Annotated in this window: 100 protein-coding genes, 2 tRNA genes and 1 riboswitch (1 of these 103 only partly in view); of the genes, 64 read left to right on the plus strand and 38 right to left on the minus strand. The window is 72.3% G+C overall.

The genetic code is table 11. From position 1 onward, the window contains the following. Window positions 1–78: 78 nt before the first annotated feature. Entirely contained in the window at window positions 79–1050 is a 972-nt protein-coding gene (locus tag ACF1AG_RS21095; RefSeq protein ID WP_391810201.1) for a helix-turn-helix transcriptional regulator, read from the minus strand. Window positions 1051–1112: 62 nt separating this feature from the next. On the opposite strand from ACF1AG_RS21095, the gene ACF1AG_RS21100 reads away from it, so the two are divergent. From ACF1AG_RS21100 to ACF1AG_RS21120, 5 genes are all read left to right on the plus strand, one after another. Then, a complete protein-coding gene (locus ACF1AG_RS21100) occupies window positions 1113–2633 on the plus strand; it encodes an MFS transporter (RefSeq protein ID WP_391810202.1) in 1521 nt (506 codons plus the stop codon). Window positions 2634–2813: 180 nt separating this feature from the next. Then, window positions 2814–3575 carry a DeoR/GlpR family DNA-binding transcription regulator gene (locus ACF1AG_RS21105; protein ID WP_359752572.1) on the plus strand — a complete coding sequence of 254 codons (762 nt, stop codon included), beginning with the start codon at window positions 2814–2816 and terminating at the stop codon, window positions 3573–3575. Continuing rightward, window positions 3572–4519 (plus strand): 1-phosphofructokinase, encoded by a 948-nt coding sequence (pfkB, locus tag ACF1AG_RS21110; protein ID WP_359601094.1) that lies wholly within the window; start codon window positions 3572–3574, stop codon window positions 4517–4519. The genes ACF1AG_RS21105 and pfkB overlap by 4 nt, the downstream gene beginning before the upstream one ends. 121 nt (window positions 4520–4640) lie before the next feature. Then, the gene (locus ACF1AG_RS21115; RefSeq protein ID WP_391810203.1) at window positions 4641–6878 is read left to right on the plus strand and encodes a fructose-specific PTS transporter subunit EIIC; all 2238 of its coding nucleotides are present in this window, start codon (window positions 4641–4643) and stop codon (window positions 6876–6878) included. A gap of 109 nt (window positions 6879–6987) precedes the next feature. Next, complete coding sequence (locus ACF1AG_RS21120) at window positions 6988–7281, plus strand: hypothetical protein (protein WP_359606518.1); 294 nt, start codon at window positions 6988–6990, stop codon at window positions 7279–7281. A 30-nt stretch (window positions 7282–7311) separates the two neighbouring features. Here ACF1AG_RS21120 and ACF1AG_RS21125 read toward each other — a convergent pair whose 3' ends face one another. Beyond that, window positions 7312–8058 (minus strand): DUF6227 family protein, encoded by a 747-nt coding sequence (locus ACF1AG_RS21125; RefSeq protein WP_359606516.1) that lies wholly within the window; start codon window positions 8056–8058, stop codon window positions 7312–7314. Between the two features lie 396 nt (window positions 8059–8454). On the opposite strand from ACF1AG_RS21125, the gene ACF1AG_RS21130 reads away from it, so the two are divergent. Continuing rightward, a complete protein-coding gene (locus tag ACF1AG_RS21130; protein ID WP_387797687.1) occupies window positions 8455–8913 on the plus strand; it encodes an MscL family protein in 459 nt (152 codons plus the stop codon). 17 nt (window positions 8914–8930) lie between these two features. On the opposite strand, the gene ACF1AG_RS21135 is transcribed toward ACF1AG_RS21130, so the two are convergent. Continuing rightward, window positions 8931–9104 (minus strand): hypothetical protein, encoded by a 174-nt coding sequence (locus ACF1AG_RS21135; protein ID WP_189896040.1) that lies wholly within the window; start codon window positions 9102–9104, stop codon window positions 8931–8933. Between the two features lie 43 nt (window positions 9105–9147). Between ACF1AG_RS21135 and ACF1AG_RS21140 the strand changes: the two genes are divergently transcribed. Continuing rightward, a complete protein-coding gene (locus ACF1AG_RS21140; protein WP_359606511.1) occupies window positions 9148–10185 on the plus strand; it encodes a P1 family peptidase in 1038 nt (345 codons plus the stop codon). A gap of 53 nt (window positions 10186–10238) precedes the next feature. Here the strand turns inward: ACF1AG_RS21140 and ACF1AG_RS21145 are convergent, their stop codons facing one another. The 5 genes from ACF1AG_RS21145 to ACF1AG_RS21165 all read right to left on the minus strand — a co-directional run bounded on the left by ACF1AG_RS21145 (window position 10239) and on the right by ACF1AG_RS21165 (window position 15600). Continuing rightward, window positions 10239–10745 (minus strand): hypothetical protein, encoded by a 507-nt coding sequence (locus tag ACF1AG_RS21145; RefSeq protein WP_391810240.1) that lies wholly within the window; start codon window positions 10743–10745, stop codon window positions 10239–10241. Between the two features lie 412 nt (window positions 10746–11157). After that, window positions 11158–12000, minus strand: coding sequence for an S-methyl-5'-thioadenosine phosphorylase (locus ACF1AG_RS21150; protein ID WP_359606509.1), 843 nt, complete (start codon window positions 11998–12000; stop codon window positions 11158–11160). Between the two features lie 171 nt (window positions 12001–12171). Beyond that, on the minus strand, window positions 12172–12501 hold the full coding sequence (locus ACF1AG_RS21155; RefSeq protein WP_391810204.1) for an FmdB family zinc ribbon protein: 330 nt from the start codon (window positions 12499–12501) through the stop codon (window positions 12172–12174). Between the two features lie 67 nt (window positions 12502–12568). Further along, the gene (locus tag ACF1AG_RS21160) at window positions 12569–13861 is read right to left on the minus strand and encodes an MFS transporter (RefSeq protein WP_359606505.1); all 1293 of its coding nucleotides are present in this window, start codon (window positions 13859–13861) and stop codon (window positions 12569–12571) included. A gap of 224 nt (window positions 13862–14085) precedes the next feature. Next, a complete protein-coding gene (locus tag ACF1AG_RS21165; protein ID WP_359606522.1) occupies window positions 14086–15600 on the minus strand; it encodes a potassium/proton antiporter in 1515 nt (504 codons plus the stop codon). A 290-nt stretch (window positions 15601–15890) separates the two neighbouring features. On the opposite strand from ACF1AG_RS21165, the gene ACF1AG_RS21170 reads away from it, so the two are divergent. Then, window positions 15891–18731, plus strand: coding sequence for a penicillin acylase family protein (locus tag ACF1AG_RS21170; protein WP_359606503.1), 2841 nt, complete (start codon window positions 15891–15893; stop codon window positions 18729–18731). A gap of 61 nt (window positions 18732–18792) precedes the next feature. Here the strand turns inward: ACF1AG_RS21170 and ACF1AG_RS21175 are convergent, their stop codons facing one another. Next, window positions 18793–19428, minus strand: coding sequence for a 5-formyltetrahydrofolate cyclo-ligase (locus tag ACF1AG_RS21175; RefSeq protein ID WP_359601931.1), 636 nt, complete (start codon window positions 19426–19428; stop codon window positions 18793–18795). Window positions 19429–19520: 92 nt separating this feature from the next. Between ACF1AG_RS21175 and galU the strand changes: the two genes are divergently transcribed. The 7 genes from galU to ACF1AG_RS21210 all read left to right on the plus strand — a co-directional run bounded on the left by galU (window position 19521) and on the right by ACF1AG_RS21210 (window position 25147). After that, window positions 19521–20432: a UTP--glucose-1-phosphate uridylyltransferase GalU gene (galU, locus tag ACF1AG_RS21180; protein ID WP_033277377.1), complete on the plus strand. Its 912-nt coding sequence runs from the start codon at window positions 19521–19523 to the stop codon at window positions 20430–20432. Next, window positions 20429–21751, plus strand: a complete 1323-nt coding sequence (glp, locus tag ACF1AG_RS21185; RefSeq protein ID WP_359601932.1) for a gephyrin-like molybdotransferase Glp — start codon at window positions 20429–20431, stop codon at window positions 21749–21751. Before galU ends, glp begins: the two co-directional genes overlap by 4 nt. A gap of 86 nt (window positions 21752–21837) precedes the next feature. Then, entirely contained in the window at window positions 21838–22353 is a 516-nt protein-coding gene (gene moaC, locus ACF1AG_RS21190; protein WP_359601933.1) for a cyclic pyranopterin monophosphate synthase MoaC, read from the plus strand. Next, window positions 22350–22871 carry a MogA/MoaB family molybdenum cofactor biosynthesis protein gene (locus tag ACF1AG_RS21195; RefSeq protein WP_359601934.1) on the plus strand — a complete coding sequence of 174 codons (522 nt, stop codon included), beginning with the start codon at window positions 22350–22352 and terminating at the stop codon, window positions 22869–22871. Before moaC ends, ACF1AG_RS21195 begins: the two co-directional genes overlap by 4 nt. After that, a complete protein-coding gene (locus tag ACF1AG_RS21200; RefSeq protein ID WP_391810241.1) occupies window positions 22868–23551 on the plus strand; it encodes a GNAT family N-acetyltransferase in 684 nt (227 codons plus the stop codon). Before ACF1AG_RS21195 ends, ACF1AG_RS21200 begins: the two co-directional genes overlap by 4 nt. A gap of 172 nt (window positions 23552–23723) precedes the next feature. Next, window positions 23724–25013 (plus strand): gephyrin-like molybdotransferase receptor GlpR, encoded by a 1290-nt coding sequence (gene glpR / locus ACF1AG_RS21205; protein WP_387797568.1) that lies wholly within the window; start codon window positions 23724–23726, stop codon window positions 25011–25013. A gap of 60 nt (window positions 25014–25073) precedes the next feature. Beyond that, a tRNA-Ala gene (locus ACF1AG_RS21210) sits at window positions 25074–25147 on the plus strand. Between the two features lie 135 nt (window positions 25148–25282). On the opposite strand, the gene ACF1AG_RS21215 is transcribed toward ACF1AG_RS21210, so the two are convergent. Next, window positions 25283–25759 (minus strand): GNAT family N-acetyltransferase, encoded by a 477-nt coding sequence (locus tag ACF1AG_RS21215; RefSeq protein ID WP_391810205.1) that lies wholly within the window; start codon window positions 25757–25759, stop codon window positions 25283–25285. Between the two features lie 51 nt (window positions 25760–25810). Here ACF1AG_RS21215 and ACF1AG_RS21220 point away from each other — a divergent pair, with 51 nt between their 5' ends. Beyond that, window positions 25811–26611, plus strand: coding sequence for an exodeoxyribonuclease III (locus ACF1AG_RS21220; protein ID WP_359601937.1), 801 nt, complete (start codon window positions 25811–25813; stop codon window positions 26609–26611). 41 nt (window positions 26612–26652) lie between these two features. Here the strand turns inward: ACF1AG_RS21220 and ACF1AG_RS21225 are convergent, their stop codons facing one another. Next, entirely contained in the window at window positions 26653–27273 is a 621-nt protein-coding gene (locus ACF1AG_RS21225) for a MerR family transcriptional regulator (RefSeq protein ID WP_359601967.1), read from the minus strand. A 177-nt stretch (window positions 27274–27450) separates the two neighbouring features. Here ACF1AG_RS21225 and ACF1AG_RS21230 point away from each other — a divergent pair, with 177 nt between their 5' ends. The 4 genes from ACF1AG_RS21230 (at window position 27451) to ACF1AG_RS21245 (ending at window position 31067) form a co-directional block, all read left to right on the plus strand. Beyond that, window positions 27451–28998 carry an NAD(P)/FAD-dependent oxidoreductase gene (locus ACF1AG_RS21230; protein WP_359601938.1) on the plus strand — a complete coding sequence of 516 codons (1548 nt, stop codon included), beginning with the start codon at window positions 27451–27453 and terminating at the stop codon, window positions 28996–28998. Beyond that, window positions 28995–29933, plus strand: coding sequence for an alpha/beta fold hydrolase (locus tag ACF1AG_RS21235; protein ID WP_387797571.1), 939 nt, complete (start codon window positions 28995–28997; stop codon window positions 29931–29933). Before ACF1AG_RS21230 ends, ACF1AG_RS21235 begins: the two co-directional genes overlap by 4 nt. Further along, window positions 29930–30814 carry an SDR family oxidoreductase gene (locus tag ACF1AG_RS21240; RefSeq protein WP_359601940.1) on the plus strand — a complete coding sequence of 295 codons (885 nt, stop codon included), beginning with the start codon at window positions 29930–29932 and terminating at the stop codon, window positions 30812–30814. Before ACF1AG_RS21235 ends, ACF1AG_RS21240 begins: the two co-directional genes overlap by 4 nt. Window positions 30815–30890: 76 nt before the next feature. After that, window positions 30891–31067 carry a hypothetical protein gene (locus ACF1AG_RS21245; protein ID WP_359601941.1) on the plus strand — a complete coding sequence of 59 codons (177 nt, stop codon included), beginning with the start codon at window positions 30891–30893 and terminating at the stop codon, window positions 31065–31067. A 75-nt stretch (window positions 31068–31142) separates the two neighbouring features. On the opposite strand, the gene ACF1AG_RS21250 is transcribed toward ACF1AG_RS21245, so the two are convergent. Beyond that, complete coding sequence (locus ACF1AG_RS21250; protein WP_391810206.1) at window positions 31143–34391, minus strand: S41 family peptidase; 3249 nt, start codon at window positions 34389–34391, stop codon at window positions 31143–31145. A 175-nt stretch (window positions 34392–34566) separates the two neighbouring features. Here ACF1AG_RS21250 and ACF1AG_RS21255 point away from each other — a divergent pair, with 175 nt between their 5' ends. The 4 genes from ACF1AG_RS21255 to ACF1AG_RS21270 all read left to right on the plus strand — a co-directional run bounded on the left by ACF1AG_RS21255 (window position 34567) and on the right by ACF1AG_RS21270 (window position 38732). After that, on the plus strand, window positions 34567–35169 hold the full coding sequence (locus ACF1AG_RS21255) for a TetR/AcrR family transcriptional regulator (protein WP_359601943.1): 603 nt from the start codon (window positions 34567–34569) through the stop codon (window positions 35167–35169). A gap of 136 nt (window positions 35170–35305) precedes the next feature. After that, window positions 35306–37522: an MMPL family transporter gene (locus ACF1AG_RS21260; protein WP_391810207.1), complete on the plus strand. Its 2217-nt coding sequence runs from the start codon at window positions 35306–35308 to the stop codon at window positions 37520–37522. A gap of 195 nt (window positions 37523–37717) precedes the next feature. Then, complete coding sequence (locus tag ACF1AG_RS21265) at window positions 37718–38230, plus strand: YbaK/EbsC family protein (protein ID WP_359601945.1); 513 nt, start codon at window positions 37718–37720, stop codon at window positions 38228–38230. Between the two features lie 226 nt (window positions 38231–38456). Further along, window positions 38457–38732, plus strand: coding sequence for a DUF1876 domain-containing protein (locus tag ACF1AG_RS21270; protein ID WP_359601946.1), 276 nt, complete (start codon window positions 38457–38459; stop codon window positions 38730–38732). A 75-nt stretch (window positions 38733–38807) separates the two neighbouring features. On the opposite strand, the gene ACF1AG_RS21275 is transcribed toward ACF1AG_RS21270, so the two are convergent. The 4 genes from ACF1AG_RS21275 to ACF1AG_RS21290 all read right to left on the minus strand — a co-directional run bounded on the left by ACF1AG_RS21275 (window position 38808) and on the right by ACF1AG_RS21290 (window position 42681). Further along, a complete protein-coding gene (locus tag ACF1AG_RS21275) occupies window positions 38808–39983 on the minus strand; it encodes a serine hydrolase domain-containing protein (protein WP_359601947.1) in 1176 nt (391 codons plus the stop codon). An 82-nt stretch (window positions 39984–40065) separates the two neighbouring features. Then, complete coding sequence (locus ACF1AG_RS21280) at window positions 40066–40836, minus strand: ABC transporter ATP-binding protein (protein WP_359601948.1); 771 nt, start codon at window positions 40834–40836, stop codon at window positions 40066–40068. After that, the gene (cbiQ, locus tag ACF1AG_RS21285; protein ID WP_359601949.1) at window positions 40824–41585 is read right to left on the minus strand and encodes a cobalt ECF transporter T component CbiQ; all 762 of its coding nucleotides are present in this window, start codon (window positions 41583–41585) and stop codon (window positions 40824–40826) included. The genes ACF1AG_RS21280 and cbiQ overlap by 13 nt, the downstream gene beginning before the upstream one ends. A gap of 1 nt (window position 41586) precedes the next feature. Next, window positions 41587–42681, minus strand: coding sequence for an energy-coupling factor ABC transporter permease (locus tag ACF1AG_RS21290; RefSeq protein WP_359601950.1), 1095 nt, complete (start codon window positions 42679–42681; stop codon window positions 41587–41589). Between the two features lie 207 nt (window positions 42682–42888). Here ACF1AG_RS21290 and ACF1AG_RS21295 point away from each other — a divergent pair, with 207 nt between their 5' ends. Continuing rightward, a complete protein-coding gene (locus tag ACF1AG_RS21295) occupies window positions 42889–43251 on the plus strand; it encodes an SsgA family sporulation/cell division regulator (RefSeq protein ID WP_359601951.1) in 363 nt (120 codons plus the stop codon). A 52-nt stretch (window positions 43252–43303) separates the two neighbouring features. Here the strand turns inward: ACF1AG_RS21295 and ACF1AG_RS21300 are convergent, their stop codons facing one another. Together ACF1AG_RS21300 and ACF1AG_RS21305 are read right to left on the minus strand one after the other, a co-directional pair. After that, complete coding sequence (locus ACF1AG_RS21300; protein WP_359601952.1) at window positions 43304–44929, minus strand: penicillin-binding transpeptidase domain-containing protein; 1626 nt, start codon at window positions 44927–44929, stop codon at window positions 43304–43306. Between the two features lie 170 nt (window positions 44930–45099). Next, on the minus strand, window positions 45100–46722 hold the full coding sequence (locus ACF1AG_RS21305; RefSeq protein WP_359601953.1) for a penicillin-binding transpeptidase domain-containing protein: 1623 nt from the start codon (window positions 46720–46722) through the stop codon (window positions 45100–45102). 222 nt (window positions 46723–46944) lie between these two features. On the opposite strand from ACF1AG_RS21305, the gene ACF1AG_RS21310 reads away from it, so the two are divergent. Both ACF1AG_RS21310 and ACF1AG_RS21315 read left to right on the plus strand, forming a co-directional pair. Next, window positions 46945–47103, plus strand: coding sequence for a hypothetical protein (locus ACF1AG_RS21310; RefSeq protein WP_359601954.1), 159 nt, complete (start codon window positions 46945–46947; stop codon window positions 47101–47103). Window positions 47104–47167: 64 nt separating this feature from the next. Beyond that, the gene (locus ACF1AG_RS21315) at window positions 47168–48178 is read left to right on the plus strand and encodes an aldo/keto reductase (protein ID WP_359601955.1); all 1011 of its coding nucleotides are present in this window, start codon (window positions 47168–47170) and stop codon (window positions 48176–48178) included. Between the two features lie 149 nt (window positions 48179–48327). Here the strand turns inward: ACF1AG_RS21315 and ACF1AG_RS21320 are convergent, their stop codons facing one another. Further along, on the minus strand, window positions 48328–50073 hold the full coding sequence (locus ACF1AG_RS21320; protein WP_359601956.1) for a phospholipid carrier-dependent glycosyltransferase: 1746 nt from the start codon (window positions 50071–50073) through the stop codon (window positions 48328–48330). Window positions 50074–50158: 85 nt separating this feature from the next. On the opposite strand from ACF1AG_RS21320, the gene rsmI reads away from it, so the two are divergent. The 10 genes from rsmI to ACF1AG_RS21370 all read left to right on the plus strand — a co-directional run bounded on the left by rsmI (window position 50159) and on the right by ACF1AG_RS21370 (window position 62586). After that, window positions 50159–51025 carry a 16S rRNA (cytidine(1402)-2'-O)-methyltransferase gene (rsmI, locus tag ACF1AG_RS21325; protein WP_359601957.1) on the plus strand — a complete coding sequence of 289 codons (867 nt, stop codon included), beginning with the start codon at window positions 50159–50161 and terminating at the stop codon, window positions 51023–51025. A 251-nt stretch (window positions 51026–51276) separates the two neighbouring features. Then, window positions 51277–51663, plus strand: a complete 387-nt coding sequence (locus ACF1AG_RS21330; protein ID WP_359601958.1) for a hypothetical protein — start codon at window positions 51277–51279, stop codon at window positions 51661–51663. A gap of 10 nt (window positions 51664–51673) precedes the next feature. Continuing rightward, the gene (locus ACF1AG_RS21335) at window positions 51674–52558 is read left to right on the plus strand and encodes a TatD family hydrolase (protein ID WP_359601959.1); all 885 of its coding nucleotides are present in this window, start codon (window positions 51674–51676) and stop codon (window positions 52556–52558) included. A gap of 117 nt (window positions 52559–52675) precedes the next feature. Then, a complete protein-coding gene (locus ACF1AG_RS21340; protein WP_359601960.1) occupies window positions 52676–53932 on the plus strand; it encodes a ubiquitin-like domain-containing protein in 1257 nt (418 codons plus the stop codon). 50 nt (window positions 53933–53982) lie between these two features. Beyond that, window positions 53983–54870 (plus strand): 16S rRNA (adenine(1518)-N(6)/adenine(1519)-N(6))-dimethyltransferase RsmA, encoded by an 888-nt coding sequence (gene rsmA / locus ACF1AG_RS21345; protein WP_359601961.1) that lies wholly within the window; start codon window positions 53983–53985, stop codon window positions 54868–54870. Beyond that, complete coding sequence (locus ACF1AG_RS21350; RefSeq protein WP_359601962.1) at window positions 54867–55763, plus strand: 4-(cytidine 5'-diphospho)-2-C-methyl-D-erythritol kinase; 897 nt, start codon at window positions 54867–54869, stop codon at window positions 55761–55763. Before rsmA ends, ACF1AG_RS21350 begins: the two co-directional genes overlap by 4 nt. A 120-nt stretch (window positions 55764–55883) precedes the next feature. Beyond that, on the plus strand, window positions 55884–57695 hold the full coding sequence (locus ACF1AG_RS21355) for an ABC-F family ATP-binding cassette domain-containing protein (RefSeq protein WP_359601963.1): 1812 nt from the start codon (window positions 55884–55886) through the stop codon (window positions 57693–57695). Window positions 57696–57939: 244 nt separating this feature from the next. Next, window positions 57940–59733, plus strand: a complete 1794-nt coding sequence (locus ACF1AG_RS21360; RefSeq protein ID WP_359601964.1) for a PQQ-binding-like beta-propeller repeat protein — start codon at window positions 57940–57942, stop codon at window positions 59731–59733. Between the two features lie 67 nt (window positions 59734–59800). After that, entirely contained in the window at window positions 59801–61699 is a 1899-nt protein-coding gene (locus ACF1AG_RS21365) for a PQQ-binding-like beta-propeller repeat protein (RefSeq protein ID WP_359601965.1), read from the plus strand. A gap of 215 nt (window positions 61700–61914) precedes the next feature. Then, entirely contained in the window at window positions 61915–62586 is a 672-nt protein-coding gene (locus tag ACF1AG_RS21370) for a LuxR C-terminal-related transcriptional regulator (RefSeq protein ID WP_006135813.1), read from the plus strand. Window positions 62587–63071: 485 nt separating this feature from the next. On the opposite strand, the gene ACF1AG_RS21375 is transcribed toward ACF1AG_RS21370, so the two are convergent. Together ACF1AG_RS21375 and ACF1AG_RS21380 are read right to left on the minus strand one after the other, a co-directional pair. After that, on the minus strand, window positions 63072–63386 hold the full coding sequence (locus ACF1AG_RS21375) for a hypothetical protein (RefSeq protein WP_359604080.1): 315 nt from the start codon (window positions 63384–63386) through the stop codon (window positions 63072–63074). A gap of 21 nt (window positions 63387–63407) precedes the next feature. Next, a complete protein-coding gene (locus ACF1AG_RS21380; RefSeq protein ID WP_359604082.1) occupies window positions 63408–65087 on the minus strand; it encodes a sodium:solute symporter family protein in 1680 nt (559 codons plus the stop codon). A gap of 176 nt (window positions 65088–65263) precedes the next feature. Here ACF1AG_RS21380 and galT point away from each other — a divergent pair, with 176 nt between their 5' ends. The 4 genes from galT to ACF1AG_RS21400 all read left to right on the plus strand — a co-directional run bounded on the left by galT (window position 65264) and on the right by ACF1AG_RS21400 (window position 69698). Beyond that, on the plus strand, window positions 65264–66325 hold the full coding sequence (gene galT / locus ACF1AG_RS21385) for a galactose-1-phosphate uridylyltransferase (RefSeq protein ID WP_359604083.1): 1062 nt from the start codon (window positions 65264–65266) through the stop codon (window positions 66323–66325). After that, window positions 66322–67284, plus strand: coding sequence for a UDP-glucose 4-epimerase GalE (galE, locus tag ACF1AG_RS21390; protein ID WP_359604085.1), 963 nt, complete (start codon window positions 66322–66324; stop codon window positions 67282–67284). Before galT ends, galE begins: the two co-directional genes overlap by 4 nt. A gap of 28 nt (window positions 67285–67312) precedes the next feature. Then, window positions 67313–68485: a galactokinase gene (gene galK / locus ACF1AG_RS21395; protein ID WP_359604087.1), complete on the plus strand. Its 1173-nt coding sequence runs from the start codon at window positions 67313–67315 to the stop codon at window positions 68483–68485. 163 nt (window positions 68486–68648) lie between these two features. Further along, entirely contained in the window at window positions 68649–69698 is a 1050-nt protein-coding gene (locus tag ACF1AG_RS21400) for an SGNH/GDSL hydrolase family protein (RefSeq protein ID WP_391810208.1), read from the plus strand. A 17-nt stretch (window positions 69699–69715) separates the two neighbouring features. Here ACF1AG_RS21400 and ACF1AG_RS21405 read toward each other — a convergent pair whose 3' ends face one another. Next, on the minus strand, window positions 69716–70171 hold the full coding sequence (locus ACF1AG_RS21405; protein ID WP_359604117.1) for a GNAT family N-acetyltransferase: 456 nt from the start codon (window positions 70169–70171) through the stop codon (window positions 69716–69718). Window positions 70172–70464: 293 nt separating this feature from the next. Here ACF1AG_RS21405 and ACF1AG_RS21410 point away from each other — a divergent pair, with 293 nt between their 5' ends. After that, the gene (locus ACF1AG_RS21410) at window positions 70465–71232 is read left to right on the plus strand and encodes a response regulator transcription factor (RefSeq protein WP_359604090.1); all 768 of its coding nucleotides are present in this window, start codon (window positions 70465–70467) and stop codon (window positions 71230–71232) included. On the opposite strand, the gene ACF1AG_RS21415 is transcribed toward ACF1AG_RS21410, so the two are convergent. Next, a complete protein-coding gene (locus ACF1AG_RS21415) occupies window positions 71191–71688 on the minus strand; it encodes a MarR family winged helix-turn-helix transcriptional regulator (protein WP_048457365.1) in 498 nt (165 codons plus the stop codon). The genes ACF1AG_RS21410 and ACF1AG_RS21415 overlap by 42 nt on opposite strands. Before the next feature lie 115 nt (window positions 71689–71803). Between ACF1AG_RS21415 and ACF1AG_RS21420 the strand changes: the two genes are divergently transcribed. Then, window positions 71804–72628 (plus strand): trans-aconitate 2-methyltransferase, encoded by an 825-nt coding sequence (locus ACF1AG_RS21420; protein WP_359604092.1) that lies wholly within the window; start codon window positions 71804–71806, stop codon window positions 72626–72628. Between the two features lie 2 nt (window positions 72629–72630). After that, entirely contained in the window at window positions 72631–73032 is a 402-nt protein-coding gene (locus tag ACF1AG_RS21425) for a VOC family protein (protein WP_359604094.1), read from the plus strand. On the opposite strand, the gene ACF1AG_RS21430 is transcribed toward ACF1AG_RS21425, so the two are convergent. Together ACF1AG_RS21430 and ACF1AG_RS21435 are read right to left on the minus strand one after the other, a co-directional pair. Next, window positions 73029–73703, minus strand: coding sequence for a TetR/AcrR family transcriptional regulator (locus tag ACF1AG_RS21430; protein ID WP_349791645.1), 675 nt, complete (start codon window positions 73701–73703; stop codon window positions 73029–73031). The genes ACF1AG_RS21425 and ACF1AG_RS21430 overlap by 4 nt on opposite strands. Further along, entirely contained in the window at window positions 73700–74713 is a 1014-nt protein-coding gene (locus ACF1AG_RS21435) for a fatty acid desaturase (protein ID WP_359604096.1), read from the minus strand. The genes ACF1AG_RS21430 and ACF1AG_RS21435 overlap by 4 nt, the downstream gene beginning before the upstream one ends. Before the next feature lie 343 nt (window positions 74714–75056). Between ACF1AG_RS21435 and ppc the strand changes: the two genes are divergently transcribed. Continuing rightward, window positions 75057–77807: a phosphoenolpyruvate carboxylase gene (gene ppc / locus ACF1AG_RS21440; RefSeq protein WP_359604098.1), complete on the plus strand. Its 2751-nt coding sequence runs from the start codon at window positions 75057–75059 to the stop codon at window positions 77805–77807. Window positions 77808–77886: 79 nt separating this feature from the next. Here ppc and ACF1AG_RS21445 read toward each other — a convergent pair whose 3' ends face one another. The 7 genes from ACF1AG_RS21445 to ACF1AG_RS21475 form a co-directional block, all read right to left on the minus strand. Then, the gene (locus tag ACF1AG_RS21445) at window positions 77887–78372 is read right to left on the minus strand and encodes a hypothetical protein (RefSeq protein ID WP_387797628.1); all 486 of its coding nucleotides are present in this window, start codon (window positions 78370–78372) and stop codon (window positions 77887–77889) included. Window positions 78373–78464: 92 nt separating this feature from the next. After that, window positions 78465–79067 (minus strand): aminoacyl-tRNA hydrolase, encoded by a 603-nt coding sequence (gene pth, locus ACF1AG_RS21450; RefSeq protein ID WP_359604101.1) that lies wholly within the window; start codon window positions 79065–79067, stop codon window positions 78465–78467. Window positions 79068–79141: 74 nt separating this feature from the next. Beyond that, a complete protein-coding gene (locus ACF1AG_RS21455; protein ID WP_359604103.1) occupies window positions 79142–79735 on the minus strand; it encodes a 50S ribosomal protein L25/general stress protein Ctc in 594 nt (197 codons plus the stop codon). Between the two features lie 207 nt (window positions 79736–79942). Further along, window positions 79943–80923: a ribose-phosphate diphosphokinase gene (locus ACF1AG_RS21460; RefSeq protein WP_359604105.1), complete on the minus strand. Its 981-nt coding sequence runs from the start codon at window positions 80921–80923 to the stop codon at window positions 79943–79945. A 91-nt stretch (window positions 80924–81014) separates the two neighbouring features. Continuing rightward, window positions 81015–82460: a bifunctional UDP-N-acetylglucosamine diphosphorylase/glucosamine-1-phosphate N-acetyltransferase GlmU gene (gene glmU, locus ACF1AG_RS21465; protein ID WP_391810209.1), complete on the minus strand. Its 1446-nt coding sequence runs from the start codon at window positions 82458–82460 to the stop codon at window positions 81015–81017. A 120-nt stretch (window positions 82461–82580) separates the two neighbouring features. Further along, window positions 82581–82653 (minus strand) — tRNA-Gln (locus tag ACF1AG_RS21470). 8 nt (window positions 82654–82661) lie between these two features. Beyond that, window positions 82662–83531 carry a hypothetical protein gene (locus ACF1AG_RS21475; RefSeq protein ID WP_391810210.1) on the minus strand — a complete coding sequence of 290 codons (870 nt, stop codon included), beginning with the start codon at window positions 83529–83531 and terminating at the stop codon, window positions 82662–82664. Between the two features lie 167 nt (window positions 83532–83698). On the opposite strand from ACF1AG_RS21475, the gene ACF1AG_RS21480 reads away from it, so the two are divergent. Further along, the gene (locus ACF1AG_RS21480; RefSeq protein WP_391810211.1) at window positions 83699–85012 is read left to right on the plus strand and encodes a sensor histidine kinase; all 1314 of its coding nucleotides are present in this window, start codon (window positions 83699–83701) and stop codon (window positions 85010–85012) included. A 13-nt stretch (window positions 85013–85025) separates the two neighbouring features. On the opposite strand, the gene ACF1AG_RS21485 is transcribed toward ACF1AG_RS21480, so the two are convergent. Together ACF1AG_RS21485 and ACF1AG_RS21490 are read right to left on the minus strand one after the other, a co-directional pair. Continuing rightward, on the minus strand, window positions 85026–85520 hold the full coding sequence (locus ACF1AG_RS21485) for an SUKH-3 domain-containing protein (protein ID WP_359604110.1): 495 nt from the start codon (window positions 85518–85520) through the stop codon (window positions 85026–85028). Between the two features lie 44 nt (window positions 85521–85564). Further along, window positions 85565–86095, minus strand: coding sequence for a YwqJ-related putative deaminase (locus ACF1AG_RS21490; RefSeq protein ID WP_387797634.1), 531 nt, complete (start codon window positions 86093–86095; stop codon window positions 85565–85567). Window positions 86096–86438: 343 nt separating this feature from the next. Between ACF1AG_RS21490 and ACF1AG_RS21495 the strand changes: the two genes are divergently transcribed. From ACF1AG_RS21495 to ACF1AG_RS21505, 3 genes are all read left to right on the plus strand, one after another. Then, the gene (locus ACF1AG_RS21495; protein WP_359604114.1) at window positions 86439–87458 is read left to right on the plus strand and encodes an SMI1/KNR4 family protein; all 1020 of its coding nucleotides are present in this window, start codon (window positions 86439–86441) and stop codon (window positions 87456–87458) included. A gap of 9 nt (window positions 87459–87467) precedes the next feature. Then, window positions 87468–90254 carry an SUKH-4 family immunity protein gene (locus ACF1AG_RS21500; RefSeq protein WP_391810212.1) on the plus strand — a complete coding sequence of 929 codons (2787 nt, stop codon included), beginning with the start codon at window positions 87468–87470 and terminating at the stop codon, window positions 90252–90254. A 185-nt stretch (window positions 90255–90439) separates the two neighbouring features. Then, complete coding sequence (locus ACF1AG_RS21505; protein WP_359752098.1) at window positions 90440–91357, plus strand: cellulose-binding protein; 918 nt, start codon at window positions 90440–90442, stop codon at window positions 91355–91357. Window positions 91358–91695: 338 nt separating this feature from the next. Here ACF1AG_RS21505 and ACF1AG_RS21510 read toward each other — a convergent pair whose 3' ends face one another. Further along, on the minus strand, window positions 91696–93279 hold the full coding sequence (locus ACF1AG_RS21510; protein ID WP_359606987.1) for a cation acetate symporter: 1584 nt from the start codon (window positions 93277–93279) through the stop codon (window positions 91696–91698). Window positions 93280–93308: 29 nt separating this feature from the next. Further along, entirely contained in the window at window positions 93309–93797 is a 489-nt protein-coding gene (locus ACF1AG_RS21515; RefSeq protein ID WP_359606985.1) for a DUF485 domain-containing protein, read from the minus strand. Between the two features lie 655 nt (window positions 93798–94452). Between ACF1AG_RS21515 and ACF1AG_RS21520 the strand changes: the two genes are divergently transcribed. From ACF1AG_RS21520 to mfd, 3 genes are all read left to right on the plus strand, one after another. Then, the gene (locus ACF1AG_RS21520; RefSeq protein WP_359606983.1) at window positions 94453–95241 is read left to right on the plus strand and encodes an ABC transporter ATP-binding protein; all 789 of its coding nucleotides are present in this window, start codon (window positions 94453–94455) and stop codon (window positions 95239–95241) included. Next, window positions 95238–97817 (plus strand): ABC transporter permease, encoded by a 2580-nt coding sequence (locus tag ACF1AG_RS21525; protein WP_391810213.1) that lies wholly within the window; start codon window positions 95238–95240, stop codon window positions 97815–97817. The genes ACF1AG_RS21520 and ACF1AG_RS21525 overlap by 4 nt, the downstream gene beginning before the upstream one ends. A gap of 234 nt (window positions 97818–98051) precedes the next feature. Continuing rightward, window positions 98052–101585, plus strand: coding sequence for a transcription-repair coupling factor (mfd, locus tag ACF1AG_RS21530; protein ID WP_391810214.1), 3534 nt, complete (start codon window positions 98052–98054; stop codon window positions 101583–101585). A gap of 78 nt (window positions 101586–101663) precedes the next feature. On the opposite strand, the gene ACF1AG_RS21535 is transcribed toward mfd, so the two are convergent. Then, window positions 101664–101849 (minus strand): antitoxin, encoded by a 186-nt coding sequence (locus tag ACF1AG_RS21535; RefSeq protein ID WP_359601097.1) that lies wholly within the window; start codon window positions 101847–101849, stop codon window positions 101664–101666. A gap of 200 nt (window positions 101850–102049) precedes the next feature. Between ACF1AG_RS21535 and ACF1AG_RS21540 the strand changes: the two genes are divergently transcribed. Further along, window positions 102050–102802: an HNH endonuclease family protein gene (locus ACF1AG_RS21540; RefSeq protein WP_033278134.1), complete on the plus strand. Its 753-nt coding sequence runs from the start codon at window positions 102050–102052 to the stop codon at window positions 102800–102802. A gap of 217 nt (window positions 102803–103019) precedes the next feature. Here ACF1AG_RS21540 and ACF1AG_RS21545 read toward each other — a convergent pair whose 3' ends face one another. Next, entirely contained in the window at window positions 103020–103172 is a 153-nt protein-coding gene (locus ACF1AG_RS21545) for a hypothetical protein (protein WP_359601098.1), read from the minus strand. A gap of 84 nt (window positions 103173–103256) precedes the next feature. Here ACF1AG_RS21545 and ACF1AG_RS21550 point away from each other — a divergent pair, with 84 nt between their 5' ends. The 11 genes from ACF1AG_RS21550 to ACF1AG_RS21600 all read left to right on the plus strand — a co-directional run. Then, on the plus strand, window positions 103257–103904 hold the full coding sequence (locus ACF1AG_RS21550; RefSeq protein ID WP_359601099.1) for a hypothetical protein: 648 nt from the start codon (window positions 103257–103259) through the stop codon (window positions 103902–103904). 38 nt (window positions 103905–103942) lie between these two features. After that, a complete protein-coding gene (locus ACF1AG_RS21555) occupies window positions 103943–105439 on the plus strand; it encodes a protein kinase (RefSeq protein ID WP_359601131.1) in 1497 nt (498 codons plus the stop codon). Window positions 105440–105598: 159 nt separating this feature from the next. Beyond that, entirely contained in the window at window positions 105599–106246 is a 648-nt protein-coding gene (locus tag ACF1AG_RS21560) for a SurA N-terminal domain-containing protein (RefSeq protein WP_359601100.1), read from the plus strand. A gap of 19 nt (window positions 106247–106265) precedes the next feature. After that, entirely contained in the window at window positions 106266–107240 is a 975-nt protein-coding gene (locus tag ACF1AG_RS21565; RefSeq protein ID WP_359601101.1) for a nucleoside triphosphate pyrophosphohydrolase, read from the plus strand. 389 nt (window positions 107241–107629) lie between these two features. After that, window positions 107630–108910 carry a cytochrome P450 gene (locus ACF1AG_RS21570; RefSeq protein WP_359601102.1) on the plus strand — a complete coding sequence of 427 codons (1281 nt, stop codon included), beginning with the start codon at window positions 107630–107632 and terminating at the stop codon, window positions 108908–108910. 192 nt (window positions 108911–109102) lie between these two features. Continuing rightward, complete coding sequence (locus ACF1AG_RS21575; RefSeq protein ID WP_391810215.1) at window positions 109103–110047, plus strand: transglycosylase family protein; 945 nt, start codon at window positions 109103–109105, stop codon at window positions 110045–110047. A gap of 219 nt (window positions 110048–110266) precedes the next feature. Continuing rightward, window positions 110267–110435: riboswitch (cyclic di-AMP (ydaO/yuaA leader) on the plus strand. Window positions 110436–110439: 4 nt separating this feature from the next. Beyond that, window positions 110440–111141 carry a transglycosylase family protein gene (locus ACF1AG_RS21580; RefSeq protein WP_387797642.1) on the plus strand — a complete coding sequence of 234 codons (702 nt, stop codon included), beginning with the start codon at window positions 110440–110442 and terminating at the stop codon, window positions 111139–111141. A 268-nt stretch (window positions 111142–111409) separates the two neighbouring features. Next, entirely contained in the window at window positions 111410–112699 is a 1290-nt protein-coding gene (eno, locus tag ACF1AG_RS21585; protein ID WP_359601105.1) for a phosphopyruvate hydratase, read from the plus strand. Between the two features lie 116 nt (window positions 112700–112815). After that, complete coding sequence (locus ACF1AG_RS21590; RefSeq protein ID WP_019522653.1) at window positions 112816–113292, plus strand: septum formation initiator family protein; 477 nt, start codon at window positions 112816–112818, stop codon at window positions 113290–113292. Window positions 113293–113320: 28 nt separating this feature from the next. Next, the gene (locus tag ACF1AG_RS21595; protein WP_359601106.1) at window positions 113321–113854 is read left to right on the plus strand and encodes a DUF501 domain-containing protein; all 534 of its coding nucleotides are present in this window, start codon (window positions 113321–113323) and stop codon (window positions 113852–113854) included. After that, window positions 113851–113979, plus strand: the start of a protein-coding gene (locus ACF1AG_RS21600; RefSeq protein ID WP_359601107.1) for a Ppx/GppA phosphatase family protein. 816 nt of this gene lie beyond the right edge of the window; 129 of the gene's 945 nt are visible here — the first part of the coding sequence; its start codon is at window positions 113851–113853; the stop codon falls past the right edge of the window. The genes ACF1AG_RS21595 and ACF1AG_RS21600 overlap by 4 nt, the downstream gene beginning before the upstream one ends.

Here is a 113979-nt window from a genome sequence, read left to right on the forward strand (position 1 = left end):
CACGCGGTGGCGTCGGCGCCGGGGCGTGACAGGCACGCCGTGCGCGGTGGGGACCGGCGTGCCCGGGGCGCCGGGGAGTCACTCCACGGCGCCCGCTGCTTCCGTCAGCCGGGTGCCCAACGTCCGCGCCGCCTCCGCCAGTTCCGGTGGGTCCTGGACGGTGAAGGCGTGGCCGGTCATGGCCAGGCGTACCGCCATCCAGTCCTTCGGGCCGCTCACCGTCGCCCGCAGCCGGCAGCTGTCCTCGTCCAGCGGCTCGGGCGCGCCCATCCAGGGCGGGAGCTGCGCCGCGACCGTCGCCGCGGGGGCGGCGAACGTGACCGCGATCTCGTAGGAGTCGAGCGCGCGGTTCACGGACCGCCGCAGGAACTCCGCGGCGCTGCCCGTCGGCAGTTCGCGCGGGCTGAAGCGGGCGCCGGTGGCGAAGGGGTCGCTGACCCGGTCGACACGGAAGGTGCGCCAGTCCGCGCGGTCGAGGTCGTAGGCGACCAGGTACCAGCGGAGGCCGGTGGACACCAGCCGGTGCGGTTCGGTCAGGCGCCGCGACTCGGTGCCGTCGGCGGCGCGGTAGGAGAACCGCAGCCGTTCGTGCCCGGCCACCGTGGACGCCATCACCGTGAGCGTCTCCGGGGCGATGGTCGGGCCGTCCCCGCTGGTCAGCGGGGTCGTCGCGGCCTGGAGCACGCTCACGCGGTGCCGCAGCCTGCCGGGCAGCACCTGCTCCAGCTTCGCCAGGGCCCGTACCGACGCCTCGTCCAACCCCTCCAGGGCGTGTCCGGCGCCGGCCCGCAGACCGACCGCGATGGCGACCGCCTCCTCGTCGTCCAGCACCAGCGGTGGCATCGCCTTCCCCGCGACCAGCCGGTAGCCCCCGTCCGAACCCATCGTCGCCTGCACGGGGTAGCCGATGTCCCGCAGCCGCTCGATGTCCCGCCGGACCGTGCGGCGGGAGACGCCGAGCCGGTCGGCCAGCTCGCCGCCGGGCCATTCGCGGGGCGTCTGGAGGAGGGAGAGCAACTGGAGCAGCCGTGCCGGGGTGTCCGTCGTCATGCGTCGAGCATGCCCCACCACTAGGACCGGATCTGGCCTACTGGGGTCCTAGCGTCACGGACATGCACTCCACCGACATCGCTCACGCACCGACACAGGAGCCCGCCCCGGGCGACCGCCGGCGCTGGTTCGCGCTGGCCATCGTGATGACCGCGGCCTTCATGGACCTCGTCGACGTCACCATCGTCAACATCGCCGTCCCGTCGATCCAGCGGGACGAGGGCGCCACCTTCAGCCAGATCCAGTGGATCACCGCCGGCTACGCGCTCGCCTTCGCCGCCGGGCTGGTCACCGGCGGACGGCTCGGCGACATCCACGGCCGCAAGCGGGTCTTCCTCGTCGGCATCGGCGGGTTCACCGTCGCCTCCGCCCTGTGCGGTCTCGCCGTGAACCCCGAGATGCTGGTGGCCTCCCGCATCCTCCAGGGCGCCATGGCCGCGCTGATGGTGCCGCAGGTGCTGTCGATCGTCCACGCCACCTTCCCCGCGCACGAACGCGGCAAGGTGTTCGGCCTGTTCGGCGCGATCGTGGGCCTCGGCGCGGTCTCGGGGCCGCTGCTGGGCGCGCTGCTGACGGAGGGCAACCTCTTCGGCCTGGAGTGGCGGCCCATCTTCCTGATCAACCTGCCCGTGGGCGTCGCAGCCCTCGTCCTCGGCAGCCGTTTCATCACCGAGTCCAAGGCGCCCCGCGCCCTGAAGCTCGACCTGCCCGGGGTCGCCCTCGTCACCCTCGCCCTGCTCTATCCGCTCACCCAAGGCCGCGAGCTGGGCTGGCCGGTGTGGGGCTACGTGTCGATGGCCGGCGCGCTCGTCGTGTTCGCGGCCCTGGTGGCGTACGAGCGGGCCAAGGGCGCGCGGGACGGCTCCCCGCTGATCGAGCTTTCGCTGTTCCGGGTGAAGAGCTTCGCGGCAGGCATCGCCGTCCAGACGGTGTTCGGCGTCGGCCTCGGCGTGTTCTTCCTGGTCTGGACGCTGTACATGCAGATCGGGCTGGGCTGGAGCGCACTGCGCGCCGGACTGACGGGCGTGCCGTTCTCCGTCGCGGTGTCGGTGGCCGCCGGGATCTCCGTGCAGCAGCTCGTCCCGCGGTTCGGCCGCAAGGTGTTGCAGGCGGGCGCCCTGGTCATGGCGGCCGGCGTGGTCATCTACCTGGTGGAGGCCGACCACTACGGACTCGGCATCACCTCCTGGCAGATGGCGCTCCCGCTGGCCGTCATGGGCGTCGGCATGGGCCTCGTCGTGGCCCCGCTGACCGACGCGGTGCTGTCCGAGGTGCCGCGCGAGCATGCCGGTTCGGCGTCGGGACTCATCAACACCGTGCAGCAGATGGGCAACGCGCTCGGCCTCGGTCTGGTGTCCGTGGTGTTCTTCGGCGTCATCGACGAGCAGCTCGCGCCCGCCGAGGTGGGCCCCGCGTTCGTGGACGGCTTCACCCACGCCCTGGGCTGGGTGGCGGCGGTGCTCGGCGCGATCTTCCTGCTGATGTTCGCCCTGCCGAAGCGGCCGGCCCAGCACGTCGAGGGCGCCGCGGACGTCGAGGAGACGCCGGCGGCGGGGCAGAAGAAGCCGGAGCTGGTGCCCTGACGGACCCGGCCGACGCGTCGCCGCCCGGAAGCGGGCATGATCGGACGCCCGATCATGCCCGTTTCCGGCGGCGACTGTTTACTTTCCGGACATCCCGACGTAGCCTCCCAGCGAAATCACACGTTCGGACACGGACGCGCCCGAGACGTGAGCGCGGACGGAACCGGGAGGCAGGCGTCCATGTACGCACCGGAACGGCAGCAGGAGATCCTTCGCCTCGCCCGCGACGGCGGACGCGTCGACGTGGTCTCGCTCGCCGAGGAGTTCCAGGTGACCGCCGAGACCATCCGCCGGGACCTCAAGGCCCTCGACCGCGCCGGACTCGTCCGACGCGTCCACGGCGGCGCCATCCCCGCCGGGCGTCTCGACTTCGAACCCGACCTCGCCGAGCGCGAGACGACCGCCGCCGACGAGAAGGACCGCATCGCCCGCGCCGCCCTCGCCGAGATCCCCGCCGACGGCACGATGATCGTCGACGCCGGCTCCACCGCCGCCCGCCTCGCCGGCTTCCTGACCCCGGACCTGTCCCTCACGGTCGTCACCCACAGCCTGCCCATCGCCGCCCGCCTCGCCGACCACCCCGGCATCCAGCTCCACCTCGTCGGCGGACGCGTACGGCACCGCACCCGTGCCGCCGTCGACGCCTGGGCGCTCAGGGCGTACGCCGAGATCCGCGCCGACGTGCTGTTCCTCGCCGCCAACGGGTTCTCCGCCGAGCACGGCCTCACCACCCCCGACCTCGCCGAGGCCGCGGTGAAGCGCGCGGCTACGGCCGCCGCCCGGCGCGTGGTGCTGCTCGCCGACTCCTCCAAGCACGGCCAGGAGCACTTCGCCCGGTTCGGCGGCCTCGACGACCTGGACCTCCTCATCACCGACACCGGACTCGACCCGCAGGACGCCGCCGCCATCGAGGCCGGCGGCACGGAAGTGGTACGCGCATGATCCTCACCGTCACCCCCAACCCGTCCCTGGACCGCACCTACGAGGTGCCGTCCCTGGACCGCGGCGAGGTCGTCCGCGCCACCGGCGAACGCGTCGACCCCGGCGGCAAGGGCGTCAACGTCTCCCGCGCCGTCGCCGCCGCCGGCCGCCGCACCGTCGCCGTCCTTCCGCTCGGCGGCGCCCCCGGCGCCCTGGTCGCCGGCCTCCTCGACGCCCAGGGCATCGAGGTCGCCCCCGTCCCCGTCACCGGCGCCACCCGCTCCAACATCGCCCTCGCCGAGGCCGACGGCGTCCTCACGAAGATCAACGCACCCGGCCCGGACCTCACCCCCGCCGAGCAGGAGAACCTCCTCGACACCGTCCGCCGCCACGCCGCCGGCGCCGACTGGATCGTCTGCTGCGGCAGCCTCCCCCGAGGCCTCGGCCCCTCCTGGTACGCCGAACTCGTCGCCCGTGTCCACGCCGCCGGCCTGCGCATCGCCCTCGACACCTCGGGGCCCGCCCTGCTGGCCGCCCTCCGCGAGCACCCCGACGTCGTCAAACCCAACGCCGAGGAACTCGCCGAGGCCGCCGGCCGCCCCCTCACCACCGTCGGCGACGCCCTCAAGGCCGCCGAAGACCTGCGCGAGACGGGCGCCCGCGCCGTCCTCGCCAGCCTTGGCTCCGCCGGCCAGCTCCTCGTCGACGCCGACGGCGCCTGGTACGGCGCCGCCCCCGTCGACGCCGTCCGCAGCAACGTCGGCGCCGGCGACGCCTCCCTCGCCGGGTTCCTCGTCGCCGGAGGGCGCGGACCGGAGGCGCTCGCCTCCGCCGTCGCCCACGGTGCCGCCGCCGTACGCCTCCCCGGCAGCGTCATGCCGACCCCCGGCGACCTCGACCCCGCCGCCGTGACCGTCACCGCCGACATCCCCGTCGACCGGCCGCTGGACGGAGCGGCCGGATGACACCCACCGACCCCACGTCCTACGACGTCCCCCACGAGCTCCCCCGTCCCCCTCTCGTCCCCACCCCCGCCCACCCCGCCGTAGGGGTCACCCGGGCGATACGCGTGCGAAGGAGCCCGCGATGAGCGACACCATCACCGCGGACCTGGTCGACCTCGACCTGTCCGCCGAGACCAAGGAAGCGGCGGCCCGCGCCCTCGCCGAGCGCATGGCGGCCCAGGGCCGGGTCACCGACCTGGAGGGATTCCTGGCCGACGTCGCCGCCCGCGAGGCGCAGATGCCGACCGGCCTCGACGGCGGCATCGGCATCCCGCACTGCCGCAGCGCCCACGTCACCGAGCCGACCCTCGCCTTCGGCCGCAGTCGCGCCGGCATCGACTTCGGCGCCCCCGACGGGCCCGCAGACCTGATCTTCCTCATCGCCGCCCCGGCCGGCGCCGACGACGCCCACCTCACCCTGCTGTCCGCCCTCGCCCGGCGCCTGATGAACACCGAGTTCACCGACGCCCTCCGCGCCGCCACCGACGCGGGGCACGCGGCGGCGCTGATCCGGGGGGACGGGACGGCTCCCGAGGACGCGACTCCCGAGGACGCGGCTTCCGAGGGCGGGGCCTCCGAGGACACGACTTCCGACGGCGCCGCTCGTGTGGGCGCGGCTTCCGAGAACGCGGCTTCCCTGAACGCGGCTTCCGAGAACGCGACTTCCCAGGACGCGACCTCCGAGGGCGCGGACACCGCGTCCGACGACTCCGTGGCGGCGCCGGCGGCGGCCTCCGCCGGCGCCGCCACGGGCCCCGCAGCCCCCCACGGCGACCGCCCCTTCCGGATCGTCGCCGTCACCTCCTGCCCCACCGGCATCGCCCACACCTACATGGCCGCCGAGTCGCTGGAGAACGCCGGCCGCGAGGCGGGCGTCGGGATCGTCGTCGAGACCCAGGGCTCCGCCGGCTTCACCCGGCTCGACCCGGCCGTGATCGCCGCCGCCGACGGCGTGATCCTCGCCCACGACGTCCCTGTACGGGACAAGCAGCGCTTCGCCGGGAAGCCCACCGTCGACACCGGTGTGAAGGCCGCGATCAACCGCCCCGCCGACCTGATCGGCGAGGTCCGCGACAAGGCCGCACGCGGTGGGACCACCGACGCCGCCCCCGCCGCCGCGTCCACCCCCGTCGAGCGCGCCGGCACGGACGAGGAGGGCTACGGCACCCGTCTGCGCCGCTGGCTGATGTCCGGCGTCAGCTACATGGTCCCGTTCGTCGCCGCCGGCGGACTGCTCATCGCCCTCGGCTTCGCGATCGGCGGCTACGAGATCAACGAGGCCCCGTCGGTGATGGACCACTTCGTGTGGACCCAGGCCGCCAGCTGGGGCGCGCTGCTCTTCCAGATCGGCGGCGTCGCCTTCGGCTTCCTCGTCCCCGTCCTCGCCGGATACATCGCCTACGGCATGGCCGACCGGCCCGGACTCGTCCCCGGCTTCGTCGGCGGCGCCATCTCCCTCACCATCAACGCCGGCTTCCTCGGCGGCCTCGCCGCCGGACTGATCGCCGGCGGCGTGGTGCTCGCCATCCAGAAGGTGAACATCCCGGCGGCGCTGCGCGGCATCATGCCGGTGGTGGTGATCCCGCTGATCTCCTCGGCGGTCGTCGGCTTCCTGATGTTCGTCGTCATCGGCAAACCCATCGCCGAGGCGCAGAAGGCGATGACCGACTGGCTGGGCGGCCTCACCGGCGCCAACGCCGTCCTGCTGGGCGCCCTGCTCGGTCTGATGATGTGCTTCGACCTCGGCGGGCCCGTCAACAAGGTCGCCTACACCTTCGCCACCGCCGGCATCGCCGTCGCGAACCCCAGCGACTCCGCGATGAAGGTCATGGCCGCCGTCATGGCGGCCGGCATGGTCCCGCCCCTCGCGATGGCCCTGGCGACCACGGTGCGCGGCCGGCTCTTCAACCGCGCCGAACGCGAGAACGGCAAGGCCGCCTGGGTCCTCGGCGCCTCCTTCATCTCCGAGGGCGCCATCCCCTTCGCCGCCGCCGACCCGCTCCGCGTCATCCCCGCCTCGATGGCCGGCGGCGCGGTCACCGGCGCCCTGTCCATGGCGTTCGGCGCCACCCTGCGCGCACCCCACGGCGGCATCTTCGTGGTGCCCCTCATCGGCAACCCGCTGCTCTACCTGGTCGCCATCGCCGCCGGTGTCGGCGTCACCACGGCCCTCGTGATCGTCTTCAAGGGCCTGCGCGGGACCGCCGGTCCGGCCGGTCCGGCGACGGGCGAGGACACCGCCCTCGCACCGGCGGCCGGGGACGCGGGAACGCGCGACGCGGGAAGGCGCAAGGAAACGGTCGCCGCGCGGACGGTGTGACGATGCGTCCGTTTGGGGGTGTGTGAGCAGTTCATGCCTAGTGCGATATAGATCACGATCGTCACGGTCCGGGGTACAACTCCCCGGACCGTGGTGTGTACTGGGCGGCATGGCTGAGCACGAGACCCTCTCGCGGACGACGGGTGCCACCGTCCTCACCCTGGTGGTTGTGGCCTGCGCGGCCGGTCTGGCCGACGCCCTCCGGCGTCGTGGACGTCTCCGCAGGCGCGCGCGCCACCACGCCGGTGCGGAGCCCGTCCCGGCGCACTCCCACACCCACCACGGCACCCCGACCATCCCGCGTCAGCGGGCCACAGGCCCGAGCGCGGAGACCGTACGCCTCACCGAGGCCGAGCGTGACGCGTTCGCCGTCCTCGTACGGCGTCTCTCCGAAGGGGACTAGGCCCGCCCCGCGCCCCTGCTCAGGGGTGCGTCAGCGGCCCTGAGCGGCCCGGCGCTCCATCGCCCGCCGTGCGGCGTCCTCACTCGCGTACACCTCGCACATGTGCCGCCCGTCCGGCGTCACCGTGTGCTCGACCTCCCACAGTGACACCTCACCTCCGTCACCCAGCAGGAACGCGTGCTCGTACAGCGAGAAGCACAGCGCCCCGCGGCCCGCCCGTGACGGACGGCCGAACGCCTGCGTGATGCGGTGCGCGCACGCCGTCGACAGCAGCGCCGCCGTCTCGGCGTCCGGCCGGTCCGCGTTCTCCGCCCGGCGCAGTAAACGCCGGGCGTGATCGGGGGAGTCGTCCGGGATGTACGCGTGGCGCACCGCGGGCAGCGTGAACGCGGGCGCCGTCACCGGCAGTTCGAAGTCCGGGGCCTCCGGCGGCAACGGCAGCCGCGCGGTCGCCGTCCGCAGCTCCTCCTCGTCCACGTACACCTCGTGCTGCGGCTCGCTGCCCGGGGCGGTGTTGTGGACCAGCTCCCACAACGTCAGCGCCGAACCGTCCGCCAGCAGCCATGTGTGCCGGTAGGTCTCCCGGTGCAGACCCGCGCTGTGGTGCGCCGAGTGCAGGGAACCGTCGTGCGCCAGCGCGCAGTCCAGCCGGCGGATCGCCTCGTCCGGCAGCTCGAAGGAGTTCAGGGCGCGGCCCAGGAGGCGCGCGAGATGCTCCTCCGGTGAGTCGGACGAGTCAGGTGGTTCGCACGCTGCCGTCTCGTACGGAACGCTCAAGGTTTCTCCCGGCGTTGCTGCATGTCACCTTGTGGGTGCATACCGTAGCCCCTCGGTCGGCCGTCGTGTCCGGGAACCGGGAAAACGTATGCCCGAACGACGAGCGGAACACACGAGAAGTTCCCGACGAACCTTGGCCCGGCATGAATTGCTCCTGGTCAAACGGTACTTCAGGGGTGCGTGGGGGAGGGGATGCGACCCGTTGCGCGCCGCCCCGCGCACGTTGGTGGCTCCGCCCCCCTCCCTGTCCCGCTGCCCGACACGATTGGACACGTCGCCTCGGTGGTGACGTAAGTTGCGGAGCGCTTTCTTCCGCACCCTACGCACGAGAAATGAGGCCCCGGAGTGAGCGACCAGGAGAAGACGAGCCTGTTGCAGGGCTTCAAAGCCTTCCTGATGCGCGGGAACGTCGTCGATCTGGCGGTGGCGGTCGTCATCGGCGCCGCCTTCACCAACATCGTCAACTCGGTCGTCGAAGGGGTCATCAACCCGCTGGTGGGTGCGTTCGGCACCCAGAATCTCGACAGCTACACCTCCTGCCTGAAGGGCCCCTGCGAGGGCACCGGGGACGCGGCGACCGGGGTGCGGATCCTGTGGGGCTCGGTGCTCGGCGCGACACTGCAGTTCGTGATCACGGCGGCCGTCGTCTATTTCCTGATGGTGCTGCCCATGGCGAAGTACCTGGCCCGCGTGGAGGCGCGCCGGAAGGCGAAGGAAGGCGCCCACGAGATCGTCGAGGTGACCGAACTGGAGGTCCTCAAGGAGATCCGGGACGCGCTGCTCGCCGAGCGCGCGCAGGGCGGGGGCAAGAGCCTGCGGGCGGACGACGGCGGGCAGACCGGCGACGGACGGTAGGAGACCCCGCCGCCCGGTCAGATGTGGTGGGGTGGCTTCTCGTCGAGGAAACGCCTCAGGTCGGCGGCGCTGTCGCCGGACGGGCGCTCGCCCCAGCCGCGGTCCGTGTCGTCGGAGGTCGGCTGGTCCAGAGGGTCGTCGAAGACCAGCGCGGGCTTCGGCTCGCGCGGCGGCTCGGGGGCGGTACTCATGCCTCCAGGGTACGGCCGTGCACGCGGGGGCATGACTGCCTCCATGAAGGCTGACGCTCTGACGGATGTGGCCGGCGTGCGCGTGGGGCACGCGACGCGGACCGGCGACGGATGGCTCACCGGGACCACGGTGGTGCTCGCCCCCGAGGGCGGCGCGGTCGCCGCGGTGGACGTACGCGGCGGCGGACCCGGCACCAAGGAGACCGACGCGCTGGACCCGCGCAACGTGGTGCAGCGCGTGGACGCGGTCACCCTGACCGGCGGCAGCGCCTTCGGCCTGGACGCGGCGTCCGGGGTGATGGCCTGGCTGGAGGAGCGGGGCCGCGGGGTGCGGGTCGGTCCCGAGCCGACGCACGTGGTGCCCGTCGTGCCGGCCGCCTGCGTCTTCGACCTGCGCCGGGGCGGCGACTTCCACGCCCGGCCCGACGCCTCCCTCGGCCGCGAGGCGGTCGAGGCCGCCGCGGCCACCGACCCGGGGGCGCCGGTGCCGCAAGGGTGCGTGGGCGCCGGGACGGGCGCAGTGGTCGGCCAGCTCAAGGGCGGGGTCGGGTCGGCGAGCACGGTCCTGCCGTCGGGGGTGACCGTGGCCGCGCTGGTGGTGGCCAACGCGGTGGGCTCGGCGGTGGACCTGGAGACGGGCGTCCTCTACGGGGACTACTTCGGCGGGCGCCCGCGTCTCCCCGGCCCCGAGGTGCACCGGGCCGCACGGCGCCGGCTGGCGGAGGCGGCCGAGCGCAACGCCGCGCCGCCGATGAACACCACCCTCGCCGTGGTCGCCACCGACGCCGACCTGACCCGCGCGCAGGCGCAGAAGGTGGCCGGCACCGCACACGACGGCATCGCGCGCGCCGTCCGCCCGGTGCACCTGCTGAACGACGGCGACACCGTCTTCACCCTGGCCACCGGTACACGCCCGCTGGACGCGAAGGACCCGCTCGCGCTGAACGAGGTGCTCGCGGCGGGCGCGGACCTGGTGACCCGGGCGATCGTCCGCGCGGTGCGGGCCGCCGCCCCGGTCGACGGTCCGGGCGGCGCGTGGCCGTCGTACGGGGAGCTGTACGGGGGAAGCCGAGAGGGGTGAGAGGGCGGGCGGGGACGGCCGCCGGCCGGTCCGGGCGCCCGGCGCCGCGCGCGTCACCACAGCGTCACCGCCAGCCGCGCCGTGGCGCCCGCGCCCGCCAGCTCGGCCGCCGTGTCGCGCGGCACCGACAGGACGACCAGCGCGCCCCCGTCGCCGCCCGACGGCTCCGGCACCTCCGTGACCCGCGCCCCGCGCGCGACCACCCTGGCGTCACCGCCGGACACCGTCTCCTCGGCCGCGATCACGTCCACCCGGTCGCCGGGCCGCAGCAGCCGGACCGTGGCGCCGTCGGCGATCCGCACCGGCGCGGAGACCGTCGCCCCCGCGCGCCGCTGTCGTACGGGACGGTCGTCGCCGCCGGACGTCACGGGAGTCCCGGCCGCCGCTGCCCGGGCCGGCTCGGGATGTCCGCGCGAGCGGTCCGTGTCCCTCGGGCCCGCCGCGACGAGCGCCGCCGCGGTCACCGCGAGACCGACCGCCACCGCCCGTCCGCGGTGCCGCGCCAGCCTGCCCGCGAGCGGCAGCGTGCCGCGCACCCGCACCGGGTCGAACTGCGGCACCTCGCACGGCGGCGGCACATCGGCGCCGTGCGGTTGCCGGAAGGGGGAGCGACGATACGCAGAGGGCACGGAGGGCGCGGAGGGCACGGAGGGCGCGGACGGCATGGACACGGGACCACCACCTGGGACACGGGAACGGCTTGCGCACCCCACGATGAAGCCCCCGGCTAAATCCCGCCGGGGGCTGTGAACGCATCCTCGTCTGTGGAAAACCGCGCCACCCGAACGAGCGCCTCCGCGCCTCCGCGACCCGCGCCTCAGACGCCGCGACCCGCGCCTCAGACGCCGCGCCCGCCGCTGCGCCCGCGGCCCAAGCCCTCCGGGCGCTGACGCCTACGGCGCGGCACAGGCCCAAGCCCTCGGCCCGTGACGCCTACGGCGCGGCACAGGCCAAGCCCCCGGCCGCTGACGCCTACGGCAGCGGGAACCCCGGATCCATCCCGCCCAGCGCCGACGCGCACAGACAGTCCCGCTCCTCCGTCGAAGGCAGCGCCGCCACCGCGTCGAACAGCACCCCCCGCATCCGGTCCACGTTGGCCGCGAACACCTGGAGCACCTCGTCGTGGGAGACGCCCTCACCTGTCTCGGCGCCCGCGTCCAGGTCCGTGACCAGCGTCAACGACGTGTAGCAGAGCTCCAGCTCGCGGGCGAGCGCCGCCTCGGGGTGCCCAGTCATTCCCACCACGGACCACCCCTGCGCCTGGTGCCACAGCGACTCGGCGCGGGTGGAGAAGCGCGGGCCCTCGACGACGACCAGCGTGCCGCCGTCGACCGCCTCCCAGTCCCGCCCGCGGGCCGCCTTCAGCGCGGACGCGCGCCCCGTGGGGCAGTAGGGGTCGGCCAGGGACACGTGGACGACGTTCGGCACGGTGCCGTCGGGCAGCGGCAGCCCGTCGAAGTAGGAGTTGGCGCGGGACTTGGTGCGGTCCACGAGCTGGTCCGGCACCAGGAGCGTGCCCGGCCCGTACTCGGGGCGCAGACCGCCCACCGCGCACGGGCCGAGGACCTGCCGCACGCCGACCGACCGCAGCGCCCACAGGTTGGCCCGGTAGTTGATGCGGTGCGGGGGCAGGTGGTGGCCGCGTCCGTGCCGGGGCAGGAAGGCAACCCGCCGGCCGGCCACCTCGCCGAGGAAGAGGGAGTCGCTGGGCGCCCCGTAGGGGGTGTCGACCCGGACCTCGGTCACGTCGTCGAGGAAGGAGTAGAAGCCGGATCCGCCGATGACGCCGATCTCTGCGTCAGCCATGTTCGCCATGGCCCGACCCTAACGGCACCCGGAAACGCCGGAGGAGAGCCCCGTCGAACGCCTCGATGACGCCGGAAACGCGCCGGAGGAGAGCCCCGTCGGCCGCCTCGATGGCGCCGGGAACGCCGAGGACCCCGCCGTCGGGGGACGACAGGGCCCTGGGAAGCGTACGTCGGGCGGTCAGGCCGCCGTGGTGCTCGTCGAGCTGCCGGAGGAACCGGAGGAACCGGAGGAACCGGACGAGGACGAGCTCGAACCGGAGTCCGACGACGAGGAGCTCGACGACGAGGTTCCGGAGGACTTCGACGACGCCGGCGAGGAGCTCGACGAGGAGCCGCGGCTGTCGTTGCGGTAGAAACCGGAACCCTTGAAGACGATGCCGACCGCGGAGAACACCTTCTTCAGGCGGCCCTGGCAGTTGGGGCACTCGGTCAGGGCGTCGTCGGTGAACTTCTGCACCGCCTCGAGGCCCTCGCCGCACTCGGTGCACTGGTACTGGTAGGTCGGCACTGTCTTCCTCCTGGCACTCTCACTCAATGAGTGCTAACGACGGTCCATAGTGACGCATTCCGTGGGCCTAGTCCACTGCGACGGGCTCGCGGTGACCCATGCCACGTGCGACGGTACGCCCGCGCGGAGCACCCGCGAGCCGTGAGCGCAGGGCCAGCAGGGTCGCCAGCGCCAGCAGCGTGCCGCCCATCGGCACCAGGAACCCGGCGCCGTCCCACAGCCGGTCCTCGAACTGTCCGGCGACGGTGACGGCGGCGGCCTGGCCCAGCGCGACGGCGCCGGTCAGCCAGGTGAACGCCTCGGTACGGGCGCCCGCCGGGACCAGGCTCTCCACCAGCGTGTAGCCGGTGATCAGCGCCGGGGCGATGCACATGCCGACCAGCAGGCCGAGCGCGCCCAGCAGCAGCGACGAGTCGGCCGTCCACAGCGCGGACGCGGCCAGCGCGAGGGCGGCGTAGGCGACGATCAGGCGGCGCTGCGGGGCGACCTTCCAGGCGATCGCGCCGCAGGCGAGGCCGGCGAGCATGTTGCCCGCGGCGAAGACGCCGTAGAGGACGCCGTTGAGGCCCGGTTCGCCGATGGACTCGGTGTACGCGGCCAGGGAGACCTGCATGCCGCCGAAGACGGAGCCGATGCCGAGGAACGTCACGATCAGCACGCGCACGCCGGGCACGCGCAGCGCGGAGGCGTGCCGTACGCGCGTGTGGCCGTCGGCGGTCGTGGCGACCGGCGGCTGGGTGCCCTTCTGGGCGGCGAACAGCAGACCGCCGACCAGGGTGAGCGCGGCCTCGGTGATCAGGCCCGCGGACGGGTCGACCGTCGTGCACAGCGCGGTGGCGAGCAGCGGACCGACGACGAAGGTGAACTCGTCGGTGACGGACTCGAAGGCCGCGGCGGTCGCCATCAGCGGGGAGCCCTTGAGGCGGACGCCCCAGCGGGCGCGGACCATCGGGCCGACCTGCGGCACGGAGGCGCCGGTGGGGACGGCCGCGGCGAACAGCGCCCAAAGGGGTGCGCCGTTCAGCGCGAGAGCGGTGAGGGCGAGTCCGGCCGCCGCGTGCACCAGCACGCCCGGCACCAGCACGGCGCGCTGGCCGTGGCGGTCGGCGAGCCGGCCGGTGTACGGGGCGAACAGCGCCATCGAGACGCCGGTGACGGCCGCGACGGCCCCGGCCGTGCCGTAGGAGCCGGTGGTGTGCTGGACGAGCAGCACGATGGAGAGGGTGAGCATCGCGAACGGCTGACGCGCCGCGAAGCCGGGGAGCAGGAACGTCCACGCGCCGCGGGTGCGCAGCAGGCGGCCGTATCCCGGTCGGGAGGTGGCCGCCGAGTCCTTCGACGTGGTGACCGTGGATGCCACGGCCCGTGCCTTTCCGCCACCTGGTAGCGCCCCGCGCGAGGTCGCGCGGGCACGCCGAGAGCTGTCCTCTTGCGCTGACTGCGGTAGATACCGGCGCCACAGCTCAGGGCGCCCGGCCGCCATACGGTCGCGCCAGCTCTGCGTCAGGCAGAGTTGGTTCGATCTGGGGTCGCTTCATGATACAGGGGGTGACGGCGTGCACGCCTGTGAAAGTGAGCACCCTCTCAGCGTCCGGCCTGCGATCCTTCGGTGTCACGGCCCGGACCCAGCCAGCCGGCGAGCTTGCCGCCCCTGGCGACCGCGCGCAGCCGGCGCTCCGCCGCGTCCCGTACCGGGTCGGTGGCGACGACGAGGAGTTCGTCCCCGCGGCGCAGCATCGTCTCCGGCGACGGCACGAAGGACGTCCCGTCCCGCACGACAAGGGTGACGGCGGACCCGGCGGGCAGCCGCAGCTCGCCCACCTCGACGCCGTGCATCCGCGACCCGGCGGGGACGGTGACCGACAGCAGATGGCCGCGCAGCCGCTCCAGGGGCGCCGACTCGACGCCCAGGTCTGCGGCGCCGGAATCGCCGAGCCGCAGCAGCCGGGCCAGTCCGGGCAGCGTCGGACCCTGCACCAGGGTGTAGACGACGACCAGCAGGAAGACGATGTTGAAGATCCGCTCGCTGCCGTCGACGCCCTGCACCATCGGGATGGTCGCCAGGATGATCGGCACGGCGCCGCGCAGGCCGGCCCAGGACATCAGCGTCTGCTCCTGCCAGGGCACCCGGAACGGCGTCAGACACACCACGACGCTGAGCGGGCGGGCCACCATCGTGAGCACCAGCCCGACGACCAGCGCGGGCACGATGTCGTCGGCGAGTTCGTGCGGGGTGACCAGCAGGCCGAGCAGCACGAACATGCCGATCTGGGCGAGCCAGCCGAGCCCCTCGGCGAAGCCGCGGGTGGCGGGCCAGTGCGGCAGCTTGGCGTTGCCGAGCAGCATCGAGGCGAGGTAGACGGCGAGGAAGCCGCTGCCGTGGACGAGCGCGCCGCCCGCGTAGGCGGTGACGGCGATGGCCATGACGGCGATCGGGTAGAGGCCGGAGGCGGGCAGCGCCACGTGTCGCAGGCCCCAGGCGCCGAGCCAGCCGACGGCGAGGCCGACGGCGGCGCCGATCGCCAGCTCCAGCAGGATCTCGCCGATCAGCACGTACCAGTGCTCGACCGGACCGGCCGTGGAGAAGGCCACCACGAGGATCACCACGGGTGCGTCGTTGAAGCCGGACTCGGCCTCCAGGGTGCCCCGCACCCGGGCGGGCAGCGGCACCTTCCGCAGCACCGAGAAGACGGCCGCCGCGTCCGTCGAGGAGACCACCGCGCCGATGATGAGCGCCTGCCGCCATTCCAGCCCGATCAGCAGGTGCGCCGCCGTGGCCGTCACGCCGACGCTCACCGCGACGCCGCCCAGCGCCAGTGCGGCGGCCGAGGGCAGGACCGGTCTGATTTCGGTCCACTTGGTGCCCAGACCGCCCTCGGCGAGGATCACGACCAGGGCCGCGTACCCGATGACCTGGGTCAACTCGGCGTTGTCGAACTGGATGTCGCCGATGCCGTCCTGGCCGATGGCGATGCCTATGCCCAGGTAGACGAGCAGGCTGGGGAGTCCGCTGCGCGAGGAGATCCGGACCGCCGCCACGGCGACGAGCAGAACGAGCGAGCAGACGAGCAGGAGCTGGTTGAGGTGGTGGACAGTCAGCGGCGTTCCCTTCCCCGGCTCAGGCGCCCCCCGTGAGGGAGCGCGCGTCCGTCGCGGGCGATGCGCCCGCTTTCCGGGCGAACCGCTTCGATTGTCACGGCGAACTACTTCGTTACCTTACCTAACTCTTGACGCGTTCTTGACGCGGAAGGCGGCAAGATCGAACGCCCGTCCGGGCTGGTTCCCCACTCCGCGTCAAGGGGCGCCGGGCCCTGCGCCTATCGTTGCTCCAGCGCTCAGTTAAAAGCACAGCCCGACCTGCCGCTCGCGTTAGGACAGCAAGGACAGCGATGCCCACCGACACCACCGCCGCCTCCACGGGTCAGCAGGCCGCCGGCACGTCCGGCAGGAAGAAGGGGCGCAAAGGCCGTCTCGTCGTGCTCGTCCTGGTGCTGGCCCTGATCGGAGGCGTCGCCTACGGGGCGTACTGGTCCGTCAGCACCGTGCGCGCCTCGTTCCCGCAGACCGAGGGGTCGATCACCCTCGAAGGGCTGTCAGGCCCCGTCGACGTCAGACGCGACGGCTACGGCATCCCGCAGATCTACGCCTCCTCCGACGAGGACCTGTTCATGGCGCAGGGCTACGTCCAGGCGCAGGACCGGTTCTACGAGATGGACGTGCGCCGGCACATGACGTCCGGCCGGCTGTCGGAGATGTTCGGCGCGGGCCAGGTCGACAACGACGCGTTCCTGCGCACCCTCGGCTGGGACCGCGTCGCGAAGCAGGAGTACGAGGAGAAGCTGTCCCCCGCGACCAAGAAGTACCTCCAGGCGTACGCGAAGGGCGTCAACGCCTACCTGGAGGGCAAGGACGGCAAGGACATCTCCCTCGAGTACGCGGCGCTGGCCTTCGAGAACGACTACGCGCCGGGCGAGTGGACGCCGGTCGACTCCGTGGCCTGGCTGAAGGCGATGGCCTGGGACCTGCGCGGCAACATGCAGGACGAGATCGACCGGGCACTGCTGACCAGCCGCCTCGGCCCGAAGCAGATCGCGGACCTGTACCCGTCGTACCCGTACGGCCGGAACAAGCCGATCGTGCAGGAGGGCGGCTACGACGAGGGCACCGGCACGTTCGAGGCCGAGGGCGGCTCGGGTGACGGCGAGGGCGAGGGCGACGGTTCCGGATCCGGGGACGGCTCCGGCTCCGGCGAGGGCTCCGGTTCGGAGCTCGGCGGCGGCACCGAAGGCGGCACGGAAGGCGGCACGGGCTCCGGTGCGGAGGGCGACGCGGCCGGCTTCGAGGGTCAGCTCACCGGGCTCCAGCGGGTGCTGGAGGACCTCCCCACCGCCGTCGGCGTGAACGGCGACGGCATCGGCTCCAACTCCTGGGTCGTCTCCGGCGACCACACCGTCTCCGGCAAGCCGCTGCTCGCCAACGACCCCCACCTGTCGGCCTCCCTGCCGTCCGTCTGGTACCAGATGGGCCTGCACTGCCGCAGCGTCTCCGACAAGTGCCGGTACGACGTCACGGGTTACACCTTCGCGGGCATGCCCGGCGTGATAATCGGCCACAACCAGGACATCGCGTGGGGCCTGACCAACTCCGGCGTCGACGTCACCGACCTGTACCTGGAGAAGATCACCGGCGACGGCTACCAGTACGGCGACAAGGTGGTGCCGTTCGAGACGCGCGAGGAGACCATCAAGGTCGCCGGCGGCGCCTCGCGGAAGATCGTGATCCGTGAGACCAACAACGGGCCGCTGCTGTCGGACCGTTCGGACGAGCTGGTGAAGACCGGCAAGAAGGCCGCCGTGGAGAGCGCCGCCCCCGACCGGGGCGAGGGCTACGCGGTCGCGCTGCGCTGGACCGCCCTGGACCCCGGCCGCACCATGGACGCCGTGTTCGCGATCAACCGCGCCAAGGACTGGGACGACTTCCGCGAGGCCTCCGAGCTGTTCGAGGTGCCCTCGCAGAACCTCGTCTACGCGGACACCGAGGGCCACATCGGCTACACCCTCCCGGGCAGGATCCCGACCCGGGCGAAGAAGCACGACGGCTCCGTCCCCGCGCCCGGCTGGGACCCGGACTACGAGTGGACCGGCTGGGTCGACCAGGACGAACTGCCCTACGAGTTCGACCCGGACCGCGGCTACATCGTCACCGCCAACCAGGCCGTCGTCGACGAGGACTACCCGTACACGCTGACCACCGACTGGGGCTACGGAGCCCGCAGCCAGCGGATCAACGACCTGATCCAGTCGAAGATCAAGGACGGCGGGAAGATCTCCACCGACGACATGCGGCAGATGCAGCTGGACAACTCCAGCGCCATCGCCAAGCTGCTGGTGCCCGAACTGCTCAAGATCGACGTCGCCGACGAGCACGTCCGCGAGGCGCAGAAGCTGCTGGAGGGCTGGGACTACACCCAGGACGCCGACTCTGCGGCCGCCGCGTACTTCAACTCCGTCTGGCGCAACATCCTCAAGCTGTCCTTCGGTCACAAGCTGCCCAAGGAGCTGCGGGTCAAGGGCCAGTGCCTGTGGGTCGAGCCGGTCAACACCACCGGCCCGGCCGACGAGGCGGGCAAGGTCCGCGAGTGCGGCCAGCGCTCCGCGAGCCAGGCGCAGCCGGACGGCGGCGACCGCTGGTTCGAGGTGGTCCGGCGGCTGATGGCCGACGAGGACAGCGAGTGGTGGACCACCCCGAAGCGCGGCACCCGGCCCGGCGCGGAGAACCGTGACGAGCTGTTCAAGCGGGCCATGATCGACGCCCGTTGGGAGCTGACCGCCAAGCTCGGCAAGGACATCGACAGCTGGAACTGGGGGCGGCTGCACCGCCTGTTCCTGGACAACCAGACGCTCGGCAGCGACGGGCCCGGCTTCGTGAAGTACGTGCTCAACCGCGGCCCGTGGAAGCTCGGCGGCGGCGAGGCCACCGTCAACGCCACCGGCTGGAACGCCGCCGGCGGCTACGGGGTGGTGTGGGTGCCGTCCATGCGGATGGTCGTCAACCTCGACGACCTCGACAAGTCCCGCTGGATCAACCTCACCGGCGCCTCCGGGCACGCCTACAACGCCCACTACGTCGACCAGACGGACAAGTGGGCCGAGGGCGAACTGCTGGAGTGGCCCTACTCGGAGAAGGCGGTCGAGGACGCCACCACCGACCACCTGGTGCTGAAGCCCTGACCCGCACCCCGCGGACACGACGGCCGGCCTCCACGCGCGCGTGGAGGCCGGCCGTCGCTTCTCAGGCCTCCGAGGAGGGGCGGCCGAACCGCCGTACCCCGGACGGGGTCACCACCGCGTCCACCGGCCGGTCGTGCGGCTCCTGCGGCACCTGCTCCACGACCTCCCAGTCGTACAGCAGCACCACCAGCGCCGGACGCACGCGGGCCCGTTCCAGGCGGGCGAGGACACGGTCGTAGGAGCCGCCGCCGCGGCCCAGGCGCATCCCGCGGGCGTCCACGGAGAGGCCGGGCAGCAGCACGGCGTCCGCCTCCGTCACGGCGCGGGGGCGCAGCCGCTCCCCGGCGGGCTCCAGCAAGGTCATCCGCCCGCCGCCGTGCTCCGCGGGCAGCAGGGAGTCCGGTCCCCGGTAGACGCCCCACGCCAGGTCGTTGTCGGGCAGCAGCGCGGGCAGCAGCACCCGCACGCCCCGCTCGCGCAGCGCGTCCAGCAGCGCGAGGGTGCCCGGTTCACTCCCCACGGAGACGTACGCGGCCACCGTGCGTGCCTCGGCCAGCTCGGGCAGCGCGAGCGCCCGGCGGGCCAGGGCGCCGGCGTGCGTCTGAACGTCGTCGGCCGTCAATCCGTTCCTCACCTGGAGGACTTCGCGCCGTCGCGTGCGCTTGTCAGGTTCGGGCTGGCCCTGGTTCTGTCTCAAGTCGATTCCCGTACTGTCTTAATGTGCTCATATGAGCATTTTTTCAGCGGAGTCACAGATTCAGTGCAAAGACACCGGCTAGGGTGTCGCCCATGTCTCAGTCACACCCGCGGATCAGCAAGGCTGTCATCCCCGCCGCCGGCCTCGGCACCCGGTTCCTGCCGGCCACCAAGGCCACGCCCAAGGAGATGCTGCCGGTGGTCGACAAGCCGGCGATCCAGTACGTGGTCGAAGAGGCCGTCGCCGCCGGCCTCGACGACGTCCTCATGGTCACGGGCCGCAACAAGCGCCCGCTCGAGGACCACTTCGACCGCAACTACGAACTCGAGTCCGCGCTCGAGAAGAAGGGTGACGGCGAGCGTCTCGCCAAGGTCCAGGAGTCCAGCGACCTCGCCACCATGCACTACGTCCGCCAGGGCGACCCCAAGGGCCTCGGCCACGCCGTCCTGTGCGCCGCCCCGCACGTCGGGGACGAGCCCTTCGCCGTCCTCCTCGGCGACGACCTGATCGACCCGCGCGACCCGCTGCTCCAGCGCATGATCGAGGTGCAGCAGGAGCACGGCGGCAGCGTCGTCGCGCTGATGGAGGTGGCCCCCGAGCAGATCCACCTCTACGGATCCGCCGCCGTCGAGGCCACCGCCGACGCCGACGTCGTCCGGCTCAGCGGACTGGTCGAGAAGCCCTCCCGCGAGGAGGCGCCCTCCCACTACGCCATCATCGGCCGGTACGTCCTCGACCCGGCCGTCTTCGACGTGCTGAGCAAGACCGAGCCCGGCCGCGGCGGCGAGATCCAGCTGACCGACGCCCTCCAGCAGCTCGCCGCGGACGCCACGCTCGGCGGACCGGTGCACGGCGTCATCTTCCAGGGCCGCCGCTATGACACCGGCGACCGCGGCGACTACCTGCGTGCCATTGTCCGTCTCGCGTGCGAACGTGAGGACCTGGGACCGGACTTCCGGACCTGGCTCCAGCGATTCGTCACCGAGGAGATGCAGCAACGTTGAGCAGCGCCGCGCCCCGCACCGCAGAACAGGACCACCTCTGGTCGGTGGACGAGCACCTGGACGACATCCTCGCGACCGTCCGCCCGCTCGACCCGATCGAGCTGAACCTGCTCGACGCACAGGGATGCGTCCTCGTCGAGGACATCACGGTCCCGGTCTCCCTGCCCCCCTTCGACAACAGCTCGATGGACGGCTACGCGGTGCGGGTCGCGGACGTCGCCGGCGCGAGCGAGGAGTACCCGGCCTCCCTCGAGGTCGTCGGCGACGTCGCGGCCGGCGCGGCCGACCCCGTGCACGTGGGCCCCGGCCAGGCCGCGCGCATCATGACCGGCGCCCCGCTCCCGCCCGGCGCCGAGACCGTCGTCCCCGTCGAGTGGACCGACGGCGGACTCGGCGAGGGCCCCGCCGCCGGGATGCGCGCCCGCAGCCTCGCCCCCGACGGCGCCACCGGACAGGTCGCCGTGCACCGCCCCGCACCCGCCCGCGCGCACGTGCGCGCCCAGGGCAGCGACGTCCGGGCCGGCGACCGCGTCCTGGAGGCAGGCACCGTCCTCGGCCCGCCGCAGATCTCCCTGCTCGCCGCCGTCGGCCGCGGCACGGTCCGGGTGCGCCCGCGCCCGCGCGTCGTGGTCCTCTCCACCGGCAGCGAACTCGTCCAGCCCGACGAGCCGCTGCGCCCGGGCCAGATCTACGACTCCAACAGCTTCGCCCTCACCGCCGCCGCCCGCGACGCCGGCGCCATCGCCTACCGGGTGGGCGCGGTCGCCGACGACGCCGAGACCCTCCGCGACACCATCGAGGACCAGCTCGTCCGCGCCGACCTCATGGTGACCTCGGGCGGCGTCAGCGTCGGGGCGTACGACGTCGTCAAGGAGGCGCTGTCGCACGCGGGCGACGAGGACGAGCCCGGCAGCGGCGTGGAGTTCCGCCGCCTCGCCATGCAGCCGGGCAAGCCGCAGGGCTTCGGCTCCATCGGCCCCGACCACACCCCGCTGCTCGCCCTCCCCGGCAACCCGGTCTCCTCCTACGTCTCCTTCGAGCTGTTCGTCCGCCCCGCCATCCGCGCCCTGATGGGGCTCCAGGACGTCCACCGGCCGCGCGTCCGCGCCGAGCTGAGGGCGGAGAAGGCACTGACCTCGCCCAAGGGCCGCCGTCAGTTCCTGCGCGGCCGGTACGCCGACGGCGTCGTCACGCCCGTCGGCGGCGCCGGATCGCATCTGGTCGCCGCCCTGGCGCAGGCGAACGCGCTCATCGTGGTCCCCGAGGACGTCGAGGACGTGGCGCCCGGCACCGAGGTCGAGGCGGTCCTGCTCGGCTGAGCACCGCCCGTTGGCGGTACCGTGTCGCGCACAGCAGGCCCGTGCCCCGCACCGCGACGGGCCACGACCGGGAGCGCCACACGAACATGACCGTGCCTTCCCGGGGGGACACCCCCGGACCCACCGACGAGCAGTCCCGTCTGACCCACATCGACGAGGCGGGCGCCGCCCGCATGGTCGACGTGTCCGGCAAGGACGTCACCGCGCGCACCGCACGCGCCACCGGCCGCGTGCTCGTCGCGCCCCGCGTGATCGAGCTGCTGCGCGGCGAGGGCGTGCCCAAGGGCGACGCGCTGGCCACCGCGCGCATCGCGGGCATCATGGGTGCCAAACGCACCCCCGACCTGATCCCGCTGTGCCACCCCCTGGCGCTGTCCGGTGTGAAACTGGACCTGTCGGTCGCGGACGACGCCGTGGAGATCGCGGCGACGGTACGGACGACGGACCGGACGGGCGTCGAGATGGAAGCCCTCACCGCCGTGTCCGTGGCCGCGCTCACCGTGATCGACATGGTCAAGGCGGTCGACAAGGAGGCGGTCATCACGGACGTGCGGGTGGAGGAGAAGACGGGCGGCAAGTCGGGCGACTGGAGCAGGTCATGACGCCCTCCGCGGCCCCGTACCGGGCCCTCGTCGTCACGGCGTCCAACCGTGCCGCCGCCGGCGTCTACCAGGACACGGGCGGCCCGCTGATCGCCGACGGCCTGAAGCGTTTCGGCTTCGCCGTCGACGGCCCCCAGGTCGTCCCCGACGGCGACCCCGTGGAGGCCGCCCTGCGCGCGGCCGTCGACGCCGGGTACGACGTCGTCGTCACCACCGGCGGCACCGGCATCTCGCCCACCGACCGCACCCCCGAGGCCACCCGCCGCGTGATCGACCGCGAGGTCCCCGGCATCGCGGAGGCGATCCGCGCGTACGGCCGGGACAAGGTGCCCACCGCCGCCCTCTCCCGCGGCCTCGCCGGTGTCGCGCGCGCCACGCTGATCGTCAACCTGCCCGGGTCCAGCGGCGGGGTGAAGGACGGCCTGGCCGTCCTGGAGCCGCTGCTGAAGCACGCGGTGGACCAGCTGCGCGGCGGGGACCACCCCCGTCCGGACGCCGACGACGGGGGTGCGCACTGAACACCCCGTACTGGCCTGCGGAGCTGAGGGACGGCGACATCGTCCTCCGGCCGATAAAGCTGCGCGACCAGAAGGCCTGGCGCGAGGTGAACCGCCGCAACCGTGACTGGCTGCGGCCCTGGGAGGCGACCATCCCGCCGCCCACGCCCAGCGGTCCCGTCACCCACCGCCCCACCTACCGGCAGATGGTGCGCCACCTGCGCTCCGAGGCCAACGCGGGCCGCATGCTGCCGTTCGTCATCGAGTACCAGGGGCGTCTGGTAGGGCAGTTGACGGTCGCCGGGATCACCTGGGGCTCCATGTGCTCCGGGCACATCGGCTACTGGGTCGACGAGGCCGTCGCCGGACGCGGTGTGGTGCCGACGTCCGTCGCGATGGTCGTCGACCACTGTTTCCGCACCGTCGGACTGCACCGTATCGAGGTCTGCATTCGCCCGGAGAACGCGCCGAGCCGCAGGGTCGTGGAGAAACTCGGATTCCGTGAGGAAGGGCTGCGCCCGCGCTATCTCCACATCGACGGCGCGTGGCGCGACCATCTCGTGTTCGCACTCACCGCGGAGGAAGTCCCCGACGGTCTCCTCGCCCGCTGGCGCCGCACCCGCGGGCACGAGCGGTCCCGGGATGAGCTGCCCGGACGTCAGCAGCGCGACAGCGGAATCCCGCACGGCCCCGGTAATTGAATAAATGTTCGAATTGCGGTGCGGGTGACCGATCCGGAACCGGCAATTACCGGGATCCGGCGACTGTCTGATCGCATCCATCACAAGAAAAGTTCGAAATATCAGCCAGATCGTGCGACACACCGGCCCAATTGGCCTATGGCCTCGTGCAAACCCCTCTACGGTGTGAGGCGTGAGCAGCAGCGGCCTCATCTACGCAGTCATCGTCGGGGCCTGGGCCGCCTACTTGGTGCCGATGTGGCTCCGTAGGCAGGACGAGCTGAACGAGGCACGTCCGACGGAACGCTTCAGCACCGCCATCCGACTGCTGTCCGGACGGGCGGGCATGGAGCGCCGGTACGCCAAGGACCTGCAGGCGCGCTCCGCCGACGAGGGGGAGCAGGGCGTCCACGACCCGGATGCGATCACCGACACGGTGGACGTCCGGGCCTTCGCCGTGTCCCAGACCCGTCCGCACACCCAGGCGTCCGTACCGGCCCCGCCCGAGGAGCGCCCCGAACCGGGCCGCGACGGGCGGGTCACGCAGGAACGCGGCGGGCAGAGTCCGCACGAGCGCGGCGAACCGCACCCACCCGAGGAGGCCGCCCCGCACGAGGAGCGGCCCGCCGGGCGGGGCGAACCGGCCGCCGCCCGCGGTCCCGCCGCGCAGGGCCGCGTCCCCGCCGCCCGCCGCTCCCCGGACGCCGCCCGCCGGGACCGCAGTGCGCAGGCCGCCGCCGAGCGCGCCCGGCGCTCGAAGGTCCTCGCGCGCCGTCGGCGCACCATCACGATGCTGTTCCTCGCCTTCACGCTCGGCGCGGTCGTCGCCGCCGTCGGCGGGCTGGCGTTCCTCTGGGCGCCGGGCGTGCCCGCCGTGCTGCTCAGCACCTACATCGCCTACCTGCGCTCGCAGGAGCGCCGCCGGTTCGCCTACCAGATGGACCGCCGTCAGGCCGAGGCCGCGGCGCAGCGGCTGCGCGAGCGGCGGCCCCGTCGCCGTCCCGTCACCGACGAGGCCGACCCGGACGAACCGGAGGGCCCGGAAGCCGGCGCGGACACCGACCCGGGCATGTCCGCGCTCGCCGCGGACCGGCGCGCGCTGGTCGAGCAGACCGACCACGCCGAGTGGGTCGACCAGCAGCGTGAGCGCAGCCGGCGGCCCAGCCAGGGCGGGGACAGCTGGGACCCCGTCCCCGTCCCGCTCCCCACGTACGTGACGGCCCCCGTCGCGCCGCGCGCCTCCGGCGACGTCGACCTCGGCGCCCCGGACACCTGGAGCTCCGCCCGCTCCAGCGCCGTACCGGCCGAGGAGAGGCAGGCGGCCGCCGAGGAGCAGGAGCCGCCGGCCGACGACCGGGACGCGGACGACGATCGCACCGACGCCCGCCGCGCCGCCTCCGCCCGCCGCTCCCGCGAGCGCGGACGCACCCCGCTGTTCGACCAGTACGAGGACGGCGACCGCCCCAAGGCCGCGAACGAGTAGCGCCCGGCCAACGGATTTTTGAGCACCCCGATCGGGATGCTAAAGTTTCACTCGTTGCAAGGGCCTGTGGCGCAGTCCGGTAGCGCACCTCGTTCGCATCGAGGGGGCCAGGGGTTCAAATCCCCTCAGGTCCACGCAACGAAGCCCCGGCCGGGTTCACCCGGCCGGGGCTTCGACTTGTTGCGGCTGCCGGCCGGCGCCGCCGGCTCAACGCGTGAAGCCCCGCACCGGTTTCGCGGGCGGGGCTTCCCCGGGAACTTCTCGGCGGGTCACAGGTCCTTCGCGTAGCAGCGGCTGTCCTCGTGGAAGCGGTAGTAGCCGAACTTCTCGCAGGGCTCGTAGCCGCTGGAGGAGTAGAGCGCGATGGCCTCCGGCTGCTTGGTGCCGGTCTCCAGGACCATGCGGACGCGGCCGGCGGCGCGGGCGTCCTCCTCCAGGGCTGCCAGGATGCGGCGGGCGAGACCCCTGCCGCGCATCTCCTCGACGACGTACATGCGCTTCAGCTCGGCGTCGCCGTCCCGGTTGCCCTCGTCGTTGGCGTCCTGGACGCGCCAGCCGCCGGAGGCGACCGGGACGCCGAGCGTGTCGTAGGCGATCAGGTAGATGCCGTTGGGGGGACGGAAGTCCGCGGGGTCCATGGGGGTGGCGTCGCCGCCGTCGCCGTAGCGGATGTCGTACTCGGCCTGGACGGCTGCGTCCAGCTTCACGGCGTCGGGATGGTCGTAGGGGACCGGGCGGATTTCCATGACGATTACCGTAAAACATGCCCGGACCTGCGCGTGTCGTATCGTGCCCTCGTGCTCACTGTGACCTCTGTCAACGTCAATGGACTCCGCGCCGCCGCCAAGAAGGGCTTCGTGGAGTGGCTCGCCGGGACCTCCGCCGATGTGCTGTGCCTCCAGGAGGTGCGGGCCGAGGCGGCGCAGCTGCCGGAGACGGTGCGGGAGCCCGAGGGGTGGCACGTGGTGCACGCGCCGGCCGCCGCCAAGGGGCGCGCGGGCGTCTCCCTGTACACCCGGCGCGAGCCCGAGCGCGTCCGGATCGGCTTCGGCTCGGCCGAGTTCGACGGCAGCGGACGGTACGTCGAGGCGGACCTGCCCGGTGTGACGGTCGCCTCGCTGTACCTGCCGTCCGGCGAGGCCGGCACGGAGCGGCAGGACGAAAAGGTGCGCTTCATGGACGAGTTCCTCGCGTACCTCAAGGAGCTGCGGGAGAAGGCCGCCGCCGACGGCCGCGAGGTCGTCGTCTGCGGCGACTGGAACATCGCGCACGAGAAGGCCGACCTGAAGAACTGGCGCGGCAACACCAAGAACTCCGGCTTCCTGCCCGAGGAGCGGGAGTGGCTCTCCCGCGTCCTCGACCCGGCCGACGGCGGCTACGTCGACGTGGTGCGCGCCCTGCATCCGGATGTCGACGGCCCTTACTCGTGGTGGTCGTACCGGGGGCGCGCTTTCGACAATGACACGGGTTGGCGCATCGACTACCAGATGACCACCCGGGGCCTCGCGGACCGCGCGGTCAAGGCGTACGTGGAGCGCGCGGCCACCCACGCCGAACGCTGGTCGGACCACGCGCCCGTGACGGTCGTCTACGGGTAGGCCGGGACGTCCGCACCGCGGAGTCGGGCTGTTCGCCGGGTTCAGCCCCGCTTCCGCAGCCTCCGGTCCAGCGCCAGCGACAGCTCCGCGTCCACCACGCTGCGGGCCAGCGGGCGCAGGCGGTGGAGGGTCTCCTGCGGGGCGTGGCGCAGGATCAGGTCGGCGAAGAGGTCGGCGAGGGCGTCGGCGTGGGTGCGGACCTCCGCGCCGGTGCGGAGGACCTCGCCGAGCGGGATGCCCTCGCGGACCAGCGCGGAGGACACCTCGAGGAGGCGGTGGCTGATGTGGACGATCTCCTCGCCGTCGACGCCGAGGTAGCCGAGGTCCAGGGCGGCGGCCAGGTTCTCCGGGGTGACCTCGCCGGCGAAGTGGTCGGCGAGCTCCTCGGGGGTGAGACGGACCGGGGTCTCCTCGGTGGGGACCTCCATGCCGAGCAGGTCGCCGACGTCCCGGCCGTTGTCGAAGGCCTCGGCCAGCTCGGCTATGCCGTTCAGGGTGTGGCCGCGCTCCAGCAGCGCCGTGATGGTGCGCAGCCGGGCCAGGTGGTGGTCGTCGTACCAGGCGATGCGGCCCTCGCGGCGCGGCGGCGGGATGAGCTTGCGCTCGCGGTAGAAGCGCAGGGTGCGCACGGTGATGCCGGCGAGCCGCGCCAGTTCCTCCATGCGGTACTCGCGCCGTTCCGTGGGGGTGCCGCTGTCGTCCGTCACGCCTGAAGCCTAGGTCGTACCGGCGGTAACTTTCCTCGCGCACCCCCTACCCATGAGTACGACACTGCTCTACGCTCCCCATTGCGCCAGTGTTCACTGGCATGGTTCTGAGCGATGCGCGGAGGCTTTGGGATGGCCGAGCACGAGCATGTACGGGTCGCGGTGATCGGGTCGGGATTCGGCGGACTCGGGGCCGCCGTACGGCTGCGCCGCGAGGGGATCACGGACTTCGTCGTCCTGGAGCGGGCCGGCAGCGTCGGCGGCACCTGGCGCGACAACAGTTACCCCGGGTGCGCCTGCGACGTTCCCTCGCACCTGTACTCCTTCTCCTTCGCGCCCAACCCCGACTGGCCGCGCTCCTTCTCCGGCCAGGAGCACATCCGCGCCTACCTGGAGCGCGTCACCGACACCTTCGGACTGCGCCCGCACCTGCGCTTCAACGCCGAGGTGAAGCGGATGACCTGGGACGCCGAGCGGCTGCGCTGGGACATCGAGACCACCGCCGGCGACTGGAGCGCCGACGTCGTCGTCTCCGCCACCGGGCCGCTGTCCGAGCCCAAACTGCCGGACGTGCCCGGCCTCGACACCTTCCCCGGCAAGGTGTTCCACTCCGCCCGCTGGGACCACGACTACGACCTGCGCGGCAAGCGCGTCGCCGTGATCGGCACCGGCGCCTCCGCCATCCAGATCGTCCCGTCGGTCCAGAAGCAGGTGGAGAAGCTCACCCTCTTCCAGCGCACCCCGGCCTGGGTGCTGCCCCGCATGGACCGGCCCATCGGCGCCGCCGAGCGCGCCGTGCACCGGGCGCTGCCCTTCACCACCAAGCTGCGCCGCGGGGTGCTGTGGGGCATCCGCGAACTCCAGGTGCAGGCGTTCACCAAGCACCCGGGCGAGCTCGGCTTCGTCGAGCAGCTCGCCAAGCGGAACATGGCGCGGGCGATCAAGGACCCGGCGCTGCGGGCCAAGCTCACCCCCGACTACCGCATCGGCTGCAAGCGGATCCTGCTGTCCAGCACGTACTACCCGGCCCTCGCACAGCCCAACGTGGACGTCGTCGCGAGCGGGCTGACCGAGGTGCGCGGATCCACGCTGGTCGCCGCCGACGGCAGCGAGGCCGAGGTCGACGCGATCGTCTTCTCCACCGGCTTCCACGTCACCGACATGCCGATCGCCGAGCGGGTCGTCGGACCCGAGGGCAGGACGCTCGCGGAGGTGTGGTCGGGCGGCATGCAGGCGCTGCGCGGCGCCTCCGCGGCCGGCTTCCCCAACTGGATGACGATCATCGGCCCCAACACCGGCCTCGGGAACTCCTCGATGATCCTGATGATCGAGTCCCAGCTGAACTACATGGCCGACTACCTGCGCCAGCTCGACGTCCTGGGGGTCCCCCCAGGCCCTTCGGGCTCTGGGGGAGGCCGGGTCGCCCTCGACGCCCGCCCCAGCGCGGTCCGCGCCTGGAACCACCGGGTGCAGGAACGGATGAAGCGCACGGTGTGGAACACCGGCGGCTGCACCAGCTGGTACCTCGACGCGAGCGGCCGCAACACCACCATCTGGCCCGGCACCACCGCCGAGTTCCGGCGCGCCACCCGCCGCGTCGACCTCGCCGAGTACGCCGTGCTGCGCGCCGCCGACGCGCGGCCCGGGACCGGTGCGGAGAGCGCGGAGGTGGCCGCATGAGCCGCCCCACCCCCGTCACCACCGGACGCTACGCACTGCCCGCCCCGGCGAGCGAACTGACCGCCACCTCCGCCGACGGCGCCCAGATCCACGTCGAGGTGCACGGACCCGAGGGCGCACCCGCCGTCGTCCTCGCGCACGGCTGGACCTGCTCGACCGCCTTCTGGGCCGCGCAGATCAGTGGACTAGCCGCCGACCACCGGGTGATCGCCTACGACCAGCGCGGCCACGGACGCACCCCGGCGAGCCCCGCGTGCAGCACGGACACGCTCGCCGACGACCTCGAGGCCGTCCTCACCGCCACCCTCGCCCCGGGCGAGCGCGCCGTGATCGCCGGTCACTCCATGGGCGGCATGACGGTGATGGCCGCCTCCGCCCGGCCCGCGTTCCGTGAGCACGCCGCCGCCGTCCTGCTGTGCAGCACGGGCAGCACGCGGCTCGTCCCCGAGTCCACGGTGCTGCCGCTGCGTCCCGGCCGCGTCCGGACCTGGATCACCGGGCACATCCTCGGCAGCCGCGCCCCGCTCGGCCCGGTCACCCCCGCCGCCCGGCGCATCCTCAAGTACGCGACCATGGGCCCCGCTTCGGCGCCCGACATGGTGGAGGCCTGCGCCCGCATCGTGCACGCCTGCCCCCGCACCGTCCGCCACGCCTGGTCGCACGTGCTCGCCACGCTCGACCTCGACGCGGCGGTAAGGGAGTTGAACGTGCCCGCGGAGATCGTCGTCGGGACGGCCGACCGGCTCACCCCGCCCGTGCACGCCCGTGCGCTCGCCGACGCGCTGCCCGACTGCCGAGGCGTCACCGAACTGCCCGGCGTCGGCCACATGACCCCCGTCGAGGAACCCGACCTGGTCACCACGCGGATCCGGGACCTCGTAGCCGCCCACGTGAGTGCCCGACAGCCGTCCGTACCCGTCGAGGAGAGCGCATGAGCAGGGTCAGTCTGGAAGGAAAAGTCGCCGTCGTCACCGGCGCGGCGCGCGGGGTCGGGGAGCTGCTCGCCCGCAAACTCTCCGCGCGCGGCGTGAAGGTGGCGCTGGTCGGACTCGAACCGGACGCGCTGAAGGACGTCTCCGCCCGGCTGCACAGCGACAGCGATCACTGGCATGCGGACGTCACCGACCCCGAGGCGATGGCCCGGGTCGCCGGGGAGGTGCGCGAGCGGTTCGGCCGGGTGGACATCGTGGTCGCCAACGCCGGTGTGGCGACGGGCGGTCCGTTCACCGAGTCCGACCCGGACGCCTGGCGGCGGGTCATCGAGGTCAATCTGATCGGATCGGCGGTCACCGCACGGGCGTTCCTGCCGCTGCTCGCCGAGAGCCGCGGCTACCTGCTGCAGATAGCGTCCCTCGCCGCGATCACCCCGGCGCCGATGATGACGGCGTACTGCGCCTCCAAGTCGGGCGTGGAGGCGTACGCGCACGCGCTGCGCGCCGAAGTCGCCCACCGGGGTGTCAAGGTGGGCGTGGGCTATCTGTCGTGGACGGACACCGACATGGTGCGCGGCGCCGACCAGGACGACGTCATGCGGGAGTTGAGGCAGCGGCTGCCCTGGCCGTCCAACAAGACCTATCCGCTCGGGCCCGCCGTGGACCGGCTCGTCGCCGGTATCGAGCGGCGCTCCGCGCACGTCTACGGACAGGCCTGGCTGCGCGGCATGCAGGGCATCCGCGGCTACCTCCCCGCCCTCATCGGCACGGTGGGACAACGGGAGATGAAGCGGTTCGGGCACCGGCTCGACGGGCTGCGCATCGGCCTGGTCGGGGCGGGCGGCAACGCCGACGAACAGCATCGCGCTACGGTGCGTGACTGATCGACATGCGCAGGGTCACCGTCCGTGTGAATCTGGTCGGGCAAGTTCCCCCACCCCACAACGGGAGTGAACCCACATGGGTATGAAGGACCAGATGCAGGAGAAGGCCGGCCAGTTCCAGCAGCAGGCCAAGCAGCGCGCCCAGCAGGGCAAGGAGCAGCTGCAGAACCGCGGCCGCCGTCGGGACGACGAGCAGGACCCGCAGCGTCGCCGCGAGTCCGAGGAGCGCATCGACCAGGACCGCGAGGTCTGACGTCGACGCACCCGGGCAGTGACGTGCCGTAGGAAGGGGTGCCCCTGGCGAAGGGGGCACCCCTTTCTCGCGCCCTCAGCGGCTGCGCGGCGGCAGCTTCGGACGCGACCGGTCGGGCACGTCGGCGTATCCCGGGGGCGAGGCGGGCGGTTCGGCTTCCAGCAGGTCGAGGGCGAGCCGTACGGCGTCGTCGAGGACGGCGTGCCTGCCCTCGGCCCAGTCCAGCGGGGTGCGCAGCGCCTCCAGGTCGGGGTCGACGCCCCGGTTCTCCACGGACCAGCCGTACGCGTCGAACCAGGCAGCGTTCATCGGCACCGTGATCACCGTGCCGTCCCCGAGCCGGTGCCGGCCGGTCATGCCGACCACCCCGCCCCAGGTGCGCTGTCCCACCACGGGCCCGAGCTTCAGCAGTTTGAACGCGGCGGTGATCATGTCGCCGTCGGAGCTGGTCGCCTCGTCGGCCAGCGCCACCACGGGCCCGCGCGGCGCGTTGGACGCGTACGACACGGGCTGGGCGTCGCGGGTGAGGTCCCAGCCGATGATGGTGCGGGTCAGCTTCTCCACCACGAGCTCGCTGATGTGCCCGCCCGCGTTGCCGCGCACGTCCACGATGAGTGCGGGCCGGGACATCTCCATCCGCACGTCCCGGTTGAACTGCGCCCAGCCGGAGCCGCCCATGTCGGGGATGTGCAGATACCCGCACCGGCCGCCGCTCAACTCCCGCACGACGGAGCGGCGTTTGGCCACCCAGTCCTGGTAGCGCAGGGGCGTCTCGTCGACCAGCGGGACGACCGCGACCCGCCGGGGCGGTCCCTCGCCGTCGGGCAGGAACGTCAGCTCCACGGTGGTGCCGCCCGCCGCGGCGAGCAGCGGGTACGGTCCGGCCGGCGGGTCCACCGGGCGGCCGTCGACATGGGTGAGGACCGCTCCCTCGCGGATGCCCGCGCCGGCCAGCGGGGAACGGGCGCGGGAGTCGGACGAGTCGCCGGGCAGGATCCGCTGCACCGTCCAACCCGCCTCGCGGTGCACAAGGTTGGCGCCCAGGAGCCCTTGGCGGCGCTGGTAGTGCGGGGGTCCCTCGTTGCGCCGGGCTGCGGTGACGTAGGCGTGCGAGGTGCCCAGTTCGCCGAGGACCTCGCGCAGCAGGTCGGCGAACTCGTCGGGGGAGGCGACCCGTTCGACCAGCGGCCGGTACTGCTCCAGCACGCCGTCCCAGTCGATCCCGCACATGTCCGGTTCCCAGAAGTAGGCGCGGATCAGCCGCCCCGCCTCCGCGTAGGCCTGGCGCCACTCGGCCGCCGGGTCCGCCTCGTGCTTGATGCGGCGCAGGTCGATCCACACCGTGGAGTCGCCGTCGCCCGGCTCGGTGGCGGGCACCGCCCGCAGGTCCCCCTCGTCGACCACGACCAGCCGGGTGCCGTCGCCGCTGACCGCGAAGAAGTCGAGGTGGGTGACGAGTTCGGACTTCCTGGCCTTGGGGACGTCGAAGTGCTCCAGGGTGGGCCGGCCGGTGGTGTCGTCGGGGTTGGCGAACGTCTCGCCCAGTGCGCCCGAGATCGGCCAGCGCAGCCACACGAGGCCGCAGCCCGCGACCGGGTACAGGCCCGAGTACTTGGACGCGGCCACCGGGAAGGGCGTCACCCTGCTCTCCAGACCCTCCGCCTCCACGGTGACCGTGCCGCCCTCGTCGCCCTCCTCCAGCGGGTCGAGCCCTCCGGCGGCGGGCCGCCCCTCCGGGTTCAGTGCGAACGGCGAGGGCGTCGCCGACGACAGCGGCACCAGGTACGGGCGGCAGCCCAACGGGAAGGACAGGTCGCCGGTGTGCACGTCGTACACCGGGTCGAAGCCGCGCCAGGACAGGAACGCCAGATAGCGGCCGTCCCGGGTGAAGACCGGGTTCTCGTCCTCGAAACGGCCGCCTGTGACGTCCAGGACCAGCCGGTCCTTGATGCGGGCGAGCTTGATCTGCCGCAGCGACCGCCCGATGACCGGGTGGGACCAGGCCAGCCAGGCGCCGTCGGGGGAGAAGGCGAGGTCGCGCACCGGGCCGTTGCCGGAGTGGATCAGCTCGGTGACCTCCTCCGACGTGCCGTCCGTCGCCTCGTCGGTGTCCACCAGCAGCAGCCGCCCGTCGTGCGCGGCGACCGCGAGCCGCTGCCCCTCGGGGTCGGCGACCATCTCCAGGACCCGGCCGAGCTTCCCGGCGGCCAGCCTGCGGTGTGCGCGGTGTCCGGTCGCCCGGGGCAGCGAGGCGATCTCCACGGCGTCCTCGCCCTCGGCGTCCGTGACGTAGGCGACCTGGCCGCCCGCGCCGAGCATCTCCGGCAGCCGTACCCGTACGCCCGGGGTGTCGGTGAGGGTGCGGGCGGGGCCGTCGCGGTGGGTGAGCCAGTAAAGGCTGCCGCGTACCGCGACCGCGCTGGCCCGGCCGGTCTCGTCGACGGACAGGCCGTCCAGGTGCTGCGCCGTGGGCACCTGGTAGGGGCGCCGGCCGGAGCGCGGACCGCTCAGCCGCACGTCCAGCCGGCGCGGCTCCGAGCCGGGCGACAGGTCGTCCACGATCCACAGGTCGCCGGCGCACTGGTACACGACGCGGGTGCCGTCGGTGGCGGCGTGCCGGGCGTAAAAGGCGTCGTGGTCGGTGTGGCGGCGCAGGTCCGTGCCGTCGTGGGCGCAGGAGTAGAGGTTGCCGATGCCCTCGTGGTCGGAGAGGAAGGCGATCCGGCCGCCGGCGAACATCGGCGAGTGGAGGTGACCGTCCAGCCCTTCCAGCAGACGGTGGCCGTGCAGCCAGAGCCTGCCGGTGGCGCCGCCCCGGTAGCGCTTCCAGGAAGCCGGTTCGTGCGGCGGGGTGCCGGTGAGCAGCAGGGACCTGCGCTCGCCCGCCAGGTCGGCGACCTGGATGTCGGAGACCGGGCCCCAGGGCAGCTTGCGTCCGGGGCTGCCGTCGAGGCCGAGCTTGTAGGCCCAGGTGAAATAGGAGAAGGGCTCGCCGTGCGAGGTGACGGCGAGGATCGCCTCGTGCCCGTGTTCGTCGGGCGGGGCCCAGCCGCAGACCCGGGTGTCGGAGCTCCCCCAGTACGTCAGCCGCCGGCCGGGGCCGCCGTCCACCGGAACCAGGTGCACCTCGGGATCCAGGGTGCGCCAGCTGGTGTACGCGATGTGGCGGCCGTCGGGGGAGAAGCGGGGGTGACCGAGCTTGGTGCGGTCGGCGGTGAGCCGCCAGGCGCGGCCCGCCCCCTCCAGCGGAGCGAGCCATAGGTCGTCCTCCGCCACGAAGCACAGCAGGTCGTCCTTGAGGTGCGGCAGACGCAGATAAGTCACTCTCCCCATGCTTTTCCGGGGGACGGACCGCAGCAACTTATGCGGAACCGACAAGCGTGACGCATACCACGTACGAAACGGTTTCGTTTCGCTACTCGTGAGTTGTACCTTCGTCTTGTACGAAACCGTGTCGTTTCTTTGACGCGGTGGGACTTGGAGCGGAAAGGTGGTCGGCATGAGTGACATCGCGATGTCCCGTCGCAGCCGGATCACCCCCGAGCGCGAGGCCGAGCTCTACCGGGCCGTGCTCGACCTGCTCCGTGAGGTCGGTTACGACGCCCTCACCATGGACGCCGTAGCCGCCCGCACCCGGTCCAGCAAGGCCACGCTCTACCGCCAGTGGGGCGGCAAGGCCGAGCTGGTGGTCCGGGCGATGCACAGCCAGAAGCCCGGCAGCATCGCCGACGTGGACACCGGGTCCCTCCGGGGTGACCTGCACACGATCATCAGCCGCGAGGACGACTGCGTCATGGCGGAGAACGTCGCACTCATGCGCGCGCTCGCCATGGCGGTGCACCAGAACGACGACCTGCGCCAGGCGCTCCGTGAGTGGCTGGTGGAGCCGGAGGTCGAGGAGTTCCGGCGGATCGTCGACCGCGCGGTCGAACGGGGCGAGGTCCGCGCCGACAACCCGGCGCTGGACTACGTCGTGCACATGCTCGTCGGCGCCTTCGCCACACGGATGCTGATCGACGAACAGCCGCCCACGCAGGCCTTCCTCCGGTCGTACATCGACGCCGTGGTGCTCCCCGCCCTCGGAGTCGCCCCAGCCGACTGACCCCCAGCAGCACCGAGAAAGCCACCTCCTGACGCATCCTCCCCCGCTGCCTCAAAGGCGCGGGCGGTGCCCCCAACCCGTCGGGCTGATCCCCCCTGCCCTGAAACATCCACGACCTGACCGGGAGCACGCCCTCGTGGCCACATTCCTGTACCGACTCGGCCGGTTCTCCTTCCGGAAACGGCACTTCGTCGCCCTCTTCTGGGTGGCGCTGCTGGCGCTCGCGGGCGCCGGCGCGGCCGGCGCGCCCGCCGCCGGCAACTCGTCCTTCTCCATCCCCGGCACCGAAGCCCAGAAGGCCTTCGACCTGCTGGACGAACGGTTCCCCGGCGCCAGCGCCGACGGCGCAACCGCCCGCGTCGTCTTCAAGGCGCCCGACGGCCAGAAGATGACCGACCCCGGCAACAAGGCGGCGGTCCAGGACACCGTCGACGAGCTGTCCGGCGGTGCCGAGGTCGCCCAGGTCACCGACCCGTACCAGGGCGGCGGCGTCAGCCAGGACGGCACCGTCGCCTACGCCTCCGTGACCTACAAGGTCCCCGGCATGGAGCTGGAGGAGACCTCCCGTGAGGCGCTGAAGGCCGCCGCCGAGGACGCCCGCGACTCGGGGCTGACCGTCGAGATCGGCGGTGACGCCCTCCAGGCCATACCGGAGACCGGCTCCGCCGAGATCATCGGCATCGGCGTCGCCGCGGTCGTCCTGGTCATCACCCTCGGCTCGCTCCTCGCCGCCGGACTGCCGCTGCTCACCGCCATCGTCGGCGTCGGCATCGGCGTCGCCACCATCACCGCGCTGGCCAGCACCCTCGACCTGGGCTCCACCACCTCCATCCTGGCCTCGATGATCGGTCTCGCGGTCGGCATCGACTACGCCCTGTTCGTGGTCTCCCGCTACCGCGCCGAACTCGCCGAGGGACGAGAGCGCGAGGAGGCGGCCGGACGGGCCGTCGGCACCGCGGGTTCCGCCGTGGTCTTCGCCGGTCTGACCGTCGTCATCGCCCTGGTCGGCCTGTCCGTCGTCAACATCCCGATGCTGACGAAGATGGGCATCGCCGCCGCCGGCACGGTCGCCGTCGCGGTCCTCATCGCCCTCACCCTCATCCCCGCCGTGCTCGGCTACGCCGGCCGCCGGGTCCGCCCTGCGGGCGAGAAGAGCAAGCTCCTCGGCGGCGGACGCGCCAAGGACAAGGCGGACCGGCCCAACGCGGGCACCCGCTGGGCGAGCTTCGTCGTCCGCCGCCCGCTGGCCGTGCTGCTGCTCGGCATCATCGGCCTCGGCGCCGCCGCGGTCCCGGCCGGCTCCCTGGAGCTGGGCCTGCCCGACGACGGCTCCCAGCCGACGTCCACCACGCAGCGCCGCGCCTACGACCTGCTCTCCGACGGCTTCGGCCCCGGCTCCAACGGCCCGCTGGTCGTCGTGGTCGACGCGCAGGGCAGCGAGGATCCGCAGGCCGTCTTCCGGCAGGCCGGCGACGAGATCAAGGCGCTCGACAACGTCGTGAACGTCGCCCCCGCCGCCCCGAACAAGGCCGGCGACACCGCGACGATCGCCGTCATCCCGGACGCCAAGCCGTCCTCGGTGGCCACCGAGGACCTGGTCCACGACATCCGGGCCGTGGGCGCCGACATCAAGGACGGCACCGGCGCGGAGGTCCTCGTGACCGGCGCCACGGCGATGAACATCGACGTCTCGCAGAAGCTGAACGACGCGCTGGTGCCGTACCTGGTGCTGGTGGTCGGACTCGCGTTCCTGCTGCTGATCGTGGTGTTCCGCTCGATCCTGGTCCCGCTGAAGGCGGCCCTCGGCTTCCTGCTCTCCGTGCTGGCGGCCCTCGGCGCGGTCGTCGCGGTCTACCAGTGGGGCTGGCTGTCCGGCCTGATGGGCGTGGAGGAGACCGGCCCGATCATGTCGATGATGCCGATCTTCATGGTCGGCGTGGTCTTCGGACTGGCCATGGACTACGAGGTGTTCCTCGTGACCCGTATACGCGAGGCCCACGTCCACGGCGAGAAGCCGGCGCAGGCCGTGGTCACCGGGTTCCGGTACAGCGCGCGGGTGGTGACCGCCGCGGCGATCATCATGATCGCGGTGTTCTCCGGGTTCATCGGATCCAGCGACTCCATGGTCAAGATGATCGGCTTCGGCCTCGCGATCGCCGTCCTCTTCGACGCGTTCGTGGTCCGTATGGCGATCGTCCCGGCCGTCCTGGCGCTGCTCGGCGACAAGGCGTGGTGGCTGCCCAAGTGGCTGGACCGGGCGCTGCCCAACGTCGACGTCGAGGGCGAGAGCCTCGCTGCGCACGAGGGCGCGGCGGGCAAGGACGACGAGGACAAGGAACTCGTCCGGGCCTGACCGCCAGGACGAGTCTCGACCAGCCGGTGAGGGCTCCGTGGGGACGGGGCGCCCTCACCGGCTTCCTCGTTCCCGTCCGTCGTGGCCGTCGTGGCCGTCGTGTCGGCCGTTCGCCGTGTGCCGTGTGCCGTGTGCGGTGTCCGTCGCCCGGAAGGAGGTCGCGTGGGCCGGGTTCCGGCGGTTACGGTGCCCCGCATGACCACTTCAGCCACCGGAACCGAAGGCTCCGCAGCCCACCCGCGCTTTGCCGAGGCCCTGCGCGAACTGGGCCTCGAGGACGTGGTCGGCCAAGTCCGCCGCTTCCCGGACGCCACCCGCACCGCCGCGGAGGCAGCCGCGGCGATCGGCTGCGAGCTCAGCGAGATCTGCAAGTCCCTGATCTTCGCCGCTGACGGCGACCCGGTCCTGGTCCTCATGGACGGCGCGTCCCGCGTCGACCTCGACCGGGTCCGCGAGGAACTCGGCGCCGGGCGGGTCACGCGCGCCAAGGCCGACGTCGTCCGCGAGACCACCGGCTACGCCATCGGCGGCGTACCCCCCTTCGGCCACCGCACCCGCACCCGCGTCCTCGCCGACCGCTCCCTCCTCGACCACCCCGTGGTCTGGGCAGCGGCAGGCACCCCCTACGCGGTCTTCCCGATGCCCCCGAAGGACCTGATCGCCCACGCGGGCGCCACGCTGGTGGACGTCCGCGAACACGAGGCGTGAGGCCTCGGGCGCCGGCGCCGGTGGGCGCCGGTCCCTCCGGACGTACGGCGTGAACACCCCGGAGTCGGCGGGGCCTTGGCGGCGGTGTCCGCCGACGTGCCGGCCCTGGTAGGGATTCGTTGATCACTGGCCGGAAAGCGGCGCATCGTCCCCGGTGGGCGGCCGGGTGCAGGGTGACGGGGCGAGGCGCACCCTGGAACGAGAGGTAATCCGGAGGTGATCCGTCATGATGCACACCGCAGTGGGATGGCACGTGGAGATGGAGTTCTCGGAGGACGACCAGCACACCCGGGCGGTCGCGATGGTCAGGCTGCCCGACGGGTCCGAGGTGCGCGCCCACGGGCACGCGTCCCGGCACTACACCGACTCCAATCAGCCGCGGGTCGGGGAGGAGATCGCCGGCGCCCGGGCCCTGAACGAACTCGCGATGCAGATGCTCGACAAGGCGCACCGCGAGATCGACGACGCGTCCGGCCGCGTCTCCCATCCGATCCACGTCTAGGACGGTCCCCGTCCAGGACGACCCACGCCTGGGACGGTCCCCGTCCAGTACGGTCCCCGTCCGGGACGACCGTGTTCAGGACGCCGGCAGGCACTCCCGTACGGCGCGGATCAGCGCCTGAGCCCTGGGGTCCGCGGTGACCGTCCTGCGGAAACCGTTGGTGACGTAGCCGAGGGCGATGCCGGACTCCGGGTCGGCGAAGCCGAGGGAGCCGCCGCGCCCGGGGTGGCCGAAGGAGCCCGGGGCCAGGAGCGGGGACGCGCTGCCGTGCAGCATGTAGCCGAGTCCGAAGCGGGTGCCGACCACCAGGACCCGGTCGGGGCCCGCCGACTCCTCGGCGCGGGCGCGCTCCACCGTGTCCGTGGAGAGCAGGCGCACCCCGTCGACCGGGCCGGTGAGTGACGCGTAGAAGCGGGCCAGCCCGTCCGCCGTCGCGATGCCGTTGGCGGCGGGCAGGGCGGCCGTGCGGAACGCGGGGTCGTTGTGGTCCGGGGACGGGTCGATCGCGGCGAAGGCGCGGCGGGTGAGGGAGTCCGGATCGGTGTAGGCGGCGGTGACCGACCGCTTGGGCCGGGCGCGCAGCGCTCCCGACGGCTCGGGTCCCTCGACCTTGCCCGCCCGCCCGACGCGGTGCGCCTCGGAGGCCGGGAGGCCCACCCACAGGTCCAGGCCCAGCGGAGCCGCCATCTCGGACGCGATCCACTCCCCGGTGCCCTTCCCGGTCACCCGGCGCACCAGCTCGTCCACCAGCCAGCCGTACGTCAGCGCGTGATAGCCGTGGTCCGTGCCCGGCTCCCACACGGGGGCCTGAGCGGCGACCGCGTCGGCGGCCCGTACCGGGTCGGTGGCGTCGGCGAAGCTCAGCGGGCGGTCCAGCACGGGCAGGCCCGCGCGGTGCGCGAGGACGTGCCGGACCAGCACGCCCTCCTTGTCCTGCGCCTTGAACTCCGGCCAGTACCGGCCGACCGGCGCGTCCAGGTCGAGCAGGCCCCGCTCGTGCAGCATCAGCACCGCGGCGGCCGCGACGCCCTTCGTCGCCGACCGCACGACCTGCGCGGTGTCCCGCTGCCAGGGCGCGTCGCCGTCGCCGTCGACGTCCTTCGTCCCGGCCCACAGGTCCACGACCCGGCGCCCGTCCCGGTACACGGCGAGCGCCGCCCCTCGCTCTCCGAGCCGCTCGAAGTTCCGGGCGAACGCCTCCCGGACCGGTTCCCACCCGCCGGCCACCGTGCCGTGCACCTCGACGTCCACGTCTCGTCGTTCCTTCCACTCGCCTGCGACAACGGGTGCAACCACGCCGCCGCGCCTGCGATTCCAGGGCTCGGCGCGTTCGTCACCCACGGCCGGGCGGCGCCGGCACGGAACGCGGGTCGAAGCCGTACGGCAGTTCCAGGCGGTGCGCCCGCATGAGGCCGTCGTCGGCGAGCAGGTCACCCGTCGGGCCGTCCGCCGCGATCACCCCGTCGCTGAGGACCAGCGCGCGCGGGCACAGCTCCAGCGCGTACGGCAGGTCGTGCGTGACCATCAGGACGGTGACGTCCAACGAGCGCAGGATGTCGGCCAGTTCACGGCGGGACGCCGGGTCGAGGTTGGAGGACGGCTCGTCCAGGACGAGGATCTCCGGCTCCATCGCGAGCACGGTCGCCACGGCCACCCGGCGCCGCTGCCCGAAGGAGAGGTGGTGCGGCGGGCGGTCCTTGAACTCCGCCATGCCGACCCGCTCCAGCGCGCGGTCGACGCGCGCCTCCAGCTCGGCCCCCTTCAGCCCGGCCGCCGCCGGACCGAAGGCCACGTCCTCCCGCACCGTCGGCATGAAAAGCTGGTCGTCGGGGTCCTGGAAGACGATGCCGACCCGCCGCCGGATCTCGGCCATGTTCCGCTTGCCGACCTCGAGGCCGGCCACGCGGACGGTGCCCGCGCCGCCGGTGAGGATGCCGTTGAGGTGCAGGACGAGGGTGGTCTTGCCGGCGCCGTTCGGCCCGAGCAGCGCCACCCGCTCGCCGCGCCCGATGGTGAAGTCCACGCCGAACAGCGCCTGATGGCCGTCGGGGTAGGCGAACGCGAGGCCGGAGACCTCCAGGGAAGCAGTACTCACAGGGTCCATCCCAGCAGACACACGACGAGGGCGGCACAGGGGAGGGTCAGGGCGTACGACCACTGCGCCCGGGACGCCGCCACCTCGTCGATCACCGGCATGACCCCGGTGTAGCCGCGGCTCACCATCGCCAGGTGGACGCGCTCGCCGCGTTCGTAGGAGCGGATGAACAGAGCGCCCGCCGACTTGGCGAGCACACCCCAGTGCCGTACTCCGCGCGCCTCGAAGCCCCGGGACTCGCGGGCGATCCGCATGCGGCGCATCTCGTCGGCGATGACGTCGCCGTAGCGGACCATGAAGGACGCGATCTGCACCAGCAGCGGGGGCAGCTTGAGCCGCTGCAGGCCGTGCAGCAGCTCCCGCAGTTCGGTGGTGGCGGCGAGCAGGACGGACGCGGCGACGCCGAGGGTGCCCTTGGCCAGCACGTTCCAGGCGCCCCACAGGCCGTTCACGCTCAGCGACAGCCCGAGGACGTCGACCCGCTCGCCCTCGGCGACGAACGGCAGCAGCACGGCGAACGCGACGAACGGCACCTCGATCAGCAGCCGCTTCAGCAGGAAGCCGGCCGGCACGCGCGCCGCGTACGCGACCGCGGCGAGCAGCACGGCGTACGCGCCGAACGCCCACATCGCCTCGCGCGGCGTGGACACGACCACGATCACGAAGGCGAGCACCGCGGCGAGCTTGGTGTGGGGCGGCAGGGCGTGCACGGGGGAGTGGCCGTGCCGGTAGAGCCGGTGGGAGTGACCCGCGCCCACGTCAGACGCTCGTGCCGGCGGAGGTGGTGTCCTCCGCCCGCTCGTCGGCGGCGCGCCGGCGGCGGACCGCCCAGAACACGCCCGTGCCCGCGAAGACCGTCACGCCGACGCCGATCACGCCCGCGAGACCGCCGGACAGCCGGGCGTCGTCGACGTCCTTCACGCCGTAGTCGGCGAGCGGGGAGTCCCCGACCGCGTGCTCCTCGGCCTGCTTGTCGATGCCGTGGTCGGCGGCGACCTTCTCCAGGCCGTCCGGGTTCGCCGAGGCGTAGAAGCTCACGAACCCCGCGAGCACCAGCGAGGTGACCAGGCCGGCGATCCAGACCTTGCGGGGGGAGCGCGCGGCGGCCGGGACGGGCTCCGCGGTCTCCGGGGCGTCGACCAGCTCGCCGTTCACCCGCAGCTTCAGCTTCTGCCCCAGCCCGCGCGCGCCGTGCACCAGGTCGGGGCGTACGGCGATCACCGCGCCGACGGTCAGCGCGGTGATGGCGGCCTCGCCGAGGCCGATGAGGACGTGTACGCCGACCATCGCGGTGGCGACCTTGCCGATCGACACGTCGGTGGTGCCGCCCACCGCGTACAGCAGCGTGAAGACGACCGCGGAGGCCGGGACGGAGATCAGGGCGGCCACGAAGGAGGCGGCGGTCACCGAGTGGCGGGAGCGCGGCAGCACCTTCACCAGGCCGCGGAACAGCGCGTACGCCACCACGGTGGTGGTGATCGCCATGGTGGTGATGTTCACTCCGAGCGCGGTGAGGCCGCCGTCGGCGAACAGCACGGACTGGAGCAGCAGCACCACGGACACGCACAGCACACCCGTGTACGGGCCGACGAGGATCGCCGCGAGGGCGCCGCCGAGGAGGTGGCCGCTGGTGCCGGCGGCCACCGGGAAGTTCAGCATCTGCACGGCGAAGATGAACGCCGCGACCAGCCCGGCCAGCGGGGCGGTGCGCTCGGCGCCGCCGCCCGCGCCGGGGCGTGCGGTGTCGTCGAGCTCGCGGCGCGCGCCGCGCAGGCTCACGGCGATCGCGCCGGCGGCGAGGACGCCGGCGGCGGCGGAGATGGGGACGTCGATGAATCCGTCAGGTGCGTGCACGGACTCGATGATGTGCCCTGTTGCGAACCTTTCGCAAGAGCGAGTGACTTGTTCTACCTTCCGTCTTACTTCGCTCTTATCTCATCCGTGCTATTCGGCGCTCGGAAGCGCGGATTCCGATTCAGGTGCACGATGGGACGGGGTGGGTAAACGGCACATAAGCCACGAAGCCTTGTCGGTGTTCGACGCAGCGTAAGGGGCCCACCGATGTCCGTGATCGAGCAGTACGCGCGAGTCCACATCGTGACGGATGCGGATCCCCTGCTGGAGAGTCACGGGGCCGTCCCCGTGCTGCTGCGGTACGACCCCGAGACCGACCCCGTCCATGTCCGGGTGCGCCTGCCCGGCTCGATGCCCCGCGAGTGGATCATCGACCGTGACCTCCTGGAACACGGCCTCACCGCGCCCGTGGACCGCGGCGGCATACGCGTGTGGCCGTGCGGCCGGGTCCAGACGGTCGTGGAGTTCCACACCGGCCAGGGCCACTCGGTGGTCGAGTTCGACACCAAGACCCTGTCCCGCTTCCTCCGCCTCGCCCACGTGACGACGGCGCAGCCGGTGCCCCACTGACCACCCGGACGAGGGACCGCCCGGACGAAGACCGCCCGGGCCCTCCGGTCTCTCAGCCGCCCGCCTTCAGCAGGGTCGCCACGATCGGGCCCGCCGTGGAGCCGCCGTGGCCGGCGGACTGGACGACGGCGGCCGCCGCCAGGTCGCCGCGGTACGCGGTGAACCAGCCGTTGGGCTTCTTCTGCCCGTCCACCTCGGCCGAGCCCGTCTTCGCGCCGCGCTCACCGTCGACCCCGGCCATCGCCTCCGTGGCGGTGCCGGCGGTCGCCGTGTACGACATAAGTTCCCGCAGCTGCGCGAGCGTGTCCGCGGACAGGGTGCGCGGCGCGGTCGCCAGCTGACGTCCGTCGACCTCCGGCGAGACCAGGTAGGGCTGGTGGAAGACACCCGCCTTCACCGTCGCCGACACCGACGCCATGTTCAGCGGGTTCATCCGCACCCCGCCCTGGCCTATCAGCGACGCGGCCATCGGGGCGTCCGACTGCACGGGCACCGCGCCGTCGAACGTGGACACCCCGACCTTCCAGTCGTTGCGGCCCAGCCCGAAGTAGTCCTGGGCGTGCTTGGTGAGGTCGTCGTCCTCCAGCTTCGGCGCCTGGCTGATGAAGGCCGTGTTGCAGGAGGCGGCGAAGCTCGCGCGGAACGTGCCGTCCTTGATCTGGAACTTGTCCAGGTTCTGGAACTTCCAGCCGCCGTAGCTGAAGTACTTGGGACACGGATGCTTCTTGTCGATCGACGCGAGGCCCTTCTCGATCAGCATCGAGGAGGTGACCACCTTCATCGTCGAGCCCGGCGCCAGCGACCCCTGGAAGGCGACGTTGAAGCCGCGCGAGGAGTTCGCCGCCGCGAGTATCTCGCCCGTGGACGGCCGCACCACCACCACCGAGGCGCGCTTCCGCTTCGCCACCTCGGCCTCGGCGAGCGCCTGCAGGGACGGGCTCAGCGTGGTCTTCACGGTGCCCGGCGTGCCCTCGCTCAGCTCCAGCAGGGTCGTGTCGGCCAGCTCCGCCTTCTTCGACGCCTCGCCGCGCACCACACGCAGCTCGACGCCGGCCTCGCCGCCCGCCTTCTCGCCGTACTTCTCGCGCAGCCCGTCCAGCACGGATCCCAGCGACGGGTACTTCTCGGTGGTCAGCTCACCGCCGTCGCGGTCCAGTGCCTCCACCGGCGGGGTGCCGGCCTCGCCGGTGACCAGCTTGTCGCCCTCCCGCAGCTCCGGGTGCAGCACGGCCGGCCGCCAGTCGACGCGCGGTTCCCCGTCCCCGGCCCGCCGCACCACCGTCAGCGTGCTGTCGTACGTCAGCGGCTTCGTCGTCTGCTCGTACGACACCGTGCCCTTGACGGCGAAGGTGACCGAGTCGCGGGCGGGGGCGCCCGGGGTGAGGGCGAGGTTGCGGACGCGGGCGTCCTTCACGTACGAGGCGAGCGCCGCTTTCGCGGCCACCGGGTCGTCCGTCGCGGCGGCGGCCTCGGCGACCTGGCCGGACTGCCATGCGGTCAGGAACCGCTCGGCGGCGGCGGTGACCTCCTCGGCGGTCAGCGGGCCCGACTTCACGGTCTCCGCCTGGGTGGCGGTGTCCCCGCCGTCCCGCCCGGCGCCGTCGACGAGTGCGTACGCGCCGTACCCGGCACCGCCCATGAGCACGACCATCGCCGCGCCGATCACGACCGGTCTCATGTTCCGCCGGTCCCCGGCGTGCCCTCTGTTCCCCACTGGTGTCCGTTCCTCCGTCGCCCCGCCCCGGCCCCCCGCGGCCCGCGTGGCTCTTCGTCGAGTCAAGGCCCCGCCGGCGCAGTACGCGCCGGCGACGGCCCCCACCCTAAAGTCCCGCCCTGCGGGCCGTGCGCTCAGCCGCCCGCTCGTAGCACGGCTGCGACAATCGGCCCCGCCGCGTCGCCGCCGTGGCCGCCCTGCTGGGTCATCGCGGCCGCCGCGACGTCGTTGCGGAAACCGGTGAACCAGCTGTCCGACGTGGCGTTTCCGTCGACCTCCGCGGAGCCGGTCTTCGCGCCGATGTCACCGCCCAGTCCTGACATGGCCTTCTGCGCGGTGCCCTGGGTGGCGGTGAGCCGCATCATCTCCTTGAGCTGGGCCGACGTCTCCGACGACAGGCCTTTCGCCTGCGCCAGCTGACGGCCGTCCAGCTCGGGGGAGACCAGGTACGGCTGACGGAACGCGCCGGTGACGGCGGTGGCCGTCACGGAGGCCACGTTCAGCGGGTTCATCTGCACCTGGCCCTGGCCGATGGCGTTCGCCGCCCGGTCCGGGCCGCCGGACGCGGGCACGCTGCCGTCGAAGGAGGCGATGCCGGTCTTCCAGTCGTCCCGGCCGAGCCCGAACCGCTCCTGCGCCTCCCGGGTGAGGGAGGCGTCGTCGATCGGCTTCTCGTCGATCAGCTTGATGAAGGCCGTGTTGCACGACCGCAGGAAGCTGTTGGCGAGGGTGGCGCCCTCGTTCGGCTCCATGCCGGTGAGGTTCTTGAAGGTCTGGCTCTGCCAGGTCGCGGTGTCCGTGCAGGGCGCGGGGCCGTTCATGGAGGTCACGCCGTTGTCGATGAGCATCGCGGCAGTGATGATCTTCATGGTGGAGCCGGGGGCGACCTGGCCCTGGAAGGCCGCGTTGAAACCGTCGCCGCGGTTGTTGGCCACCGCCAGGACCTCGCCGCTGCTGGGCTTCAGCGCCACCACCGAGGACTCCGGGTAGTCCTTCACCGCCTTCTCGGCGGCCGCCTGCACCCCGGCGCTGAGCGTGGTGCGCAGCTTGCCCGGCTCACCCTTGGCGAGGGTGAGCAGCGGGGTGTCCGCCTCGTCGGTCGCGTGCCGGATCGCCAGCTCGACGGCCGGACTGCCACCCGCCTTGTCGCCGTACTTCTGCCGCAGGGTGTCCAGGACCGGGCCGAGGGAGGGGTACTTCTCCCTCGTCAGCACGGTGCCGTCGCGGTCCACCGCCTCGATGGGCGGCTGCGCGGACTCCCCGGTGACGAGGGTGTCCCCGTCCTTCAGATCCGGGTGCACGACGGACGGCTCCCAGTCGACCAGCGCGCGGCCGGTGGTCTGCCCGCGCACGACCGTCAGGGTGCTGGTGTAGCGCAGCGGCTTGGAGACGCCGTCGGCGGAGACGGTCGCCTTCACCGTGAACGGCACGGTGGCGCCGCGCGGGGCGCCCGGCGTGATGTCGACGCGCCCTATGCGCGCCTCCTCGCCGTACGCGGCCAGCAGCGCGCCCGCGTCCTGCGCGTTGTTCGTGTACGAGGCCGCCTGCGTGGCCTGCCCCTTCTCCCAGGCGCCGAAGAACGCCTCGGTCGTCTCACGCACCTCGTCCTTGTCGGGCGGCCCCGACCTGGGCGTGTCCGCGGCACTGGAGCCGCCCCCGCCGAGCGCCGAGACGATGTTGTAGGCCCCGTACCCCGCTCCGCCGATCATCACGGCGAACACGCCGCCGACGACGGCGACCTTGACCCCCTTGCCCATCGGGCGTTCCTCCCCCGGCCGGACCCCCGCGCCATCTGAACGCGTTCAAAAGCCCGGCACGCCCCGAACCTTACGCGCTGCCGCAGCCCAAAGGGGCCTGTGCGACGGATCGTTGTCCCAAAGCAACCCCCTCCCAGCGGCCTCCGCCGTGTCTACGGTGGCTGAGCCGTCGCGGTCCTCCGGACGAGCGGGGCGCTCGCGACGGCGGCTACCGTGTGCCGCATGGATGGGGGAGCAACGGCCCGTACGCGGCCGTGCAAGTGGTGTGGCAAGCCCGTGCCGCAGCCGCGGGGGTGGTGGCGCAGACGGCGGTACTGCAGCAAGCGGCACCGCCGCTGGAACCGCTTCTGGAACGCCGTCATGCAACTGCTCGACGCGTAGCGGCCGCTCCCTCGGGGCGCAGAGTGTTGCGTTGGAGCGCACGCCAGCTCCTAGCTTCGGAAGCATGCGATACACCAAACTCGGAACGACCGGGCTGCAAGTCTCCGCCATCACCCTCGGCTGCATGAGCTTCGGCGAGCCGGAGCGGGGCGGCGAGCCCTGGTCGCTGGGCGCGGACGCCAGCCGGGACATCATCAGGCAGGCCCTTGAGGGCGGCGTCAACTTCCTCGACACGGCCAATGGGTACAGCGCCGGAAGCAGCGAGGAGATCGTCGGCCAGGCGGTCAGGGACTTCACCCGGCGCGAGGAGGTCGTTCTCTCCACCAAGGTCTGGATGCGGATGCGCCCCGGCCCGAACGGCGCCGGGCTGTCCCGCAAGGCGATCTTCGCCGAGCTCGACGCCTCCCTGAAGCGGCTGGGGACCGACTACATCGACCTGTACCAGATCCACCGCTGGGACTACGACACCCCGATAGAGGAAACCCTCGAGGCGCTGCACGACGCGGTCAGGTCCGGGAAGATCCGCTACATCGGAGCCTCTTCCATGTACGCCTGGCAGTTCGCCAAGGCCCTGTTCCTGGCCGACCTGAACGGCTGGACCCGGTTCGTGTCGATGCAGGACCACTACAACCTCATCCACCGGGAAGCAGAGCGGGAGATGCTCCCGCTCTGCGCCGACCAGGGCATCGGCGTGATCCCGTGGAGCCCGCTGGCGCGGGGCAGGCTGACGCGGGTCCGGGACACCGCCACGGCGCGTGCCGAGACCGACGAGGGCGGCAAGATCCTCTATCGCGACGGGGACCAGGCAGTGGCCGAGCGCGTCCACGAGATCGCGGGCAGGCGGGGTCTGTCCCCGGCCCAGGTCGCCCTGGCCTGGGTCATGCGCAACCGGGCGGTGACCTCGCCCATCGTCGGGGTCACCAAGCCGGCCCAGCTGGCCGACGCGCTTGCCGCGGTGGACGTCGAACTGGACGAGGACGAGGCCGCCTACCTGGAGGAGCCCTACCAGCCGCACGAGGCCGCCTACCTGGAGGAGTCCTTCTACAAGCAGCGGCCCGTGGCGGGCTCCGGGTAGTCCGGGCTACCGCCGGGCCCTCGACGAGTCCATGGCCTCGGCCTTCACAGCTCTGTGGCCGGTCCGGCGGTGCTTTCGTGCGGCCGCGCGCAGCTGCCCGGCTGTGAGGGCGCGGCAGTCAGCCGGGCCCTCACAGTGCGTCCGTCCGGCTAGACCCACGTGTCCAGCCACATCCGCGAGCGCCAGTCGTCGATCGGGATGGGCGTGCCCGTGTAGATCGGCCAGAAGTAGATGAAGTTCCAGGCGATCAGGAGGGTGAGGACGCCGGCCGCTGTCGCTCCTGCCACGCGGCGGGTGTCCGTGGAGCGCGGTGGGCCGACGATCGCGCCCAGGAGCATCGCCACCGCCAGGCACAGGAACGGCAGGAAGACGATCGCGTAGAAGTAGAAGATGGTGCGTTCCTGGTAGAAGAACCAGGGAGCGTACCCCGCGGCGATGCCGCAGGCGATCGCGCCCGCGCGCCAGTCGCGGCGGAAGGCCCACCGCCACAGCACGTACAGCAGCGCCAGGCAGCCCACCCACCACAGCATCGGCGTGCCGATGGCGAGGACCTCCTGGGCGCACTTCTCGCCCGCGTCCACCGGGCAGCCGTCCACGCCGGGCGCGGGCGACTCGTAGAAGTACGACACCGGGCGGCCGGCGACGATCCAGCTCCACGGGTTGGACTCGTACGTGTGGGGCGAGGACAGGCCGACGTGGAACTCGTACACCTGGTTCTCGTAGTGCCACAGGCTGCGCCACCAGTCGGGGAACAGCCACGACCAGTCGCTTCCCCGCCCGTCGCGGGTGGCCCAGTCGCGGTAGTAGCCGCCGCTGCCGTCCGTCGCGGAAAGGATCCAGCCGATCCAGGACGCGAAGTACGTGAGCACCGCCACCGGAACCGTGCACAGGAACGCCCAGCCCAGGTCCCGCTTCAGCACCGCCAGCCGGGGCCGTACCGCGCCCGCGACCCGGCGGGCGCCGACGTCCCACAGCACGGACATCACACAGAACGCGGCCATGATGTACAGGCCGTTCCACTTGGTGCCGATCGCCAGGCCCAGCATCAGGCCCGCCGCGAGACGCCACGGGCGGAAGCCGATCCGGGTGTTCTCGGCGACGTCCACGTCCGGGCGGGCGCGCCCGTCCGCGTCCACCGGCAGCGCGGCGGCCAGCTTCTCGCGGGCCTTGTCCCGGTCGATCAGCAGACACCCGAAGGCCGCCAGCACGAAGAACATCAGCACGCCGTCGAGCAGCGCGGTGCGGCTCATCACGAAGTGCAGCCCGTCCACGGCCATCAGCGCGCCCGCGAGGCAGCCGAGGAACGTGGAGCGGAACAGCCGCCGGCCGATCCGGCACAGCATCAGCACCGACAGCGTGCCGAGCAGCGCCGTCATGAACCGCCAGCCGAACGGGTCGAAGCCGAAGATCAGCTCGCCCAGACCGATCACGTACTTGCCGACCGGCGGATGGACGACGTACGCGGCTTCCGTCGGGATCGGGACGTTGCCGCCCGAGTCCAGGATGAGCCGGTTGACCTCCTTGTCCCAGTTCACCTCGAACCCGCGGTGGACGATCGCCCACGCGTCCTTCGCGTAGTACGTCTCGTCGAATATCACCGCCTTGGGGTGACCCAGGTTCCAGAACCGCAGCACCCCCGCCACCAGCGTCACCAGCAGCGGACCGCCCCACCCCGACCAGCGCACGAGACGGCCGGCCAGCAGCGGCGGCACGCCGAGCGTCTTCCACAGCCGGCCCGAGGGCTCGGTGTACGGCGGGACCAGCCGGTCGCGGACGTCGCCTCTGACGGCGGACGTCCGGTGGCCGAAACGCCGCAGCCGGTGCTGCCACGTCTGCCGCTGCTCGAGCGGCGACTGCTCCTGGCGGGTGTCCGTGGAGGACGCGGTACTGGTCACCGCGCCATCGTAGGGAACGGCGGTGTGTGAGTCCCGCGCATGGGCGGTATGCCCCGCCTCCGTCGCCTCCTGGGAGGATGGGCGGGTGACCGGAACCCTCGTACTCGCAGGCACTCCCATCGGCGACATCTCCGACGCGCCGCCCCGGCTCGCCGAGGAACTCGCCGGCGCCGACGTCGTCGCCGCCGAGGACACCCGGCGGCTGCGCCGGCTGACCCAGGCGCTCGGCGTCACGCCCAAGGGGCGGGTGGTGTCGTACTTCGAGGGCAACGAGTCCGCGCGGACGCCCGAGCTGGTCGAGGAGCTGGTGGGCGGCGCGCGCGTGCTGCTCGTCACCGACGCGGGCATGCCGTCCGTGTCCGACCCCGGCTACCGGCTGGTCGCCGCGGCCGTCGAGCGGGACGTCAAGGTCACCGCGGTGCCCGGGCCGTCCGCCGTGCTCACCGCGCTCGCCCTGTCCGGGCTGCCCGTGGACCGCTTCTGCTTCGAGGGCTTCCTGCCCCGCAAGGCGGGGGAGCGGCTGGGCCGGCTGCGGGAGGTCGCGGACGAGCGCCGCACCCTCGTCTACTTCGAGGCCCCGCACCGCCTCGACGACACCCTCGCCGCGATGGCCGAGGTGTTCGGCGGCGCGCGCAGGGCCGCCGTCTGCCGGGAGCTGACCAAGACCTACGAGGAGATCAAGCGCGGGCCGCTCGCCGAACTGGCGGCCTGGGCGGCGGAGGGTGTGCGCGGGGAGATCACCGTGGTCGTCGAGGGCGCTCCCGAGAAGGGCCCCGAGGAGTACGACGACGCCGAGCTGGTGCGGCGGGTGCGGGTGCGCGAGGAGGCGGGCGAGCGGCGCAAGGAGGCCATCGCGGCGGTCGCCGCGGAGGCCGGGCTGCCCAAGCGGCAGGTGTTCGACGCGGTCGTCGCGGCCAAGAACGCCGACGGCCGGGGCTCCCGGGAGCACTGACGCGGGGCGTGGGGGAGCACTGACGCGGGGCGCGGGGAAGCACTGACGCGGGGCGCGGAGGAGCGCTGGAACCGGGCGCGTGTGCCGCGCGAACCCGGGCGTTGGCAAAGAGCTCGGGGCATTGTGGTAATCCACGGCCAAATCGGCGCCAATACTGCGTCGGCGCCCGTGTGTTCACGGTCCCCGAGGAGTCCACTGGTCGGTGGGGGCGGACGCGGGTCCGTCCCGTCAGCGGACCGACGGGAGCCGGCATGACCGAGATCTCCGGACAGGGCGGACTGCGCGCGGGCGCCACCGCCGTCGTCGCCGAGGCGTACGCCTTCGCCTGCATGCGCTGCGGGTACGGCTGGGAGCAGTCCTACGAGATAGAACACCACGTCGACGGCGACGGCCGGACCTTCGTGCTGTACGTGGCGGACGGCCGGATCGTGCCTTCCCCGCTCAACCGGCCCACCTGCCGCAGCTGCGACGGGCATGTCGTACGGATTCTCCGGCCGGGCCGGGTCGCCTCGGCCCGCGACGCCGCCCACCGCGAGCGCCGGGTGCCCGCCGCGGGGCCGGTCGAGGCCCCCTGGACACCGGCGGGTCCCGCGCCGCTTCCGCAGGACACCCCGGAAGGTCCCGCGCCGCTTCCGTAGGATCGGAGGCATGCCTGCCAACGACCCCGGCAAGAACGCCGCGCCGCCGCTCCCGGAGCCCCTGCGGGTACCGGTCGCGGACTCCCACACCCACCTCGACATGCAGTCCGGCACGGTCGAGGAGGCCCTCGCCAGGGCCGCGTCGGTGGGGGTGACGACCGTGGTGCAGGTCGGCTGCGACCTCAAGGGGTCCCGCTGGGCGGCGGACACGGCAGCGGCGTACGACGCGGTCCACGCGACGGTCGCGCTGCACCCGAACGAGGCCCCGCGGATCGTGCTCGGGGACCCTGGGGGAAGCCGGTCGCGGCAGGGGGCCCGTGAGGCGGGCGGGGACGCGGCGTTGGACGAGGCGCTCGCCGAGATCGACCGGCTGGCCGCGTTGCCGCAGGTCAAGGGCGTCGGCGAGACCGGCCTCGACCACTTCCGCACCGGCGAGGAGGGCAAGGAGGCCCAGGAGCGGTCCTTCCGCGCCCACATCGAGATCGCCAAGCGGCACGGCAAGACGCTCGTGATCCACGACCGCGACGCCCACGCGGACGTACTGCGGGTGCTGAAGGAGGAGGGCGCCCCCGAGCGCACCGTCTTCCACTGCTACTCCGGCGACGCGGAGATGGCGGAGGTCTGCGCCCGCGCCGGCTACTACATGTCCTTCGCCGGCAACGTGACGTTCAAGAACGCGCAGAACCTGCGGGACGCCCTCGCCGTCGCCCCGCTGGAGCTCGTCCTGGTGGAGACCGACGCGCCCTTCCTCACCCCCGTGCCCTACCGCGGCCGGCCCAACGCCCCCTACCTGGTGCCGGTCACCGTGCGTGCCATGGCCGCAGTGCGCGGCATCGACGAGGACGCGCTGGCCACGGCGCTGGGCGCCAACACTGCGCGCGCCTTCGGCTACTGACGGCCCCGCACATCGTGCACGTTCCGTAGTCGTGTCGCTTGGGAGAGTGATCGGCGCTCGGCTAGGTTCTGGGAGCCCCCTCGGGGGTTCCCGTGGCCAGCCCTGGAGCGTGTCGGCGTGAGCACCACCCTGCGGTTCGAGACGTATCAGAAGACGTGCCCGACGCACGCCGTGTGCGGCGGCATCCACGAGGCGGAGACCGTGCCCGCCCTGCCCCGCCGCGCACCCGCCCCCGCGCCGAGGCGGTCCGCGCACCGCCGCCCCGGCCGGTACGCCGAACGGGCCGAGGCCGCCCGCCGGCTGCTGCCGAAGGCGCTGGTCGTCGCGTTCCTCGCGGGCGGCACCAGCGCCTTCGTCGCCGAGGACAAAGGTGTCGAGCTCACCGTCGACGGCAGTCCCCGCGCTCTGCACACCTTCGCCGACGACGTGACCGGGCTGCTCGCCGAGGAGGGCGTGCGCACCGGACCGCACGACGAGATCAGTCCCGCCCCCGGCACCGCCCTGGAGGACGGCGACACGGTCGAGGTGCGCCACGCGCGTCCGCTGCTGCTCACCCTCGACGGGACCCGGCAGCAGGTGTGGACGACCGCGGCCACCGTTCAAGAGGCGCTGCGACGGCTCGGCGTACGGGTCACCGGCGCCCATCTTTCCGCCCCGCCCGGCACCCGCGTCGGACCGGCCGGTCTCGCCCTGGACGTCCGCACCGAACGCGCGGTGACCGTCCTCGCCGACGGACGGGCGCGCACCGTCCGCACCAACGCCGCGACCGTGCGGGAAGCCGTGCACCAGGCGGGGGTCACCCTGCGCGGACGCGACACCACCTCCGTCGCCCCCGGCAGCTTCCCGCGCGACGGCCAGACCGTCACCGTATTGCGCATCACCGACGGCACGGAGATCCGCGACGAGGCGATCCCCTTCACCGAGGAACGCGTCGAGGACCCCGCGCTGGCCCACGGCACGGTGGTCGTCGACCGGGCCGGCCGGCCGGGGCTGCGCCGCCTCACCTACGCGCAGCGCACCGTCAACGGCGTCCGGCAGCGGCCCCGGCTGCTGTCCACCGACGTGGTGCACGAGCCGGTCGCGCGCCGGGTGCGGGTCGGCACCCGGCCCGTCCCGATGTCCGTGCGGGGCGCGGACGCGCTGGACTGGGACGCCCTCGCGCGGTGCGAGTCCGGCGGCCGGCCCGACGCCACCGACCCGTCGGGCACGTACGGCGGGCTGTACCAGTTCGACACCCGCACCTGGCGCGGCCTCGGCGGCGCCGGCCGCCCCCAGCACGCGCCCCCGGCCGAGCAGACGTACCGCGCGAAGCAGCTGTACGTCCGCAGCGGCGCCGCCGCCTGGCCGCACTGCGGGGCCCGGCTGGGCGGGTGACGGCACCGGCGGTGACCGGGGCGTACCCGCGCGCCCCGTACCCTTGTCCCGTGACCAGCCCCACCCCCGACGCCCTCCTGGGCCCCGCCGACGTCCGCGAACTGGCGGCCGCCCTCGGCGTACGGCCCACCAAGCAGCGCGGCCAGAACTTCGTCATCGACGCCAACACGGTCCGCCGTATCGTGCGCACCGCCGAGGTACGCCCCGACGACGTCGTCGTCGAGGTCGGCCCCGGGCTCGGCTCGCTCACGCTGGCGCTGCTGGAGGCCGCCGACCGGGTCACCGCGGTGGAGATCGACGACGTGCTGGCCGGGGCGCTGCCCGCCACCGTCGCCGCCCGCATGCCGGAGCGCGCCGGCCGGTTCGCGCTGGTCCACTCCGACGCGATGCACGTCACCGAGCTGCCCGGCCCGGCGCCGACCGCGCTGGTCGCCAACCTCCCCTACAACGTGGCCGTCCCCGTGCTGCTGCACATGCTCGAGACCTTCCCGAGCATCGAGCGCACGCTGGTGATGGTCCAGTCCGAGGTCGCCGACCGGCTCGCCGCCGCTCCCGGCTCGAAGGTGTACGGCGTGCCCTCGGTGAAGGCCAACTGGTACGCCGAGGTCAAGCGGGCCGGGGCCATCGGCCGCAACGTGTTCTGGCCCGCGCCGAACGTCGACAGCGGCCTGGTGTCGCTGGTGCGGCGCGCGGAACCGCTGAAGACCACCGCGACCCGGCGCGAGGTGTTCGCCGTGGTCGACGCGGCCTTCGCGCAGCGCCGCAAGACGCTGCGCGCCGCCCTCGCCGGCTGGGCGGGCTCGGCCGCGGCGGCCGAGGCGGCCCTGGTCGCGGCGGGCGTCTCACCGCAGGCGCGGGGCGAGTCGCTGACCGTCGAGGAGTTCGCGCGCATCGCCGAGCACAAGGACGCCGGACACGAGGAGCAGGCCCCGCAGTGAGTGTCACCGTCCGCGTCCCCGCCAAGGTCAACGTCCAGCTCGCCGTCGGTGCGGCCCGCCCCGACGGCTTCCACGAGCTGGCCAACGTCTTCCTCGCGGTCGGCCTGTACGACGAGGTGACCGCCACCCCGTCGCCGGACGGACTGCGCATCACGTGCGAAGGGCCCGACGCCGCACAGGTCCCTCTCGACCGCACCAATCTGGCCGCCCGCGCGGCCCTGGCCCTCGCCGAGCGCTGCGGCCGGGCGCCCGACGTCCATCTGCACATCGCCAAGGACATCCCCGTCGCGGGCGGCATGGCCGGCGGCAGCGCGGACGGCGCGGGCGCCCTGCTCGCCTGCGACGCGCTGTGGGGCACCGGAGCGAGCCGCGAGGAACTCCTCGCCATCTGCGCCGAGCTGGGCAGCGACGTGCCGTTCAGCCTGGTCGGCGGGGCCGCGCTCGGCACCGGACGCGGCGAGAGGCTGACCGGGCTGGACGTCGGGGGCGCCTTCCACTGGGTGTTCGCGATGGCCACCCGGGGACTGTCCACGCCCGCGGTCTTCCGCGAGTTCGACCGGCTCGCCGAGGGGCACGACATCCCGGAGCCGAGGGCGTTCCGGCCCGTGCTCGACGCCCTCGCCAAGGGCGACCCGGACGCCCTCGCCGCCGCCGTCACCAACGACCTCCAGCCGGCCGCCCTCTCCCTCTTCCCGGACCTGTCCACCACCCTCGCGGCAGGCCGGGCGGCGGGCGCCCTCGCCGCCCTGGTCTCGGGCTCGGGCCCCACGACGGCGTTCCTCGCCCGTGACGAACGGGCGGCGGAGAAGATCGCGGAAGCCCTGAGGTCCGCACCCGCCTGCCGCACGGTCCGCACGGCGACCGGGCCGGTACCGGGGGCGAGGGTTCTCTGAGCGGCCCGGCTGCCCCGACGGGGCCGGACCGGCACACCGGGTGATCGTCGCCGCGCGTACCGGGCCCGTCCGGCGAGGGCCTACGCTGGAAAGCTGATCGATCCACCGGGCAGGAGAGAAATGGCCGTCAATCTGGTCAATGTCGAGAACGTCAGCAAGGTGTACGGCACGCGTGCGCTGCTGGACGGGATTTCGCTCGGCGTCTCCGAGGGGGACCGGATCGGGGTCGTGGGGCGCAACGGGGACGGCAAGACCACGCTGATCCGCATGCTGGCCCGGCTGGAGGAGGCCGACACCGGGCGGGTGACGCACTCCGGCGGGCTGCGGCTCGGCGTGCTCACCCAGCACGACTCGCTCGACCCCGAGGCGACCGTCCGGCACGAGGTCATCGGCGACATGGCCGACCACGAGTGGGCCGGCAACGCCAAGGTCCGCGACGTGCTCACCGGACTGTTCGGCGGGCTCGACCTGCCCGGCTTCCCCAAAGGGCTCGACACCGTCATCGGACCGCTGTCCGGTGGCGAGCGGCGCCGCATCGCGCTGGCCAAGCTGCTCATCGAGGAGCAGGACCTGATCGTCCTCGACGAGCCGACCAACCACCTCGACGTCGAGGGCATCGCCTGGCTCGCCGAGCACCTGCGCACCCGCCGCTCCGCGCTCGTCTGCGTCACCCACGACCGGTGGTTCCTCGACCAGGTCTGCACCCGCATGTGGGACGTGCAGCGCGGCGTCGTCCACGAGTACGAGGGCGGCTACTCCGACTACGTCTTCGCCCGCGCCGAGCGTGAGCGGATCGCGGCCACCGAGGAGGCCAAGCGGCAGAACCTCGTCCGCAAGGAGCTGGCCTGGCTGCGCCGCGGCGCCCCCGCCCGTACGTCCAAGCCGCGCTTCCGTGTCGAGGCCGCCAACGAGCTGATCGCGGACGTGCCGCCGCCGCGTGACAGCAGCGAGCTGATGAAGTTCGCCTCCTCGCGGCTCGGCAAGACGGTGTTCGACCTGGAGGACGTGACCGTCCAGGCCGGGCCCAAGGTGCTCCTGAAGCACGTGACCTGGCAGCTCGGCCCCGGCGACCGCATCGGTCTGGTCGGCGTCAACGGCGCCGGCAAGACCTCCCTGCTGCGCGCGCTCGCCGAGGCCGCCCGCAGCGAGGGTGAGACGCAGCCCGCGGCGGGCAGTGTCCGCGTGGGCAGGACGGTCAAGCTGGCCTACCTCTCCCAGGAGGTCGCCGAACTCGACCCCGAGCTGCGGGTGCTGCAGGCCGTGCAGCAGGTCCGCGAGCGCGTCGACCTCGGCAAGGGCCGCGAGATGACCGCCGGTCAGCTCTGCGAGACCTTCGGCTTCAACAAGGAGAAGCAGTGGACGCCCGTCGGGGACCTCTCCGGCGGTGAGCGGCGCCGCCTCCAGCTGCTGCGGCTGCTGATGGACGAGCCCAACGTCCTCTTCCTCGACGAGCCCACCAACGACCTCGACATCGAGACCCTGACCCAGCTCGAGGACCTCCTCGACGGCTGGCCCGGCTCCATGATCGTGATCTCTCACGACCGGTTCTTCGTCGAGCGCACCACCGACCGGGTCTTCGCCCTGCTCGGCGACGGCACGCTGCGGATGCTGCCCCGAGGCATCGACGAGTACCTGGAGCGCCGCAAGCGCATGGAGGAGGCCGCCGCCGCCTCCGCCCAGGCCGCCGCCCCGGCACGCAGCGCGACGCCGGAGAGGAGCGCCGCCGACCAGCGCGCCGCGAAGAAGGAACTCCAGCGCGTCGAGCGCCAGTTGGACAAGATCTCGGCCAGGGAGGCCACCCTCCACTCCGCCATCGCCGAGAACGCCACGGACTTCGCGAAGGTGGCCGAACTGGACGCCGAACTGCGGGACCTGGCCGGTCAGCGCGACGAACTGGAGCTGCGCTGGCTGGAACTCGCCGAGGACGCCTGACCGGCGCGAGAGCCGCGCCACGCGCCTGCGTGCGGGGAGCGCGCGCCGCGTGAAGAGGGCGTGAAGGCACGTAACGGACGCATCACAGGCCGGTCCTCCCTTGGGAACAGGGGAGGACGCGGCCCGGTGGCGTGTCGGTGCCGGGTGATAGAAAGAGCCGTCCGACAAGTGACCGACGACGACTCTGGGTCATCACGAACCTCAGGGCGTGGCTAAAAATCAGTGAGCAAGGGGGAACGCGCTGATGACTCAGCCGCCCAACCAGCCGCCTCAGGGCGGCTTCGGACCTCCGCAGGACCCGCCGCCGGGCGGTGGTTTCGGACCGCCGCAGCCGCCGCAGACTCCGCCGCCCCCGCAGGGCGCCCCGTCGACGCCGCCGCCCCCGCAGGGCCAGCCGTCCGGCCCCCCGCAGCCCGGGTACGGCTACCCGCAGCAGCCTCCGACACAGCCCGGCCCCTACGCCTCCGGGCCGTACCAGCAGCCCGGCCCGTACGGACAGCCGCAGCAGCCGGGCCCGTACGGCCAGCCCGGGTACGGCTACCCGCAGCAGCCCGGTTTCCCCGGCGCGCCCGGCACCCCGCCCGGCGGCGGCTCCCGCAACCCGTTCAAGGGCAAGCCGCTGCTGATCGCAGCCGCCGCGGTGGTGGTCGCGCTGATCGTCGGCGGCACGGTGTGGGCCGTCTCCGGAGACGACGACAAGAAGGAGCCGGTCGCCCAGCAGACCGAGGACCCCAAGCCGGGCGAGTCCAGCGCCGCCCCGGTCAACCCGGGCGACGGCAGCGGCGACGGCGGCGAGGAGACCGAGGACCTCAACGAGGGCCGCCAGGCCGGCGAATCCAAGGTGCTCTGGTACAAGGAGGCGCCCGACGCCCCCGGCTCCGGCGCCGACGCCCCCGGCCAGTGGATCACCGAGAAGACCGCGGTCAAGGCGGCCTACAAGGACCTCTACGGGTACAACGTCACCGACGGCAAGCCCGCCTGGGACACCATCACCTTCCCCCACAAGATCTGCGCGGTCACCCCGGGGAAGACGGCGGACAACAAGATCGTCGTCGCGTCCATGAGCGGCAGCAGCGACAGCGCCAAGTGCAACCAGCTCCAGCTCGTCGACCTCGTCACCGGCGAGAAGGGCTGGACGGAGGAGGTCGCCGACGGCGCGCTGTTCGACAGCGTGCTCTCCATCGAGATGTCCCTCGCCGGCAACACGCTGATGGTGGGCCGCTCCCAGTCCGGCACGGCGTACGACGTGCGCACCGGCAAGAAGCTGTGGGACTCCAAGCGGTACGGCGACGCCCCCTGCTTCCCCGCCGCGTTCGCGGGCGGCAAGCGGCTGATCCAGGTCGCCTCCTGCGGCGCCGGCGGTGACAACGCCCACGACGAGGTCCGCGAGCTCGACCCCGCCACCGGCAAGGCCAGGTGGACGTACAAGTACGCCAAGGGCTGGCGCGTCGAGCGCACCTTCTCCGTCGACCCCCTGGTCGTCTACGCGACCAAGCAGGAGGAGCGCAGCGACAAGAAGTCGTGGAACATCGCCGCCTTCACCCCCGCCGGCAAGCTGCGCTCCCAGGTCGCCGTCGACGAGAAGTTCGACCCCGGCTGCGGCTGGGCCATCCTCGCGCGCGACCTCCAGGGCTGCACGGGCGTCGTCGTCGCGGGCGACACCCTCTACCTGCCGACGGCCGCCACCACCGGGGCCAACGAACTCGTCGCCATCAGCCTCGCCAACGGCAAGGAGCTGTGGCGCGAGTCCTCCCCCGCGGAGGAGTCGATGATCCCCATGAAGGCCGAGGGCGGAAAGCTCGTCGCCTACGTCGAGCCGTCCTACGACGCCGGCGGCCGGGTCGTCGCCCTGCCCCTCAGCGGCGCGAGCCACAAGCCGGCCACCCTGATGCAGAACCCGCAGGCGGTCGCCGACATCGAGAACGGCTTCTTCAGCAAGGCGATCGACTGGGTCGACGGCCGCTTCTACCTGTCGACCACCCGGCTGAACGGCAACGACGACGCGAAGGAGAAGTTGATGCTCGCCTACGGCAAATGAGGCCCGTGAGCGCAACTCGCGTCACTTTCCCATCCCCGTCGTCCCCTTCCCCTGAGGTACCCACGTCATGAGCCAGCCGCCTCCGCCGCCCAACCAGCCCCCGCAGCAGCCGGGGTTCGGGCCGCCGCAGGAACCGTCGGAGCCGCAGACGCCGGCGCCCTCGGCTCCCGCCACGCCTCCCACCCCGCCCGCGCAGCCGCCCGCCGGGCCCGACCTGAACAAGGCGCCCCAGCCGCAGCCGGGTTACGGCTACCCGCAGGCGCCGGGGACCCCGCCGCCGGCCGCGCCGCCGACGCCCCCGCAGGGGCCCGGCTACGGCTACCCGCAGCAGCCGCCGCCGGCCGGTTACGGCTACCCGGCTCAGCAGCCCGGCCCGTACGGTCAGCCCGGTCCCTACGGCCAGCCGCAGCAGCCGGGACCGTACGGGCAGCAGCCCCCCTACGGCTACGCGCAGCCGACCGTGCCGATGCAGGCGCAGGCCGGACAGCCCGGCGGCGGCCGGAAGATCAACTCCCAGGTGGCCATCATCGTGTCGGCGGTCGTCGCGATCGCGCTGATCGTCGGCGGCGGCGTCTGGTACGCGAACTCCTCCGGCAAGGACGACGACAAGCAGACCACCGCCGAGGGCGGCGACACCAAGGGCGGCAAGGGCGACGGCAAGGAGGGCGGCTCCGGCGACGGGGGCGCCACCACCGGCGAGGCCGAGGAGAAGGCGCCCGCCGCCACCGGGTCCAAGGTGCTGTTCCAGGTGCCCTCGCCCAAGGTGCCCAAGGGCACCACGAGCATCTCCATCGCCGGTTCCTGGCTGACCGACTCCGTCTACGCCAAGAGCGGGCTGTCGGAGATCACCGGCTACGACCGCAAGACCGGCACCAAGAAGTGGACGCTGGACCTTCCCGGCCCGGTGTGCGCGGCGACCCCGCACCTCACCGAGGACGACAAGACGGCGATCGCCCACAAGCCGGCCATGCCGAGCAAGGCGAACCCCCAGGCCTGCACCGAGGTCGCGGTGATCGACCTGGAGACCGGCACCAAGGTGTGGACCAAGACCGCCAAGTCCGGCACCATGCCGATCAGCTTCAACAACGTGACGCTTGGCGGCGGCACCGTCGCGGCCGGCTCCACCAGCGGCGGCGCCGCCTGGGACCTCGCCACCGGTGACGAGCGCTGGGCGCCCAAGACGTCCGACTCCTGCTACGACGCCGGGTACGGCGGCGGCGCCAAGCTGGTTGCCGTCCGCAAGTGCGGCTCCTACGACCAGCGTCAGCTGCACATCCAGAACGTCGACCCCAAGACGGGCGACATCCTCGCCGAGTACAAGATGGACGAGGGCATCGAGTACGCGGCCGTCGTCTCCACCGACCCGCTCGTGGTGGCCGCCGACGTCGGTGACACCGCCGGGGACGGCAGCGGCATCTCCGACTTCTTCTCCATCGACAACAAGACCGGCAAGCTGCGCGCCCGCCTCTCCGCGCCGGGCGACGAGTTCGCCGCCCGCTGCGACGCCATCTACAAGGTGGAGAACTGCACGGGCGTGACGGTCGGCAACGACCGGCTGTACATCGCCACCGAGGAGCACGACAGCGGCGGCGACTCCTACGGCCAGACCAACGAGGTCGTCGCCTTCGACCTGGCCACCGGCAAGCAGACCGGCCAGCGCGCCGACGCCGGCGAGAACTACGAGATCTTCCCGCTGCGCATGGACGGCCCCAACGTCATCGCGTACAAGCGGCCGCCGTACGACAAGGGCGGGCAGGTCGTCAGCATCGACGGCGAGTCCTTCAAGGAGACGCTCCTGATGGAGAACCCGTCGACGGAGGCGGTGCGTGACGTGGAGTCGCGGAAGTCGCCGGACTACTCGGAGATCCAGTTCGGGCAGGGCGGGCTGTACATGTCCTCCGTGTACGCCAGTGACTTCACGAGCCGTGAGAAGGAGTACTCGGTGATCGCCTTCGGTACGGAGTGATCGTTCGCGGTCGCTCCGCGGGTTCGCCGACGGCCCCGTCCCTGTTCAGGGACGGGGCCGTTCGCGTACCGCTCATCACACGCTCTTCGCCATCGAACACGAGAATTTCGGCGTTCCGGGGCGATTCTCGCCGGTAGGGGGAGCGCGACGTCGAACAAGCGTGTAGCTTCCGGGGGCATCCGGGGGTGTGTGTTGTCTGGGGGGATGGTTGTCCGATGGGAGTGCGGCTGATGGTGGTCGACGACCACCGACTGCTCGCCGAGGCGCTGGCCTCGGCGCTGAAGCTGCGAGGGCACAGGGTGCTGGCCGCGGCGGCGCCCGCGGCGGGGGCCGCGGACCTGGTGATCAGCAGGGCGCCGGAGGTCTGCCTGCTGGGGACGGCGGCGCCGGCGGAGGCCGGGACGTTCGACCCGGTGGTGAAGATCAAGCGGGAGCGGCCGCAGGTGGCGGTCGTGGTGCTGGGGCCGGTGCCGTCGCCGCGGGGGATCGCGGCGGCGTTCGCGGCAGGGGCGTCGGGGTACGTACGGCACGACGAGCGGATCGAGGGCGTCGAGCGGGCGATGCTGAAGGCGCGGGCGGGGGAGGCGGCGGTGGCGCCCGCGTTGTTGCAGGGGGCGTTCGGGGAGCTGCTGAATCCCGCGGCTCAGCCGGACGACGAGGGGGCGCGGTTGTTGTCGATGCTGACGCCTAGGGAGGTGGAGGTGCTGGTGCGGGTCGCCGAGGGGGAGGACACGCGGCTGATCGCGGCGGGGATGGGGATCGCGCCGTCGACGGCGCGGACGCATGTGCAGAGGGTGTTGATGAAGCTGGGGGTGGGGTCGAGGCTGGAGGCGGCGGCGCTGGCGGCGCGTACGGGGTTGCTGGACCGGGCGTCGACTCGGTCGTGACGTCTGCGTAGGCCTGCGGCGCGGGGTCCTGTCCGGTGGGGCTGAGGTCCGGCGGCCGCCCGGCGGCTGGTGGAGGGCTGAGGTGTGACGCCTGCGGCGCATCGTGCCGTCCGGCGGGGGCGGGCGTAGCGCCCAGGACTGGTGGGTGGTGGCGGGGCCGCGGCGGGGGTGGTCGTCCTCGGTCTGGCGCGAGAGTGCGTGTTGCATTGCGCAGGGCGCGGACGCGCCAGCCGCTGCGGGCGCCCACCCCCACCCCGTCCCCTCCCCGCCGTACGCGGCCACACCGACACCTCTGGCGGGGCGTCGCCCCGCCAACTGCGGGCATTCGTGCCGCCTAGGGCGGCACGGGTGGGCGCGGCGGCGCCCTGTCGGCGCCGGTGCGCCACCGGCCCCCGGCCAGCACCAACGCGGTGGCCTGCCTACGCACACGGGGTGTGCGACCCCCGTACGTGAGGGTGCACACCCCGTATGAAGGGGGACGGGCGTCAGGGAGTGGGCGTGTCCTCGTCCTCAGGGACCGCCGGTGGGGGCGGGGTCGGGCGGAGCCAGAGCCAGAGGAGGAACAGGAGGCCGAGGATCAGCATCCCCAGCCCCGTCCACAGGTTGATGTTGACCCCCTCCGCCTTCTCGATGTCGGCATCCGACGCGGTGAACCCGGCGATCATCACGATCACCCCGTACACGACGAACAACCCACCGATGATCCGCCGGATGTCGAACAACCGGGCGGCCGTCGCGGACTTGGTCTCCAGCTCGGTGATCTCCTTCTGGAGGTCACTCTCGGAGTTGTGCTCGGACATGCTCTCTCAATCCTCCCGCGGTCAGAACGAGAACGGGATGTAGCAGGCGGCAGCCAGAATCACCGCGCCCCAGCCCAGCAGCGCCGGCTTGCGGTACCACGCGTCGTCGCCCTCCGCGGGCGGCTCCGCCATGCCGGGCGAGCGGGTGCCGTACACCAGCCCCTGCAGCTCGGCCATCGGCTTGGGCGCCGTGAACAGCGACACGGCGACCATGACCACCGCGCCCGCGACGAAGCCGGCGATCGCGGAGACGAAGTTGGCGCCCTGGTCGGAGGGGATGTCGATGATGCCCTGCTCGTAGATGACGAAGTAGTTGACCATCGCGGCGGTGGTGCCGGCGATCAGGCCCCAGAAGCCCGACTTCATCGACGCGCGCTTCCAGAACATGCCGATGATGAAGACGACGAACATCGGCACGTTGAAGAAGGAGAACAGCGTCTGGAGGTAGGCCATGATGTTGGAGAAGGAGCTGGCCAGGAACGCCGTGCCGATGGAGGCGACCACGCCGATCGCGGTGATCAGGCGGCCGAAGCGCACGTAGTAGGAGTCCTCGCGGTCCGTCACCACGTACTTCGCCCAGATGTCCGAGGTGAAGACGGTGTTGAACGAGGAGACGTTCGCGGCCATGCCCGCCATGAACGCGGCCAGCAGACCGGTCACGGCGATGCCGAGCACGCCGTTGGGCAGCAGTTGCTGCATCAGGTACGGGATGGCGTCGTTGTACTGCAGGTCCGAGCCGCTGGTGCCGATCTTCGGGACCAGCACGGCGGCGACCAGACCGGGGATCATCACCAGGAAGACGATGAAGATCTTCGGGAAGGCGGCGATGAGGGGGGTGCGCTGGGCCGCCGACAGGTTCTTCGCGGACAGCGCGCGCTGCACCTCGGCGAAGTTGGTCGTCCAGTAGCCGAAGGAGAGGACGAAGCCGAGGCCGAGGACGATGGTCAGCCAGTTGGCGCCGAGCGGGTTGTCGCTGCCGATGCCGGTGCCGCCCCAGGCGGTGACGAAGTTGTCGCCGTGCGCCTTGGTGAGGGAGTCGGTGAGGCCGTCCCAGCCTCCGACGCTCTTCAGGCCGAGCACGGTGATCGGGATGAGCGCCGCCAGGATGACGAAGAACTGCAGGACCTCGTTGTAGATCGCCGAGGACAGACCGCCCAGGGTGATGTAGCCCAGGACGAAGGCGCCGGCGACGACGATGGCCACCCACTGCGGCCAGCCGAGGAGCGCCTCGACGACGATCGCCAGGGCGTAGAGGTTGACGCCCGCGATGAGGATGGCGGCCGCCGCGAAGAGGATCGAGCTCAGCAGGTGCGCCGCCTTGTCGAAGCGCATCAGCAGGAACTCGGGGACCGAGCGGACCTTGGAGCCGTAGTAGAACGGCATCATCACGAGGCCCAGGAACACCATCGCGGGGATGGCGCCGATCCAGTACCAGTGCGTGGTGTAGACGCCGTACTGCGCGCTGTTCGCGGCCATGCCGAGGATCTCGGTGGCACCGAGGTTGGCGGCGATGAAGGCCAGTCCGGTGACCCAGGCGGGCAGCGAGCGCCCGGAGAGGAAGAAGTCCAGGCTGGTCTTGACCGACCGGCGGGCGGCGAAGCCGATGCCCAGCACGACGACGAAGTAGATCCCGAGGATCGTGTAGTCCAGCCAGTTGGTGGGGAGCCGAAGCTCCGCGGCCAGGTATGTGGGGGTATGCATACGCACTCGCTTCGTTCGCGAACTGATCCGACGCGGAATCTACGCCTCCGTGTTCAGTTGATGAACACGTTCCTACACGTTCTTTGTTTGATCGTGATGAGCGTTGCGGGGTGGTGGGTTGTGATGTGTTATGTTCGATTGTGTTGGGTGACTGGCGGGTGCGGAGGAGTGGCACAGTGAAGAAGACCTCGACCCGGCTGGCCGACGGCCGCGAGCTCATCTACTACGACCTCGGTGACGACACCGTCCGGGACGCGGTCGACCGCCGTCCGCTGGACGCCACCGTCACCACCTCCGAGATCCGGCACGACGCCCTGCTGGGCGACGCCGTCGCCGTCGCCTCGCACCGGCAGGGGCGTACGTATCACCCGCCGGCCGACCAGTGCCCGCTGTGTCCGTCGGACGGTGAGCGGCTGAGCGAGATCCCCGACTCCTCGTACGACGTGGTGGTCTTCGAGAACCGCTTCCCCTCGCTCGCCGGGGACTCCGGCCGCTGCGAGGTCGTCTGCTTCACCTCGGACCACAACGCCTCCTTCGCCTCGCTGGGCGAACGGCAGGCGCGGCTGGTGCTGGACGCCTGGACGGACCGCACGTCCGAGCTGTCGCATCTGCCCTCCGTTGAACAGGTGTTCTGCTTCGAGAACCGGGGCGCCGAGATCGGGGTCACCCTCCAGCACCCCCACGGGCAGATCTACGCCTACCCCTTCACCACTCCCCGCACCGCCCTGATGCTGCGTCAGGTGGCGGCGCACAAGGAGGCGACGGGCGGGGAGAACCTGTTCGACGCCGTGGTCGAGCGGGAACGCGCCGGCGAGCGGGTCGTCCTGGAGGGCGAACACTGGGTGGCGTTCGTGCCGTACGCGGCGCACTGGCCGTACGAGGTGCACCTGTACCCCAAGCGCAGGGTGCCCGACCTGCTGGGACTCGACGAGGCGGCGCGCGCGGAGTTCCCCCGGGTGTACCTGGAACTGCTCAGGCGCTTCGACCGGATCTTCGGGGAGAACGAGCCGCCGACGCCGTACATCGCCGCCTGGCACCAGGCGCCGTTCGGACCGCTGGACGACTTCGAGGGCGTGACACGCGACGACTTCGCGCTGCACCTGGAGCTTTTCACCATCCGCCGTACGTCCGGCAAGCTTAAGTTCCTCGCGGGCTCCGAGTCCGGCATGAACGTGTTCATCAACGACGTGCCGCCGGAGCGTGCGGCCGAGCGACTGCGGGAGGTAGCGAGTTCATGAGCGGGAAGTACCTGGTCACAGGGGGCGCGGGATACGTAGGCAGCGTCGTCGCCCAGCATCTGGTCGAGGCCGGTCACGAGGTCGTCGTGCTCGACAACCTCTCCACCGGCTTCCGCGAGGGCGTTCCCGCGGGCGCCACGTTCGTCGAGGGCGACATCCGCGATGCCGCCAAGTGGCTGGACGCCTCGTTCGACGGCGTGCTGCACTTCGCCGCCTTCTCGCAGGTCGGCGAGTCCGTGCAGAAGCCGGAGAAGTACTGGGACAACAACGTCGGCGGCACCATGGCACTGCTCGGCGCCATGCGCGAGGCCGGAGTGCGCCGCCTGGTGTTCTCCTCCACGGCGGCCACGTACGGTGAGCCCGAGCAGGTCCCGATTCCGGAGACCGCCCCCACCCGCCCCACCAGCCCCTACGGCGCCTCCAAACTCGCCGTCGACCACATGATCAGCGGCGAGGCCCGGGCCCACGGGCTCGGCGCGGTCTCCCTGCGCTACTTCAACGTCGCCGGCGCCTACGGGGCGTACGGCGAGCGCCACGACCCCGAGTCGCACCTCATCCCCCTGGTACTCCAGGTCGCCCAGGGCCGGCGCGAGTCGATCTCCGTCTACGGCGACGACTACCCGACGCCCGACGGCACCTGCGTACGGGACTACATCCACGTCGCCGACCTGGCCGAGGCGCACCTGCTCGCGCTGAAGACGGCCACGCCCGGCGAGCACCTGATCTGCAACCTCGGCAACGGCAACGGCTTCTCGGTCCGCGAGGTCGTCGAGACCGTCCGCAAGGTCACCGGGCATCCGATCCCCGAGGTCGTCGCACCGCGCCGGGACGGCGACCCCGCGGTCCTGGTGGCGTCCGCCGCGACGGCCCGCGAGAAGCTCGGCTGGAACCCGTCGCGCGCGGACCTCGAGGGGATCGTCGCGGACGCGTGGGAGTTCGCGCAGCAGCGCGGCAACTAGTAGGCAACGAAGGGTCAGGGGTCAGGGCATGAGCGAGTCCAGCGCGGCCGCCGCGGAAGCCGTCGCCGCACGGTTCGAGGAGCTGTACGGGAGCGCGCCCGACGGGGTGTGGGCGGCACCCGGCCGGGTCAACCTCATCGGCGAGCACACCGACTACAACGACGGCTTCGTCATGCCGTTCGCCCTGCCGCACACCGCGGTGGCGGCGGTGTCCCGGCGCGACGACGGCGTCCTGCGGCTGCACTCCGACGACATCGGGGGCCGAGTCGTGGAGCTCTCCGTCGACGACCTCGTCCCCGAGTCCGACAAGCGCTGGACCGCCTACCCGGCGGGCGTCGTCTGGGCGCTGCGCGAGGCCGGCCACGCGGTCACCGGCGCGGACGTCCACCTCGCGTCCAGCGTCCCGGCGGGCGCCGGCCTGTCCTCCTCGGCCGCCCTGGAGGTCGTGGTCGCCCTCGCGCTGAACGACCTGTACGACCTGGGGCTGCGCGGCTGGCAGCTCGCCCGGCTGTCCCAGCGCGCGGAGAACGTCTACGTCGGCGCGCCGGTCGGCATCATGGACCAGACGGCCTCCGCCTGCTGCGAGGCGGGCCACGCCCTCTTCCTCGACACCCGCGACCTGTCCCAGCGTCAGATCCCCTTCGACCTGGCCGCGGAGGGCATGCGCCTGCTCGTCGTCGACACCCGGGTCAAGCACAGCCACAGCGAGGGCGAGTACGGCAAGCGCCGCGAGGGCTGCGAGAAGGGCGCCGCCCTGCTCGGCGTCGACGCCCTGCGGGACGTGGCCCACGACGACCTGGACGCGGCGCTGGTCCGCCTCGGCGACGACGAGGAGGTCCGCCGTCTGGTCCGCCACGTGGTGACCGAGGACCGGCGCGTCGAGCAGGTCGTCTCCCTCCTGGAGTCCGGTGACACCCGCGCCATCGGTCCGCTCCTGATCGAGGGCCACGCCTCCCTCCGCGACGACTTCCGCGTCTCCTGCCCGGAACTCGACCTGGTCGTCGACACGGCGGTGTCGGCCGGCGCGCTGGGCGCCCGCATGACGGGCGGCGGCTTCGGCGGCTCGGCGATCGTGCTGGTGGAGGAGGGTGACGTTCCGGCGGTCACCAAGGCGGTCGAGGAGGCCTTCACGGCGGCGGGGTTCAAGACGCCCCGCGTCTTCGAGGCGGTGCCCTCGGCGGGGGCGCGGCGGGTCCGGTAGTCACGCGGTTGCCTCCGGATGTCCTCGCCCGGCCGTCCCCGGGCGGGGGCATCGCCCGGTTGCGGCGCACGTCGGCTGGATCGCCACCTTCCGCATGTGAATGAATGCGGAACGTTGCTATCCGCTCACCGCTTCTCGTGGGCCTCGGCGAAAGGGCACAGCCATGTCTTCGGCCATGCGCAGGACGGCCAGAACCCCGGCCCTACGGTGGCCGGCCGCCGCAGCCGTCGTGCTGGGCGCCTGCCTGACGCTCGCCGGCCCGGCACCGAGCGTCGGCGCGGCGCCCACCGACCCCGTGCCGACCGTCTTCTTCGGCGACTCCTACACCGCCAACTACGGCATCCCGCCGCTTGACCGCGAGAGCATCCCGAGTGTCCTCTGCCTCCGGTCGACGGAGAACTTCCCCGCCGTCGCCACCCGGCGCATCGCGGAGCAGGGCGTCAGGCTCGACATCCAGGCGGACGTCTCCTGCTCAGGGGCCCGCGTCCACCACTTCTGGGAGAAGCAGGAGCTGCCCTTCGCCCGCGGGGAGGTCCCGCCGCAGAACGAGGCGCTCACGAACGACACCCTGCTGGCCGTGGGCAGCACGGGCGGCAACACGCTGGGCTTCCACGACATCCTGAAGCAGTGTTCCGCCGTGCTCAGGGGGCAGTCGGTGCTGCCGGGGAAGCCGGTGGACGAGGGCGAACCGGCGGCCGGGTGCGCCGGGTTCTTCACGTCCGGCGACGGGAAGCGGTGGCTGGACGACCGGTTCGCACGGGTCGCGTCCGACCTGGAGCGGATGCTCGAGGACATCCGGTCCCTCGCCCCCCGGGCGCAGCCCGTCCTCGTCGGCTATCCCAGACTCGTGCCCGAGGACACCGCCAGGTGCCTGACCCCCGCGCCGGGGCAGACCCGACTGCCCCTCGCTGACATCCCCCAGGACGCCATGCCGGTCCTGGACCGGATCCAGAAGCGGCTGGACGACGTGATGAAGAAGGCAGCCGCGGATCTGGGGGCCGACTACGTCGACCTCTACGCCCGGACAGGCGGCAACACCGTGTGCGACGGCGCCGACCGGGGCATCGGCGGCCTGCTGGAGACCTCCTCGTCCCTGCTGCCGTGGTACGCGCACCCCAACGAGAAGGGCCGCGACATCCAGGCCGGGACGGTCGCCGGCAGGGTCGTGGAGATCCTCGGCAGGGCCGAGGCGGGTGTGGGCCGACGGTCCTGAGGAAGCGCCCCCGGTGATCACCCCAGCCGCTTCGTCAGCGTGTACTCCGTGATCCCCGGCGGATAGTCGGGGATCACGCACACCACCTCGTACCCCTGCTTCCGGTAGAAGTCCGGGGCCTGGAAGTCCCATGTCTCCACTCGGCTGCGCGTGCAGGCGCGTTCGGTGACGGCCAGGCGTTCCGCCTCGGTCAGGAGCGTGGAGCCGAGGCCCGCGCCGCGGTGGGCCTCGTCGACCCAGAGGTAGGTCACGTGGAGCCACGTCGTCCAGGTGTGGCCGACCAGACCGCCCGCGAGTCGGCCGTTCGCGTCCGAAGCCCACACGTGCAAAGGGGATTCGCGCGCGGCGGGGGTTCCGCGCAGAGCGCGCAGGACCGGCGAGGCCGCCGTGTTGGTGTCCCGGAGCCGCCTGTGGAGCAGATCGCGTCGGGCCTTGTCGACTTCTGTCTCAAGACGAAACATGCGGCACACCATAAACGCGTAAGACCGCAAGTTCTGCAAATCAGCTTCCGCTCCGGGCCCCCGCCCGTACTCTGATGAACAGCGCCGGTGGGGGCCGGCGTGCGTTCAGGGGGCGAGACAGCCGGACACGGCGTCCGGGGCGGGGGAGGCGGTTGTCGCGCGGCGGCGGCCGTGCGGACGACGCCGTCCCGTCCCGCGTCCGGCGCGGAAAGCCACGGGGGCCTCGGTGCCGTGTCCGCGCCGGTGTCGTCCACCGGCGACGGGGTAGTCCCCTGCTCTGGGAAGAGCTTGGGGAAGGGGGTTACGTGGTTCGCATTCGAGTCCTGGTCGTCGACGACCACCGCATCTTCGCCGAGTCGCTGGCCGCGGCGCTGGCCGCGGAGCCCGACGTCGACGTGTCCGCGGCGGGCAGCGGTCCGGCGGCGCTGCGGTGCCTGGAGCGGGCGGCGGCCGAGGGGCGGCGGTTCGACGTCATGCTCGTCGACGCCGACCTGGGCGTCCCGGCGCCGGACGGGCGCCCGTCCGTGCCCGTGCAGGCCGTCGACGAGGACGGCGCCGTGGACGGCATCTCCCTGGTGAGCGGTGTGCGTTCGGCGCAGCCGCAGGTGCGGGTCGTGGTGCTCGCCGAGAAGGACGACCCGTCCCGCGCCGCCCTCGCCCTCCAGGCGGGCGCCTCCGGCTGGGTCGCCAAGGACTGCTCGCTGAGCCGGCTGCTCACCGTCATCCGGGGCGTGCTGCGCGACGAGACCCATCTGCCGCCCGCGCTCCTGACCGGCGTCCTGCGGGAGCTGACGGCAGCCCGGCGTCATCGCACGGAGAGCGAGCAGCTCGTGGAGTCGCTCACCCCGCGCGAGCGGGAGGTGCTGCGCTGCATGGTCGCCGGCCTGGGACGCAAGGCCGTCGCCGAGCGCCTCTACCTGTCCCCGCACACCGTGCGCACCCACATGCAGAACGTCCTCGGCAAGCTGGGCGTGCACTCCACGCTGGCCGCCGTCGCCCTCGCCCGTCGGGCCGGCGTCGGACCGGTCGACCTATCCGGGGATGTTGTCGAACGGGGCGGTCAACTGGCGTAGCAGGCCGGCCAGTTCCACCCTCTGGGAGTGTGTGAGCTCGCCGAGGATCGCCCGCTCCTGGGCGAGCAGGCCCGCCAGCGCCTGGTCCGCGCGGTCCTTGCCCTCGTCGGTCAGCCGCACCAGCACACCGCGCCGGTCGCTGGGGTCGGGGAGCCGCTCCACCAGGCCCTTCTTGGCGAGCCGGTCGATGCGGTTGGTCATCGTGCCCGAGGTGACGAGTGTCTGTGTGAGGAGCTGCCCGGGGGACAGCTGGTACGGGGTGCCCGCGCGGCGCAGCGCGGTCAGCACGTCGAACTCCCAGGACTCCAGGCCGTGCTCGGTGAAGGCGAGGCGGCGTGCGCGGTCCAGGTGCCGGGCCAGTCTGCTGACCCGGCTGAGCACCTCGAGCGGTTCCACGTCGAGGTCCGGGCGCTCCCGGCGCCACGCTGCGACCAGCCGATCGACCTCGTCCTCCATAAGGATCAGTGTAGTGGTTGTGTCGATGTGAAGTCTCTTGATGTCAAGTCTCTTGACGTCGAGACTGTTGCCCGGCAGGCTGGAGGAGACGGCGATCCGCGATCCGGGAGGTCCCGTGTCCGCATCATCCGCCCGTCCCCTCTGGGATCCCGCCCAGTACCTGCGTCACGCCGGGCACCGCACCCGGCCCTTCACCGACCTGCTCGCCCGCGTCCCCGAGCTGCCCGGCGCCCCGCCCCGCATCGCCGACCTGGGCTGCGGCGCCGGCAACGTCACCGCCCTCCTCACCGAGCGCTGGCCCGCCGCCCACGTCACCGGCTACGACAACTCACCGGAGATGCTCGGCAAGGCCCGCGCCGACCACGAGGGCCCCACCGGCGGAGGCGGCCGCCTCGACTTCGCCCACGCCGACGCAGGCAGCTGGACACCCGGGGAGCCGTACGACCTGATCGTCAGCAACGCCACCCTGCAGTGGGTGCCCGGGCACGTGGAGCGGTTCCGCGACTGGACCGACGGGCTCGTGCCCGGCGGGGTCCTCGCCTTCCAGGTGCCCGGCAACTTCGACGCCCCCAGCCACACCCTGATGCGCGACCTCGCCGCCTCCCCGCGGTGGCGCGGCCGGCTGTCCGGCGTGCTGCGCCACGAGGACGCCGTCCTGCCGCCCGAGGGATACCTGGACCGCCTGGCCGCCCTCGGCTGCGCCGTCGACGCCTGGGAGACCACATACGTTCACCTGCTGACGGGGGAGGACCCCGTGCTCGACTGGGTGAAGGGGACCGGGCTGCGGCCCGTCCTCACCGCCCTGGACGGCGACCCCGGGGCGCGGGACTCCTTCCTCGACGAGTACCGCATCGCGCTGCGCGACGCCTACCCGGCCACCGCGCACGGCACCCCGTTCCGGTTCCGCCGCGTCTTCGCCGTGGCCGTCAAGGAGGCCTGACCGTGCTGACCGCCCTGGACCATGTGCAGCTCGCCGCCCCGCCCGGCTCCGAGGACCTTCTGCGCGCCTTCTACTCCGGCGCCCTCGGTCTCACCGAGGTGCCGAAACCGCCCGCCCTCGCCGCGCGCGGCGGCTGCTGGTTCGAGACCGGGGACATACGGCTCCACCTGGGCGTCGAGCGGGATTTCCGCCCCGCCCGCAAGGCCCACCCCGGCCTGCGGGTCACCGGCATCGAGGCGCTCGCCGCCCGGCTGGCCGCCCACGGCGCCCCGGTCACCTGGGACGACGAGCTCCCCGGCCACCGCCGTTTCTTCAGCTGGGACCCGGTCGGCAACCGCCTGGAGTTCCTGGAGAGCGCGCCCGCGGACCAGGGCCCGCGGCAGCGGAGCCTGCCCGCCGGCTAGGCCTTGCGGTGGCCTATCAGCCGCGGTTTCGGCTCGAGGCCGTCCAGACCGTGCCAGGCGAGGTTCACCAGATGGGCCGCCACCTCCGCCTTCTTCGGCTTGCGCACGTCCAGCCACCACTGGCCGGTCAGCGCCACCATCCCGACCAGCGCCTGCGCGTACAGCGGGGCCAACTTCGGGTCGAAGCCGCGGGACTTGAACTCGCGTCCCAGGATGTCCTCCACCTGGGTGGCGATGTCCGAGATCAGCGAGGCGAACGACCCCGTCGACTGAGGGATGGGGGAGTCACGGACCAGGATGCGGAACCCGTCCGTGTACTCCTCGATGTAGTCCAGCAGCGCGAACGCGGCCTGCTCGCACAGCTCCCGCGGATGACCGGCCGTCAGCGAGCCGGTCACCATGTCCAGCAGCCGCCGCATCTCCCGGTCCACCACGACCGCGTACAGCCCCTCCTTGCCGCCGAAGTGTTCGTACACCACGGGTTTGGAGACCCCGGCCTTCGCCGCGATCTCCTCCACCGACGTGCCTTCGAACCCCTTGGCCGCGAAGAGGGTGCGGCCGATCTCCAGCAGCTGCTGGCGGCGCTCGGCACCGGTCATCCGGGTGCGGCGCGCACGCCGCGGCTTGTCATTGCTTGGGGTGCTGGAGTCGGTCGCCACGGCGACCATCATGCCGCCTCGGCGGGTTCCTTCCCGCGCGGGGCGTCGCCAACCGGGCCGACACGGCGCGAATCGATACGCGAGCGTGACGGCCACCGCACGTCGTACGCCCAGCCCAGCTGCTCGAACCAGCGGATCAGCCGCGCCGAGGAATCCAGCTGCCAGCGCTCCACACCGTGCCGCGCCGACGTGGGGTCGGCGTGGTGCAGGTTGTGCCAGGACTCACCGCAGGACAGGATCGCCAGCCACCACACGTTGCCCGAGCGGTCCCGCGACTTGAACGGACGCTTGCCGACCGCGTGGCAGATCGAGTTGATCGACCACGTCACATGGTGCAGCAGAGCCACCCGGACGAGTGAACCCCAGAAGAAGCCGGTGAACGCGCCCCACCACGACATCGTCACCAGACCGCCGATCAGCGCGGGCAGCCCCAGCGACAGCACCGTCCACAGCACGAACAGGCGGGAGATGCGCCGCATCGCCGGGTCCTTGATCAGATCCGGCGCGTACTTGTCCTGCGGAGTCTGCTCCTCGTCGAACATCCACCCGATGTGCGCCCACCACAGGCCCTTCATCAGCGCCGGGACGGACTCCCCGTACCGCCACGGCGAGTGCGGGTCGCCCTCCGCGTCGGAGAACTTGTGATGCTTGCGGTGGTCGGCCACCCAGCGCACCAGCGGTCCCTCGACCGCCATCGAACCGGCGATCGCCAGCGCGATCTTCAACGGGCGCTTCGCCTTGAACGAACCGTGCGTGAAGTGACGGTGGAACCCGATGGTGATGCCGTGGCATCCCAGGTAGTAGAAGAAGACCAGCAGGCCGAGGTCCAGCCAGCTGACCCCCCATCCCCACGCCAGCGGCACGGCCGCGAGCAGCGCGAGGAAGGGGACGACGATGAACAGGAGCAGCGTGATCTGCTCGATGGACCGTTTCCGCTCCCCGCCCAGCGTGGCGGAGGATGCGGCGTCGTCGGGCCGGGACTGCTTCCGTGCTTCGTCGAGCACATCGGAGCTTGAGGTCATGCGTTCCCCTGTGGGGTATGTGGACTGAGGGAAGGTGCCGAACCGCCGGAACCGCATCGCTTTCCTACGGTCCCGTAACCTACGGCATCGTAAGTATGGCAGTGCGTCGCCCCGCGGCAAGAGCCCGTGGGCCAGCGCGTCCGGCTCGACACCTATCCTTGGAAGTCGGTCGGACAGCGCGGTCCGCTCTGACTTCTTCCCGGACGTACGGCCCGCAAGCGGCGCACGCCGCGCGAGACGCTCGTTCGGGTTCCCTCCCAGACGATCCCTACCCGTCGCCCGCCACGCCCTTCCGAGGAGCCGGCGCGACACCCGACTTCGATCACTGCAAGGAGCCGCACCTGTGAGCAGTGCCGACGACCAGACCACCACGACGAGCGCCGAACTGCGTGCCGACATCCGCCGACTGGGCGACCTCCTCGGAGAGACGCTCGTCCGGCAGGAGGGCCCCGAGCTCCTCGACCTCGTCGAGAAGGTCCGCCGCCTCACCCGAGAGGACGGCGAGGCCGCCGCCGAGCTGCTGCGCGGCACCGAACTGGAGACGGCCGCCAAGCTGGTGCGCGCCTTCTCCACCTACTTCCACCTGGCCAACGTCACCGAACAGGTGCACCGCGGACGCGAACTCGCCGCCCGCCGCGCCGCCGAGGGCGGCCTGCTCTCCCGCACCGCCGACCGGCTCAAGGACGCCGACCCCGAGCACCTGCGCCAGACCGTGCGGCACCTCAACGTGCGCCCCGTGTTCACCGCCCACCCCACCGAAGCGGCCCGCCGCTCCGTCCTCAACAAGCTCCGCCGCATCGCCGCCCTCCTGGAGACGCCGGTCCTCGCCTCCGACCGGCGCCGCCTCGACACCCGGCTGGCGGAGAACATCGACCTCGTCTGGCAGACGGACGAACTGCGCGTGGTACGCCCCGAGCCCGCCGACGAGGCCCGCAACGCCATCTACTACCTCGACGAGCTGCACGCCGGCGCCGTCGGCGACGTCCTGGAGGACCTCACCGCCGAACTGGAGCGCGTCGGCGTCCATCTGCCGGACGACACCCGCCCGCTGACCTTCGGCACCTGGATCGGCGGCGACCGCGACGGCAACCCCAACGTCACCCCCCAGGTCACCTGGGACGTCCTGATCCTCCAGCACGAGCACGGCATCAACGACGCCCTGGAGATGATCGACGAACTGCGCGGCTTCCTCTCCAACTCCATCCGCTACACCGGAGCCACCGAGGAACTGCTCACCTCCCTCCAGGCCGACCTGGAGTCGCTGCCCGAGATCAGCCCCCGCTACAAGCGGCTCAACGCCGAGGAGCCCTACCGGCTCAAGGCCACCTGCATCCGGCAGAAGCTGGAGAACACCAAGCTCCGCCTCGCCAAGGGCACCCCGCACGAGCCCGGCCGCGACTACCTCGGCACCAGCGAGCTCATCACCGACCTGCGGATCATCCAGGCGTCCCTGCGCGAGCACCGCGGCGGCCTCTTCGCCGACGGACGCCTCGCCCGCACCATCCGCACCCTCGCCGCCTTCGGCCTCCAGCTCGCCACCATGGACGTGCGCGAGCACGCCGACGCCCACCACCACGCCCTCGGCCAGCTGTTCGACCGGCTCGGCGAGGAGTCCTGGCGCTACGCCGACATGCCCCGCGACTACCGCGCCAAGCTCCTCGCCAAGGAGCTGCGCTCCCGCCGCCCGCTGGCGCCCACACCGGCGCCCGTCGACGAGGCCGGCGAGAAGACCCTCGGGGTCTTCCGGACCGTCAAGCGCGCCCTGGCGGTCTTCGGCCCCGAGGTCGTCGAGTCGTACATCATCTCCATGTGCCAGGGCGCCGACGACGTGTTCGCCGCCGCCGTCCTCGCCCGCGAGGCCGGCCTCATCGACCTGCACGCCGGCTGGGCGAAGATCGGCATCGTGCCGCTCCTCGAGACGACGGACGAACTCAAGGCCGCCGACACGATCCTGGAGGACATGCTCGCCGACCCCTCCTACCGGCGCCTCGTCGCCCTGCGCGGCGACGTCCAGGAGGTCATGCTCGGCTACTCCGACTCCTCCAAGTTCGGCGGCATCACCACCAGCCAGTGGGAGATCCACCGCGCCCAGCGCCGGCTGCGCGACGTCGCCCACCGCTACGGCGTCCGGCTGCGCCTCTTCCACGGCCGCGGCGGCACCGTCGGCCGCGGCGGCGGCCCCACCCACGACGCCATCCTCGCCCAGCCCTGGGGCACCCTCGAAGGCGAGATCAAGGTCACCGAGCAGGGCGAGGTCATCTCCGACAAGTACCTCATCCCCTCCCTCGCCCGCGAGAACCTCGAACTGACCGTCGCCGCCACCCTCCAGGCCTCCGCCCTGCACACCGCGCCGCGCCAGTCCGTCGAGGCCCTCGCCCGCTGGGACGCCGCCATGGACGTCGTCTCCGACGCCGCCCACACGGCCTACCGGAAGCTCGTCGAGGACCCCGACCTGCCGACGTACTTCCTCGCCTCCACCCCGGTCGACCAGCTCGCCGAGCTGCACCTGGGCTCGCGGCCCTCCCGCCGCCCCGGCTCCGGCGTCTCCCTCGACGGCCTGCGCGCCATCCCATGGGTGTTCGGCTGGACCCAGTCCCGGCAGATCGTCCCCGGCTGGTTCGGCGTCGGCTCCGGCCTCAAGGCACTGCGCGAGGCCGGCCTGACCGCAACACTGGGAGGAGAGGGCGTGCTCGACGAGATGTACGAGCAGTGGCACTTCTTCCGCAACTTCATCTCCAACGTGGAGATGACCCTCGCCAAGACGGACCTGCGGATCGCCCAGCACTACGTCGACACCCTCGTCCCCGACGAGCTCAAGCACGTCTTCGACACCATCAAGGCGGAGCACGCCCTCACCGTCACCGAGGTGCTGCGCGTCACCGGCGAGCAGGAACTGCTGGACGCCGACCCCGTCCTCAAGCAGACCTTCTCCATCCGCGACGCCTACCTGGACCCGATCTCCTACCTCCAGGTGGCCCTGCTCAAGCGCCAGCGCGACGCCGTCGCCGCCGGGGACCAGCCCGACCCGCTGCTCTCCCGCGCCCTGCTGCTGACCGTCAACGGCGTCGCCGCCGGCCTGCGCAACACCGGCTGACCCACGGACGCACGAAAGGGCGGCGCCCTCCGGCTCGCACGAACCGGAGGGCGCCGCCCCTCGTCGTGTCCGGGGAGGCCTACAGCGCCACGAACGCCGCCGTCAGCAGCCCCGCGCCCGCCACCGCCATCACCCACGCCGCGCGCGTCCGCAGCAGGCCGCCCGCCACCACCACCGACGCCAGCAGCAGCGCGCCCCCGAGCGGCACCCACGCATACAGCACCCCGGCCGGACCCGAACGCACCGCCTCCCGACCGCCCGGCTTCAGCACCACCGTGTACGTGCTGCCCTTCTCCACGGCCACCGTGTCCTCGAGCACCACCTCCGCGCGCGGCTGCGACCCCGGCGACAACGGCCGGAACGGGCCCTCGCAGGCGTCCTCGGCGCACCGCGTCACCTCGACCGTGCCGCGCTCACGGCCCTTGGTCAGCATCACGTGCTGCGCCGTCCCCCACGACGCCCACACACCGGCGATCAGGATCAGCACGGCGACCGTGCCCATCGCGGCGAACCGGCCGAAGCGCAGCGCTGAGGAACCGCGCGAGGAACGGACAGCGGAAGGCATGGCCGCGATCTTTGGCCATGACCTCGCGCCCGGTCAACTCCGGCGGGCCACACCAGAGGAGATGTCCGGCGTTGTCGCCCTCGTCACCCACGTCACGAGTTGTACGCGCCCTGCGCCCGCTCCAGACCCTCCGCCACCAGACACTCCACCGCGTCCGCCGCCCGGTCCACGAAGTAGTCCAGCTCCTTGCGCTCCGCCGACGAGAAGTCCTTCAGCACATAGTCCGCCACCGGCATCCGCCCCGGCGGCCGGCCGATCCCGAACCGCACCCGGTGATAGTCCCGGCCGAACGCCCCCGTCAGCGACTTCAGACCGTTGTGCCCGTTGTCCCCGCCACCCAGCTTCAGCCGCAGCGTCCCGTAATCGATGTCCAGCTCGTCATGGACCGCCACCACCCGCTGCGGCGGCACCTTGTAGAACTCCCGCAGCGCGTTCACCGGCCCGCCCGACAGGTTCATGTACGACATCGGCTTCACCAGCACCACCCGGCGGCTACCCGGCCCCGGAGGCCCGATCCGGCCCTCCACGACCTGCGCCTGCGCCTTCGCCGCCCGCTTGAACCGCCCGCCCATCCGCTCCGCCAGCAGATCCGCGACCATGAACCCCACGTTGTGCCGGTTCAACGCGTACCCCGGCCCCGGATTGCCCAGCCCGGCGATCAGCCAAGGGCCCGCCGCGTCCTCCGTCACGCCCACGCTTCCTCCCACATACGCGTCGGCCGCCGCCCCGCACGGGAGCAGCGGCCGACGTACGACTGGATCCGAAAGGCTCAGGCCTCGGCGGCCTCTTCGCCCTCCCCGGCACCCTCGGACGCCTCCTCGGCCTGCGCGGCCAGAACCTGCAGCACCACGGTGTCGTCCTCGACGGAGAGGGTGACACCGCTGGGGAGCTCGATGTCCTTGGCGAGCACGGAGGCACCGGCCTCCAGGCCCTCGACGGACACGGTCACACCCTCCGGAATGTGCGTGGCCTCGGCCTCGACGGGCAGCGCGTCCAGGACGTACTCCAGCAGGTTGCCGCCCGGGGCCAGCTCGCCCTCGGCCTGCACCGGGATCTCGACCTGGACCTTCTCGCCGCGCTGCACCAGCTGCAGGTCGACGTGGACCAGGAAGCCCTTCAGCGGGTCACGCTGGACGGACTTCGGGATGGCCAGCTCGTTGGTCTTGCCGTCGATGTCCAGCGCGATCAGGACGTTCGGCGTACGCAGGGCGAGCAGCAGCTCGTGACCCGGGAAGGTCAGGTGGATCGGGTCGGAACCGTGACCGTACAGAACACCGGGAACCTTGTTCTCACGACGGATACGGCGGGCAGCACCCTTGCCGAACTCGGAACGCGTCCCGGCGGCGATCTTCACCTCGGACATGATCACTCCTCATAGTCAGAAACGGACGTGGTCACCCGGCCACGAACGGCCTGCTACGAAGAGCGCGTCGATAACGGACCGCCGTACGACACTTCCGAAGAAGCGGTACGGCCTCCCTCGCCGAGCAACTCGTGCAGTTTACCCGGGCCAGGAGGCCGCACCCAAAACGATCACCGGCAGTCGAACTGATGTCGGACTGCAGAACCCTTACTGCTCGTCGAACAAGCTCGTCACCGAGCCGTCCTCGAACACCTCCCGCGCCGCGCGCGCGATCGTCGGCGCGATCGACAGCACCTTGATCTTGTCCAGGCTCTCACTCAGCTCACCCGGCGTCGGCAACGTGTTCGTGAACACGAACTCGCTCACCTTCGAATTCTTCAGACGGTCCGCCGCCGGACCCGACAGCACACCGTGCGTCGCCGTCACGATCACGTCCTCCGCACCATGCGCGAACAGCGCGTCAGCCGCCGCACAGATCGTGCCACCGGTGTCGATCATGTCGTCCACCAGCACGCACACGCGGCCCTTCACCTCACCGACCACCTCGTGCACCGTGACCTGGTTCGCCACGTCCTTGTCCCGGCGCTTGTGCACGATCGCCAGCGGCGCGCCCAGCCGGTCGCACCAGCGGTCCGCCACCCGCACACGGCCCGCGTCCGGGGACACCACCGTCAGCTTCGAACGGTCCACCTTCGCGCCCACGTAGTCCGCCAACAGCGGCAGCGCGAACAGATGGTCCACCGGGCCGTCGAAGAAGCCCTGGATCTGATCCGTGTGCAGGTCCACCGTCAGCAGACGGTCCGCACCCGCCGTCTTCATCAGATCCGCGATCAGACGCGCCGAGATGGGCTCACGACCGCGGTGCTTCTTGTCCTGCCGGGCGTACCCGTAGAACGGCACGATCACCGTGATCGAACGGGCCGACGCACGCTTCAACGCGTCGATCATGATCAACTGCTCCATGATCCACTTGTTGATCGGCGCCGTGTGGCTCTGGATCAGGAAACAGTCGGCCCCACGAGCCGACTCCTGATACCTCACATAGATCTCACCGTTCGCGAAGTCGAAGGCCTTCGTCGGGACGACCCCGACATCCAACTGCTGGGCGACCTCCTCGGCAAGCTCGGGGTGGGCGCGGCCGGAGAAGAACATCATCTTCTTCTCGCCGGTCGTCTTGATCCCGGTCACAGCACTGTCTCCTCAGAGGTGTCTCAGCTGGTGGGGGTGCGCGTTTCCGCACCTCTCACGGTACGCCGTCCCGAACAGAACGCTTCTCCGGTCAGTCCTCGCCGGCCGGCTCCCCCGACGCCGCCTCCGCGGCCTTCGCAGCAGCACTCCCCGGACGCTTACGAGCCACCCAGCCCTCGATGTTGCGCTGCTGACCACGGGCCACCGCCAGGGAACCCGGCGGCACGTCCTTCGTGATCACCGAGCCCGCCGCCGTGTAAGCACCGTCTCCGACCGTGACAGGAGCAACAAACATGTTGTCCGACCCCGTCCGGCAGTGCGACCCGACCGTCGTGTGATGTTTGTCCTGTCCGTCGTAATTGACGAACACACTTGCCGCACCGATGTTCGAGTACTCGCCGATCGTCGCGTCACCCACGTACGACAGATGCGGAACCTTCGACCCCTCACCGATCGACGCGTTCTTCGTCTCCACGTACGTACCGATCTTGCCCTTGCGCGCCAACCGCGTCCCCGGACGCAGATACGCGAACGGACCCACCGACGCCTCCGGACCCACCTCGGCACCCGTCGCCACCGTGTTGTCCACACGCGCCCCCGCACCCACCCGGGTATCCGTCAGCCGCGTGTTCGGACCCACCTCACAGCCCTCACCCAGATGCGTCGCACCGTGCAACTGCGTCCCCGGATGCACCAGCACGTCCCGCTCGAACGTCACCGTCACATCCACCCACGTCGACGCCGGATCCACCACCGTCACACCGGACAGCATCGCCGCCGTCAACAGCCGCTCGTTCAGAATCCGCCGCGCCTGAGACAACTGCACACGGTTGTTGATCCCCGCGATCTCCCGATGGTCCCCCGCCACCGACGCACCCACCCGGTGCCCCGTCTCCCGCAGGATCCCGAGCACGTCCGTCAGGTACTCCTCACCCTGACTGTTGTCCGTACGCACCCTCTTCAACGCGTCCGCCAGCAGCGCCCCGTCGAACGCGAACACACCCGAGTTGATCTCCCGGACCGCCCGCACCTCGTCCGACGCGTCCTTGTGCTCCACGATCGCCGTCACCGCACCGGAGCCGTCCCGCACGATCCGGCCGTACCCGGTCGCGTCCGGCACCTCCGCCGTCAGCACCGTCACCGCGTTGCCGTCCGCCGCATGCGTCTCCGACAGCCGGCGCAGCGTCTCACCGGTCAGCAGCGGAGTGTCACCGCACACCACCACCACGGTCCCGTCCACGGAACCGCCCAGCTCCTCCAGACCCATCCGCACGGCGTGCCCCGTGCCGTTCTGCTCCGCCTGCACGGCGGTCCGCACGTCGGCGGCGACCTCGGCGAGATGCGCGGTCACCTGCTCACGGGCGTGACCCACGACGACCACGAGGTTCGCCGGGTCCAGCTCACCGGCGGCGGCGAGCACATGACCCACCAGGGAACGGCCACAGATGTCGTGCAGGACCTTCGGTGTGGCCGACTTCATACGGGTGCCCTCACCCGCTGCGAGAACGACGACGGCTGCCGGGCGATTGGCGCTCACGGGGATGCCCTTCGGCTGTGTTGGAGGTGGGGGATGGACATCCGCAGGATACCGGGGCGTTTCCGGGGGGACATGAGAGCGGGTCCTGACCAGCGACCGGTCAGGACCCGAACCATGCAGCTCCGCCAGCTGGATTCGAACCAGCACTACAGGGCTTCAAAGGCCCGCGGGCTACCAGTTACCCCATGGCGGATGGCTGCGTCAGACCTTACCCGAGGAGGGTGGCGTGGTGATCCCGGAGACCATTCCTGTCCACCAGCCTTCGATACGCCGGTACAGGTCGGCGCCTTGTGACACCCGGACGACCAGACACCCTCGATAGGTGTCCACGACGTTCTTCCGGACGGTCGTGGGGTTGTGCTTCTTGATGGTCGTCTTCTGGAACACGGAGACGTCCACGCCGACCAGATCCGCCCAGTACCGTTTCGCGCCCTCCACGTCGGCGGTCATGTGGATCATCACGCGGTACCTCAGGCGGTCCGGCTCGACGCCGAGCAGGTCGAGCCATGCCAGGTAGAGCTTGATCACGCCGGGGTCGCTGTTCACGAAGAGGACGTTCTCGCGCCGGTCGTAGGGCTTGTCCTTCGCGCCCTCGGCCCAGTACAGGGCCACACCCGCGAGGAAGAGGTCGCGATCCGAGAGCGGGCCGATCTCCTGGGCTGCGGCCTTGGTCCGCCGGCGCTGCTCGTCCCGCACCGCCAGCTCGTGCTCCCAGCGCATGCGGCCCGCCAGCCGCGCCTGCTCCGAGGGCGGGCGCCGCTCCGGCTTCGGCAGATCCCGCACCCATAGAGAGATCGAGCTCTTGGAGCAGCCCAGCTCCACCTGGATCTGGTCGTAGGTCCAGCCCTGCAGGCGGAGCTCGCGGGCGCGCGCCCGTAGGCCGTCCTTGGCGTTGGGGCGCCGGGTCCAGTCCGGGGCGGGTTCGCCCTGGAGGAGGCGGTTGAGGATGTCGTTGTTGTCGACGTGGAGCCGGTCGCGGATCTGGCGTCGGCTGAGCCCTTCGCGCCGGAGGGTGACCGCCTGCTCGCGCAGGCCTTCGAAGTCGGCGTATTTGCCGGTCGGATGTGCCATGGGCATACCGTCCGGGCGGAATGGAGGGTTCCCGGGTCGAACGGTGCGCGATTCAGCAGTTCGAGGGATTGTGGGGCGTATGGCGGCTGATCGGTCGGTCGGTGTGGTCCGGGGTGAGGTGAAAACTCCCCGGAAAACGGACGGGGAGCGCCTTTAGGCTGGGAGGCATGACCACGACGGGGGAAGACCATGTGACGGCCCGGGGAGGGCCCTGGTGGTGGGAGCGGCGGCGTTCCGCCGTGCTGGACGCGGGGCTCGCGGCGGTGTCCGCGCTGGAGTGCGGGGCCGAGGGGGTCCCGTTCGCGTGGGAGGCGGGGGTCCCGGTCGCCGTGGGGGTGCTGTTCGGCCTTGCGGCGGGGTCGGTGCTGCTGGTGCGTCGGCGGTGGCCGATCGCGGTGGTGCTGGTGGCGATCGCGGTGACGCCGGCGGCGATGGGGTTCCTGCTGGGGATCGTGGGTCTGTATTCGCTGGCGGCGTCGGATCTGCCGCGCCGGATCATCGGGTCGCTGGCGGGGATGCAGTCGGTGGGTGTGCTGATCGTGATGTTCGTGCGGATGCGGCAGGACATCGCGCGCGGGGACGTGGAGGTCGGTGACTGGCTGGTGCCGTTCGCGTCGGTGACGATGGCGCTGGGTGTGACGGCTCCGCCGGTGCTGCTGGGGTTGTACGTGGGGGCGCGGCGGCGGCTGATGGAGAGTCTGCGGGAGCGGGCGGACAGTCTGGAGCGGGAGCTTCAGTTGCTCGCGGAGCGGGCGGAGGAGCGTGCGGAGTGGGCGCGTGGTGAGGAGCGGACGCGGATCGCGCGGGAGATGCACGACGTGGTGGCGCACCGGGTGAGTCTGATGGTGGTGCATGCGGCGGCGTTGCAGGCGGTGGCGCGGAAGGATCCGGAGAAGGCGGTGAAGAACGCTGCTCTGGTGGGGGACATGGGGCGGCAGGCGTTGACGGAGCTGCGGGAGATGCTCGGGGTGCTGCGTGCGGGCGGGGACGCGGTGCGGCCTCGTCCGGAGAGTGCGTCGGTGCCGTTGGCGGCGGTGGGTGCGGCTGCCGCGGCGGCGGCGTCGCGGGTGGCGGTGGAGGAGCCGGCGGAGGGGCCGTCGTTGGCGGAGATCGATGAGCTGGTGGGGCAGTCGGCCGCGGCGGGGATGGTGGTCGATCTGTCGGTGGAGGGGGAGTACCGGTCGTATGCGCCGGAGGTGGAGTCGACGGCGTACCGGGTGGTGCAGGAGGCGTTGACGAACGTCCACAAGCATGCGGCGGGTGCGAAGACGTATGTGCGGTTGGCGCACCGGGTGTCGGAGATTGCGATGCAGGTGGAGAACGAGCCGCCGTCGGGGGTGGGTTCGTCGGCGGGGCTGCCGTCGGGGGGCAACGGTCTGGTGGGGATGCGGGAGCGGGTGTCGGCGTTGGGCGGGGTGTTCGTGTCGGGGCCGACGGATGCGGGGGGTTTCCGGGTGTCGGCGGTGATTCCGGCGTCGTAGGTCCGCGGCGGGGTCAGCCTGCGGTGAGGCGTTGGGGCCGGATGCCGGAGATGAGGGTGGCGAGGGCGTGGTCGATGTCGGGGCCGAGGTACCAGTCGCCGGTGTGGTCGAGGGTGTAGACGCGGCCCTGTGCGTCGATGGCGAGGAGTGCCTGGGTGTCGGGCTCGGCGCCGAGGGGGCAGACCTCGGTGTCGAGGGCGCGGCCGAGGTCGCCGAGGGTGCGGGCGAGGTGCAGGCCGTGGAGGGGGTCGATGTGGATCGGGGTGGGGGCGATCTGGCGGCCGGGTCCGGTGGGCCGGATGTGGAGTCCGCCGAATTCGGCCCAGGCTTCGACGGCGGCGGGGAAGACGGTGTGCCGGTGTCCGGCGGGCGAGGTGTGGTCGCGGAGGGTGTCGGCCCAGATTTCGGCCTGTTTGATGTCCCAGCGTCCGGGCTGCCAGCCGGCGGCGCGCAGTGCGGCGTCTACGGGGACGGCGAACCGGGTGGTCGAGGTGCGGTCGGTGTGCATCTGCCCTTCGTTCGTCGAGGTGGTTCGGTGGTGCGGGGGGTGGTTCAGCCGCCGGTGGCGGTGGGGTCGACGGTGCGGACGCCGAAGTGGGCGGTGAGGGCGGTGCAGGCGCGGCAGGGGGTGGCGTAGCTGCCGTGGAGGGGGTCGCCGTCCTCGCGGATGCGGCGGGTGGTGAGTTTGGCGTGTTTGAGGGCTTTGCGGGCCTCGCCGTTGGTCATGGGTTTGCGGGCGGCTCTTTTGCTGCGGGCGGCGTCGGCGGTGGCGATGTGCCGGGAGATGAGGATGGTTTCGGCGCAGCGTCCGGTGAAGCGGTCGCGTTGGTCGCTGGTGAGGGTGTCGAGGAAGTCCTGGACGAGTGGGTGGAGCGCGGGGGGTGTGTCGCCGCGGGCGGCGGTGCCGGTGAGGGTGGCGCCGCGGACGGAGAGTGCGGCGGCGATGGTGGGGAGGATGCCGTCGCGGCGGTGCCGGAGGGCGGGTGCCGGGGTGCTGTCGGTGGCGCTCCAGCCGATGCGGGGGTCGCCGGAGCGGGGGTCGCCGGATGGTCCGGTGTGCGTCCCCGTCTGCGTCGCGTTCATGATCGTCATCCCCTCCCGAGCATCCCCCCGGTGGTCACAGAGTGCCAAATCGCGTGGCGGCTGGGGAAGCTGGGGCGGGGCGACACGCCAGGGCGGGGGCGGGCTGTCACGGTGGGGTGACGTGGGGTCACGGAAGCGGAGGGGCTGGTGGCCGGTGCCCGGTGACCGGTGGGGGTGTACCGCATAGGCTGTCGGCACCGCGATCCGGCGGTGTTCCGTGTGCGGGCGCCGAGGGTTCGTGGTGGTGAAGCAGTCGAGACAGACGTGACAGTCGAATACGTTCCGTGACGGCTCCGAGGGTGGGGCGGGCGGGGCGTACAGAGTGCCGCAGGGGGCAACCGCCATGACGACAGGTCGGCTCGGGCTGGGGGCGCCTCCCGGCCGCCAGGCTGGGGGAACTTCCGCGCCGCCGAACGCGGCTTATGCCGGGCAGGTCGTGCATTTCCCGGATCCGGTGCGGGCGGCGCGTCACCCGAGAGGTGTGCGGGTGGACGAGCGTGGTTTCCCCGATTTCTCGCCCTATGCGCGTGCGGCTGCGGAGATCGCGGATCCGCCGGAGGGTTTCGGTGTGGACGAGCTGCGGCTGACGGATTTCGTGTCGGCGAACGCGGTGCTGGCGGCGACGGGTCACGAGCTGTGGGACACGGTTCCGGCGGTGGCGACGCCGCATGGCTGGACGTGGCATCACGTGGCGGGTACGCGGCGTCTTGAGCTGGTGCCGGTCGAGGTGAAGGCGTTGTTGCGGCATCACGGTGGTGTGGCGACGGCGGCGGTGGACCACGGCAAGCGGGGCACGCGGCCGTTGCAGGAGACGCGTCCGGCGCATTTCGGGCTGCCGAAGTCGGGTGTGGCGGTGACGGAGTCGCAGGTGCTGGGGGTCGAGGAGGATCTCGGGTACCGGCTGCCGGGCGCGTACCGGTCGTTCCTGAAGGCGGCGGGCGGTTGTGCGCCGGTGGGTACGGCGTTGGACGCGGAGCTGGGTCTGCTGGTGGACCAGCCGTTCTTCACGGTGCGGGACGAGGCCGCGGTGAACGACCTGGTGTATGTGAACAAGTGTCTGCGGGACCATCTGACGAAGGACTACCTGTGTGTGGCGTTCGTGCAGGGTGGTCTGCTGGCCGTGAAGGTGCGGGGCGAGCGGCAGGGTTCGGTGTGGTTCTGCGCGTACGACGATGTGCGGGACGTGGATCCGTCGTGGCCGCCGGCGGAGCGTGTTGAGCGGCTGCTGCTGCCGTGCGGTGAGGATTTCGACGTGTTCCTGTCGCGGCTGGCGGGGTCTCCTCCGGAGTTGGAGACGGTTGCGAATCTGATGGTGGACGGCGGGTTCGCGCGTGCTGTTCCGGTTTCTTCCGCGGGAGTGTGAGTCGTAGCGATGGTGACGTTCGCGCAGGCGCAGGAGCGCGCGGAGGAGTGGGTCAACGGGGACGTGCCCGCGTACCAGCATCGTGAGGTGCGGGTGCGGGAGTTCGGTCTCGGGTTCGTGGTGTGGGCGGAGGACCGTGCGGACGGTCCGCGTTCGGACGGTGGCGGGCAGCGGCTGGTGATCGCCCGGGACAGCGGCGAGGCCACGCTGTGGCCGGCGCTGCCGGTGGGTGAGGTGATTCGCAGGTACGAGGAGGAGTACGGCAGGGACGAGGCGGCGGCGGAGGAACCGGCGCCCGCGCCGGCGGCGCGGGTGGACCTGAACCAGACGTCGTTCCTGCTGAGTCCGCCGGAGTGGCTGCAGGAGGCGGCGGACCGGCTGGGGATCCCGGACCGGCGTGGGGAGACGTCGGGGGGTGGCGCCGGAGGTGCGGCCTCGGGCGCGGCTGCGGCGGCGTCCGCGGGGTCCGGTGCCGGGTCGGCGTCGGGTGCGGTGCCGGGGCAGGCCGGTGCGCCCGACGCGAGCTGGGCGGCGTCGTCCACGGGTGCGGGCCGGGGCGCGGACGGGGGTGGCTCGGAGGAGTCCCCGGCGGGTTCCGGTGCCGCGGGGTCCGCCTCCGACGGCAGCGGTTCGGCGTGGCCGGCGGCCGGGGGCGGTGCGGACGAGGGCACGCCGTGGGCGGGTACGGACACCGCGGGGGACGCGGGCGAGGACCGCTCGGTGCCGCTGCCGCAGACCGTGTACGCGCCGCAGGTGCGGGAGCCGGGCGAGGACGCTCCGGCGACGCCCGACGCGAAGACGGCGCTGATGTCGGGGGGCAGCCGGCTGCCGCCGACGGCGGTCGCGCCGGCGGTTCAGGCGGGGCAGTCGACTCCGCCGCCTCCTGCCCAGGCGGGTCCTCCTGCGACGCCTCCGCCTCCCACCCAGGCCGGTGCAGCCGGCACCCCGGCGCCGGGTACGCCCGTGGCGCCGCCGGCTGCGGGCGGCACGGACGCCGGTGACATCGCCGACGCCGCGACCAGCAAGGCGACTCCGCCGCCGAAGCGGGGGCAGGGTCCGACGCCCCCGCCGCCTCCGGGCGCCCCGGGGACGCCGGGTGCGCGACCCGGCGGCACGCCCGCGCCCGCGCCCGCTCCCGCGCAGGGCGGGAGTGGCTATGTGCCCACGCAGCTGGTGTCGTCGCTGGGTGCGGAGGGGCCGGAGGATCCGGGCGGCGGGCAGACGCCTCCGCCGGGGGCGCCGACTCCGCCTGCGCCGGGTGCGCCCGGAACGCCTCCGGGCGGGGTGCATCACGCGGCGACGATGCTCGCCGATCCGAACAGCCCGGGCGCGGGGGTGTCCACGCCTCCGGGCCCGCCCGGTGCTCCGGGTCAGCCGGGTGCGCCTCAGCCTCCCGGCCAGCCGGGTGCGCCCCAGCCTCCTGGTCCGCCCGGTGCTCCGGGTCAGCCCGGTCAGCACGGTGCCCCGGGTGCTCCCGGCGCGCCTCAGCCGCCCGGTCCTCCCGGCCGGCCCGGTGCGCCCGGCGCGCCCCAGCCTCCGGGCCCGCCCGGAGCTCCGGGTGGCCCCGCTCAGCCCGGCGCGCCCCAGCCGTCCGGCGCCCCGGGCAATGCTCCCGGCGCCCCGCCGGTGCACCACGCGGAGACCGTCCTGGCGGCACCGCCCGTCGGCGGTCCCGGTGCGCCTCCGCCGCCGGCGCCGCCCGGTGCGCCCGGTGCCCCGCCGATGGCGCCCGGGGCGATGCCTCCGGGTGCCGTGCCCCCGCCGGGCGCTCCCGCGCCGGGGCAGCCGCCGGCGTACGGCTATCCGCAGCAGCCGCCCGGTCAGCCGACCGTCGGTCCCGGCTACCAGGCCGTGCTGCGCTACCGCGCGCAGGACGGCTCCGAGCAGCAGCTGATCCGGCGTTCCGCGCCGGGCACCCCGCATCCGGAGTGGCAGATCTTCCACGAGCTGCGCGCGATGAACGTGCCGCCGAACCAGGTGCTGGAGCTGCACACGGAGCTGGAGTCGTGCGAGCTGCCGGGCGCGTACTGCGCGCGGATGATCCGCGAGCAGTGGCCGCAGGCGCGCATCACGTCGATCGCGCCGTACGGCCCGGACCACGCGAGCCGGCAGCAGGGCATGCGGCAGCTGCTGGCCCATCAGGGCGAGCTGCACCAGGTGGCGGACGGTCCCGCGCGTCCCGCCCCGGTACGGGCGCCGGTCCCGCCGGTGCAGCCGGCCCCGCCGATCCCGCCGGAGGCGATCGGGCAGGAGCTGGCGGCCGCGTTCGGGCCGGGCGTGTTCCGGTTCGAGCAGGCGGCGGTGTCCCGTCAGGGCGTGCCGCCGGTGGTGGCGCACACGCTGGTGACGGCGGGTCTGCCGACGGACATGGGGCCGTTCTTCTGGGCGCAGGCCCAGCCGGGCCGCCCGGTGCCGACGCTGGCGGAGCTGGCCGCGGAGCGGGGCGTGCAGCCGGCGCCGGACGCGGGCTCGTACCTGGCGATGGGCAGCGACTTCGGCAAGGCGATCTGTGTGCAGTACGGCACGGCGAACATCGTCGCGGTGCCGGTCGAGGCCGGTCCGGGCGGTACGGCGGTGCCGCCGCAGTTCGTGAACACCGGGCTGCCGGAGTTCGCGCGCTGCCTGGCGCTGCTGGGCCGGATGTGGCGCCTGCGGTTCGGGCTGAACCAGGAGCAGGCGGGCCGCTGGACCGTCGACTTCCAGGCGCAGCTGGCCGCGCTGGACCCGGCGGCGCTGGGGTCGCCGGAGAGCTGGTGGTCGGTGCTGCTGGAGCAGATGTGGGACGGGCTGCTGTGAGCCGCCGCCGCTGAAGGTGTGACCCGTGAGCCGGGCCCGGTCGTGACGACGACCGGGCCCGGCTCACGTCTGTCCGCCGTGGCAGGGCCGCCCGAGCGGAGTGTCGCGTTATGAACACTTCCTCGACATCGATCAAGATGTGCGCGATTCATACCTTTTTGTGCTCGGTCGTCGTGCTGGGCTTCATGTCCGTCGGTGGAAGGGGTTCCAGGGTGAGCAGCAGCACATCGGTGTCGTCGCAGGGGTTCGAGATCGTCCGCCGGGGGCGCGGGTACCGCCCGCTCCAGGTGATCGCGTACGTCGAGGCGCTGTCGGACGACCGGGACGCCGCCTGGGAGCGCGCGGCGCGGCTGACGGTCCTGGCGCGGGAGATGGAGGAGGAGCTCGAACGGCTGCGGGAGCGGGCGGCCGGGCTGCCGGAGCAGACGTACGAGTCGCTCGGCGACGGCCCCCGGCGGCTGTTCCTGCTGGCGTTGGAGGAGGCCACGGCCGTGCGGGAGTCGGCGCGGCAGCACGCGCAGGACCTGGTGGACCTGGCGCGGGACGACGCCGCCGGGGTGGAGGGGACAGCGCGGGCGTACGCGGCCACGCTGCGCGCCGTCGCCGACGAGTACGCCCGGGAGCGGCTGGCCGCGGCGCGGGAGAGGGCCGACGAGATCCGTGTCGAGGCGCGGCTCGACGTGAAGGAGCGGCGCACCGAGGCGCTGGTGGAGGTGCGGAGGTTGCGGGAGCGCACCTCGGAACTGCTCGCCGAGGAGGCCAGGGCGCAGGCGCAGCGGCTCGACGAGGTCGCGCAGGGGGAGGCGGCGCGGGCGGCGGAGCTGGACGCCCGGCAGGCGGAGGCGGAGGAGCGCGCCGAGAAGGTGCTGGCGGAGGCGCGGCAGGCGTTCGCCGACGCGGAGGAGGCGGCCAGGCGCTGCGCGGACGAGGCGCGGGAGCGGGCGGCGGAGGTGCTGGCCGAGGCGCAGTCGCGGGTGGAGGGCGTCGAGCGGGAGACCGAGCGGGTGCTGCGGGAGCACGCCGACCGGCGGGAGGACGTGCAGATGCAGATGGACCACGTGTCCGCGAGCCTGAGCGCGCTGACCGGCCGCGCGGTGGAGTGACACCTCGCACGGCCGGCGGGCCTCCGTCACGGGCCTGGGCCTTCCGCCGGCCGGCGTCCGTCGCGGGCCTGGGCCTTCCGTCGGCCGGCTCCCGGACGGGCCTGGGCCTTTCATCGGCCGGCGTCCGGCATCGGCCTGGGTCTTTCATCGGCGGGCGTCCGGCATCGGCCTGGGCCTTTCATCGGCGGGCGTCCGGTATCGGCTTGGGGCTTCCGTCGGCGGGCGTCCGGTATCGGCTTGGGGCTTCCGTCGGCGGGCGTCCGGCATCGGCCCGGGCCTTCCGTCGGTCGGCCTCCGTCACCGGTCCGGGTCTTCCGTCGGCCGGCGTCCTGCGCAGGTCAGGGCCTTCTGCGGATCGCGCCGGCGAGGATCCGGCCCTCCACCGCCTCGTACTGGCGGCGCTGTTCCTCCGCACGGGCGCGGCCGGAGGCGACGGTGCCGAGCCAGCCGCAGAGGAAGCCGAACGGGATGGACACCAGACCGGTGGTGGTGAGGGGGAACCAGTTGAAGCCGGCGTCGGGGAAGGCGGCGACGGGAGAGCCGGAGACCAGGTTGGTGCCCGGCATCAGCACCAGCACGGAGACCGTCCCGCCGATGAGGGTGGCGAGCAGGCCGGTGCGCGTGTAGCGGCGCCAGAAGAGGCTGTAGACGAGGGCCGGGGCGATGGCCGAGGCGCCCAGGCAGAACGACAGCGTGATCAGCGGGTGCAGGCTGTGGTGCTGCACCAGGGTGGCCAGCAGGATCGCGGGGACGCCGACGGCCGCGGCGGACAGGCGGGCCAGCAGCATCTCGCGGCGCGGCGTCATCTCCCGCCCCCGGGCGGCGAACACGTCGTGCGCGAGGGAGTTGGCGCAGGCGAGGATCATCCCGGCGACGGAGGCGAGGACGGTCAGGAAGATCGCCGTGGTGACGGTGGTGAACAGGACGGTCTCCGCGGTGGACACCTCCGCGCCGAACACCGCGCGCGTGCCGAGCAGGTAGGCGGTGTTGCCCCGCGGGTCGGCCCCGGCGACGACGGCCCGCCCGAGCAGCGCGGTCGCGCCGAACCCGACGACCGTGATGACCAGCACGAACAGCGCCACGCCGGACACCGCCCAGGACATCGAGCGGCGTACCTGACGGGCGCTGTCCGCGGTGTACATGCGCATGGTGATGTGGGGGAGGCAGGCGCCGCCGAGGACCACCGTGAGATGTGAGCTGATCATGTCGATGCCGGGGCTCGCGCTGCCGGTGAACTGCAGCCCGGACGCGAGGAAGGCGTCGCCGGTGCCGCTGCCCGCGGCGGCCGCGTCGAAGAGGGCCCCCGGGTTCCAGTCGAAGCGGTGCAGCACCAGCGCGGCGACCACCAGGCCGGAGCCGAGCAGCAGCACGATCTTCAGGATCTGGATGAGGGCGGTTCCCTTCATGCCGCCGATCGCCGCGTAACCGATCATCAGCGCGCCCACGCCGACGATGCACCCGGTCTGCATCGACTCGCCGGAGAAGCCGAGGATGAACCCCATCAGCTGGCCGGTGCCGGCGAGTTGCACCAGCATCAGGGGCAGCAGCGAGGCGAGGGTGACGACACTGGCGGTGATCCGCACCGAGCGGGCGCCCGTCATACGGCGGGTGAGCGCGTCGCCCATGGTGAACCGGCCCGCGTTGCGCAGGGGTTCGGCCAGCAGGAACATCAGCAGCATCAGCGACAGGGCGGTGCTGAGCGCGAGGACGACGCCGTCGTAGCCGAACAGGGCGATGACGCCGCTCGTGCCGAGGACGGTCGCGGCGGAGATGTAGTCACCGGCGATCGCGAGACCGTTGCGCATGGGGGAGAGGGAGCTGTAGCCGGTGTAGAACTCGTCGAGGTCGTCCCGGTCGGGGCCGGTCAGCACGCACAGCAGCAGGGTGATGGTGGCGACGGCGGAGAACCCCACCAGGGACATGGTCTCGGCGGTGTCGCCGAACAGCGGGTTCACCGGACCGCCTCCCGCCGTGCGTCGACGACCGCCTGGCGGCGGATCAGCTCGGCCAGCGGGTCCACGCGGCGGCGCGCGGTCGCCTCGTACAGGACGACGGCGAGCCAGGTGACGGGCACCTGGCCCACGGCGAGCAGCAGCCCGGTGGGGACACCGGCGGTGGTGCCGGTCATGAGGGACGGCGCGAACGCGGACAGCACCAGGAAGAGCAGGAAGTAGCCGAGCGCGGTGAGGGTGGCGGTGCGGCGCTGCCAGCGGTAGGCGCGGCGCAGCCGGCGCAGGTCGCTGTGGTGGCCCAGCGGGGTGTGCCGGGGAGCCCGGTGCGGCCGGGGCGGGGGCGGGGAGGGCGGCAGCCACGGGTAGGTGTGGTGGGTCGGGGAGGCGGCGTACGGGACGCCCGCACGGGGATCCGTGTACGGGCCATCGGTGTACGGGGGCGGGGGACGGTGCGGGCCGGGCGGAGGGGGGAAGGGGTCGGCGGGCATCCCGTGCTCCTTGCGTGGCTCGGGTCCGTGCGAGGACCGCAGGGAGGGGGTGGCGGAGCGGAGCCCGCACGTTACTCGCGCGTAGAGCGGAGCGCGACGGTTTGGCGCAACTCGCGCGCGGGGGAGCGCTCTCACGGTGGTACATGCCCTGAGCTGGGGTGTTACCCGGATTAACTCCGACTTTTGCGGTGTACGCGGGACATCGCGCTGTCCACCGGCGGCCACTCCGCTTGACCCTGACGCGGCGGCAGGGTGGACGCTGGGCGGCGCCGGACGGACCCGGTCCGCGGACGCAGGCGGGAGGAGGCGGGGGGAGCCGAAGGGAGGAGCGACCCCGAGACGGTCTCCGCCCCACGGGGGAGAGCCCTTAGGGGCACCTCCGTACTGCGGCTCGGGGAGGGTTCGTCCCGGCGGAGGACGAGGCGGGGCCGCCCCCGTCCTTAACCTGGCTTTACGCCGCTGGGGGGTGGCGGAGCACAGCACCGGGGGTGGGGTTTTCCACAGCAGAAGACTGCGCTGAACACCAGCGCGCCGGGCCCCCTCCCCCCGCCAGACTGAAGCACGAACCGCACACGACGCACCGGGCGGCCGCCGCACACCAGGGCGGCCGCCGGGAGCACCGCTTTGTCTTGACGACCGACATAGGAGACTTACCGTGACATCGGCTGTGACCATTCCCAGGCACGGGGGTACTGGAGGGACTACGGCCGTTGCCGCGCGAGCGCGGCAGGTCGTGAAGGCGTACGGGTCGGGGGAGACCCGTGTCGTCGCGCTCGACCACGTCGACGTGGACATCGCCCGCGGTCAGTTCACCGCGATCATGGGCCCCTCGGGGTCCGGCAAGTCCACGCTGATGCACTGCCTCGCCGGGCTCGACACCGTGACGAGCGGTCAGATCTACCTGGACGACACCGAGATCACCGGGCTGAAGGACAAGAAGCTCACCCGGCTGCGCCGCGACCGGATCGGCTTCATCTTCCAGGCGTTCAACCTGCTCCCGACGCTCAACGCGCTCGAGAACATCACGCTGCCCATGGACATCGCCGGCCGCAAGCCCGACAAGGCCTGGCTGGACCGGGTGGTGCAGACCGTCGGGCTCGCGGAGCGGCTCAAGCACCGGCCCACGCAGCTCTCCGGCGGCCAGCAGCAGCGGGTCGCCGTGGCGCGGGCGCTGGCAGCCCGGCCGGAGATCATCTTCGGTGACGAGCCGACCGGCAACCTCGACTCCCGCGCCGGCGCCGAGGTGCTCGGCTTCCTGCGCCGCTCGGTCGACGAGCTGGGACAGACCATCGTCATGGTCACCCACGACCCGGTCGCCGCCTCCTACGCGGACCGGGTGCTGTACCTCGCCGACGGCCGCATCGTCGACGAGATGCACCAGCCCACCGCCGAGCAGGTCCTGGACCGCATGAAGGACTTCGACGCCCGGGGGCGCACGTCATGACCGTGCTCAAGACCTCGATGCGCAACTTCCTCGCGCACAAGGGACGCATGGCGCTGTCGGCGGTGGCGGTGCTGCTGTCGGTGGCGTTCGTCTGCGGGACGCTGGTGTTCACGGACACCATGGGCACCACCTTCGACAAGCTGTTCGCGGCGACCTCGTCGGACGTCACCGTCAGCGCCAAGGACGCCTCCGACGGCGGCGAGACGACCTCCGGCAACGGCAAGCCGCCGGTGATACCGGCGGCCGTGGTCGACGAGGTGCGCGGGGCAGAGGGCGTGAAGTCCGCCGAGGGCACCGTGTTCTCCACCTCGGTGACCGTCGTCGACGGCGACAAGGACAGCCTCTCGCCCACCAGCGGCGGCCCGACCATCGTCGGCAGCTGGAACCGCAACGACGCCCGCACCATGGAGATCACCGACGGTGCGGCGCCCAAGGGCGCGGACCAGATCATGGTCGACGCCGAAACCGCCGACAAGCACGACCTGGCGCTCGGCGACGAGATCGGCGTGATCAGCGCCCTCGGCACGCACACCGCGAAGATCTCCGGCATCGCCGACTTCACCGTCACCAACCCCGGCGCCGCGATCTTCTTCCTGGACACGGCGACCGCCCAGCGGACCCTGGTCGGCGAGAGCGGCGTCTACACCAACGTCAACGTCACCGCCGCGGCCGGCGTCAGCGACGACCAGTTGAAGCGCAACGTCCTGACCGCGCTCGGCACCGACTACAAGGTCCTGACCGCCAAGGAGAGCGCGGACGCCAACAAGGAGAGCGTCGGCGACTTCATGGGCGTCCTGAAGTACGCGATGCTCGGCTTCGCCGGTATCGCCTTCCTCGTCGGCATCTTCCTGATCATCAACACCTTCTCCATGCTGGTCGCCCAGCGCACCCGGGAGATCGGCCTGATGCGGGCCATCGGCTCCTCCCGCAAGCAGGTCAACCGGTCCGTGCTGATCGAGGCGCTGCTGCTCGGCGTCGTCGGATCGGTCCTCGGCGTCGGCGCGGGCATCGGACTCGCGGTCGGCCTGATGAAGCTCATGGGCCTCATGGGCATGGAGCTGTCCACCGGTGACCTCACGATCGCCTGGACGACCCCCGCGCTCGGCCTGCTCCTCGGCGTGGTCGTCACCGTCCTCGCCGCCTACCTGCCCGCCCGGCGGGCCGGGAAGATCTCCCCGATGGCCGCGCTCCGCGACGCCGGCACCCCGGCCGACGCCAAGGCCGGCCGCATCCGGGGCCTGATCGGCCTGGTCCTCACCGGCGCCGGCGGCTACGCCCTCTACCTGGCGGGCAGCGCGGACAAGGCCACCGAAGGCTCGCTCTGGCTGGGACTTGGCGTGGTGCTGTCCCTCATCGGCTTCGTCGTCGTCGGCCCCGTGCTCGCGAGCGGCGTGGTCCGGGTCCTCGGCGCGGTCCTGCTGCGGGCCTTCGGCCCCGTGGGCCGCATGGCCGAACGCAACGCCCTGCGCAACCCGCGCCGCACCGGTGCCACCGGCGCCGCGCTGATGATCGGGCTCGCGCTGGTGGCGTGCCTGTCCGTGGTCGGCTCCTCCATGGTCGCCTCGGCCGGCGAGGAACTCGACAAGGCGGTCGGCACGGACTTCATCATCCAGAACGACCAGGGGCAGCTGGTCACCCCGGAGGCCGTCGAGGCCGTGCGGTCGACACCGGGCGTGGACCGGATCACCGAGTACAAGTGGACCCAGGCCGACTTCACCACGCCCGACGGGAAGACCAGCGAAGACACCGCGATCACCGCCGCCGACCCGACGTACGCCACCGACCTGCGGGTCGAGACCGTCGCCGGCAAGCTCGAGGACGCCTACCTGCCCGACTCGATGTCCGTGCACGAGGACTACGCCAAGGACCACGACGTCACCCTCGGCTCGAAGATCGAGGTCGCCTTCAAGGACGGCACGACCGGCTCCCTGACGGTCCGCGCCATCACCAGCAGCGAGGGCGTGGTCGACGCGGGCGCGATGTACACCTCCATCGACACCCTCGCCAGGTACGTCCCGGCGGACAAGATGCCGCTGGACCAGCTGGTCTTCGTCTCGGCCGAGGACGGGCACAAGGACGCCGCGTACGCGGCGCTCAAGAAGTCGCTGGACGGCTTCCCGCAGTACCAGGTGCGCGACCAGACCGACTACAAGGAGGCCTTGCAGGACCAGATCGGCCAGCTGCTGAACATGGTCTACGGCCTGCTCGCCCTGGCGATCGTCGTGGCGGTCCTCGGCGTGGTGAACACCCTGGCCCTGTCGGTGGTGGAGCGCACCAGGGAGATCGGCCTGATGCGGGCCATCGGCCTCTCGCGCCGCCAGCTGCGCCGCATGATCCGCATGGAGTCGGTCGTGATCGCCCTGTTCGGCGCCCTGCTGGGCCTCGGACTGGGCCTCGGCTGGGGCGCCACCGCCCAGCAGCTCCTCGCCCTGGAGGGTCTGAAGGTCCTCGACATCCCGTGGCCCACCATCGCCGGGGTGTTCGTCGGATCGGCGTTCGTCGGACTGTTCGCCGCGCTGGTCCCGGCCTTCCGGGCCGGCCGGATGAACGTCCTGAACGCCATCGCCACCGAGTAGCGGCGGGCAGGAGCGGCAAGGGTCCACCGCACACGGGGGTTGCGGGGAGACCGGCGCCGGAAGGTCCCACGGGGGGCCTTCCGGCGCCGGCGCGTGCGGTGAGGGAGACGCGTGGCCCGTCGTCGTCCACAGCCCCGGCGGCTGTCGGCGGGGCGACGTACCCTGGACACCCCCGGCCCGCGGCGCGCGTCGGGCCCGTCGTGTTGCACATCCCCGGAAGGGATTCCGCCCCGCATGAGCCTGCACGGTCTGCTCGACGCCGTCGTCAAGGACGCCGCCCTCGCGGAAGCGGTCACGGCCGCCGCCGACGGCAACCGCATGCACGTCGACCTCGTCGGCCCGCCCGCGGCCCGTCCCTTCGCGGTCGCCGCCCTGGCCCGTGACGCCGGCCGTCCCGTCCTCGCCGTGACGGCCACGGGCCGCGAGGCGGAGGACCTGGCGGCCGCCCTGCGCTCGCTGCTCCCGCCCCAGGGCGTCGTGGAGTACCCGTCCTGGGAGACGCTGCCGCACGAGCGGCTCAGCCCCCGCAGCGACACCGTCGGCCGCCGCCTCGCCGTGCTGCGGCGCCTGGCCCACCCCCGCCCCGACGACCCCGAGACCGGCCCCGTCTCCGTCGTCGTCGCCCCCGTGCGCTCCGTGCTCCAGCCGCAGGTCAAGGGCCTCGGCGACCTGGAGCCCGTCTCCCTGCGCACGGGACAGAGCGCCGACCTCAACAACGTCGTCGACGCCCTCGCCGCAGCCGCGTACGCGCGCGTGGAGCTGGTGGAGAAGCGCGGCGAGTTCGCGGTGCGCGGCGGCATCCTCGACGTCTTCCCGCCCACCGAGGAGCACCCCCTGCGGGTGGAGTTCTGGGGCGACGACATCGAGGAGATCCGCTACTTCAAGGTCGCCGACCAGCGGTCCCTGGAGGTCGCCGAGCACGGCCTGTGGGCGCCGCCCTGCCGCGAGCTGCTGCTCACCGACGAGGTGCGCGAGCGGGCGCGGGTCCTCGCCGAGGAGCATCCGGAGCTGGGCGAGCTGCTCGGGAAGATCGCCGAGGGCATCGCGGTGGAGGGCATGGAGTCCCTCGCGCCGGTCCTCGTCGACGACATGGAGCTGCTGCTGGACGTGCTGCCCAAGGGCGCCATGACCGTCGTCTGCGACCCGGAGCGGGTGCGCACGCGTGCGTCCGACCTGGTCGCCACCTCGCAGGAGTTCCTCCAGGCGTCCTGGGCGGCCACCGCCGGCGGGGGCGAGGCGCCCATCGACGTCGGCGCGGCCTCCCTGTGGTCCCTCGCCGACGTCCGGGACCGGGCCCGCGAGCTGGACATGCTGTGGTGGACGGTGTCGCCGTTCGCCGCCGACGAGGAGCTCGACGCCGACACGCTCAAGCTGGGCCTGCACGCCCCCGAGAGCTACCGCGGCGACACCGCGCGGGCGCTCGCCGACACCAAGGGCTGGCTCGCCGACGGCTGGCGCACGGCCTACGTCACCGAGGGCCACGGCCCGGCCGCCCGCACCGTCGAGGTGCTCGGCGGGGAGGGCATCGCCGCCCGCCTCGACAACGACCTGGGCGAGCTGACCCCGTCCGTCGTGCACGTGTCCTGCGGCTGCATCGACCACGGCTTCGTCGCCCCGGCGCTCAAGCTGGCCGTGCTCACCGAGACCGACCTGACCGGCCAGAAGGCGTCCGGCCGCGAGGGCGCCCGGATGCCCGCCCGGCGCCGCAAGACCATCGACCCGCTCACGCTGGAGGCGGGCGACTACATCGTCCACGAGCAGCACGGCGTCGGCCGGTACATCGAGATGGTGCAGCGCACCGTGCAGGGCGCCACCCGCGAGTACCTGGTCGTGGAGTACGCCCCCGCCAAGCGCGGCCAGCCCGGCGACCGCCTCTACATCCCCACCGACCAGCTCGAACAGATCACCAAGTACGTCGGCGGCGAGGCCCCCACCCTGCACCGGCTCGGCGGCGCCGACTGGACCAAGACCAAGGCGCGCGCCAAGAAGGCCGTCAAGGAGATCGCCGCCGACCTGATCAAGCTGTACAGCGCGCGGATGGCGGCGCCGGGCCACGCCTTCGGGCAGGACACCCCCTGGCAGCGCGAGCTGGAGGACGCCTTCCCGTACGCGGAGACGCCCGACCAGCTGACGACCATCGCCGAGGTGAAGGAGGACATGGAGAAGTCGATCCCCATGGACCGGCTGGTCTGCGGCGACGTCGGCTACGGCAAGACCGAGATCGCGGTGCGAGCCGCCTTCAAGGCCGTGCAGGACGGCAAGCAGGTCGCGGTGCTGGTGCCGACGACGCTGCTGGTGCAGCAGCACTTCGGGACGTTCAGCGAGCGGTACGCGCAGTTCCCGGTGAAGGTGCGTGCCCTGTCCCGCTTCCAGACCGACACCGAGGCGAAGGCGGTCCTGGAAGGGCTGAAGGACGGCTCGGTGGACATCGTCATCGGCACTCACCGGCTGTTCTCGTCCGAGACCAAGTTCAAGGACCTGGGCCTGGTCATCGTCGACGAGGAACAGCGGTTCGGAGTCGAGCACAAGGAACAGCTGAAGAAGCTCCGCGCCAACGTCGACGTGCTCACCATGTCCGCCACGCCGATCCCGCGGACCCTGGAGATGGCGGTCACCGGCATCCGGGAGATGTCGACGATCACCACCCCGCCGGAGGAGCGCCACCCGGTGCTCACCTTCGTCGGCCCCTACGACCAGCGGCAGATCGGCGCCGCCATCCGCCGTGAACTGCTGCGCGAGGGCCAGGTCTTCTACATCCACAACCGCGTCGAGTCCATCGACCGGGCGGCGGCCCGGCTCCGCGAGATCGTGCCGGAGGCGCGCATCGCGACCGCCCACGGCCAGATGTCGGAGCAGGCGCTGGAGCAGGTCGTCGTCGACTTCTGGGAGAAGAAGTTCGACGTGCTGGTGTCGACGACGATCGTCGAGTCCGGCATCGACATCTCCAACGCCAACACCCTGATCGTCGAGCGCGGCGACAACTTCGGCCTCTCCCAGCTGCACCAGCTGCGCGGCCGGGTCGGCCGCGGCCGCGAGCGGGGGTACGCGTACTTCCTGTACCCGCCGGAGAAGCCGCTGACGGAGACCGCGCACGAGCGTCTCGCGACCATCGCGCAGCACACCGAGATGGGCGCGGGCATGTACGTGGCGATGAAGGACCTGGAGATCCGCGGCGCGGGCAACCTGCTCGGCGGCGAGCAGTCCGGGCACATCGCGGGCGTCGGCTTCGACCTGTACGTCCGCATGGTCGGCGAGGCCGTCGCGGACTACCGGCGCCAGCTGGAGACCGGCGAGATCGAGGAGGAGCCGCCGCTCGAGGTGAAGATCGAGCTGCCGGTCGACGCGCACGTCCCGCACGACTACGCGCCCGGCGAGCGGCTGCGCCTCCAGGCGTACCGGGCGATCGCCTCCGCCAACAGCGAGGAGGACATCGCCGCCGTCCGCGAGGAGCTGGTCGACCGCTACGGCAAGCTGCCGGAGCCGGTGGAGAACCTGCTGCTGGTGGCGGGCCTGCGGATGCTCGCGCGGGCCTGCGCGGTCGGCGAGATCGTCCTGCAGGGCAACAACATCCGGTTCGCGCCGGTGGAGTTGCGCGAGTCGCAGGAGCTGCGGCTCAAGCGTCTCTATCCCGGCTCGGTGATCAAGCCGACGTCCCGGCAGGTGCTGGTGCCGCGGCCGAAGACCGCGAAGGTCGGCGGGAAGCCGCTGGTCGGGCGGGACCTGCTCGGCTGGGTGGGGGAGTTCCTCACCTCGGTGCTCGGGTCCTGACCCCGCTGTACCGAAAGCAGGGCCGTCCGCGGTGCGCGCGAGGCGCATCGCGGACGGCCCTGAGTTCTGCGTGAGGTCCTACGGCTGGTCGGGACGGTCGCGCTCCATGCCGAGCCGGCGCTCGGCCTGCTGCTGGCCGGAGTCGACCTGCTGCTCGTACTTGCCGCCGGTCCTCTCGTTCGCCTTCTTCTCCGCGGCGTCGGAGGCCTTGTGTGCCGCCTTGTGCGCCGCTTTGTTGCCCTTGAACTTGTCGAGGATGCCCATCCAGAGCTCCTTCCGAAGTGGCTCAAATCCGACCATACGCGCCGATCGTGTCGAACGCCCAAGTAGGCGGAGACAGGTCTGGACCACTCGCTCGTTACGGTGAGCTTCCGGATGGACCGCTCCCACCGGGGCAGGTTCGGAGCAGAACAGCAGAACGAGGGAGGGGCGCGGTGACGCGAGACCTGGGGTGGGGCAGCAGGATGCGGCGCGCGGGAGGAGCGGCGGCCGCCGTCGCGGTGGTCCTCCTCGCGGGATGCGAGTCCATACCCGACGTGGACGTCCCCGCGTCCGGCGGCAGCGGGGCCCCGGCCCCCGACGGACGCGCGGCGAGCCCGCTGGACAACCCGGACGGCACCCGCCCCGGCCTCGCCCCCGTCCGTGACGCACAGGAGCGGGCCGAAGCCGCCGCCCTCATCGACAAGGTCGCCACCAAGGGCCGCGGCCCCAAGACCGGCTACGACCGCGACGAATACGGATACGCGTGGATGGACACCGCCGACGGTGTGCCCCTCGCCCGGAACGGCTGCGACACGCGCAACGACATCCTCCAGCGGGACGGTCAGGAGCTGCGCTTCCGCTCCGGCTCCGACTGCGTCGTCGTGTCCCTGACCCTGGCCGACCCCTACACCGGCAAGACCATCGAGTGGCGCAAGCAGAAGGCCGCCGAGGTGCAGATCGACCACGTCGTGCCGCTCTCCTACAGCTGGCAGATGGGCGCCTCCCGCTGGTCCGAGGCCAAGCGCCGCCAGCTGGCCAACGACCCGCTCAACCTCCTCCCCGTCGACGGAAGCGCCAACTCCGCCAAGAGCGACTCCGGCCCGGCGTCCTGGCTCCCGCCCAGCAAGGGCATCCGCTGCGCCTACGCCGTCCGCTTCGCCCAGGTCGCCGTGAAGTACGAGATGCCCGTGACGAAGGCGGACAAGGAGACCATGCGGGAGCAGTGCGGGGTCTGATCCCGAGGATGCGTGGACGCGCGTCCACGCCTGGGGCGCCTTCGACCGGGACGGCGGCGTCGGGGAACGGCCCGGCCCGCACGGCGTTGGTCGTCGAACTCCTCGACCACGACGCCGGCCTGACCCACGCCCGACGGCTGCCGCCCCGGCGGACACCGACGGCGCAGGCCGGCTCCCGCGCCTCGCACCGGACGAACAGCGGTGCCACGGCGAGCGGTTACACGCCCTGGAGGCGTTCGAGGGGGCGCTCAGGGCGGCCGGACGCCTCGGCGAGCAGCTCGTGCGCGGGACGTACGCCGGGCTCACGGACGGGACGGTCGCCCCGGAGCGGCGTCCGCCCCTGCTCCGGTACGGCAACGGTTCGGTACATCACGGGACCGGTTGTCGCCGTGGACCTATACGCTCGGACTCTCCACCGGAGTCCACACATCGGCTACACCCGTCCAGGAGCAGCATGTACGGCCACGGCGCGCCGCCGCCCCCACCCAGCTCGGGTTCGGTCATCACGCAGCGCGTGCTGTACGCGGCCTCCGGGGTGTTGTGCTGCGGGATGCTGTCCGCCGTGCCGCTGTTCCGCATCGCGGTGCTGCGCGGGCGGGTCTTCGACTGGATAGCGGCATGGGCGAGCATCCCGCTCTCCGTCACCGCCATGGTCGTGATGGGCTCCTTCGAGGAGACCGACTGGCGCACCGACGTGGCCCTCGCCTTCCTCCTCCTGCTCGGCGCGTGCTCCAGCGCGTACTACCTGATCGTCGACATCCGCCTGCCCCGGCAGCGCGGCCCGTACGGCGGCCCGGTGCCGCCCTCGCCGCACGCCACCACGGTCCACGCCCCCGGCGGCCCCGCCCCCTACGGCTATCCGCAGCCGGCCTCGCCGTACGGGCCCACCGCCCTGTCGCAGCCGCAGCCTCCGCACACCCCGTACCCCGGCCCCGTGCCGCCCTCCACCGCCCCCGTGCCCCCGCCGCAGGCGCAGCCGCCGCAGGGGCCCGCGCCCGCCCGGATCGACCAGGTGCGCGCCGAGCTCGACGAGCTCAGCGACTACCTGCGCCGGCAGGACGGACAGCAGCGGCCGCAGGGTGACCACGAGGGCGGACGGTGAGCGCGGCGGCGGGACGGGTCGTCGCCGGCCGGTACGAACTGTCCACGCTCATCGGCCAGGGCGGCATGGGACAGGTCTGGACGGCCTACGACAAGCGGCTGGACCGGCGCGTGGCGGTGAAGCTGCTGCGCCCCGACAAGGTGGCCGGGCACGAGGCCGACGAGCTGCGCCGCCGCTTCGTGCGCGAGTGCCGGGTGACCGCTCAGGTCGACCACCCCGGCCTGGTCACCGTGCACGACGCGGGCAGCGAGGGCGAGGAGCTCTTCCTCGTCATGCAGTTCGTCGACGGCGCCGACCTCGGCGACCACCTCGCCGAGCACGACCCGTACCCGTGGCAGTGGGCGGTCGCGGTCGCCGCGCAGCTGTGCGCGGTGCTCAGCGCCGTGCACGCGGTGCCGATCGTCCACCGCGACCTCAAGCCCCGGAACGTGATGGTGAAGCAGGACGGCACGGTCACCGTCCTCGACCTCGGCGTGGCCTCCGTGATGGACGCCGACACCACCCGCCTGACCCACACCGGCACCCCCATCGGCTCGCCCGCCTACATGGCGCCCGAGCAGGCGATGGGCGGCGCCGTCGGCCCGTACACCGACCTGTACGCGCTCGGCGTGCTGATGCACGAACTGCTCAGCGGGGACGTGCCGTTCTCCGGCTCCACGGCGCTCGGCGTGCTGCACCGGCACCTGTACGAGCCGCCCGTGCCGGTGCGGCGGCTGCGCCCCGAGGTGCCGGAGGCGCTGGAGGCCCTGGTGCTGCGGCTCCTCGCCAAGGACCCGCAGCACCGCCCGGACTCCGCGCAGGAGGTGTACGAACACCTGGCGCTGCTGCTGCCTTCACGGGGCACGCCCACCGGCGCCCCGCTGGACCCCACCCGTCCTTTCCTGCGCCCGCACGCCCCCTGGCCGGACCGGGCACGGACCCCGGCACCGCAGCCCGCTCCCGCCGCGCCGCCCGCGCCGACGGCGGAGAAGGCCGACGTGGCCGCCGCCGTGGACGAGGTGAAGCGGCTGCTCGGCGAGGGCCGCATCACCCAGGCCGTCGACATCCTCGGCTCGATCCTCCCGGTCGCCGCCGAACAGCACGGCGAGCACTCGCCGGTGGTGCGCACCCTGCGCAAGCAGTACGCGGCCACGCTCCTCGACGACGGCCAGTACCGGCGCGCCCTGCCCGAGCTGCGGCGCCTCGCCGACGAGCGCGCCGCCGAGGCGGGCCAGGCCGACCCGCAGTCGCTGCGCCACCGCTACGAGGCAGCCCAGTGCCTGGAGCAGCTCGGCGACCCGGCGGCGGCCCTCGCCGAGTACCGGGCGCTGCTGCCGTACTACGAGAACCGGTACGTGGCCGCCGGGGACCCCCAGCAGGCCCACGACGTGCGGCGCCGCATCGGGCATCTGCTGCTCGCCCTCGGCGACCGGCCCGCCGCGCACGACACGCTGGTGCGGCTGCTGCACGACGTGGAGCGCGTCCAGGGGCCCGGGCACCCGCTCGCGGCGGACGTCCGGCGCACCCTCCAGTGGCTGGGGCAGATGCGCGGGTGACCGCGGCCGGACCCGCGCGGGGGAGACGGCGGGCGCGGCGGTGCCGGAAGTCGCCGTGAATCGTTGGTCGAATGGGTTGGCCAGAGCTTGGCCGATGCCTACCATCGATCACCGCAAGACTTTGTGCACCGCCGCACAAGCTCTCCTCAGGAGGTTTCCTTGCACCGCCGTCGTCGCACCGCGTTCCTCCTCACCGCCGCGATCGCCGCGGCCCCTCTGCTCACCGCCTGCGGCAACGACGCGCACCCCGGTGCGGCGGCCGTGGTCGGCGGGGAGCGGATCACCGTGTCGCAGCTGGAGAACCGCGTCGACGAGGTGCGCGCCGCCCAGCGGGAGGCCGTCCCGGACGAGGCGCAGTACCAGCAGGCCATCGCCCGCACCGGCGGTCTGACCCGCGACACCCTGCACAGCATGGTGCTGGACCGGGTGCTGGAGCGTGCCGCGCGCGACGCCGGGGTGACCGTCTCCGACCGCGAGGTGCAGCGCACCCGGGCCGAGTTCGAGGAGCAGGCCGGCGGCGCGAAGGCGCTGGAGGCCGCCTGGCTCCAGCAGTACGGCGTGCCGCCGCAGCGCCTCGACGAGAACCTCCGCCTCCAGGTGACGGCGCAGAAGCTCGCCCAGAAGCTCGGCACCGACACCAGCCGCCCCGAGTTCTGGAAGGCGCTGTCCGACGCGAGCAAGGAACTCGACGTCGACCTCAACCCGCGCTACGGCGAGTGGGACGCGGAGAAGAGCAGCCGGGTCGACGCGAAGACGCCGTGGGTGAAGGACGTCACCGCCGTGGACGGGCCGCCGCTGGGGCTGTGACGTGGGCTAGTTTCGAAGGGTGAACGCAACCAGCCCCGCTTCCGGCCGTGTCGTCCTGCTCACCACCAGCCACCGGGTCGCGCCAGGACTGCTGTCCTGGCCCGCCTGGCAGGCGCTGCGCACGGCCGACCGGGTGCTGTGCGCGGACGGCGCCCACCCGCAGCTTCCGTACCTGCGGGAGGCGGGGATAGCCGTCGAGGAGGGCGCGCCCACCGCCGAGGAGGTCGTCGACGCCTGCGCCGGCGGCCGCACGGTGGTCGTCGTCGCGACCGGCGAGGGCGAGCCCGCGCTCACCGACGGACTGGCGCGGATGGCAGGCAGCGGCCGGGTCTCCATGCCCGAGCTGGAACTCCTCCCCGCCTCCTACGACCTGCCGGGCGCCCGCCTGCTCGACCTGGTGCAGGTCATGGACCGTATCCGCGCCGAGTGCCCCTGGTCCTCCCAGCAGACCCACGAAGGGCTCGCCAAGTACGGCATCGAGGAGGCGTACGAGCTCGTCGAGGCCATCGAGGACGGCGACCGGGACGAGCTGCGCGAGGAACTGGGGGACGTGCTGCTCCAGGTCGTCTTCCACGCGCGCATCGCCGAGGAGCACGCGGAGGAGCCGTTCTCGATCGACGACGTCGCGGGCGGGATCGTCGCCAAGCTCGTCCACCGGCATCCGCACGTCTTCGGGGAGGAGACGGCGCGGACGCCGGAGGAGGTCAAGGCGCACTGGATGCGGACGAAGGCGGAGGAGAAGCGGAGGGAGTCCGTCACGGACGGGGTGCCGACGGGGCAGCCGGCGCTGGCCCTCGCCACCAAGCTGGCGTCGCGGGTGCGGTCGGCGGGGCTGTCCGTTCCTCTTCCCTCCGGGGATGGGGTCGGGTACGAGCTGCTCGCACTGGCCGCGCGGGCGGAGGCGGAGGGCGTGGACGCGGAGGCTGCCCTGCGGGCTGCGGCGCGTGTGTACCGGGACGCGATCCGCGCCACCGAACAAGACGCACGCGCCTGACCTCCCCACCTCGAGGGCTCCGCCCCCGAACCCCCGTCCGCGCAGTTCCCCGCGCCCCTATAGGTGCACCGAACCCTCAGCGCCCCGATAGGGGCGCGGGGAACTGCGCGCTCAACCCCCACGCACCCGCACAGGATGTATGGCGCGAGCCACCCCCCAGGGCGCGGGGAACTGCGCGCCCTGCCCCCACGCACCCGCACGGGCCCGGCGGCGCGAGCCACCCCCTCTTGATGGGGCGCGGGGAACTGCGCGCCCTGCCCCCACGCACCCGCACGGGCCCGGCGGCGCGAGCCACCCCCCTCCTGAAGGGGCGCGGGGAACTGCGCACTCAGCCCTCACCCACCCGCACAGGCCCCCGCCCCGCAACCCCCGCCCGTTAGGGTCGCCCCATGCGTGACCAGTCACCCCCCTCACCCCCCGACCTCTTCACCTGGGAGTTCGCAGCCAACCCCTACCCCGCCTACGCCTGGCTCCGCGAACACGCCCCCGTGCACAAGACCAAGCTCCCCAGCGGCGTGGACGCCTGGCTGGTCACCCGTTACGCCGACGCCCGTCAGACCCTCGCCGACAACCGCCTGTCGAAGAACCCCGCGCACCACGACGAGCCCGCGCACGCGAAGGGGAAGACCGGGATCCCGGGCGAGCGGCAGGCCGACCTCATGACGCACCTGCTGAACATCGACCCCCCGGACCACACCCGCCTGCGCCGCCTGGTCAGCAAGGCCTTCACCCCCCGCCGCGTCGCCGAGTTCGCTCCCCGCGTGCAGGAGCTCACGGACGACCTCATCGACCGTTTCACGCGCGGCGGCGACACCGCCGACCTCATCCACGACTTCGCCTTCCCCCTTCCCATCTACGCCATCTGCGACCTGCTCGGCGTCCCGCGCGAGGACCAGGACGACTTCCGGGACTGGGCGGGCATGATGATCCGTCACGGTGGCGGCCCCCGCGGCGGAGTGGCACGGTCGGTGAAGAAGATGCGCGGCTACCTCGCCGAGCTGATCCACCGCAAGCGTCAGGCGCTGCCCGCCGAGCCCGTCCCCGGCGAGGACCTCATCTCGGGTCTGATCCGCGCCTCCGACCACGGCGAGCACCTCACGGAGAACGAGGCCGCCGCGATGGCGTTCATCCTCCTCTTCGCCGGCTTCGAGACGACGGTCAACCTCATCGGCAACGGCACCTACGCCCTCCTCACCCACCCCGAGCAGCGGGAGCGTCTGCAGCGGGCGCTGGCCGAGGGGGACCACGGGCTGCTGGAGACCGGCGTGGAGGAACTGCTGCGCCACGACGGCCCGGTGGAGATGGCGACCTGGCGGTTCGCCACGGAGCCGGTCGTCATCGGCGGGCAGCGGATCGAGACCGGCGACCCGGTGCTCGTCGTGCTGGCCGCGGCCGACCGGGACCCGGAGCGGTTCGCCGACCCGGACACCCTGGACCTGGGCCGGCGCGACAACCAGCACCTGGGGTACGGGCACGGCATCCACTACTGCCTGGGCGCCCCGCTCGCGCGCCTGGAGGGACAGACCGCGCTCGCCACGCTTCTGACGCGCCTTCCGGACCTCCGGCTCGCCGCCGATCCGGCCGAACTGCGCTGGCGCGGCGGCCTCATCATGCGGGGACTCCGCACGCTTCCGGTGGAATTCTCCCCTCCGCGTTCAGGGCAGACCTGACCTTCCTGTCCGTGCCCGGGGGCCGGTGTGCGGAAACCTGAGGCATGCTCAACTCTGTGATCTTCATGTGATCTGCACGGCATGAACTTGTGACAAGTGATCGACTGCCTATACGTTCACCCATCAAGTACGGCGCGCGGCACGGTTCTGCTCGCCCGTACCGGTCTTTGTTGCCGAGTGAAAGGCTTCCGCATGCTCTCCGGGAACGGCCGACACCGTCGCCCCCGCCAGGCTCCGGCTCTGCTCGTCGCCGCCGGGGTGACCGGATCCGCGATCGCGATCCCGCTCCTCGGGGCGGGCGCCGCCAGTGCGGCGGACGGTGAGACCTGGGACCGGGTCGCGGAGTGCGAGAGCGGCGGCTCCTGGAGCCAGAACACCGGTAACGGCTACTACGGCGGCCTGCAGTTGACCCAGGAGGACTGGGAGAACCACGGCGGCCTGGAGTTCGCGCCCAGCGCCGACGCGGCCAGCCGCAACCAGCAGATCACCGTGGCCGAGAGAATCCTCGCCGACCAGGGTGTCGGCAAGTGGCGCGCCTGCGGCCTGCTCACGGGGCTGAACCAGGACACCGCGTCCCCGGACGTCGACCCGGGCGTGCCGACCGGCACGGACGACGACGACACCCGGACCGGCGGGACGACCACCCCGTCCGGTACGCCGGAAACAGGTGATACTTCCTCTTCCGCCTCCTCGTCGGACCGGTCGGGTTCATCCGATTCATCCCGTGAGACGAAGAGTGACGCGAACCCTGGAGCCTCCCCGTCCGCCTCCGCCACCCCCGAAGGTGACGAGTCGGACAAGTCCGGGCAGAGCGCCGGTTCTTCGACCGCCGCCGAGTCCGAGAGCAACGGCTCGGGCCGCCATCGCGGCCCCAGCGCGCAGGAGGGCGGGACCGCCGGCGCCGGGACCCCGTCGTCCGGCCGGCACGCCTCACCTCCCACGGGCACGCCCGCGGGTATCGCCGACGACCGCTACACCGTCCAGGACGGCGACAGTCTGACTTCCATCGCCGACTCCCTTGCCCTGACCGGCGGATGGACGGCGCTCTACGTCGAGAACCAGCGGGTCATCGGCGACGACCCGAACCTCATCCTGCCCGGTCAGCGACTTCTGGTGGACGGTGGGACCGCCGAATAGCGGCCGGAGAGGGGCGGTCGAAGGCGCCCGGGAGCGGCGGCAGTTGACGGAGCGATAAGGGCTGAATGTCCGTAATAAGGACTGTGAGAGATAGGTCTCAGAGGCCCTGATCATCTTTGATATTCCGCCGATCGCGTGCTTACGGTCGTGACCGCTCGCCATCGCGGGCCCCGGCTGCCGCCACGCCGAATCCTGCCAGTGGCAGCACGGGAACAGTCGTCGCGTCATGCGCCGTAGGCAGGAGCGGGGGACCCAGGTAAGTGCCGCGACCGGACGGTTGACGTCCGGTACGGCTCGGGGTGAAGCCGCGTCCCGGGAGGGACGTGGCCGGGCAACTCAACCGGCCCGAACCCGACAGCTCACCTCGTAGGCGTCGGTGAGGGGATCCATCCATGCTGTTTTCCGGCAAGGGCAAGCACCGTCGTCCGTCCAAGGCCACTCGCGCCATCGCCATCGCCGGTGTCGCCGGCGCCGCCGTCGCCGGCCCGCTGATGGCGTCCGGCACCGCCTCCGCGGCCACCGCGTCCGAGTGGGACGCCGTCGCCCAGTGCGAGTCCGGCGGCAACTGGTCCATCAACACCGGCAACGGCTACTACGGCGGTCTGCAGTTCTCCGCCTCCACCTGGGCCGGCTACGGCGGCACCCAGTACGCCGCCACCGCCGACCAGGCCACCAAGGCCCAGCAGATCGAGATCGCCGAGAAGGTCCTCGCGGGCCAGGGCAAGGGCGCCTGGCCGGTCTGCGGCACCGGCCTGTCCAACGCCTCCTACGACGGCGGCTCCGCCGAGGGCTCCTCGCAGGAGTCCGGCTCCGCCGAGTCGCGTGAGAGCGAGCAGAAGGCCTCCCGCTCCGCCGAGCGCCCGGCCGCGCCGAAGGCCGAGAAGAAGGCCGAGAAGAAGACCGTCACCACCCCGACCGGCAAGAAGGTCGAGAAGGGTGACGGCGAGTACAAGGTCGTCAAGGGCGACACCCTCAGCTCCATCGCCGCCGAGCACGACGTCAAGGGCGGCTGGGCCAAGCTGTTCGAGCTGAACGACGACATCGTCGACGACGCCGACCTCATCTACCCGGGCCAGCAGCTGCACCTGAAGTAAGGGCAGACCGCCAGGTCCCTCCCCGTTCCCACGGGCTCCCCGCCCCGGTGCGTTTCTTCCCCCGTACGCACCGGGGCGGGGTCATGTCCGGACGCATTACGGTCACGGTTTGCCCAACGGGCTTTGTTCCGCTCGGAAACAATTTACTCTCGGTTCTGTCCATGAGGCGGGCGGCGAGATGGCCGATCGCCCGGAGCCGGTTAGGCTCGGACCCGCAGGGCCCCCGCGGCCCCGCTCACCCGCGTCACATCCCAAGAAGGAGATGCTCGTGCCGTCCATCGACGTCGTCGTAGCCCGGGAAATCCTGGACTCCCGAGGCAATCCCACGGTCGAGGTCGAGGTCGGCCTCGACGACGGCAGCACGGGTCGTGCCGCCGTCCCGTCCGGCGCCTCCACCGGCGCCTTCGAGGCCGTCGAACTCCGTGACGGCGACGCCGGCCGTTACCTGGGCAAGGGCGTCGAGAAGGCCGTGCTGGCCGTCATCGAGCAGATCGGCCCGGAGCTCGTCGGCTACGACGCCACCGAGCAGCGCCTGATCGACCAGGCGATGTTCGACCTGGACGCCACCGACAACAAGGGCTCGCTCGGCGCCAACGCCATCCTCGGCGTCTCGCTCGCCGTCGCGCACGCCGCCTCCGAGGCCAGCGACCTGCCGCTGTTCCGCTACCTGGGCGGCCCGAACGCGCACCTGCTGCCGGTGCCGATGATGAACATCCTGAACGGCGGCTCGCACGCCGACTCCAACGTGGACATCCAGGAGTTCATGATCGCCCCGATCGGCGCGGAGTCCTTCTCCGAGGCGCTGCGCTGGGGCGCCGAGGTCTACCACACCCTCAAGAAGGTGCTGAAGGGCAAGGGCCTGGCCACCGGCCTCGGCGACGAGGGCGGCTTCGCCCCGAACCTCGGCTCCAACCGCGAGGCCCTCGACCTCATCCTCGAGGCGATCGAGGAAGCCGGCTACACCCCCGGCGAGCAGATCGCCCTGGCCCTCGACGTGGCCGCCTCCGAGTTCTACAAGGACGGCGTCTACACCTTCGAGGGCAAGGAGCGCACGGCCGCCGAGATGACCGAGTACTACGCGGAGCTCGTCGACGCGTACCCGCTCGTGTCCATCGAGGACCCGCTGTTCGAGGACGACTGGGAGGGCTGGAAGATCATCACCGACAAGCTCGGTGACAAGGTCCAGCTCGTCGGTGACGACCTGTTCGTCACCAACCCCGAGCGCCTGGCCCGCGGCATCGAGGAGGGTGCCGCCAACGCCCTGCTGGTGAAGGTGAACCAGATCGGTTCGCTGACCGAGACCCTGGACGCCGTCGAGCTGGCCCAGCGCAACGGCTTCAAGTGCATGATGTCCCACCGCTCCGGCGAGACCGAGGACGTCACCATCGCCGACCTGGCCGTCGCCACCAACTGCGGCCAGATCAAGACCGGTGCCCCGGCCCGCTCCGAGCGCGTCGCCAAGTACAACCAGCTGCTGCGCATCGAGGAGATCCTCGACGACGCCGCGGTGTACGCCGGCCGCAGCGCGTTCCCCCGGTTCCGCTCCGCGAACCAGTAGGCACTGCAGGGGCTGACCTCGGCCCCGCAGGAAGCGTCGTACGTACGTCCCCGTACCCGGTCCCGTACCGTGTGCGGGGACGTACGCGTGTATGAGACCGAACGAGAGGCGGGAACATGGCGGTGAAGGACCGGGACCGTTTCTCCACCGCGACCAGGATCCGGCTGATCGGCGAGCAGACCGCGGCCCGGGTCTACCGCTCGCAGACCAAGCGGCAGGCCCGCCGCTCGCGGCTGACCGGCCGCGCGGCCCTGCTCGCCCTGGTCCTCTGCTCCCTGGTCGTGGCCCTCGCCTACCCGATGCGGCAGTACGTCTCCCAGCGCGCTGAGATCGCCGACCTCCAGAAGGAGCAGGACGAGACCCGCCGCCGGGTCGAACGGCTGCGTGACCTGAAGGCCCGCTGGCAGGACGACGCGTACGCCGAGCAGGAGATCCGCAGGCGCCTGCACTACGTCATGCCGGGGGAGACCGGCTACATCGTCGTCGACCCGGCCGGCGCCGAGACCACGCGCGGCGACCTCCGGGCCGCCGACCGCCCCTGGTACGCCAACGTCTGGGACGGCGTCGACAAGGCCGACGCCGCCGCCCAGTGACCCGACGGAACACCGCAGAAAGACACGTATGGACACCCCTCCGCCCACGACCCCGCGTACCGAGCCCACCGACGCGGACGTCGAGGCCTTCAAGCAGCAGCTCGGCCGGCCCCCGCGCGGGCTCCGCGCCATCGCGCACCGCTGTCCCTGCGGGCAGCCGGACGTCGTGGAGACCGCGCCGCGGCTGCCCGACGGCACGCCCTTCCCGACGCTGTACTACCTGACGTGCCCGCGGGCGAACTCCGCGATCGGCACGCTCGAGGCGAACGGCGTCATGAAGGAGATGACCGAGCGGCTGGCCGCCGACCCCGAGCTGGCGGCCGCCTACCGCGCGGCGCACGAGGACTACATCCGGCGCCGCGACGAGATCGAGGAGCTGAAGAACTTCCCCAGCGCCGGCGGCATGCCGGACCGGGTGAAGTGCCTGCACGTCCTCGTCGCGCACTCGCTGGCCGCCGGACCGGGCGTCAATCCGCTCGGCGACGAGGCGCTGGCGATGCTGCCGGAGTGGTGGGCCAAGGGCCCCTGCGTGACGCCCGCGGCCGAGGAGGGCGCCCAGTGACCCGGGTCGCCGCGATCGACTGCGGTACGAACTCCATCCGCCTGCTGGTCGCCGACGCCGACCCGGAGACGGGCGAACTCACCGACCTGGACCGGCGGATGACGATCGTGCGGCTCGGCCAGGGC

Origin of the sequence: Streptomyces sp. NPDC014764, assembly GCF_043082785.1 — a bacterium.
Taxonomy (GTDB): domain Bacteria; phylum Actinomycetota; class Actinomycetes; order Streptomycetales; family Streptomycetaceae; genus Streptomyces; species Streptomyces althioticus.

Bases quoted from the DNA above. Each gene is read 5' to 3' on its own strand.
- ACF1AG_RS21095 (WP_391810201.1), bottom strand. From the start codon at position 1,050: ATGACGACGGACACCCCGGCACGGCTGCTCCAGTTGCTCTCCCTCCTC.
- ACF1AG_RS21100 (WP_391810202.1), top strand. From the start codon at position 1,113: ATGCACTCCACCGACATCGCTCACGCACCGACACAGGAGCCCGCCCCG.
- ACF1AG_RS21105 (WP_359752572.1), top strand. From the start codon at position 2,814: ATGTACGCACCGGAACGGCAGCAGGAGATCCTTCGCCTCGCCCGCGAC.
- pfkB (WP_359601094.1), top strand. From the start codon at position 3,572: ATGATCCTCACCGTCACCCCCAACCCGTCCCTGGACCGCACCTACGAG.
- ACF1AG_RS21115 (WP_391810203.1), top strand. From the start codon at position 4,641: ATGAGCGACACCATCACCGCGGACCTGGTCGACCTCGACCTGTCCGCC.
- ACF1AG_RS21120 (WP_359606518.1), top strand. From the start codon at position 6,988: ATGGCTGAGCACGAGACCCTCTCGCGGACGACGGGTGCCACCGTCCTC.
- ACF1AG_RS21130 (WP_387797687.1), top strand. From the start codon at position 8,455: ATGCGCGGGAACGTCGTCGATCTGGCGGTGGCGGTCGTCATCGGCGCC.
- ACF1AG_RS21135 (WP_189896040.1), bottom strand. From the start codon at position 9,104: ATGAGTACCGCCCCCGAGCCGCCGCGCGAGCCGAAGCCCGCGCTGGTC.
- ACF1AG_RS21140 (WP_359606511.1), top strand. From the start codon at position 9,148: ATGAAGGCTGACGCTCTGACGGATGTGGCCGGCGTGCGCGTGGGGCAC.
- ACF1AG_RS21150 (WP_359606509.1), bottom strand. From the start codon at position 12,000: ATGGCGAACATGGCTGACGCAGAGATCGGCGTCATCGGCGGATCCGGC.
- ACF1AG_RS21170 (WP_359606503.1), top strand. From the start codon at position 15,891: ATGCCCACCGACACCACCGCCGCCTCCACGGGTCAGCAGGCCGCCGGC.
- galU (WP_033277377.1), top strand. From the start codon at position 19,521: ATGTCTCAGTCACACCCGCGGATCAGCAAGGCTGTCATCCCCGCCGCC.
- moaC (WP_359601933.1), top strand. From the start codon at position 21,838: ATGACCGTGCCTTCCCGGGGGGACACCCCCGGACCCACCGACGAGCAG.
- ACF1AG_RS21195 (WP_359601934.1), top strand. From the start codon at position 22,350: ATGACGCCCTCCGCGGCCCCGTACCGGGCCCTCGTCGTCACGGCGTCC.
- ACF1AG_RS21215 (WP_391810205.1), bottom strand. From the start codon at position 25,759: ATGGAAATCCGCCCGGTCCCCTACGACCATCCCGACGCCGTGAAGCTG.
- ACF1AG_RS21225 (WP_359601967.1), bottom strand. From the start codon at position 27,273: ATGGAGGAACTGGCGCGGCTCGCCGGCATCACCGTGCGCACCCTGCGC.
- ACF1AG_RS21230 (WP_359601938.1), top strand. From the start codon at position 27,451: ATGGCCGAGCACGAGCATGTACGGGTCGCGGTGATCGGGTCGGGATTC.
- ACF1AG_RS21235 (WP_387797571.1), top strand. From the start codon at position 28,995: ATGAGCCGCCCCACCCCCGTCACCACCGGACGCTACGCACTGCCCGCC.
- ACF1AG_RS21240 (WP_359601940.1), top strand. From the start codon at position 29,930: ATGAGCAGGGTCAGTCTGGAAGGAAAAGTCGCCGTCGTCACCGGCGCG.
- ACF1AG_RS21245 (WP_359601941.1), top strand. From the start codon at position 30,891: ATGGGTATGAAGGACCAGATGCAGGAGAAGGCCGGCCAGTTCCAGCAG.
- ACF1AG_RS21255 (WP_359601943.1), top strand. From the start codon at position 34,567: ATGAGTGACATCGCGATGTCCCGTCGCAGCCGGATCACCCCCGAGCGC.
- ACF1AG_RS21265 (WP_359601945.1), top strand. From the start codon at position 37,718: ATGACCACTTCAGCCACCGGAACCGAAGGCTCCGCAGCCCACCCGCGC.
- ACF1AG_RS21270 (WP_359601946.1), top strand. From the start codon at position 38,457: ATGATGCACACCGCAGTGGGATGGCACGTGGAGATGGAGTTCTCGGAG.
- ACF1AG_RS21280 (WP_359601948.1), bottom strand. From the start codon at position 40,836: ATGGACCCTGTGAGTACTGCTTCCCTGGAGGTCTCCGGCCTCGCGTTC.
- ACF1AG_RS21295 (WP_359601951.1), top strand. From the start codon at position 42,889: ATGTCCGTGATCGAGCAGTACGCGCGAGTCCACATCGTGACGGATGCG.
- ACF1AG_RS21300 (WP_359601952.1), bottom strand. From the start codon at position 44,929: ATGAGACCGGTCGTGATCGGCGCGGCGATGGTCGTGCTCATGGGCGGT.
- ACF1AG_RS21305 (WP_359601953.1), bottom strand. From the start codon at position 46,722: ATGGGCAAGGGGGTCAAGGTCGCCGTCGTCGGCGGCGTGTTCGCCGTG.
- ACF1AG_RS21310 (WP_359601954.1), top strand. From the start codon at position 46,945: ATGGATGGGGGAGCAACGGCCCGTACGCGGCCGTGCAAGTGGTGTGGC.
- ACF1AG_RS21315 (WP_359601955.1), top strand. From the start codon at position 47,168: ATGCGATACACCAAACTCGGAACGACCGGGCTGCAAGTCTCCGCCATC.
- ACF1AG_RS21330 (WP_359601958.1), top strand. From the start codon at position 51,277: ATGACCGAGATCTCCGGACAGGGCGGACTGCGCGCGGGCGCCACCGCC.
- ACF1AG_RS21335 (WP_359601959.1), top strand. From the start codon at position 51,674: ATGCCTGCCAACGACCCCGGCAAGAACGCCGCGCCGCCGCTCCCGGAG.
- ACF1AG_RS21355 (WP_359601963.1), top strand. From the start codon at position 55,884: ATGGCCGTCAATCTGGTCAATGTCGAGAACGTCAGCAAGGTGTACGGC.
- ACF1AG_RS21360 (WP_359601964.1), top strand. From the start codon at position 57,940: ATGACTCAGCCGCCCAACCAGCCGCCTCAGGGCGGCTTCGGACCTCCG.
- ACF1AG_RS21365 (WP_359601965.1), top strand. From the start codon at position 59,801: ATGAGCCAGCCGCCTCCGCCGCCCAACCAGCCCCCGCAGCAGCCGGGG.
- ACF1AG_RS21370 (WP_006135813.1), top strand. From the start codon at position 61,915: ATGGGAGTGCGGCTGATGGTGGTCGACGACCACCGACTGCTCGCCGAG.
- ACF1AG_RS21375 (WP_359604080.1), bottom strand. From the start codon at position 63,386: ATGTCCGAGCACAACTCCGAGAGTGACCTCCAGAAGGAGATCACCGAG.
- ACF1AG_RS21380 (WP_359604082.1), bottom strand. From the start codon at position 65,087: ATGCATACCCCCACATACCTGGCCGCGGAGCTTCGGCTCCCCACCAAC.
- galE (WP_359604085.1), top strand. From the start codon at position 66,322: ATGAGCGGGAAGTACCTGGTCACAGGGGGCGCGGGATACGTAGGCAGC.
- galK (WP_359604087.1), top strand. From the start codon at position 67,313: ATGAGCGAGTCCAGCGCGGCCGCCGCGGAAGCCGTCGCCGCACGGTTC.
- ACF1AG_RS21400 (WP_391810208.1), top strand. From the start codon at position 68,649: ATGTCTTCGGCCATGCGCAGGACGGCCAGAACCCCGGCCCTACGGTGG.
- ACF1AG_RS21405 (WP_359604117.1), bottom strand. From the start codon at position 70,171: ATGGTGTGCCGCATGTTTCGTCTTGAGACAGAAGTCGACAAGGCCCGA.
- ACF1AG_RS21415 (WP_048457365.1), bottom strand. From the start codon at position 71,688: ATGGAGGACGAGGTCGATCGGCTGGTCGCAGCGTGGCGCCGGGAGCGC.
- ACF1AG_RS21430 (WP_349791645.1), bottom strand. From the start codon at position 73,703: ATGATGGTCGCCGTGGCGACCGACTCCAGCACCCCAAGCAATGACAAG.
- ACF1AG_RS21435 (WP_359604096.1), bottom strand. From the start codon at position 74,713: ATGACCTCAAGCTCCGATGTGCTCGACGAAGCACGGAAGCAGTCCCGG.
- ACF1AG_RS21445 (WP_387797628.1), bottom strand. From the start codon at position 78,372: ATGCCTTCCGCTGTCCGTTCCTCGCGCGGTTCCTCAGCGCTGCGCTTC.
- ACF1AG_RS21455 (WP_359604103.1), bottom strand. From the start codon at position 79,735: ATGTCCGAGGTGAAGATCGCCGCCGGGACGCGTTCCGAGTTCGGCAAG.
- ACF1AG_RS21475 (WP_391810210.1), bottom strand. From the start codon at position 83,531: ATGGCACATCCGACCGGCAAATACGCCGACTTCGAAGGCCTGCGCGAG.
- ACF1AG_RS21480 (WP_391810211.1), top strand. From the start codon at position 83,699: ATGACCACGACGGGGGAAGACCATGTGACGGCCCGGGGAGGGCCCTGG.
- ACF1AG_RS21485 (WP_359604110.1), bottom strand. From the start codon at position 85,520: ATGCACACCGACCGCACCTCGACCACCCGGTTCGCCGTCCCCGTAGAC.
- ACF1AG_RS21490 (WP_387797634.1), bottom strand. From the start codon at position 86,095: ATGAACGCGACGCAGACGGGGACGCACACCGGACCATCCGGCGACCCC.
- ACF1AG_RS21495 (WP_359604114.1), top strand. From the start codon at position 86,439: ATGACGACAGGTCGGCTCGGGCTGGGGGCGCCTCCCGGCCGCCAGGCT.
- ACF1AG_RS21500 (WP_391810212.1), top strand. From the start codon at position 87,468: ATGGTGACGTTCGCGCAGGCGCAGGAGCGCGCGGAGGAGTGGGTCAAC.
- ACF1AG_RS21505 (WP_359752098.1), top strand. From the start codon at position 90,440: ATGTCCGTCGGTGGAAGGGGTTCCAGGGTGAGCAGCAGCACATCGGTG.
- ACF1AG_RS21510 (WP_359606987.1), bottom strand. From the start codon at position 93,279: ATGTCCCTGGTGGGGTTCTCCGCCGTCGCCACCATCACCCTGCTGCTG.
- ACF1AG_RS21515 (WP_359606985.1), bottom strand. From the start codon at position 93,797: ATGCCCGCCGACCCCTTCCCCCCTCCGCCCGGCCCGCACCGTCCCCCG.
- ACF1AG_RS21525 (WP_391810213.1), top strand. From the start codon at position 95,238: ATGACCGTGCTCAAGACCTCGATGCGCAACTTCCTCGCGCACAAGGGA.
- mfd (WP_391810214.1), top strand. From the start codon at position 98,052: ATGAGCCTGCACGGTCTGCTCGACGCCGTCGTCAAGGACGCCGCCCTC.
- ACF1AG_RS21535 (WP_359601097.1), bottom strand. From the start codon at position 101,849: ATGGGCATCCTCGACAAGTTCAAGGGCAACAAAGCGGCGCACAAGGCG.
- ACF1AG_RS21540 (WP_033278134.1), top strand. From the start codon at position 102,050: ATGCGGCGCGCGGGAGGAGCGGCGGCCGCCGTCGCGGTGGTCCTCCTC.
- ACF1AG_RS21545 (WP_359601098.1), bottom strand. From the start codon at position 103,172: ATGTACCGAACCGTTGCCGTACCGGAGCAGGGGCGGACGCCGCTCCGG.
- ACF1AG_RS21550 (WP_359601099.1), top strand. From the start codon at position 103,257: ATGTACGGCCACGGCGCGCCGCCGCCCCCACCCAGCTCGGGTTCGGTC.
- ACF1AG_RS21570 (WP_359601102.1), top strand. From the start codon at position 107,630: ATGCGTGACCAGTCACCCCCCTCACCCCCCGACCTCTTCACCTGGGAG.
- ACF1AG_RS21575 (WP_391810215.1), top strand. From the start codon at position 109,103: ATGCTCTCCGGGAACGGCCGACACCGTCGCCCCCGCCAGGCTCCGGCT.
- ACF1AG_RS21580 (WP_387797642.1), top strand. From the start codon at position 110,440: ATGCTGTTTTCCGGCAAGGGCAAGCACCGTCGTCCGTCCAAGGCCACT.
- ACF1AG_RS21590 (WP_019522653.1), top strand. From the start codon at position 112,816: ATGGCGGTGAAGGACCGGGACCGTTTCTCCACCGCGACCAGGATCCGG.
- ACF1AG_RS21595 (WP_359601106.1), top strand. From the start codon at position 113,321: ATGGACACCCCTCCGCCCACGACCCCGCGTACCGAGCCCACCGACGCG.